Here is a 115,343-nt window from a genome sequence, read left to right as displayed (position 1 = left end):
CAAATGGTGTTACCCAGACTTTAAAGCGTTCAGCAAAAGCGAGTTGTTTTCCATCCGGCGAGACTCTAAATTCGGTGACGTGCTTACTGGTGTAGTGCACCCGCTTTTGAAAGCCATGAAGATTAATCGAAGAGAGCTGTGGTGTTTCGCCATGATCTAAAAAGAATACTCGGTCCGATTCTGCGCCAAACTGAGGTTGATATCCGTCTGGAGTGATCTTGGTATTAGTGTCGCCTTTGATGTCGACTAGATAGAGGCCGGGTTCCTGTGACCAAGTTCTAGGGGTTATATTACCGCCTTTCGCTTTACGATAAACAATTAACTCGCCATCTGGCGAAAAGGTGGGTTCAACATATTTACCCGGTTCTTGGGTGAGTGTTTTAGCTTTGCCACCGCGTGCACTAATAACGCGCACGCTTCCTTGCTTATCATCATCCCAAGTCGTGAAGACAATCTTTTTACCATCGCGAGACCATTGCGGGAATAGCTCACGCAGATCTGAGTCTAGCTTAGTGAGTCGACTAACCTTGCCATCGGGTAGGACTTTAACCCATAGCTTACCTAGCGCTTCATAAACGACCTTTTTTCCATCTGGAGAAACTTGTGCCATACGTAGCATTTTGACATCGAAACTATCATTATCGATATTCTGCTTAAAGCGCACTGAGGGTTGGACTGCCAGTTCGGTCTTAACCGAGAAGGGGATTTGGCTAACTTGTTTATCTTCAACATTGAGACGGTTTATTTTGCCGCCTGCCCAAAACACGATCTCTTCATTATTGGCGGTCCAGCTCATAGTTGGGTATACGCCATGGATAGCCCAGGTCTCCTGCATGTCGCGGTCGAGCTTATCGTAAAGCTTGGTTTTTTTGCCTGACTTCAGATCGAGTAGGTAGAGCGATGACTGGAAACCGTCACGTTTAATATAAGCCAACTTAGTGCCGTCTGGGCTTGGGGTTGGACGAATCGCACCACCAGTACCTTCGATGAGAACCTCAATATCACCGGTTTGAGTGTCATAGCGCTTAATTTTATAGATACCCTTCACTGAATCTTTTGAGTAGTGGAAGGTTTTACCTGGTGTGGCATCTTGACTAAAGTAAACATAGCGTCCATCGGGTGAATAGGCCGGTTCGCCTAGGTCTTTCTGTTCATTAGGGCGCTCAGTGAGCTTGACGCCTTCGCCACCAGCAACATGATAAAGCCAAACTTCACCAGCCCCTAAGCTACGACTGCCGGTAAAGTGCTTACGTGCGATCAGGTACTGAGAGTCTGGGCTCCAAGCTGGACTGTTAAGTAAACGAAAGGTCTCTTTGGTAACTGGGCGAGGGTTGTTGCCATCGGCATCCATTATCCAAATGTTATCGCCACCATCTTCATCTGAGGTAAAGGCGATTGATTTGCCGTCTGGGCTGTAGACGGGTTGCATCTGCCATGCGATGCCTTTGGCGAGTGCTTTTGCTTCACCACCTTCAATTGGCATTTGATAGATATCGCCCAATAGATCAAACACTATGGTTTTGCCGTCTGGGCTGACACTGACGTTCATCCAGGTGCCTTCGGATACGTCGATTTTGACTTGTTGAAGGGGAGCGTTTGCAGGAGCATTGACCTGCCAAGTCGCTTCATCGATTTTGTCTTCTGCCCATACAGGAAGGCTAAGGCTTAAGGCTATAGCGGCGCAGAGCGGGGTGAGTTTTTGTTTAAACATTAATGTCCCGTTTATTCGTGTTCTTTTGTGGGTTTAGGGGTGAATAAGTTAGTTGATGATTAGGGTTATGATTTTAGCTGTTATTTATCGCATAAATTGCGTAACAGGAAAACCATAAATCTGTGACATTTAGTGAATATTTGGCGTGTTAAGAAGTGAGCAGCCTGCATATACAGGCTGTCGGTAGGCGAGCTAAATCAGAGTGAGTTGTTCAGTAAGGTGTACCGTATCACCGATATTTATGTTGGCATCATTGAGCACGCGACAATTGATACCGCCACGCCAGTCAGGTGTAAGTGCGGCTTCGAGCCCTGGCTGTGCCAGCTCCATTTTTTTACAGGGATCTGTTTCACCAGTGATATGCAACTGGAGCTCGCCAATATTAAGTACTTTGCCTACCGAGTCTGCGCCAAACTGCAAGCCTTCAATGAGCAGGTTGGCTCGACGAGTTGTCCATGGAAGGTCTATATTGAGTTGGTCACAAGCTTGTTGCCATTGCTCTGCAGAGAGAACGGTCACCTGTCGCTTGCTTGGCTTGCCAAATATGTCCTGCGCGACACCTGTCGTTGTGGTGACTAGTGCGCTAGATGTTTCCAGCATGGGGCCGCGTTTGACCACTTTATAACTAATACCTAGTAAACTCGCCATTTTGTTCCCGTCCTTTTGAATGCTATTTAACAGTGTAAACTGCAGGCTGGAGGGGATGCAAGTTAAGGTTATAAGCCCTTTTTAATCAAATACTGATAGGGCGTCGTATCAGTTTGGCTGGCAATTAATGTGTGGTCCATGAACTCGCAGAAACTTGGAATATCTCTGGTGGTCGCGGGATCATCAGCAATGATAAGCAGTGTTTCGCCTTCTTGCATCTTGCGCACCGATTTTCGAACCATCATCACGGGTTCGGGGCATCTTAAGCCTAGGGCGTCGAGTTGGTGTTGTGCGTCAGAAAAAGCGTTGCTCATAAAAAATAACCTTGGATGATGAAAATACCACTTTTAACAGTGGGGGCTAATATTACGCTAGCCACCGAGTTGTGCCAAGTTACACTCAGGTTTTTGTGAGCCAATACACTGGCGGGTATAAATGGTTGTGGAGTGTTTCACGTGGAACCTTGTCATTTAACTTGGTTAATTGACAAGGTTACAAAACAGGCCACTAGTGATGACTTTGAGGTCGTTTGGGGTTAAACCTATATCAAACCCACGTCGCCCCCCACTCACATAGCAGTAGCTTAATGAGGTGGCACTTTGATGAATAAAGGTCGCGAGTCTTTTCTTTTGACCGATAGGGCTAACACCACCGAGCACATATCCCGTTGATCGTTGAACATCCTCTGGTGAGGCCATGGCTGCTTTCTTTGACCCAGCGGCTTTGGCGAGCCGTTTCATATTAAGCTTTTCGTTTACCGGTATGATAGCAACCACAAGCTTATGGTTATCGACTTCTGCAACCAAGGTTTTAAATACGCAGGCGGCATCTAGATTAAGTTTTTCAGCGGCTTCTAATCCGTAGGCGCCGGAACCTGCCTGATGATGGTATTCGTGAGCGGTGTAAGCGATCTTTGCCCTATCTAAGGTTTTTGTTGCAGGTGTCATAAGTTAATGGTTTCACTATTTATAATTGCAGTGCCATGATGGAAATAATAATGCCGTGGTCGTTATGAGTGTCTACTTGTTGCCAGCCATGTTGGCGGTACAACTCGATATTGTGACGCTCTGTTTGCAGGTAGAGCGTGGTGATATTCATTGTGCGAGCTTTCTCTATCGCCAACTGAATTATCTTATTGCCCAGCCCTTTACCTCGTTCATTCTGTTTAACAAAAACGCCTCCTAGCCAGTGTGAGTCTTTTGGGTATTTGGGGTTTTCCTGATACCTTAATTGCACTGCTGCGAGTGGTTCATCGTCTCGGCATAACATTAAAATTAATGGTAGTGTATCGCGATTTAAATAGTCAGAGAGTGATGATTGTAGGGTTTGTAAGGTTCGGTCACTACTTAGGTGTCCCCATTCGGTATGATACCAATTGGCAATCGTGTCGGTTACGTTAGGTTTGTCGGCAAGTGTTTGGCAGAGCATTGAGTTACCTCGGTTTAAACGCTATGTAGAATATTTTCATAAAACAGCAATGAGTACCAGCAGCGTTTATGACAAGGCTTTGCTTGATTAAGGTAAGTTGCAAAAAGCGGGTAAAAAAAATCGAGTAACTTTCGTTACTCGATTTCTGTCAACGCTAATGGGAAGGGAAGCGTTACACTCTTTCAAACACTGTAGCAATACCTTGGCCTAGACCGATACACATGGTCGCAAGGCCTAATGATGCATCTTTACTTTCCATAAGGTTGATTAGGGTTGTAGAGATACGAGTACCTGAACAGCCTAATGGATGACCCAGTGCAATTGCACCACCGTTAAGGTTAATCTTTTGGTCGACAACATCCATCAATCCTAGATCTTTAACACAAGGTAGTGATTGTGCTGCGAAGGCCTCATTGAGTTCGATGACATCGAGATCTGCAACGGTTAAGCCTGCGCGTGCGAGGGCTTTTTGTGTCGCCGGAACAGGACCGTAACCCATGATTGCTGCATCGCACCCAGCTACCGCCATAGAGCGAATACGCGCTCGGATGGGTAAACCAAGGGCTTTAGCTTTCTCTTCTTCCATCACTAACATGGCTGAGGCGCCATCAGATAGTGCAGATGAGGTGCCTGCTGTCACGGTACCATTGGCTGGGTCAAATACGGGACGTAGGCCAGCAAGTGATTCCAGTGAGGTTTCCGGGCGAATAACTTCATCATGATAAACCTTGATCAATGCACCGCTACCATCATGACCTTCAATAGCATGGATCTCATTAGCAAATCGTCCCTCAACGGTTGCCGCGTGAGCTCGTTGATGAGAGCGTACTGCGAACTCATCTTGCTGCTGACGGGTTATACCGTGCATTTTACCTAGCATCTCGGCGGTAAGACCCATCATTCCTGAGGCTTTAGCTACGTTGTTGGCAAGGCCTGGGTGGAAGTCGACACCGTGATTCATTGGTACGTGACCCATGTGCTCAACACCACCGACAATAAAGGTGTCGCCCATGCCTGTCATGATAGCGCGTGCAGCTTGATGCATCGCTTCCATTGATGAGCCACATAGGCGGTTGATGGTCACTGCGCCAGCTTGTTTTGGAATGCCAGCCAAAAGGGCTGCATTACGTGCAATATTAAAGCCTTGCTCTAAGGTTTGCTGAACACAGCCCCAAATTACATCTTCGATGGTGTTTGGGTCGAGTTGTGGGTTACGCACTAAAAGTGCTTTCATTAATTCTGCAGAGAGCGTCTCTGCGCGTACATTTCTAAATACTCCAGCCTTAGAACGGCCCATGGGAGTACGGATGCAATCTACAATAACTGCTTGTTTCATTATTCTATTCCTTCCCGCTGATTAGGCTTGGTAGTAACTACCGTTGTTGGCTGCAAGTTCACGCATCTTGTCTGTTACTTGGTACAGGCCACCTAGGTGAGCATACTTGTCTGCAAGTGCGACAAAGTTGGCAACGCCCATGGTGTCGATGTAACGGAATACACCCCCTCTAAATGGAGGGAATCCAAGACCATAAACCAGTCCCATATCAGCTTCTGCTGGCGTGGCAATAATCCCTTCTTCAAGACAACGTACCGTCTCGATGATCATTGGGATCATGGTGCGAGCGATGATGTCGTCTTTACTGAACTCTTTTAGTTCGCCAAAGGCGGCGCCGAGTAATTCATAGCTTACGGCATCAATATCTTTCTTCGGCTTACCGCGACGATCGACAGAGTATTGGTAGAAGCCTTTAGCATTCTTCTGACCAAAACGCTGCGCTTCAAACATCACGTCAATCGCATCTTTACCGGTTTTGCCCATTCTGTCAGGGAAGCCTTCAGCCATAACCGCTTGTGCGTGATGACCAGTATCAAGGCCCACTACGTCGAGCAGATAAGCTGGACCCATAGGCCAACCGAATTGCTTTTCCATTACCTTATCGATCGCCGCAAAATCAGCACCATCGGCAAGTAGGCCACTAAAGCCGGCAAAGTAAGGGAACAAGACGCGGTTAACGAAGAACCCAGGGCAATCATTTACCACAATCGGCGTTTTACCCATTTTAGCGGCATAGGCGACGACCGATGCGATGGTCTCTTCTGAGCTGTTTTCACCACGAATAACTTCAACCAATGGCATTTTGTGTACAGGGTTAAAGAAATGCATACCGCAGAAACGCTCAGGTTTCTTCAGGCTTTTAGCCAGCAAGTTGATTGAGATAGTTGAGGTGTTAGAGGCGATGATGGCGTCTTCGCTAACATGCTGTTCGACTTCAGCCAACACCGTTGCTTTAACTTTTGGGTGTTCAACAACGGCTTCGACAACAACATCTGCTTGTTGAACAGCACTGTAATCTAAGGTCGCGGTGATGTTATTGAGTACAGCAGCCATTTTAGCTGGCGTTGAGCGGCCTCGCTTAATCTGTGCTGCGAGTAACTTAGAAGCTTCGCCTAAACCTAGCTCAAGTGCTGGTTGGGCAATGTCCTTCATGACAATTGGTGTACCTTTACTGGCACTTTGGTATGCAATACCACCACCCATAATACCAGCACCTAATACGGCTGCGGAGTTAACTGGGTGAGCTTGTTTTGAGGCTTTTTTCGCTTTGCCTTTGACTAGCTGATCGTTAAGGAAAATGCCGATAAGAGCTTGAGCGACTTCGGTCTTTGCTAGCTTTAAGAAAGCTTGATGTTCAACGCTTAATGCCTCTGCTCGCTCTGCGCGTGCGGCTTTTTCTATGACATCTACCGCAGCCATTGGGGCTGGATAATGCTTACCTGCAACTTGGAATACCATGCCTTTAGCGGTGGCAAATGACATCATGGCTTCAAGTTTAGGTAGCGTGAGCGGAGATAATTTACGCTGACGACGCGCTTGCCAATCAATCTTCTCTGCGATGGCATCTGTTAGCATCTGAATTGCTGCGGTTTCAAGCGATTCTGGCGCGACAACGGCGTCAATAGCACCAACCTTTAATGCTGCTTCAGGGCGCTGATCTTTGCCTGTAGTGATCCACTCTAGCGCGTTATCGGCGCCAATGACCCGTGGTAGGCGCACTGTGCCACCAAAGCCAGGAATAATACCTAGTTTGGTTTCTGGCAAACCAATGCGTGCGGTCGTATCGGCAACGCGCATGTCGGTTGCGAGAATGGTTTCGCAACCGCCGCCTAGAGCAAAACCTTTGATTGCTGAGATGGTTGGGAAGGGAAGGTCTTCAATCTTATTAAAGACTTTATTCGCTTCTTCTAACCAATTTAGGAGTACAGAATCATCTTGCGCGAACAGACCTAAAAATTCGGTGATATCAGCACCAACAATAAATGCATCCTTTGCCGACGCAAGCATTAAGCCTTTGATGTTTGTCTCTTGCTTAATAGCCTCTAACGCGGCATTAAGAGACTCCAACGTTTCTCTGTCAAACTTGTTCACCGAGCCAGCGGCGTTAAAACAGAGCCGAGCGATATTGTCTTCAAGTAACTCAACTTGAATCGTAGGACTTTGGTAGATCATTGCTTGCTTCCTTATTGCTTTAAGAGCACTACCTACTGTTGATTTTGTATAGTGTAGGTAAAGATCTCTATCTTACAGCAGGCCATCATTTGACCAGTTGCTGCTCAGTGTGCGTTGAAATCGAGAAAATTTCAACACCCAATTTAAACGGTTGTTTAATTTTCTTTGGTTAGGCTGAATTTTGTGCTTTATGTTAGACTCATTGGATCATAGTCTCAGTCCGTGCTGGCCGCGTTATCTGAGCTAAAAAAAGTGCAATAATCAATAATAGGAACCGAGAGATGGAAAACTTAGCGCCCCTTTATCCTGAGCATATTTCTGAGTTAAATCGTCGTGTGGCTGAGATCGTGGCAAGGGAAAATCTATCTGGACTGGTTATTCATTCAGGTCAGCCTCATCGTCAGTTTTTAGATGATATGGACTATCCCTTTAAGGTGAATCCACAGTTCAAAGCTTGGTTGCCTATTGTTGATAATCCCCATTGTTGGTTGTTGGTGAACGGCAAAGATAAGCCTCAGCTTATCTTTTATCGCCCCGTCGATTTTTGGCATAAAGTGGCTGAATTACCGGATGATTTTTGGACATCAGAGGTTGAAATTAAGCTGTTAACTAAAGCTGACAAGGTTGCTGAACTGCTGCCCAAAGATATCGGTAATTGGGCTTATATTGGTGAACATCTCGATGTGGCTGAGGTATTGGGCTTTCGTTCACGTAACCCTGATGCCGTGATGAGTTACCTGCATTATCATCGTGCAACGAAAACCCAGTACGAGTTGGCGTGTATGCGTCAAGCTAACGAGATTGCGGTGAGGGGACATGTTGCGGCGAAAGGTGCATTTTACAGTGGCGCGAGTGAATTTCAGATCCAGCAAGCCTATTTAGCGGCAACCGATCAGGGCGAGAACGAAGTGCCTTACGGCAATATTGTGGCGCTTAATCAGAACGCAGCGATATTGCATTACACCGCTTTAGAGCATGATACACCCGCGCAGCGTTTATCTTTTTTAATTGATGCGGGAGCCAATTTTCATGGCTATGCCTCTGATATCACCAGGACTTACGCTTTTGAAAAAAATCAATTTGGTGACCTAATTGCTGCGATGGACAAGTTACAGCTCGAGGTGATTGAGATGATGCGTCCCGGTGTGAAATATGTCGATCTGCATATCATTACTCATCAAAAATTGGCTCAAATTTTATTAGATTTCAAACTGGCAACTGGTGATAAGCAAGGGTTAATTGATCAAGGAATTACTAGCGCATTTTTTCCTCATGGCTTAGGTCATATGTTAGGTCTGCAAGTGCATGATATGGGCGGTTTCCTTCATGATGAACGTGGTACCCATATAGCAGCACCAGAGGCACATCCATTTCTTCGCTGTACCCGCACGTTAGCGGTCAACCAAGTGCTGACTATTGAGCCTGGTTTATACATTATCGACACACTCTTAAACGAGTTGAAAGCGGATGCACGTGGTAATCAAGTCAATTGGAATATGGTCGATCAATTACGTCCATTTGGTGGAATACGTATCGAAGACAACGTTATTGTGCATAGTGACCACATCGAAAATATGACCCGAGATTTAGGCCTGCACGGCTAGAGGTTGGTTGTCGTTGAGTGAAAGTTATCTAATCCCTGCATGCTCATTAATGGTTGAAGAGGAGATAAAGCATAGTCGCTTTATTTCCTTATTGTTCCATTGTGAGTCTGAGCAAGCGCTGAAGTGTGCACTTACTAACGCCAAGTCTGAGTACCCTGGTGCCAATCATTACTGTTATGCTTTTATTGCTGCAGATCCTGACAATACAGTAGCCATGGGAGCAAGTGATGATGGTGAACCAGCAGGGAGTGCCGGGCGGCCAATGCTAGCAACCTTGCAAGGGGCGAAAATCGGTGAAATCGCCGCGATTGTCGTACGCTATTTTGGTGGTACAAAATTGGGCGTCGGCGGCTTAGTTAGAGCTTATAGTTCGGGGATTAAGCAGGGGTTGGTGCAGCTTGAAACTCAAATTAAACTATTACGCTACCCTGGCCAATTACTGTGCGACTATCATCAATTGAAAGATGTTGAACACTACTTAGCCGAATGTGAGGCGTTGATCACCGATAAACAGTTTAGTGACAATGTGTCGATTAAGTTTGAGATACCTAAGGCTCATCAAGAGCAACTTCAACTAGAATTGGCAACGCTGAGTAAGGGGCAACTTAAGGCAAAGTTTTCACAGCCTTAGCGAAACACGTGGCACAATTGCGTTTATTTAGGTTTACTTGTTTCACGCGCTAGCTATAAATTTTATACAACTGCTTGAGTAAACTGTGCGAAAATAGGCGAGCCTGCAAAGAGCCACTAATGGAATGATAAAAAGCCCTAATGCAATATAGAACAATTATAAGAATTACGGGTCTGTTGATGGGCTTGTTTTCGCTATCGCTGTTGCCGCCAGCTTTAGTGGCTGTCATCTATAAAGATGGTGGTGGTACAACTTTTATTCAGGCGTTCTTTCTGAGTCTGTTCCTCGGCTTTTTCCTTTGGTATCCCAATCGTCACCATAAAAAAGATCTGCGTACACGAGAGGGATTCCTACTCGTGGTTCTCTTTTGGGGGGTGCTAGGTTCAATTGGTGCGGTACCATTTATCATCTCTAGCCAGCCAGATCTCTCTTTAACCGACAGCTTTTTTGAGTCTTTCTCTGCACTTACCACAACAGGTGCCACGGTACTTGTTGGTCTCGATTCATTGCCCAAGGCAATTTTATTCTATCGTCATCTACTTCAGTGGCTCGGTGGTATGGGGATTATTGTATTGGCGGTGGCGATTCTGCCAGTCTTAGGGGTTGGGGGAATGCAGTTGTATCGTGCTGAGATCCCGGGCCCAGTAAAAGACAGTAAGATGACGCCCAGGATTGCCGAAACCGCTAAGGCTCTCTGGTATATCTATTTAGCTTTGACCATAGCTTGTGCGTTTGCCTATTGGGTTGCTGGCATGGATGTGTTCGATGCGATTTGCCATTCGTTTTCTACAATTGCGATTGGTGGATTCTCAACCCATGATGCCAGCATGGGGTATTTTGATAGTACGGCAATTAACATGGTGTGTGTGGTGTTCTTGTTAATTGCGGCGCTGAATTTTAGTTTACACTTTGCCGCCTTTACTCGACGGGGTATTAACCTCAAAGTGTATGTTAAAGATGCGGAGTTTAAGGCGTTAATCGTTATCCAGTTGGCATTAACATTGATCTGCTTTGCGACCCTTTACCACTCGGGAATTTATGACAGCGCGGAAGAGACGTTTGATTTTGCCTTGTTCCAAGCGGTTTCAATTTCAACTACGGCAGGCTTCGGTACTGAGAGCTTCCATATGTGGCCACTCTTTCTGCCTATGCTACTTATTTTTTCGAGTTTTATCGGCGGCTGTGGTGGTTCAACTGCGGGTGGCATCAAGGTGATGCGTATGATCTTGTTGCTGTTGCAGGGGTCGCGAGAGTTAAAACGATTGATTCACCCTCGAGGTATGTTTTCTATCCGTATTAATGGTAAGGCATTACCAGATCGGGTGATTGATGCGGTGTGGGGGTTCTTTTCTGCTTATGCGTTAGTTTTCGTTGTCTGTATGTTGATTCTGATGGCGCTGGGCATGGATAATATTACAGCCTTTAGTGCGACGGCCGCGTGTTTAAACAATTTGGGCCCTGGCCTAGGCGAAGTGGCGAGTAATTATGCCAGCATCGGTGATGGTGCCAAGTGGGTGCTTGTTGTGGCAATGCTATTTGGTCGCTTAGAAGTGTTTACCCTATTGGTGTTGTTCACACCTACATTTTGGAAGAATTGATGAGCCGTACATTAATTATTTATTCGACCGTTGATGGTCAGACAAAAGCGATTTGTGATCAGATACAAGCAATCTGCAAGACCGAAAGCAATATCGTGACCATGATTTCTTTGGAAGAGGCCCAGTCAGTTAACCTTTCCTATTATGACAAGGTGCTCATTGGCGCAAGTATTCGTTATGGCAAGCATCGCCCAGAACTGTTCCAGTATGTGAATCGTCACCGAGCGGTGCTAAACAGCAAAAAGAATGCTTTCTTCACGGTAAACGTTGTTGCGCGAAAGCCTGAAAAAAATACGCCAGAAACCAACCCATATATGAAGAAGTTCATTCAGCTGTCATTGTGGCAGCCACAACAGCTAGGGGTGTTTGCCGGAAAGATTGATTATCCCAAGTACCGTTTCTTCGATAAGTTTATGATCCGCTTTATCATGTGGATAACCAAAGGCCCAACAGATACGTCTGGCACTTATGAGTTTACTGATTGGGATAAAGTACAAGAGTTCGGTAAAGCCTTTAGCGAGAGGTAAAGGCCTTACCAAGATGAGCAGTTTTACGCGCAGTAGCGCTTATAGAGAATTGAGATAACTTCGGTTACCTGCTCATTTTTTAAGGTGTAATAAACGATCTGCGAACTCTTGCGGGTTGCCACTAAGTCTTCAGCGCGTAAAACGGCTAAGTGTTGTGACAAGGCTGACTGGCTGAGCGGTACAGTTTCATTCAGCTGAGTGACGCTTAACTCATTATCTAATAACTGGCACAAGATCATCAATCTGTATGGGTTTGCTATCGCTTTTAGCCATTTTGCAGCGCTTTGAGCATTGGTGACCATAGTATCTACATCAATATCTTTTTGCATACGCTGACTCTCTTGTATCTTGCTTGATTAGATTACTCTAATTGAATGTAAAAATGAAAGCAATGTGACTTTATGGGGCCACTAACGCAGGTATTGATTAGATACTAGGCCAACATGTCTGCTTTCGTTATATAGATTGCTATTCTACCTCTATTTTTTTGTTTAATAGGAGGCGTAATTCACAAAACCCTTAACTAATTTGTGATCTGATTTCATGTTTCTAAGTGGCGATACTGTAACAATAGGGTTTATTTTATTTATCGTAATGGGCAGCTTATGGCTTCTGTTTTAATTGTTTACTATTCGCGTGGCGGACATACCGCTAAGATCACCCAAGCCATGGCCGATCATATACGCCAACAGGGCAACCGTTGTGATGTGATGCAAATTGGTCAATTGGGTGAGATTAATTGGGGGGAGTATGATTGCGTTGCACTGGGGGCTTGCGTGCTTTATGGCAGCTATGACAAGTCAGTGTTTGCCTTCGCTAATCAGTATCAACAGCAATTGAGTGATAAGCCCAACAGCTTTTTTAGTGTCAATGTGGTCGCACGTAATCCTGAGAAACGCATTCCTGAAAACAATAAGTATTTGCAGAAGTTTATTGAGCTGTCTGCCTGGAAGCCCAATGATGTTAAAGTGATTGCTGGTAAAGTCGATTATCCTTCATGGCGTTGGTATGACCGTTGGATGATTCAGTTGATTATGAAGATTACAGACGGCCCTACGGATCCAACATCAGTTATTGACTACACAGATTGGGATGATGTTAACGTATATGCCGATCACTTGTTAAGCCTAGCTAAGTAGCCCTTAGACCTTTGATAACTAAAGAGCCAGTATGGCTCTTTTTTGTTTTCTTACTGCTCGCTTGTTATCTGGTATGACCTCTGATAGCCTTTCGCCTTCATTTAAAAGGGCTTGAAGTTATGAACCTATATTTTCGCTTGTTTTGGTTAATGTTTTGGCGTGTACGTCACTGCAATAGCATCGGTTTTCTGGGCACAAGTAAGATCAGTTATCGAGCACTCCCGTTCGATTGTGATATCAATCTGCATGTGACTAACTCACGCTACCCAGCGCTGATGGACCTTGCGCGTACTTATATGCTGGCCGAGATGGGCTTGCTGAAGCGCTTTATCAAAATGAAGTGGATGCCGATTGTTAATGCAGCCGAATTTACCTACATACGTGATATTAAGCCGCTCAGTAAGTTTGAGATAGAGAGTAAATTAGTCGGATGGGATGAAAAATATTTCTACATCGAGCAACGCTTTGTCAGCGAAAATACCCTGCACTGTATCGTTCATGTTAGAGGGGTATTTGTGTGTAACCGCAAGCAAGTGCCTATTGAGACAATGGTTAAAGAGGTTGGGTTTGTAGGACCTGCGCCAGCGCTGCCGCCCGAAGTGGTGAAGTGGAAAGCATTCTTACAACTCAAAAAAGAGCGTAATATCTAACCTGGTAATAACTGTAGTAGAGTTAAGGGATAGGTCTAAACCCTGAGGAGATGGCATTACCAGCGAGGGCGATCTCTTCCTCTACCTGTATCCAAGCACCTCGCAGTTCAGCTTGATGCAAGTATCTGTCTAAAGCATCAAATTCATAGAGTTTAAATCGTCTTCGCATTTGCATAATACAGGGTATAAGGGCGCAATCAGCTAACGTAAAACTGTCTCCACAAAGCCAGTGATTATCGGTAAGTTTGTTGTTTAACTGGTGCAGAGTCTGGTTGATCTCATTTTCTAAGTGTTTGACCTGTAGTGGATCATCTAGTTGCCTAGCTTGAAGTTTTTCAAGTTTAAACAGTTGGTTACTTAGGTCGTTGTCGATGATGCGGTCAAACAGGCGCACGTCGAGTGCTTGTGACGGATGTGTCGGGATCAGCTGAGTGCCAGTACTAAACTCATTGTCTATATATTCAATAATAATACTCGATTCAGGCAGCAGTTCTCCTGCACGTGTTTTTAGCAATGGTAGCTTTCCGGTAGGATAACTGGCCTTAAATTGCTGGCGAGAGAAGGGGTCGTGAATATCGATGACCCTAGGGTAAAAATTTGCCTGTTTTTCATAAAGCGCGATAAGCACTTTTTGGGAATAACGTGAAAGAGGATAGTAGAACAGTTCCATCTCGCTAGGCCCCTATTTACTTGCTAATCATCGTTTAACTGTAGCTCGCTTTAGCTTTAGTGGTGGTAATTTTGTAGCCCACATATCAATTATGAAGGCTCTTCTATTACAGCTTATGCCTAAGGTGTATCACGGTAGAGGCGTTGCTCCATAAAAGCGAGCATTGCCTTAATTCTTGCTGGCACCACATCTTGATAACTATGCACCGCAAAAATCCCACCTCGGCCTAAATGATAGTCAGGTAATAAACGTACTAACTTTTCTGCCTGTAAGGGCTGTTTGACAATATGTTCTGGCAACATGGCTAGTCCAAGTCCCTCTTTGACCAATTTAAGGCAGCCTAAACTGGTGTTGCAGTTGATAAATGGTGTGAGCTGTAGTGTAAATTTTTCACCATCACTATTATCGAATTGACAACGTCTTGGTAGCTGATTGGCGCTTTGCATTATCCATTGATGGTGATTTAGGTTATCAGGGTGGAGTGGCGCACCATGATTCGCAATATATTCAGGGCTTGCCACAAGGTAGTCGTCGTACTGGGCCAACTTAATGGCCACTAACTCTTCATTGTCTGGCTGACCAGTCTGAATTGCGATATCGATGTGATGCTCAAGCTGATCTAATTTTCTATCTTCTAGCTGCAGTGAGACGTGTATTTTGGGATAGCGCTTATGAAACTCTTTTAATAACGCTGCTAGGGCTAGTTCACCTATGGCAACAGGTGCAGCGATTTTGATACTGCCCTGGAGTTGTTCATCATTAGGAATGATTGCCGCTTCCGCTTGCTTGGCAAGTTTGAGGAGTTCGGCGCAATAATGGTAAAACTGTTGTCCCTCTTGGGTCAGGGATATCTTACGTGTGGTTCGATGCAAAAGGCTTAGTTGGCATCGGTTCTCGAGACGCTTTAGATGTTGGCTGACCATGGAGCGACTGATGCCAAGTGTTTCTGCGGCGGCAGTTAATGACCCCTGCTCGACAACACTGGCAAAAACCAGCATTCGGTAGAGTTGTGATGCGTCCATAAACGAGTCCTCAGCCAACTATTGTTTATATGTGGTTATCAAACACCTAAGTGTCACACTTATTTATTACGTATATTATCTAATAAGTCAAAGTTGAGCGTGAATATTGGCATTTATTTTAAGTGCGGTGATGATCGTTATCTTTGGCTTTTCAGTATTAATAGGGTACTAATAACAAGTTTTGTAACTTGGTATCGCCAATATCATTTAGAGATAGTTATGACACATTTAGAATCATTCGCCACCATTCATCAGCGTGCATGTGAGCGCAAAGGCGGTGAGCAATCGCTGCAGTCACTGTTGCCTCAATCGAACAATGTGGCAGAAATTGCACAATACAGTGACGCTGAATTATTGTCTGAGTTGAGCCGGAAAGTGTTTCAATGCGGCTTTGTTTGGCGAATTGTCGATAATAAATGGCCTGCTTATGAGCGGGCATTTTTTGATTTCGAACCCCATAAAGTACTAATGCTCTCTCCTGAGCAACTGCAACAAAGAGCGAGTGACAGTGAGCTTATTCGTCACCTTAAGAAGACCATGGCGATTTATGATAATGCCCTGATGGTACATGAACTCGCCTTACAACATGGTAGCTTTGCTGAGTTTATCGCCGATTGGCCAAGCGATAATATTACTGGATTGTGGGCGGAGTTAAAGCGCTTAGGTAATCGGCTGGGCGGCAATACTGGTCCCTATTTTTTACGTGCGATCGGCAAAGACACTTTTTTGTTGACCGAGGATGTTAAAGGTTACTTTACTGCGAATAAGTTGATTGATTATGGTTTTACCTCAAAAGGAGGGTTAAAGCAGGTGCAGGCGGTATTTACGACATGGCAACAAGAATCAGGGCTGAGCTTGGCGCACATTAGTCGGATAGTAGCCTGCAGTGTAGGTGACAACCGTCTTTAACGTTTGTTGGTTAGATGCTTATCCTCGGACACCAGACTATAGGGGGGGATCCTTATACAAACCCCTTCAATGTCCGTCCTTGGACACCAGGGATAAGTATATCCTTATACAAAAAAGCCAGCCCGTAGGGGCTGGCAAAGGTATGCAGGAAATGTAGAGATAAAGCAAAGTGCGCTAACTAGAACCGATTAAAAGCTCTTGTTAATACCGATAACCACACGGTCATCAAAAATTTTCGTTTGTGTACCATAAACTTTATGAGTTTCATCAACGGTGCTTCCGTGATATCTCAAATCGAAACTAAGACCAGCAAACATCTTGCTGACACCTAAGTTCCAGTGGCCCCAACCTTCGGCTCCGTCACCATCTAGATCTTGATAGCCCACACTACCTGACACCTTAAGTCCATTATCAAATTGATAGCTTGGGTGAATGGAGTAGTTAACGCCTTGCCATCCATCAACGCCAAACCAATCATCAATTGTTGGTGTGACTTCAAGTTGAATGTTGGCTTGGCCGAATTGTTTGCCGACTTTCATCCATAACTCAGTGTAGTTAGAGTACGAAGCGCCAGGGTAAAGGTATGAAAATACCATCACATCATAGGTAAAACCGCTGTCGCCAAACTCACCAGCTTTACCAATATAAGGGGCGGTGACTATTTCAAGGTTCGGATCGGCAAATTTGATGTTTGAGGCAAAAACGCCGCCATACCAACCATCATCGTTACCCCATCCTAATGTGCCTTGAACAACCGGAACGTCGCCATCCATGGTTTCAGATTCACCACGAAATACATAGTCAGAAGCAAAAGTTAGGTTGCCTGTGAGGGTTCCACCTAATACTTGATTATCCTCTGCGTGGGCAATAGAGGTCGCGGATAGTAAAAAACTACCTATTACTAGTGCACTTTTTAGTGGGCTTGTCTTGTTCATAATCATCATCTCATGTCGCTGTTGTTTTGGCTGTTGTAAGCAATATATGCCGAACTTATGAACAGCCTTTGGGCCGAGAATGAACTAACAGAAAACAAATATGAAAACTTATGAATAGGAGTGGTTTAACTTGATGTTTAACATGGAGATAGCTAAGCATGTTAAGTGCTTTTTATTTACACTTTGTCTACATGGTTGTTGCAAGCGGCTGCGCAGAACCCATTGTTTCACTAAAAATTAACATGACTCGATGGTTTCATATAAAAATTTGCATTAACTTACAAAATCACCCGGCTGTAATTCTTGTTGCCTAGCCATGGGTATGAGATAAATAGACCTTCAGAATTTTAACAGAAAATTATGCTCCCACAATGTAGCTCGAAAGTACTATCAACTGCTCGAGAAAATCTTGTTTGGCAGCTCAAATTAGGAGTTATCATGCGGCAAATAGTGAAAATTGCCTCAGTGTTAAGTGTGGCGTTATGGATAACAGGGTGTGAGCAAAAGCCTGAACAAGGTCCACAGGACCGAGGACCTATGGAAGTTGGTTCTGTCACTGTCGTTGCCGAACCTCAATCTATCTTGGTTGAGTTACCTGGTCGCAGTAAGGCGTATTTAGAAGCCGAAGTTCGTCCCCAAGTCAGCGGGATTATCATTAATCGTGGCTTCGTTGAAGGTAAAGATGTGGTAAAGGGTCAGTCTCTCTATCAAATTGATTCATCTACCTATAAAGCGGCGTTGGTCAGTGCAAAAGCAGACTTAAAGAGTGCACAGGCGGGTTTAGTTTCTGCGAAAGCAAAGGCGCTACGATTTGAAAAGCTGGTTAAATTAAACTCTATCAGTGAACAAGATTATGATGAAGCTGATGCTGCTTACAAAGAGGCGATGGCGCGCGTTACCGTTGCTGAAGCCGCTATTAATACAGCAAAAATAAACCTCGAGTACACTGAAGTTCGTGCTCCTATTTCTGGGCGCGTGGGTAAATCTTCTATCACCGCAGGGGCACTTGTTACGGCGAATCAGAGCCAAACTTTGGCGACTATTCAGCAGCTTGATCCGATCAATATTGAAATTGCTCAATCAAGTGCGCAACTACTACGTTTAAAAGCCAAGTTAAAAGCGGGTCAGTTAGAAGCGGCTGAAAACGCCGATGTTCAACTCATTCTGGAAGATGGCACGACTTATGGCCAAACGGGTACGTTACAGTTTGCTGAAGTGAGTGTGAATGAAAATACTGGCTCAGTGATTTTACGAGCTGAGTTCCCTAACCCTGATGGTGTGCTTATGCCAGGCATGTATGTCCGAGCTGTGCTGAATACAGGTACGGATCCACAGGCGATTTTGGTGCCACAACGGGCGATTACTCGCAATACGAAGGGCCAAGCTGTTGCCATGGTGATTGATGGCGAAGGAAAAGTGGCTTCACGTGTGGTGACGACTGCTGAAGTGATTAACAACCAGTGGCGAATTACTGATGGATTAGCTGTGGGAGACGAGCTTATCGTTGAAGGTCTGCAGAAAATCCGTCCAGGTATGGCAGTTAAAGCTGGTCCTTTGGTTGCAGACAAGCAACCTCAAGCACAACAACAGAAATAGGGTGTAATCATGGCACGTTTCTTTATTGATCGCCCTATTTTTGCTTGGGTAATCGCCATCATTGTGATGATGGCGGGGGTGCTATCCATCTTTGGTTTGCCCGTTTCGCAATACCCTAGTATTGCGCCCCCTTCGGTGGTGATTAGTGCGGTATACCCAGGTGCATCAGCTAAGACCATGGAAGATTCGGTCACTCAGGTGATTGAGCAACGCATGACGGGTCTTGATAACTTGCGCTATATCTCTTCGACCAGTGATAGTTTTGGTAATGCACAGATCACCTTAACCTTTAACGCCGAAGCCGATCCTGATATTGCGCAGGTGCAGGTACAAAACAAGTTACAGCTTGCGATGCCTTTGTTGCCACAAGAGGTTCAGGCTCAAGGTGTAAACGTTGCTAAGTCGAGTGCGGGCTTTTTGATGGTTGCAGGCTTTGTATCAGAAGATGGCTCTTTAGATAAAAACGATATCTCTGACTACGTAGGCTCTAACATTCAAGATCCGCTAAGTCGTGTACCAGGCGTGGGGACTATCCAGTTATTTGGCGCACAGTATGCGATGCGAATCTGGTTAGATCCGTTAAAACTGACACAATATAACTTAACCAGTCAAGATATTATCTCGTCGATTCGTGAGCAAAATGCACAAGTCTCTGCCGGGCAATTAGGGGGCTCGCCATCGGTTGCAGGACAAGAGCTCAATGCGACTGTCTCGGCACAAAGCCGATTGCAGACGGCCGACCAATTTAAAAAGATCATTATTAAGGCTGATACTTCAGGGGCTAAGGTCTTTCTAGAAGATGTGGCGCGAGTGGAGTTAGGTGCAGAAAGTTACGCCGTCGAATCTTTCTATAATGGTAAGCCTGCAGCGGGTATCGGTATTCAGTTAGCGACGGGGGCCAACGCACTCGCTACCGCAGAATTGGTGCGCGAAAAAATTGATGAGCTTAAGCCTTTCTTCCCAGCAGGGATGGAGGTGGTGTACCCCTATGACACGACACCTTTCGTTGAAAAATCAATTGAAGGGGTTGTGCATACGCTACTCGAAGCCGTGGTCTTAGTATTTTTGATCATGTATCTGTTCTTGCAGAACTTTCGCGCAACGCTTATTCCTACGATTGCGGTGCCTGTGGTGCTCTTGGGAACCTTTGCTATTTTGTCGGCAGCAGGTTTCTCAATTAACACCTTAACCATGTTTGCTATGGTACTGGCGATCGGTTTGTTGGTGGATGATGCGATTGTTGTGGTGGAAAACGTTGAGCGGGTAATGCAGGAGGAGGGACTGAGTCCCATCGAGGCGACGAAGAAGTCGATGGACCAGATCACTGGTGCTCTGGTGGGTATTGGTTTAACGCTTAGCGCCGTGTTTGTGCCTATGGCATTTATGTCAGGCTCAACCGGGGTTATTTATCGACAGTTCTCTATTACCATTGTCTCCGCGATGGCACTGTCGGTCATGGTTGCTATCATTCTCACACCTGCACTATGTGCCACTATGTTGAAGCCTATTGCTAAGGGCGAGAGCCATGCAAAAACCGGCTTCTTCGGATGGTTTAACCGTAAGTTTGATGCGTTAACATCGCGCTATGAAGCTGGCGTGGCAGCCATGATTAAACGTGCGGGTCGTACTATGATGGTGTTTTTAGCCATTACTGTCGCCGTGGGTTGGATCTTTATGCGTATGCCAACCGCTTTTTTACCCGACGAAGATCAGGGTATTTTGTTTACTCAAGCGATTTTGCCGGTGAACTCGACCCAAGAAGCCACGCAGAATGTGCTGGAAGATGTGACTGACTTTTACCTCAATGCTGAAGGTGACAATGTTAAGTCTGTCTTTAGTGTATCGGGCTTCAGTTTTGCGGGTAATGGCCAAAATATGGGTATCGCGTTCGTTGGTCTTAAAGATTGGTCAGAACGTCAAAACCCAGGTCAAGATGTGCAATCTGTTGCAGGACGTGCCATGGGCATGTTTATGCAGATGAAAGAAGCTTTTGTATTTGCCTTTGTCCCACCTGCGGTTATCGAGTTAGGTACAGCGAACGGTTTTGACTTCTATCTGCAAGATAGAAATGGTCAAGGCCATGATAAGTTGGTTGAAGCGCGTAATATGCTGCTTGGTATGGCATCACAAAACCCTAACCTAGTTGGGGTTCGCCCTAATGGTCAAGAAGATGCGCCTTTGTACCAGATCCATATTGATCACGCCAAGTTGCGTGCGCTTGGTATCGACATCGACTCTGTAAACAGTGTGTTGGGTACGGCATGGGGTGGTAATTATGTTAATGACTTTATTGACCGTGGACGTGTGAAGAAAGTGTATGTTCAAGGCGATGCCGATTACCGTATGCAACCTGAAGATATCGACTCTTGGTATGTGAGAAATGCCAATGGTGAGATGGTGCCTTTCTCTGCCTTTGCAACAGGGACCTGGGAGTTTGGTTCGCCAAGACTTGAGCGTTTCAACGGTTTACCTGCGATGAATATTCAAGGTGGTGTTGCGCCTGGATTCAGCACGGGTGAGGCGATGAATATTATCGAAGATATGGTTAAACAGTTACCACCAGGGTTTGGTGTTGAGTGGAACGGCTTGTCTTACGAGGAGCGCCTCTCTGGCAACCAAGCGCCAATGCTTTACGCTCTCTCTATTATTGTCGTATTCCTTGTTTTGGCTGCCCTGTACGAGAGTTGGTCAGTACCGTTTGCCGTTATCCTCGTGGTGCCGCTAGGGATTATCGGAGCGCTTATTGCGATGAATGGTCGTGGTCTGCCTAACGACGTATTCTTCCAGGTTGGTCTGCTAACGACTGTGGGGCTTGCGACGAAAAACGCCATTTTGATTGTGGAATTTGCTAAAGAGTTCTATGAAAAAGGTGCAGGTTTGGTTGAAGCGACCCTGCATGCGGTGCGAGTTCGTTTACGTCCAATCTTGATGACTTCTCTTGCCTTTGGTTTAGGGGTTGTGCCGCTTGCGATTAGTAGTGGCGTTGGTTCTGGTAGCCAGAATGCGATTGGTACTGCGGTATTGGGTGGCATGATGAGCTCAACCTTTATGGGGATCTTCTTTATCCCTATCTTCTTCGTTATTGTTGAGCGTATTTTCAGTAAGCGAGAAAGAAAAGGTGCGTCGAGTAGCGACAAGTAAGTCGACGATTACTAAGCACAACAAGCCCAGCATCTGCTGGGCTTTTTATTGCTGTTTGGGTGTTGCACTCAAGCAGGTTTTCATTAAAGATATCTGCCTAATAATAAGCCTTTAGGTAAATATATCATGCGTGCGCTCCCTAAAACCCTCGCTTTGCTGCTCTGCGTTAACAGCTATTATGTGCTCGGTGCCGACGTGCAGTCCGAAACAACCCCACAGTTAGCCAATACATATATTAATGATGCGATTTTGCCACCAATGGAGCCATGGCATGGTGACAGCGAATCCCTGTTAATGGCCGCCGATGATGAGTGGGCGACCCCTTTTGAACGCGATGGGCTGAAAACCAGCCCAAGCTACGTTGAAACCTTTGCTTGGCTCGATAAGTTAATTGCTCAAACCGACAAATTGAAAAAAGTGTCATTGGGGAAGAGTCCTCAGGGGCGTGATATCTGGATGATTATTGCCTCGGATAATGGTGCCAAAACGCCAGAGAGCTTAGCGGCTAATAACAAGCCGACAGTGATGGTTCAGGCTGGGATTCATGCGGGCGAAATTGATGGTAAAGACGCGGGTATGATGCTGCTGCGAGATATTGTTCTGGGAAATAAAGGTGCACTACTCGAACAGGCAAACTTACTGTTTGTGCCGATTTTTAGCGTGGATGGCCACGAGCGTAGTAGCCAGTTTAACCGTGTTAATCAGCGTGGTCCTGTTGATATGGGATGGCGCACCACGGCAAATAACCTTAACCTCAATCGAGATTATGCTAAGGCTGATACCCTAGAGATGCAGCATATGCTGATAGCGATTAATCAGTGGCAACCAGATCTTTATATTGATGTGCATGTCACCGATGGCATCGATTATCAGTACGACGTTACTTTCGGCTACAACCTTGCTCAAGGTTTAAGTCCTGCGAGTTTTCGCTGGTTAGATAAGCAATACCGTCCCTTTGTCGAGGCGTCGCTGCAAAGTCAGGGGCATCAACCCGGACCGCTGGTGTTTGCCATGGATAACCGTGATATGAGCAAAGGTCTATCTTTATGGAATGCCAGTCCACGCTTCTCTAATGGTTATGGTGATGCACGGCATCTTCCCACTATCTTAATTGAAAATCATAGTCTAAAACCTTTTAAGCAAAGGGTTTTAGGGACGTATGTGATGCTTGAAGCAACGCTTAAATTAGTGGGTGAACAAGCAACGACGCTTAAGTCTGCCATTAAGCAAGATAGTTATCGATATAGCGAGCGACTAACGCTAACCTGGCAATCAGAACAGCAGAAAGCTGGGTGGGATTTTAAAGGTATTGATTACACGCTAGAAGATAGCGTGATTAGTGGCGAACAGGTTGTGCGCTGGAGTGGCAAACCTAAGCTCTATAAAAACTTACCTGTGATCGGTAATACATTGGCCGATATTAAGGTCAACCGTCCATCAACATACTATATTCCCCCACAATGGACTGAGGTGATCGGGCGACTCGAGCTCCATGGCATTCGTATGACCAAGCTTGAGCAGTCTAAGTCGATCTCATTAAGCCAGTATCAGTTTAGTGCACCGCAGTTTGCCCGCCAAGATTATGAAGGACGTCAGCGTGTGACAGCTGAGGTCTCATCTAAGGTTGTGACCACCCAGCTACCAGCTGGTACTGTCAAAATTGACACGCGACAACCGCTTGGGGATCTGGCTATTTTACTACTCGAACCTCAATCGCCAGACTCGCTGTTCCAATGGGGATTTTTCAACCCTATCTTTACGCGGACAGAATACATTGAACATTACGCTGTTGAGCCAATGGCTGCCAAGATGTTAGCGGAAGATCCAAGCTTGCTGGCGGAGTTTGATAAGGCGTTGCAAGATACTGCTTTTGCTAGTGATGCTCAAGCAAGGCTGCGTTGGTTTTATGAACGCAGCCCTTATTATGACCGAGCCTATTTAGCTTATCCGGTATTACGTAATTAGGATGCTAGGTTAATAAAAAAGCAGGCCAAGCCTGCTTTTTTATCGGTTTTTTATTGCAGACACTGTGTAGACAAGTGGTACATTTTGTCCTTGGTGCACTAGATAGTATCGGGGGCGTTCACTCGATGTTTGGCCTTCAACGAGTCCTTCGAACGCATCGTAAGGGCTAAAGTCAAACTCTTTGAGTGCGGTTATCTCAAGGCCCGCGTTTAACAGCGCGGTGACGACATCGGCCAGTGAATGTGGCCATGTCACCATGGTATGTTTTTTAGAAGAGCTGTTTTCTGTGTAGGTGGCCTCTTGCTCAACATCAGGTTCTGCTTGGGCAAAGTAGCTGTAGCCTTCCATTAATGCCTGTACCGGATGAAACTCAGCCATATAAAACTGCCCACCAGTTTTGAGTGCCGCCGCGATGATATCGGCCCAGCGTTGCAGGTCCGGCAGCCAGCATAATACGCCGTATGAGGTATATATAATGTCGAACTGCTGCGTCAACTGGGCAGGGGCTTGATAGATGTCACTACAGATAAAGTCAGCCTGCAGTTGGCATTGCCGAGCCAAAGCTCTGGCTTGTTCAATGGCGGTAGATGAGAGATCAACACCTGTGACGTTGGCGCCAAGCCGTGACCAAGATAGCGTGTCTAACCCAAAGTGACACTGTAGGTGCAACAGGCTTTTGCCTTGCACATCTAGCGCTTCAAGTTCTATTTCTTGCAACGAGGTATTGCCTGCGATGAAGCCTGGCACATCATAAAACTTGGAGGCGAGGTGGATTTTAGCGCGCTCATCCCATGCCGTTTTATTCAAGGCAAGATAGTCCATTAACAGTCTCCTTAACTATTAGGCTTTTCACCAAGATCTAGTGCTTTACACAACTAAGTGATGGTGTTGCTAATTCTATTTGGTGTTAATGAAAATATAACATAATTAAAACATATAGATACAGTGTTGGCATGGTTTCTGCTAATAAGCTTTTCATTGCAATAGATAAAAATAGCTAACAAAATCAGTTCATAAGATTTAATAAGGAAGATTCATTATGGTTTTACGTCCCTTAGTATTGTCAGCAGCACTCACTTTTGGTTTAAGCGGTTGCATTATTAATGTTAACGGTGCTGGCATGGAATCATTTGATTATCATCGAACCTCAGCGTTGTCATTAGATGCGAGTGGTCTGAATGGGCTGGAAGCTGAAACTGGATCGGGTGCACTGACCATTGAGGGGGTAGAGGGCTTAACTCAGATCACCTTAGAAGCGAATATATATGGGTATGACGGCGTAGAACCTGAGCTAACTTTAATGCGTGATGGCGACCAAGCTAAGCTAGTGGCAAATTTTGACTCCTTTTATCGTGTGTCATTCAATGGCTCATCACCCTATATTGATATCGTCATGAAGGTGCCAGCATCCATGATGCTAGATATCGAAGATGGGTCAGGCAGTATTGATATTAAAGGGATTGATGCCAACATGATTATCAAAGATGGCTCAGGCAGTATTGACATTGATGGTGGCAAAAATGTGGTGATCGATGACGGCTCTGGCAGCATTGTATTGGCGAATGTCGATGGCAACATCAATCTGGATGATGGCTCTGGCAGTATTGAAGTTAGCAAAGTAAAGGGTGATGTTGTGATCAATGATGGTTCGGGTGCCATGACTGTTGTTGATATTGCAGGCAAAGTGACTATCGATGATGGTTCTGGCGGAATCGAAGTAAGCAATACTCAAGGGCTGAATATCATTGAAGCAGGTTCGGGGGATTTGAGCTTTAACAATATTAATGGCCCTGTCAGCATGAATTAGACTTCCCGGCGCGGAGGTTAACTTTTGTCGATGGTGTAACGCTAAAGAGAAAGTTAGCCGCTGCCCTCCTAAAGCGAGGGGATGACCCCACGCTGTTTACGTTCGATGTAAAAATAGCGCTTAAGCTCTGGCACCAGTAAGATTGAAGCCAAACCTATCACCGACCACCGCATAACGATAACCTGCCAAATAATATTTTTATCCATACTTTCAGATAATTCACAACTAATCAGTGTGACTAGAATTACCGAGAATATAATTAATATGGCATTTTTAGGTAGACGAACCAGTGGCACATGTGACGCAAAATAGGCGCAAGATAGGCCCGTCATTGCCCCCGCAACGACATCTATGGGCCAGTGTGCTCCGACCAAAACGCGTGATACAGCGGCCATGGATGCCATGAGAATGAAAAGCCATAGGTAGCGAGAAAATTGGCCTGCAAGCATTAAAGTGCCTGCAAACAGAAAGGCGCTGCTGCTGTGAGCAGAAGGAAAACTATGCTGGGTGCGCACCTCACCTACAACATTAAGTATATCCAATACGGCTGCTGGTCGTGGCGCATCGAAATACTGTTTAAGTAATGGCAATAAAGCAAGCGATAGTATGCTGGCACAGAGCACTCGCGGGGTTAGCTCTGGGCGTTTGATTAAGCAACACAGCATAACCGCACCTAGTGTGACGCCATTGCCAAGATCTGTGATAACCCATTGTAGCCAAGGCGAGATTTCTGGTGAGTTGTCATTAATAAGCCTAAACGCAGCTAAGTTAATATGCTGGTTTAACATCAATAGATAACAAACAAATAGAGTGCACAGCAGTACTATAAACGCCCTGTTTTGCAAGGTTTTCTTGCCAGTGGTAGAGATTATGTTGCTTGAAAATAAACGACTCATAAGGTGCCTCGCATAATGCTGAGGCACCAGTTTACCCTGTGGGTTGTGAAGGAAGCGTGAATGTCCTAGGTTATTGTCGAGTTTTAGGCTGTACAGGTCGCCTATGCTCCTTGCTTATGCTGGATACTGGGGCTTTCGTTTAGCACTAGGAAAAGTTAGTGTGCGATATTGTCGAAGAATGAGCAGGCCAGCTAGGCACAGCAGCCCCCAGCGCAATAACAATACTTGCCAAATAAGCTCTTTATCAAAACTTTTGTCGAGTTCGCAAATAACCAGCACCAACCAAAGAAAGCTCAACAGATAACAGTGATTACGCAGATTGAGTGTTAGCTTTGGTAATTGCGCCGCACAGGCCGCACAGAATAAGCCGACAAAAGCCCCCATAATGACGTCTTGTGGCCAATGTGCGCCAACGGCTAAGCGTGATAGCCCAACTAGCGTGGCAAAACTAATGGCTAGCAACTTAATACTGCGTTGTTGATAGGCAAAAAATAGCGTACCAGCAAATAGAAAAGCACTGGCGGTATGTCCGGAAGGGAAACTATGCTTCAACCTGATTTCACCAACAATATTAAGCGTCTCTAACAATACCGCGGGTCGAGGTGCATCAAAATACTGTTTTAACATAGGGACTAAGATCAGAGATAGAGCACTCGCCACAATAACCCTTAACAGTAATTCAGGACGTTTAACGATACAACAGAGGGTGATCACACCTAAGGTGACGCCATTGCCAAGATCTGTGATGGTAAGCAACAGCCAATCAGGAAGGTAAACAGGCAGTTGATTGAAGAGTTGGAACACACTTAAATTGGTTGCGTTGTTTAGTGTCAGCAGATGAAAACTCAACATGACCAACAATAATCCGATGTATTCTCGTCCTTGATACTTATCTTGCGCCGGCACTCCTTGAGCCGTTGCCTGGAATGTTATACCCATTAGTATCTTAAATTACACAAAGGGAGGTTACATTAATGAATTGTTACCACCAAGTAAAGCGGTGTTGGCATTATACTAAAGAATGACATGATTTATTTAGCGGGTTAGCGAATTTTTTTACGTTACTTGTTGAAAATAATTAATAAAAATATATTTCCAAGAGGTATTTAGCTTGCATCACTTTGTATCAATGCAAGTTTTGCATTCTTGTTGAGCTTTTTTACTACTATCTCTCTTTTTAGCGCCGCAGAGTGGTTGCCTACTTGTTCTTGGTAACAGAGCTTTAATGGCCCCTTGCCTTTAAGGTATTTGGCGGCTTTGGCACCACCGGTTTGATGCTCCTTAAACCGTCTCGCTATATCGGTAGTGATACCAGTATAGAGTTGCCCTTGGCGGCAGCGGATCATATACAAGTACCACACAGCATCACTCATGGCTGTTGCGTTTTTAATTGAGTCTGCCATCCCCTTAAGACTGCTCTAGTAGGCCGATAAAAAAGGCATACTCTTGGGCGGTATCCTGATAATGGCGGTATCGGCCACTTTTCCCACCGTGTCCAGCATCCATATCGGTTTGGAAAAGCAGCAGGTTTCGATCCGTTTTTAATTCGCGTAGTTTTGCCACCCATTTAGCGGGTTCAAAATACTGTACTTGTGAGTCGTGTAAGCCCGTGGTCACGAGTATGTGCGGATAGTCTTGTGCCTTAACTTGATCATAGGGCGAATAACTCAGCATATAGTTAAATGCTTCAGCTTCATTAGGGTTGCCCCATTCGTCATATTCATTGGTGGTTAAAGGGAGTGACTCATCAAGCATAGTCGTGACGATGTCGACAAATGGCACGTGAGCGGCCACGGCAAAGTAACTGTTTGCATCTTGATTTATCACACCGCCCATTAATAGGCCTCCGGCACTGCCGCCAGCGGCGACCACTTTATGTTGTTCGGCATAACCTTGATTTACCAGAGCATGGGTCACATCGATAAAATCATTAAAGCTATTTTGTTTATTTAACAAGCGGCCATCGTCATACCATGGCCTGCCGAGCATCTCGCCGCCTCTGACATGGGCAATGGCATAAACGAACCCTCTGTCGAGCAAGCTGATGACGGCGCTGTCAAAGTCCGCATCTATGGTGTATCCGTATGCACCGTAACCATATTGGTATAGTGGGTTCGTGCCATCTTTTTTAAACCGGTCGATTCGATAGACTAAAGTCACGGGGACCGCTTGACCATCTCGCGCATTAACAAATAGTCGCTCTGCGCGATAATTGTCACGGTTAAAGTCACCGAGCACATTTTCCTGTTTGAGCAAAACCTTTGTCGATGGCTGACTGAGATCGTATTGATAGATGGACTCGGGCGTTGTGGGACTGGAGTAGAAAATACGAAGTTGACGACTATGTTGACTTGGGTTGACATCAAAGCCAACGACATAAGCTGGGTCATCGAAAGCGAGTTGGTAGTGAGCTTCACCATTAAAAGGACGAACTTCAATCTGGCTCAGACCCGATTGACGACTTTGTACCACGAGATAGTCACTGAGTAGCAGGACATCTTCAATACGACGGCCTGACTTGGCGCCGATAACCTCTTGCCAGCTTTCTTTGTCATGAGCTTTTGAGCGTGACACCGTCATTAAGCGGAAATTAACCGCCTCCCAATTGGTGAGGATATACAATTGCTCACCTCGTTTGGCGATTGAGTACTCATGCCCCTGCTCCCGTTCAAGTAGCGGCATAAAGTGACCTAATGGCTGATGGCTGTCGAGTAGCGACACTGCTGTGGTTTCTGTACTGTCGTGGTGGAGCAGAATAAGCGTTTCATCTAAGGTCTTGGATAATGACAGATAAAAACTGTCATCTTGCTCCTCATAGACGAGTACGTCTTGGGATTGAGGTTGGCCTAGTTGGTGGCGGAATACTTGATAGCCTAGGAGGGTTTGCGGATCTTTGGCAATATAGAATAGGTGCAGATTATCACTGGCCCATACTAAACTGCCATCGGTGCCCTCTAGCTTATCTGCTAGCATTTGACCCGTATTGAGATCTTTTATCTCAATGGTATAGATGCGGCGGCTCAGGGTATCTTCGCTGAAAGCCAACAAGGATTCGTCCGGGCTGACGCTGAAACCTCCTAAGCCAAAAAACTCATGACCCATGGCGCGCAAATTGACGTCGAGTAATATCTGCTCCTCGTCTGTCAACTGTGGTTTGCGTGAGATGATAGGGTACTCACCGCCTTGCTGATAGCGGCTCATGTACCAGTGATTATGCCAATAGTAGGGGGCGCTCGACTCATCTTTATCTAATCGGCCGATTAACTCTTCAAAGAGTGATGTTTGCAGTGATTTAAATGGCGCAAACTTGGCTTGGTGATAGTCATTTTCAGCGGTTAAGTGCGCCAAGACTTCGGGGGCTTCACGCTTATCATCACGCATCCAGTGATAGTTATCGACACGATTGATACCATGGTTTTTGTGCAGATGAGGCAGCTTTTTGGCAATTGGTGGTTGTATAGATGGCATCTGAACTAAGACCTTATGTCGATGGAGAGGACCGCTGAATATCTGAAAAATAGAGCTTAGGTGATCTAGGTTATGCTTGTCACTCTCTCACTTGTTATTTGAATAAAATAAGCGCACCATATCGTCGCTTTCCTCACCGGAAAGCAAGTTCTCAGGGCGGGGTGAGATTCCCCACCGGCGGTGATAGTCACTTAATGTGATGTAAGCCCGCGAGCGCCTAGATCAATGTTGATTTAGGGTCAGCAGATCTGGTGACCTTTACGCCATGTAGAGTATTCCAGAGCCGACGGTAATGAGCATTTAAACCAATTAGGGTTTTAACTGCACTAAGTCCGGATGAAAGAGAATATAAGAGCTCAATATCGCTACATGCTGTGGTCTCTCATTGGCCGTGGCTTTGTGACTGATTACTGTGCACTCTTATCCAGCGTTACTGAACCTTATGGGGGCGGTGATGTGATTTTCTGTACGCCCTGATTCTGGAAAAAAACCATTTTATTAGTCTTACTAAGGATTTAACCATGAATCAGTCTTTACTCTCTCGTTTTGGTGATGCGCATGCTCGTGTCGAAGCCGCACTAACCGCACTACGAGCAGGCCAAGGTGTTCTCGTTGTTGACGATGAAGACCGAGAAAACGAAGGTGATCTTATCTATTCCGCAGAGCACTTAACCAATGAGCAGATGGCTCTGCTTATACGCGAGTGCAGCGGTATTGTCTGCTTATGTTTACCCGATGAAAAAGTTCAGCAATTACAATTGCCACCTATGGTAGAAGATAACTCGAGCCAATACGGTACGGCATTTACCGTTAGTATTGAGGCAAAAGTGGGTGTTACCACTGGAGTTTCAGCTGCCGACAGAGTAACAACGATTAAAGCGGCGATAGCAGATAGTGCTACCCCAGCAGATCTGGCTCGTCCAGGGCATGTTTATCCGCTACGCGCACAGCCTGGTGGTGTATTAACGCGCCGTGGTCATACTGAAGGCACGATTGATCTAATGCAGCTAGCTGGTTTAAAAGCCGCAGGTGTGTTGTGTGAAGTGACCAATGTTGATGGCACCATGGCTAGGTTGCCCGAAATCATCGCGTTTGGTACTAAACATCAGATGCCTGTTCTAACGATTGAAGATATCGTTAGCTATCGCTTATCACAGGTTGCTAAAGCGGGGTAATTAGGTGGGAAAAATAAACAAAGAGCCTATATTTGGCTCTTTGTTTATAAATTGTTTTCAATTTTGTCTCTTTTCTAGTTCATACTTTTGTATGAATTTTTCTGCAAAGTGTTAAAGCAACCGATAACAATTAAGTAAATGGCATTAAAAAATAATGACTTAGTCATTATTTTGACGTTGAGCATCTTTTTCCGTGATATAGATTAGACTTTAGTGAACTAGGAGTGACACTAAGTATCGGCTATGGTACTTATCTCAGACCTTTAAATAAGCGTCTGCTCTCATGATAATCAAGCAAGGAGCGCTTTCGATGTCATCTGTACTCAATCGGTTTAGCCTGAATCAAAAGTTAATTCTGCTTGCGGCTATTCCAATGTTACTTTTTGTACTGTTTGGCACGCTTAGGATGACTGAACTCGCCGAACGCTACTTTGCAGCACAGAGTAATTCCCTTGCGATAGGTATCACTCAACAAGTTGAGCAGCTCATTTTCGAGGTGCAAAAAGAACGTGGTCTTTCTGCTGGTTATATTGGCAGCGACCAAGAACAGTTTCATCGACGCCTGATGGCGCAACGCACCATCACTGACGAACAGGTTAGTGTTTTTCTTAATAGCCGCGAATTAGCCGATTTTAATCGCTCTTATGCTCAGGCAAGCAGACAAGCGGTTAACCTACAACAAAACTTTGAGCAGATAAAAGCATTGCGGGCTGAATTAAAACAAGCACGTATCGATGTCGATCAACTTAAAGCGGATGAACCGCAAAAATTTTACCGTGATTTCTCCCACCACCTATTAGTGATTATTTCCCAAATTCAGATGCGGACGCAAAATACACTGCAGGCCAAGTCTTATCATGATTTGATTAATATTCTTAAAATTCAGGAGTTGGCTGGGCAAGAAAGGGGGTTAATGAACCGACTGCTTGCATCAAGTAAGGTTGAACCAGCAGCTTATTTAGCCTTGAGTTCAGTGGAGAGTGCGTTAGATGTAGCCGAAATAGAACTTGTTTCAACCGCTTTAGAGGCTAACTTGCCCATTATTCAAAACAGTTTAAATAATGATGCCAGCCATAAGGTTAGCTTGATGCGGGAGCAAGTGAGATCACAAATCGCGCTGGTCGCCTTGGGGCGTCAGATGAGCGAGGCGATGGGTTATGGTGGGATGATCCATAATTTTAAAAACTTTCTGTTGCGGGGAGAGCCTGAATATATTTCTGCATTCGAGCGTAATTTACACAAATTTTGGCTTAAGCTAGATGAGGCGAGGCAGTTAAGTTATCTGACATCAAGCCAACTCGGTGCCCTAGAACAGCTTGCTAGTACAGTCGAGGAGTATCATCGCCATTTAGATTTGCTGGTACGGTTAAAGGGTGAGGGAGTGCCCATAGTAGAACAGGACCGCCAAGTTCGCCTCAATGATGAGCCTATGCTACAAGCCTTGAGTAAACTGCAGTTTCAAACGCCTATCGTTTCCAGTGAAGAGTGGTGGCAAGCGTCGAGTGAGGCTATTGCTTACCTATATTCTGCCAGTACCCAATTAACCGAAAATATCGCGGAGCTTAGCTTAGCGCAGAAGCGTGAGTCATTGTTTTATTTGCTACTTGGAGTGCTTGCTGCCATATGTAACATCATACTATTGCTTGTGGTAGGACGCTTTATCGTAAACAATTTAATCGAGCGTATTTCAACGATCTCCACTGTGATGCAGCGCATGGCTAAAGATACCGACTTACAGCTTACAGTGCCTGTGGACGGTACTGATGAGGTTGCCAAGATGTCGAAGGCATTGAACCTTATGCTTAACGAGCGTCTTAAGGCAAACCGTCAACTTAATGTGGCCGAAGCAGTATTTAAATATTGTGCTGAAGGGATAGTGGTCACTAATAAGGATAATCATATCGAGGCGGTGAATCCGGCATTTACCCAAATCACAGGTTATGATTTCGACGAGGTAAAAGGGCGGAGCCCTTCTTTGCTTAACTCCAATCAGCAGCCACATCATTTTTATGTGCAAATGTGGGAGTCGCTAAAGCAATACGGTAAATGGCAGGGTGAGATTTGGAATAAACGTAAGAATGGGCAAGTCTACCCAGAGTATCTTGCCATCACTGTGGTGAAAGACGAACAGGGTGAAGTTATCCAGCATATCGGCTTATTTCTTGATATTAGTAACCGCAAGAAATATGAAAAAGATATCTGGTATAAGAGTAACTATGATGCGCTAACTAATCTGCCCAATCGTCAGCTTTATAACGTTAGGTTGCAACAGATGTTGCAGATTGCCGAGCAAAAATCTTGCTCTGTATCAGTACTCTTTATCGACTTAGATCGCTTTAAATATGTCAATGACATATACGGCCACAGTATTGGTGACGAGCTATTGCAAATTGTCGCAGCAAGACTTGAATCTTTACTAGAGCAATATGATTTTGTCTCTCGTTTAAGTGGTGATGAGTTTGTAATGGTGATGGGGCATGTTGAGCATCAAGGCCGTATAGAAGAGCGCGCTGAGCAGATCATTTCTCATTTGTCCTCACCATTTGGCATCAACCGTAACGAGATCTTGATCTCCGCCAGCATTGGCGTCAGCTGTTATCCAACCAATGGCCAAGAAGTTGAGGTGTTGACGCGCAATGCCGAAACCGCAATGTATCAAGCCAAAGGAGATGGTCGTAACAACTTTAGCTTTTTCTCATCAGACATGAACAAAGATATGCTCGAGCGGATCACGTTAGAGCAGAGTCTGCGCCGAGCGGTATTACAACAAGAGTTTTGTCTTCATTACCAACCAATAATCGATAACCAGACCGAGCAGATTATCGCTGTCGAAGCTTTAGTACGTTGGCTTGATCCTAAGAAGGGGTTGATACCGCCTGATCAATTTATCCCTATTGCGGAGGAAACAGGGCTGATTGAACCGATAGGTGAGTGGGTGTTGCAGCAGGCGTTAAGTGACTTGAAGGGCTGGCATGAAAAAGGCTACCTGATCAATATGGCTATTAACGTATCTAGCCGCCAGTTAGTGCATTCACATGCCAATGAATTTGCCTGCTTATTGAATGGTTTGCTGCAAAAGTTTGATATCGCGCCGCAATCTTTACATATTGAGATCACTGAATCTATGTTGATGGCAGATACTGAGCAGGCACTCAATGCACTTAATGCTATCAGAGCGCTTGGGGTTGAAATCTACCTAGATGATTTTGGTACGGGCTATTCATCATTGAGTTACCTCAAGCGTTTCCCTATCTCTGTGATCAAGATAGATAAGAGCTTTGTCGACAATATGCTTGAAGATAAGGCTGATGCTAATCTGATCAAGGCTATTATCATGATGGGCCAAAGTTTAGATATGAAGCTGGTTGCGGAAGGGGTTGAAAATATGGCGCAGCAAGAGTTCTTACAGGGATTAGGCTGTGATTACGTTCAAGGTTATCTTATTTCTCGTCCGTTAGCGGAAGTGGATATTATTGAGTTGTTGGCGGATGCAGCTAAAACGCAGCTTGAAGAGATAGAGCTTAATTGGGAAACCGCATAGCCGTATACAAAAATCATCAATAAAAAAGGGCAGCTAAGCTGCCCTTAATCACAAGTCTTGATGTGCTAGACAGCAGCAGTCATTATGCTTGCAGATTCTTCAACAGCCATTTGGGCCAAGTCTTTATCAACAAAAAATAGCGCCTTGCCATCTTCACCCACTAAACGGATCTTATCGACGATAGACTTAAACAACTTTTCCTCTTCATGTTGCTCTGAGACATACCACTGTAGGAAATTAAACGTGGAGTAATCTTGGTTAGTAAAGGCGGCATGAGCTAAAGCGTTAATCTTACTTGTGATCATCTGTTCATGTTCATAAGTGTATTCAAATAGCGCAAGCAGTGAGTCGAATTCAGCTTGCGGCGCTTCAATGGCGCCGAGTAGCGGCATGCCACCGGTTTCACTTACGTAAGTGAATAGACGGTGCATATGTTGCATCTCTTCATCTGCGTGGGTACGCATAAATTTTGCGGCACCCTCAAAACCCTTGTCTTCACACCAAGCGCTCATCTGTAGGTAGAGATTTGAGGAGAAGAACTCCACATTAATTTGCGCGTTCAACTGATCAATCATCGTTTGTGCCAGCATTTTACTTCCTTATTCATAGTCATTCTTAAGCCCTGCTATTGTGTTAAACCACACTTTGAAATGCAACCATATTTACTTAACTTAATGTTTTTAAATACAAATAGTTATTATTCACTGGGTTTTAAACTGTGAATAATAGAGGTAGGCTTGCGAGGACTCTTGGGTTTCATACGGCTTAGGCTACTGATCTCCCTTTGGTTATTGGTAAAGCTGTGGCTTTTAAAGGGATTTCGGGGGAGGTAATCGACGTCTATGGAAAAAACTGCCGTCGAGATCATAGTCTTCTTATTTGAGCATGGCATAATGGCTGCCAATATTCGCTTTTACTCATATCCAAGGTAACCGATGCCCATGAAAGCCGATCCATGTTCACAGCCAAGCCTTATGCATCCTGATGAAGCCATCATTAAACTCCTCGACCAAGTTATGCCGCTAGATGACTCTGAGATGGTGCAACTGCCTTATGCGTTGGGTCGGGTGCTGGCGGAAGATCTGGCATCTAGCATCGATTTACCACCATTTAATAATTCGGCAATGGACGGTTATGCGTTTCGCTTTGAAGATCTCGCTAATAATGAGCCGTTAATCCTGATAGGCCAATCGTTTGCAGGCCATCCTTTTGAAGGTGAAGCAAAGCCCAATACCTGCGTACGCATCATGACTGGTGCGCCAGTTCCTGTTGGCTATGACACGGTACAGATGCAAGAGAAAGTGATCGCAAATGAGGAGCTGATTTCGATAGAAGCTCCAAAAGCTGTTGGTGCCAATATTCGTTATCGGGGTGAAGAGGTCAAAACAGGCGGCAAAGTATTAAGTTCAGGTACTCAGATCGGCGCTGCTGAGATGGGAGTGTTAGCGACCATTGGTACTAGCCAAGTGCGGGTTAGCCGTCAGGTTAAAGTGGCATTCTTTTCAACGGGAGATGAGTTACGTCCTGTGGGAAGCGAGTTAGCACCTGGGCAAATTTATGATTCCAACCGCTATAGCATTCAAGGGCTTTTAAGTCGTGCCAATGTTGAATGGATCGATTTGGGCGTGATTGAAGATGATCCTGAGGCGATCCGTAACGCTTTTCGTACTGCCGCAGCAAGGGCTGATATGGTACTGACCTCGGGTGGCGTATCGGTAGGAGATGCCGATTACACCAAACAGGTTTTGGATGAAGAGGGAGAAATTACCTTCTGGAAGTTGGCCATTAAACCCGGTAAACCGTTTGCATTTGGCCGTTTGGGTGACGCGGTTTTCTGTGGGCTTCCAGGAAATCCAGTATCTTCTATGGTGACCTTTTATAAGCTGGTATGGCCTTTAATCAACAAAATGCAAGGGCTACCGCAAGCGAAGCCACTGCAGATGCAAGCCCAACTAAAAGGCTGTGTGCGTAAACATCCGGGCCGGGTTGAATATCAACGAGGTATCTTGAGTCATGACGAGCAGGGACAGGCGCAAGTTTGCATCACGGGAGGGCAAGGTTCTGGTATGTTGACCTCTATGAGTCTCGCAAACTGTTTTGTGATTCTATCGCAAGAGCAGGGTGATGTGGCTGATGGTAGCTTGGTGACCGTCGAACCTTTCAATTCAGTGCTCTGTTAATAGGTAAATGCTGATGACCTCTAGTGTTGATAGTGATGAGATCTTGTCTGATAGTGAGATCTTACGATATAGCCGGCAAATCTCTATTAAGGCCATGGACTTTGAAGGGCAGGAGAAACTTAAGCTCACTAAGGTATTGGTTATCGGTGCGGGTGGATTAGGCTGTGCAGCTTGCCAATATCTTGCGGTAGCGGGTGTTGGTAAGATGACCATTGTAGACTTTGACACGGTTGAAATTTCAAACTTACAGCGTCAGGTGCTCCACCAAGATCATAACGTAGGCCAAGCTAAGGTTGAGTCGGCTAAGGAAACCCTGACTCAACTCAATCCGCATATCGAAATTGCCACCATTAACGCCGTACTCGATGATCCAGAGATAGATGCGCTGGTGGCAGAACATGAACTCGTGATGGATTGCACCGACAATATCAGCGTGCGTGAGCAGCTCAATCAAAGTTGTTTTAAGCATAAAGTCCCTTTGGTGTCAGCGGCAGCCATTCGCATGGAAGGCACTGTGACGGTATTTGATTACCAAGATGACTCTCCGTGTTATCACTGTTACAGCAAGCTATTTGGCGATCAACAATTGACCTGTGTCGAGTCGGGTATCCTAGCTCCCGTGGTTGGTATGATTGGCTGCTTGCAGGCGGTGGAAGCGATTAAGGTGATTACACACATGGGTAAGCCTTTAGTGGGGCGAATCTTAATGATTGATGCGATGACCATGGAGTTTCGAGAAATGAAACTGGGCAAGCAACAGAGTTGCCCGGTTTGCAGTAAGTAGCGACTGATTAAGTTACGCTAGTTTGGGGCGGTACTGATTGGTATTGCCTGCTAGCGCCGCTACACCGGATGCCGCTATTTTAGATGGCGTCCACCATCGAGTGCTAACGAACGACCTGTCACATAATGACTGCCCAGCAGATAGTTGACGGCATTGAGCACTTCAATCTCTCCTGCTTCTCGCTCTAATAATGATTTTGCTAACGCTTGCTGTTTGTAGTCTTCATCATCATGGTCATTAAAACAGATAAGGGCGGGCGCGATACTGTTGACCTTAACTTTGGGGGCCAACTTGGTAGCAAAGGAGAGGGTCATATTCTCTAGTGCCGCTTTGCTAGCAGCATAAGCGATATGCTTTTTACTGCCTTTCGTTGCCACGTAATCCGTGAGATGAATGATGTCTGTCAATCGCTCTCCCGTTGTAAGTAGTTTCTCTAAGCCGAGGTTTATCTGATAAGGGGCAGTGACATGCACCCGCATCATTTGTTCCATTACGTCGCTGGCAGCTAAGGGACTATTGTCTGGCAACCATTGTGACGCGTTATGAATGATGGCATCAAGCTGACGATATTTGCTAGCGATGGCATCAATAAAGGTGTCGACTTCATCGGCTTGGTTAAAGTCGCAGCAGTAAAGATCTGCGCCGGCTTCGCTTAAGGTATCGATACTGGCGTAATGGCTACGAAAGGTGCCGATCACGTGGTACCCCCGGGCGATAAAGTCATTGGCAAGGTACAAACCGATACGTTTGCCTACACCGGTAATTAAAATGGTTGGCTGCATGATGTTCCTGTTAATGAATGGAAGCGCTTGGTCTATTTAACCAAGAAATTCGGCTCTTGTATGTGAATTTGTTTTAAAACATCCACCTAGCGCGGTGGTTTGTGTCGATGACTGGCTATCCATGATGCCGCGAGACTTGACGCAGTAATGGGTCGCTGCGATGGATACTGCCACATCCTGAGTGTTTAGCAGGGTTTGCAATGCCACGAGAATTTGTTGCGTCAATCGCTCCTGCACCTGAGGGCGCTGAGAGAAGAAGCGCACGATACGATTAATTTTCGATAGCCCAATAATTTTCTCTTTGGGAATATAGGCTACCTTTGCCATGCCATCTATGGTGATAAAGTGGTGTTCACAGGTGCTGGTCAGGCTTATATCGCTGACCTTTACCATTTCGTCGACCCCCATTTTGTTGTCAATCTGAGCGATGGCTGGAAAGTTATTGTAGTCGAGCCCAGCAAACACCTCGTTAACATACATTTTGGCAATACGGTGTGGAGTTTCTTGTAAGCTGTCGTCATTCAGGTCTAACCCCAGTGTGGCGACAACTTCAGTCATCAGCCCTTTGATACGCTCATATTTTTGCTGACTGTTGAGCTGAGATGCCACTAATGGTGTTTCTAAACCACGCTCAATCAATGCCTGTTTAACTTGCTCCGCGGATGAATGCATGATGATGACTCCGATTATTTAAAAGGATTAACTGAGCTGTCGCTATCGAGGTGGGCCTCGAGTGATAGCGATACCGAGTCGGCAAATCTGAGTGCATGTGGCTTGTCTACCTTAACCTGGCAGTAGCGCACCCACGGATGTTCGCAGCTGATGGCGAGAATATCTGAGACCAATTTTTCCAGCAAAAGAAAACGACCTTCTTCGACATGTTGAATGACCTTTTTAGTAACCACCTTGTAGTTGAGGGCATCCTCGACGCTGTCAGATTGCGCTGACAGTGATGCTGGATAATGAATGTCGATGTTAATCACCACATCTTGTTGCTTCTCTCTTTCTTCAGGATTGAAGCCAATGAAGGTTCTAAGCCTTAAGTTACTGATATGGATTTTCGCCAGACTAATATTCATAAATATTCCTTATCTATTTTTACACTGTACGAATGAAGCGGTGATAGCGATCAGTTAGCCGCTTGCCGCAAACTCTTTTACTGGCTGGCGCTAACGGGGTTTTTAGTTATAGCTATAACAAAAAAGCTGGAGTGAAGCTTAGTTGCTATGATTGTAGTATTGTCAAAAAATGCTGCTTTAGGTCATATTTCACTAATAAAAAGTGCTTTAAATTGGACGTTACTAATCTTGGCGTTACAATGGGCTGTGTTTTTTTTAATTATATTACTATGAGTTCAAATCACTTTTGCTGTCAGCAGGGGACTTTCCTGGTGGTGGTTCTTTAGTTTTTTGCGGAGAGAATCGATGACAAAAGGAAATGATAAGTACAGTATCGATAGCACTGACTACACTGTCGGGCAGGATAATGTGCAGAAATGGGGGTTTGATATTCATAACCCCGTCTTTGGGATTTGTGCCGGGTTAATTGTTGCTTTTCTCATAGCAACATTAGTGGTCGATCCGGAAACCGCGAAAGCCGCGTTGGATGGCATTAAATGGAAGATCATTGGCTCGTTTGATTGGCTATTCATCTGGTCTGGCAATATTTTCGTTATATTTTGTTTAGCCTTGATTTTGTCACCGTTTGGCAGAATACGCTTAGGTGGTAAAGAAGCGACCGCTGATTACTCCTTTATATCTTGGTTATCAATGTTGTTTGCTGCCGGTATGGGTATCGGCTTGATGTTTTGGAGTGTGGCTGAGCCCGTTGCGTATTTCACTGGGTGGTATGAAACGCCGTTAGGCGTTGAGCCTAATACGCCAGAAGCCGCTAAATTAGCGCTGGGTGCAACCATGTTCCACTGGGGGCTTCATCCTTGGGCTATCTATGGTGTGGTGGCATTGTCATTAGCTTTCTTCACTTACAACAAAGGGCTGCCTTTATCTATTCGCTCAATCTTTTACCCACTGTTGGGTGACAGAGCATGGGGCTGGCCTGGTCATATTGTCGATATTCTTGCGGTATTAGCGACGCTGTTTGGCTTAGCAACCTCCTTAGGACTCGGCGCGCAACAGGCGGCAAGTGGTATTCATCATGTGTTTGGCATTGATCCAGGACTCGGTTTACAGATTGTCGTGATCCTTGCGGTGACTATGCTTGCAGTCGTTTCTGTTGTCCGCGGAATCGATGGTGGTGTGAAGGTGATTAGTAACATCAATATGCTGGTGGCGTTTTTGTTACTGATTCTGGTAGCGATGATAGGCTATGCCATTAGTTTGGGGTCTATTTCCACTACGCTTATCTCTTATGTTGAGAACATAATTCCACTGAGTAACCCTCATGGACGCACTGATGAGGCGTGGTTCCAAGGCTGGACTGTGTTTTACTGGGCTTGGTGGATCTCTTGGTCACCTTTTGTCGGTATGTTTATCGCTCGAGTATCTAAAGGGCGTACGATAAGAGAGTTTTTAACCGCGGTGTTGTTGGTGCCTACGTTTGTGACGCTTATCTGGATGTCAGTATTTGGCGGTATGGCGATTGATCAGGTGATCAATAAGGTGGGAGAGTTGGGAACTAAAGGGCTCACCGATGTACCTTTAGCCATGTTCCAGATGTTTGATGTATTGCCGTTTGGTACCTTGCTATCGGTTATTGCCGTCATTTTGGTGCTGGTGTTCTTTATTACCTCATCTGACTCTGGCTCGTTAGTCATTGATAGTATTACTTCTGGCGGTAAGATCGATGCACCTGTTCCGCAACGTGTATTCTGGGCAGTCCTTGAGGGCGCCATTGCGATCGCACTGTTGTGGATTGGTGGTACAGAGGCCATTGAAGCCTTACAGGCTGGGGCGATATCAACCGCCTTACCCTTTACGGTGATATTGTTATTGATGTGCGTTAGTTTGATAAAAGGTATGCGAACCGAACGCTTTTAATTGGCAGTAATTAATAAAAAAGGAGGGTTACCCTCCTTTTTTATTGCCAAAAATTGTCGATGGCTGATGTGGCCTTATAGTGATGGGCGATTTGCGCTTGCAGTAATTCAGCAGTAGCAATGGCATCAGTCAAAGCGTGATGAGGTGAGTAGGCAGGCAGGCCATAACGATGTCGGCTTGAGCCGAGCCTAATTGATTGTGGTTTAGTGCCTTTTAGCCTATTCCAAACCCCACCATACTGCTGACGTTGTATGCTTGATTCGAGCGCCATGGTGTCGACAACAGGGAACTCTATCCCTTTATTGATGCGCGCCATGAGTGCTGTTTCGAAAAATTGCCGCTCTATCTGATGGCAATGGACGACGATGATTTTGCCTGCCATCTCCTGCAGAACCTGCTCAAAGATGGCGGATAAATCTGGCGCATCTAAAATGTCAGTGTGAGTAATCCCATGAATAATAACAGATTCCTCTGCTAACTTCTCTCTTGGTCTGACTGTCCAAGATTGTGCCCGGTTGATGAAGATACGCTGTAAGTTAAACGGTACTGTGCCTATGCTGATGATATCGTCTTTGTCGGGGTTCAAACCTGTCGTTTCAAAATCCATGGCGAGAAACTCCACTTCACCTATTGGTGTGTTGCCTAAAGGCAACGGCGTGGCGTAATAGTCTCGCAGTACTTTATGGGTAATGACTTTGAGTTTCTGTTGAAACTTGCCTTGCCAGTCAATCGTCGGAGGCGAAAGTAGCTTTTTCAGCATGAATGAGCTCACTTAAATTGATTATTAGCTTGGTAACGGAATTTAAGGAAGTTTTGTCCATTACTTAAAATCTGGAATGCGTCTTTAAGGTTACGTCGTTCAAAGTCTGATAGGTTTTCTGGTTCGATATTGTTATCGGCTTCGATGCCTTCCTCTACGTCTAAGGCTTGATGGCGAATTCGTACCATAGAAATAAACTCCATCGCATCACGTAAATCTTGAGCACGCCCTTTAGGCAGTATGCTGGCATCGATGATGTCATCGAGTCGTTCAAATGAGTTGCGAGCACGAGAGCCTACCGCCAGCGCATGAACGCGAATAAGATCCGCAAGCGGCGCCGTGCCACGGCTTTTAAGGTTAATCGAGTTATTGTGGCGACCATCTTTTTCCATGACGAAGTCTTTGAAAAAACCGAGTGGTGGCGTGCGATTGAGCGCATTTCTCGCAAGGCAGGCGAGGAAGCGATTGTTTTTTCGCGCGCGGCGAACAATAAAGCCATTGAGTTGTTCGGCCCATTTGAGCTTGCCGTATACACCATCAAGGTCAAAGAAAATTGAGGCGTTGAGTAGTGCTTTAGGGTTGGGGTCGTCGATCCAGTCGGCAAAACATGCTTCCCACTCTTTGCGTGTCATACGCCAGGTTGGATTGGTGGCCATAATGTCACCAGTACAATAGGTGTAACCGCATTGATTGAGTCCATCACAGACGAATTTAGCTAAGTTAGCAAAATAATCATCATGCAATGCCTTATTGAAAGTCTCATCCAAGATTATTGCGTTATCTTGATCGGTGACAACCAGTTGCTCATCGCGGCCCATAGAGCCCAGTGCAAGAAAACAGTATGGCACCGGTGGGGGGCCATACTTCTCTTCTGCTAGCTCTAATATGCGTTGCTTAAAGCTGCGTCCAATCACAGACATTGCGCTGCCAACCATATGAGAGTTGGCATCTTCATGCACTAGGCGAACAAAGCTATCTTTAACTTGTGACGCGATGAGGGCTAACTCTTCGAGGGACTGCTGCTGAAAAATACTGCTGACGATCAGTAGGGAGCTTTGTGACTCGTAGCGAACAATGTCGGTCGCTTCAATGATGCCTATTGGATTACTGCCTTTAAATATGGGTAAGTGGTGCACGTTATAGCGGAGCATGATTAACATCGCTTCATATACATAAGCGTTATGATCTAGGCTAATGACTTCGGTGGTGACAACTGAACCAACGTCACAGGATGGATCAATACCCTCGGCCAGGACACGAGTACATAAGTCTCTGTCGGTGATGATGCCCATTAAAGGAGAGTTATCATCCTCATCTTCTAGCACCGTTGGATCAATCACCAACAATGAAGAAACATTATCTCTAGCCATCATCACGGCAGCATTTTGGATACTTTCGTTCTTATCTATGGTTGCCGCTTCGCGGGTTAATAGTGTTCTAACTTTAGAGGTCGTCAGATCATTTTGATTGTTGGAGTTAGAGACTGCTTGACGCAGTCGAGCATTGTCAGCCACCTCGACAAAATCGGCAAATACATCATGTTGCTCATAGAGTTGCTGAAAAACATCATCAGGAATGCAATAGACTAGCGTATCTTCAATAGCCTTAACGGGAAAGCGCACTTTATTGTTGGTGAGTAGACCCATTTGACCAAAAAGATTGCCAGTATCGAGCCGGTTGTACAGCTCGCCTTTACGACGGTAAACCTCGACCTCACCGCTGCGAATCACATACAGATCATGGATCTCATCGCCAAAATGAATAATAGGGGTGTCTTTGCGATAGTATGATATTTCGACTTGACGGCTTACCTGCGCAATCACCTCTTCAGGTAGCGAGTTAAACGGTGGGTACTGTTCTAAAAAGTATCGGATCTCGTTTAACTCTGCTTCCACATTATCTCCCTGGCTGCCCTTAAATGGCGTGTCTGTTCTATTACATACTACTTAATCCTAGCAGGCTAGGTTGAGAGATTGAAAAATAGCGTCGACTAATTTGCGGTCCACAGCATTTGTCCGCATTGGCTAAGGTCGTACCCACCGAGCTGAGCGGCGAGCTGTCGAGTTTGCGTACTGCCTAACATATCGAATAGGGCTTGTAGCTGGCGGCGGAAATAGATTCCTTGAGGCATCACAAAGTCAAAGGCTTCAGTGATTAACGGAACGAAACTCAAACCGCTTTCCATGGCTACCGATTGGCAACCAAAGCCAATATCAGCTTCATCGCGTGCGATAAATCCCGCTAGTTCCCGTTCGCTGTAGGCGGTGACGGATATATTGAGCTGTTCAACACTTGCCCCTTGCTTCATTAGCCAATGTTCTAGGTGTTGCTGGCTGCCTGCACCTGTTTGCCGTCCAACCCAGCGCCAAGGTAGTCCAATCACTTTATCTTCCTCCTGACATCTGTGGTGCATGTCGGGGCGCATCATCAAGCCTTGTTGGCGAGTGTATCCATGAACCATGACCCACTGTTGATGGTTTGGGTAACCTTTTAATAGTGCAGGGTGGCGAATATTACGCTCTTCGATATTGCCCCAATGCAAAGTACATACATCGGCATAGCCACGGGACAACAGATCTAACCCCATACGTGAGCCAGTTGAGCTATAGCTGACGAGATCACTCTTGCCTATACGAGACATCAAGCGTGCCACAAGCATCGACAGCAGTGGGTCATCACTACCTGTAATATGCATACGGTCAGACAACATACCGCTGTGGCAAGAGTCCATTACCCATCTATCGATGAGGATTTTAGGAAAGAGCCACTTACCGGTGACCTTAGTCGCAGGGAGTATTCTGTCGTTGGCCATGGCGTAGACCTTTTTTTCATTAAGGTCTAAATATTCAGCCACTTGCTTGGCACTCATATAGATGAGTTCACTTGGCTCTGTCATCAAATTTCCTTGAAAGCTGTCGAGTGCTTAATCTTTATTTCTTTTTGGTGGTGTCGCATCAAACTCGATGTTTTCGGCGCCGTTATAAATGAGAAAGTGGCGTCCTTTAGCACGAGCGATCATGGTGATCCCAAGCTTCTGTGCGAGCTCGAGCCCCATCTGCGTGGCCCCGCTGCGCGACAGCAGCACAGGAATGCCCATCTTGGCTACTTTAATCACCATTTCTGAGGTGAGACGACCTGTGGTGTAAAATAATTTATTGCCGCCCATCTCTTGTTTGAGCCACATCTCGCCAGCTAAGGTATCCACAGCATTATGGCGACCAACATCTTCGACAAAACCTTTAATCTGATCACCTTCGCATAAGCCACAGCCATGCACAGCTCCTGCATTTTTGTAGGTTTCATTGTAAGCACTGATATTATTTAGCAGGCTGTAAAGCATGCTCTGTTTTAGTAGAGGCGTTGGTAGTTTAATGTCATCTAAACCATCCATGAATCCCCCATAAACTGTGCCTTGCCCACAACCAGTTGTGACGGTCTTCTCTGCCAGCTTTTCATCTAAATGTTCTGTTGTCTCTTTGGTGATCACTGCTGCGGAGTTGACGTCCCAATCTACAATCACAGACTCCAACTGTTTAACGTCTGAGATAAACCCCTGATTTTTTAGGTAACCCAGCGCGAGTGCTTCAGGACGCGCGCCTAAGGTCATTAGGGTCACAATGGGGCGCCAATTAAGATAAACCGTGAGTGGCCGTTCGCAGGCAATAAACTTATCCACCACCTCTCCCTGCTCATTGATCGCTTTCACTGCGATGGTAAGCGGGGCATCTGCTTGAGTTTTTAAGAATGTAGGCTGTTTGCTAATTGTCATGAATGTCATCTTTTCGCAATGGACTGCATGCAGCATAGCAATAATCATTCCGAGACAAGGATTTGTTGTTTAAATGCGTGATCTAGATAAATGCTTAGGTGTGAAACGCCCTTTTATGTCCCGCTTAAAATGGCATTTAGGACAAATTGTCCTACTCTTGATAAGGATTTGATGATCTAGTTCAAACTAATCTACCTAGATCGCTGGCACGTTAATTGCTTCATTAGTCTATATCGCTAACCCGTAGCTTGGTCTAAAAATTTGGCTAGGCTCTCTATAGCAAAACGGAGACGCAATGCAACGCACTGAAAGTCAATGGCCCATGTATGTTTCGCTCAAGAAAATAGAGAAGCAAGTTGGGCGCTGGATCTCTGAAAGCTGGGAATTAGATCAGGTTTTACCTGCAACACAACCCGCACCAGCTGGCGCAAAAATGGTGGTACTTGAGCTGCATAAGGATGAGCGCGGAAGCTACCGTATTAACCTAGATATGGATAACGCCATGTTATACGTGGTGTGCGATGAACTAGAAGATGGCACCTGGGTACCGGCCGCTATTTCTGCCGATCAAAATGTCGCTGCCGGTTGTTTAGAAGGTGATACACCAGTTTTGCACATGCCAATGCCCCAAGCCGTTGCTTGCTGGATGGAGGCGTTCATTACTCGCCATGGAGAGGTTGAAATCTGTGCCCATCGACGTAAACACGTTAATCGTCGTAAAAATGAAGGGCCAAGTAGCAATCATAATCATGGGCAGGTTAACTGATGAGTGATAAACCAAGTGGATTGTTAGCACGCTGGAACCTTCGCCGTCAGCAAGTGCAAGCCGAAGAGGAAGCAGAGGCGGTTGCACCATCAACAGCTGAAGAAAATGAGACCTTATCTCAAGAACCAACACTAGATAGTACTGAGCAGGCAATAGAGGGCGGTGAGAAGCTGCTGACGGCTGAAGATCTGCCAGATCCTGAGAAAATTGAAGTGGGTGGCAGCTTTGCTAGTTTTATGGCTGACAATGTTGATCCCAATGCGAAAGCTGCGGCGCTGAGAGCCTTGTGGAAGCAACCTCACTACAACGAGATTGATGGCTTACTTGAATATGCCCTCGATTACAGTAATCAACCTAAGCTATCAGCTGATGTTTCTGCTGAGCTGGCTAAGAAAGTATTCCGTCACGTGATCAAGGATAAAGATGAACAAGAGGAGGTTACAGCTGAAGAGATGACGGCTGAAATCGAATCTGTTGAAGATCATCATAACGTCGATGCATCGGCGGACATTTTGGACGCGACTACAAGGGAGTTGTCCCAAAATGAACCAGAAGTACAAGATATACCTAAATCACCTGTTGCTTAAGGTCAGTTTAGAGTGTTTTTAAATCCATAACTTTGGTACGTGAATTGCTGTAAATAACGCAGCTTAGCAGAGAGTTACGACTCTCTGATAACGATAGGTGAAGCTGGCGCATTTAGCGCATGCCGTAAGAGCATTACAGCCACCTCGCCGACAGCAGCGGCCAAAACTGTTCAGGAACGCAATGTGAGCATTCATTCAAATAGTAACGCAACCGCCGATGTAAAGTCGGTCCGTGAGCAAGTGTTGGGGCAGACACAGATTCTACAGAATCTTATTCCTCCAACCGTTAGCTATACCACAGAGGGCAATGTACTGGTTATTGGACCAGAAGATTTAGCCCGCCTCGCGGCAGACAAATTGTCCAATATGGGACAACGTGCCATTCTCGCCAATGAATCTATTACTAGCCAAGATGAAGCGCATCTTGAAAAAGTGATGGCGGCAGCAGAAGGTGTCGAGAGCTATTACAACAAACTAATCGAGATCAAAGGCTTTCTAGGCCAATTTCAAGTTAAGGTTGAACACGAAAGCGGTAGCGCAGACCTCAGTCTCGTTGCTATTCGTAAAGCGCATTTCGACCTAATTCTCGACTTGAGTCAGTCGCCGAGTATTAACCTGGAGATGTTGCCACCTGGCTACTTCTACGTAGGTCAAGATGAAGCCAAGTTGGCCGATGCGATAGCCCAATTACCCGATCTGATAGGTGAGTTTGATAAACCACGTTATGTCAAAGTAAACAGTGATATTTGTGCGCACAATCGCAACGGTATCGACGGTTGTAATCGCTGCCTAAACTTTTGTCCTGCGGACGCTATTTCAAGCGTCAACAAAAAGATTGAGATAGATCCTTACCTTTGCCACGGTGCGGGTAGTTGTACCAATGCTTGTCCTACTGGGGCGATTAGCTACGACTTACCAACACCGCAAGCACTGCACTCCTATCTGCACAAGTTAGTGACACGCTTTCGCGAACAGGCGCAAACCGCTCCCGTTATTTTGTTTCATGATGCAGCCAATGGCGCGAGTTTGGTCACCGACGAGCTAGCTGGGGTAATAATTCCTGTGGAGCTTGAGGAGATAACGGTTGCGAGCATGGATCATTGGATGTCGGCACTCGCATGGGGAGCGCGTCAGGTTATTGTGCTAAATACCGATGCGACAGCTCCTACGTTAACGCAGATGCTTAACGGTGAGCAGCAACTGGCCAACGACATTTTCGATGAGATGGGACAACCTCAGCGTGTTAGCGTGATTAACCAAAACCAACTTGATGAGCTAGATACTTTAGTTAAGGTGAGTGCGAGCTGGCCGGTTATCGTACCGGGTGAGTTTGCAGCGACGACCAAGCGTAACACCCTGTATGCGGCAATCGATCATCTCAACAGTCAAGCGGCGTCGAGCGATAGCTGCCTCAGCAAAAGCAATATACCTTTCGGTAAGGTAAGTGTTAACACCGACGGTTGCACCTTGTGTCTCTCTTGTGTGTCGACTTGCCCAACTCAGGCATTAACCGACGGCGGCGATATGCCTGCGCTACACTTTGTCGAGCAAGATTGTGTGCAGTGTGGACTGTGTGAGTCAGCGTGTCCTGAGAAGGTGATTAGCTTAACTCCACAAATGAATTTCGATGCTGCTGCCCGTCAGGAGCGTCAAACGTTGAAAGAGGAAGCACCGTTTGATTGTATTCGCTGCGGTACCCCTTTCGCCACCCAATCCATGGTGCAACGGATGCTGGATGTAGTCGGAGGTCATAGTGCCTTCAGTGCCAACACAGAACGACTAAAGATGTGTAGCGACTGCCGGGTAAAAGATATGTTTGAAGACATCCTTCAAGATCCTGAAAAGCAACTGCGATAAGAGTTTAGCCATGACCGAATTAGTAAGAGAAGTATCAGAAAACGATCAGTTAAGAGCCGATATCTACCAGCTTTTGGCGGCGCTACTACGCAGCCAGCCAAGCGCTGAATTATTGCAGTTCCTTTCAAGCCTTGAAATTGATGTCGATGATGACAGCGAGATCACTAAAGCTTGGTCGGCGCTGAAATTAGCGGCAGGGCAATTCACTAGTGATCAACTAGAAGATGAGTATTTCAGCATCTTCTTAGGTGTCGGCAGTGGTGAGATTTTACCTTACGGCAGTTGGTTTATGACTGGGTCGTTGATGGATAAGCCATTAGCGTTACTGCGTCAGGACCTGATGCAGTTGGGCTTTGAGCGTACCGATGAAGTGAAAGAGCCAGAAGATCATGTCGCCGCGCTGTGCGAAGTCATGGGGACCTTAATTTTAGAGGCGCCAGGTTATCGCCAGTTGGCTTTTTACCAACGTCATATTGGTAGCTGGATTGATCGTTTCTGTGACCATTTAGGCCGAGCACCAAGTGCGGCATTTTATGCCACCGTTGCACAGCTGGCTAAGGCGTTTTTTGTCATTGAAGCCAACGAGTTTGAACAACTGAGTTTAAATATTCCGGTGAACTGCCCTGGCAGTGAATCGGAAAAGATTGAACCGACAACCAGTGAACTCGCGTCATAGGTTGAAGGTTTACGCTTTGTGCCAGCTCGTTGTATGAGCTGGCGTAGCAAAACTTGAGGGTTCGCCCTCAATCATAGTCGGGTTGCCACTTTAAGATTAACCGAAACCGAGTTTCTGTTAACCGAGATGATTAAAGTAGCGACTCAAATTAAGTATAAAAATTAGGAGACACTATGAAGAAGCAAGCTTCCGATATGGGTCGTCGTCAATTGCTAAAGGCATTGGCTGTGGGTAGCGCTGCTGGTGCAGTGGCCACTGTTAGTGGCCAGGCAATGGCTGCTACGCCAACACCTGCTAAAGATACAGCACATGGTGATGGCTACCACGAGACGGATCATATTCGTAGTTATTACGCGTCGTTACGTACCAAGTAAGCCGCTTGTTAGTGGTTTATGAATCGGTAATTACGCAGTAATTCAATAATATTAGGAGAGTGTGTGATGCGATTAACCCGCAAAACAGACCAGGCAGAAGCTGCTAAAAAGCCCGTCCTAGGTCTAAACCGTCGTCAGTTCCTTCAGACAGCAGGTCTTGCTACTGGTGGTATTGCCGCGGCCTCTATGCTTGGCGCTGGTATGATGCGTAAAGCAGAAGCAAAAGAAGTTCCTCATGATGCGCCAACTGAAGTAAAACGTACTATCTGTTCTCACTGTTCTGTGGGCTGTGGTATCTATGCTGAAGTTCAAAATGGTGTATGGACAGGTCAAGAACCTGCTTTCGATCATCCATTTAACGCTGGTGGCCACTGTGCAAAAGGTGCAGCACTGCGTGAACACGGTCATGGTGAGAAGCGTCTTAAGTATCCAATGAAACTGGAAGGCGGCAAGTGGAAGCGTCTCTCTTGGGAACAAGCCATTGAAGAAGTTGGCCAAAAAGCACTCGATATCCGTGCTGAATCGGGTCCTGACTCTGTATTCTTCATGGGTAGTGCAAAGTTCTCTAACGAGCAAGCTTACATGTACCGTAAATTCGCAGCAATGTGGGGCACCAACAATGTCGACCACTCAGCGCGTATTTGTCACTCTACCACTGTAGCCGGTGTTGCAAACACTTGGGGTTATGGTGCGCAAACCAACTCTTTCAACGATATTCGTAACGCAAAAGCGATGATGTTCATTGGGTCTAACCCATCAGAAGCACATCCTGTTTCAATGCAGCATATCTTGGAAGGTAAAGAGCGTGGCGCGAAGATTATCGTCGTCGACCCTCGTTTCACCCGAACTGCAGCTAAAGCTGATGAGTTCGTGCATATTCGCCCTGGTACAGATATTCCTTATATCTATGGTCTACTGTGGCACATTTTTGAAAACAAGTGGGAAGATCAGAGCTTCATCGATCAGCGTGTTTACGGTATGGAACGCATCCGCGAAGCCGCTGCTAAATGGACGCCAGCCGAAGTTGAAAATGTGGTTGGTGTACCGCCAGAGCAGATGTATCGCGTAGCTAAAATGCTTGCCGAAACTAAGCCTGGTACGGTTGTTTGGTGTATGGGTGGTACTCAGCATCACGTTGGTAACGCCAATACCCGTGCTTACTGTATCCTGCAGCTTGCCCTAGGTAATATGGGTGTAGCTGGTGGTGGTACTAACATCTTCCGTGGTCACGATAACGTGCAGGGTGCAACGGACTTTGGTCTGCTGTTTGACACACTACCGGGTTACTATGGCCTCAAGACAGGATCTTGGAAGCACTGGTGTAACGTATGGGACTTGGACTACGAATGGGTTAAAGCCCGTTTCGACCAAGCACAATACCTTGGTCAAGATCCAATGACCTCTACAGGTATCCCATGTTCTCGTTGGCATGATGGTGTGTTAGAAGATAAGTCTAAGATTGCGCAGAAAGATAACATTCGTATGTCATTCTTCTGGGGTCAGTCTGTTAACACCGAAACCCGTGGTCGTGAAGTGCGTGAAGCATTGAACAAGATGGACACGGTAGTGGTTGTGGATCCATTCCCAACGATGGCAGGTGTTATGCACACCCGTACCGATGGTGTATATCTGCTACCGGCTTCAACTCAGTTTGAAACCTACGGTTCAGTATCGGCTTCTAACCGTTCACTACAGTGGCGTACACAGGTGATTGAACCACTATTTGAGTCTAAGCCTGACCATGTGATCATGTACAAGCTAGCTAAGAAGTGGGGCATCGAGAAAGAGTTCTGTAAGCATATTCAGGTCAATGGTGATGAGCCATTAGTTGAAGACATTACTCGTGAGTTCAACAAAGGTATGTGGACCATTGGTTACACAGGCCAGAGCCCTGAGCGTCTGAAGATGCACCAAGAAAACTGGGGCACATTCGACATTAAATCGCTTGAAGCACCAGGCGGCCCAGCTAAAGGTGAAACCTACGGTCTGCCTTGGCCATGTTGGGGCACACCAGAGATGAAGCATCCTGGCACGCAAATTCTGTATCGCACAGGTCGTGAAGTGAAATACGGTGGTGGTAACTTCCGTGCACGTTATGGTGTTGAGCACGAAGGTAACAACATTTTGGCTGAAGGCTCTTACTCTAAGGGCAGTGAAATCAAAGATGGTTACCCAGAGTTTACCGACAAGATGCTTAAGCAGCTTGGCTGGTGGGATGACCTAACTGCTGAAGAGAAAGCGGCTGCTGAAGGCAAAAACTGGAAGACTGATATCTCAGGTGGTATTCAGCGTGTGGCGATTAATCATGGCTGTATTCCTTACGGTAACGCTAAAGCGCGTTGTATTGTATGGAACTTCCCTGATGATATCCCTGTGCATCGTGAGCCACTTTATACGCCTCGTCGTGACTTGGTGGCTAAGTACCCAACTTATGATGACCGTATGGTTGCGCGTCTTCCTACCCTGTACAAGTCTATTCAGGATCAGGATTTCGCCAAAGACTTCCCTATTGCGCTGACCTCTGGTCGTCTTGTTGAATATGAAGGTGGTGGTGAAGAAACTCGTTCTAACCCATGGCTAGCAGAACTTCAGCAAGAGATGTTCATCGAGATCAACCCTGCCGATGCGGCAGATCGTGGTCTACGTGATGGTGATACGGTTTGGGTTCACAGCCCTGAAGGTGCCAAGATCAAGGTTCAGGCCATGGTTACACCACGTGTTATCGCAGGTGAATGTTTCATGCCATACCACTTCGCTGGTGTCTTCGAAGGTCAAAGCCTTGAGAAGAGCTATCCAGAAGGCACGGTTCCATACGTCATTGGTGAATCAGCCAATACCGTATTGACCTATGGCTATGACGTTGTGACGCAGATGCAAGAGACTAAGTCTAGCTTGTGTCAGATCACCAAAGCCTAACTGAACTTGATGAGGAGATAAGCCATTATGGCAGTCATGAAATTTCTATGTGACACCAAACGCTGCATCGAGTGTAACGGTTGCGTCACAGCTTGTAAGAACGAAAACGATTCCGCTCTTGAGTGGGGTATTCAACGTCGCCGCGTAGTGACCATTAATGATGGTCAGCCAGGTGAAGCATCTATCTCAGTGGCATGTATGCACTGTACTGATGCCCCTTGCCAAGCCGTTTGCCCTGCAAACTGCTTCTACAAGACTGAAGACGGCTTAACACTACACAATAAAGATACCTGTATCGGTTGTGGTTACTGCCTCTACGCTTGCCCATTCGGCGCGCCTCAGTTCCCTAAAAAGGGCGCTTTTGGTAGCCGTGGCAAGATGGATAAGTGTACTTTCTGTGCTGGTGGCCCAGAAGAGACCTTCTCTGAAGCAGAACGTCAGAAGTATGGTGCAAACCGTTTAGCTGAAGGTAAGTTGCCTATGTGTGCAGAGCTTTGTTCAACCAAAGCACTGCTTGCTGGTGATGCAGAGATTGTTTCTGGCATCTACCGTGAGCGTATTGCTGCACGTGGTAACCCTAATGCGATTTGGGGTTACACCCCAAAGACAGGCGCCTAAAGTGAATAGGACGATGAGCCCTTGGGTTCATCGTCTGTAAAGGAGTGACTATGTTATTAAAATCACTGCGCAGCCTATTCACTGTGTTGGCACTGCCTCTCATTCTTGCAATGGGGTTAGGCTTGAGCGCCACGGCATACGCCGTTGACGATCAAACCAGCCAGCAGATGGCTACCGCGACAACTAGCGATGCCGATTTGTGGAGAGCCGTTCAGTCTGGGGAATCTGGATACACTACTGAAAAGGGTGTTGAAGGTGGTGTGTTGATCAATGTGTCTGCTATTGAAGGCACAAACATTAAAAATGAGTATTTAACGCCTGCAATGGCACTGGCGGTTGTCGGTGTTTTCGGTGCGTTTTTACTGTTTTTCTTGGTCAATGGTCCATCAAAGTTAAGCCACGGTTTCTCTGGCAAGATGGTGTTGCGTTGGACTAAAGCCGATATCTGGCTTCACTGGCTACTTGCGATATCTTGCATGGCATTGATCTTTACCGGTCTAAATATCATGTTAGGTAAGCATGTACTGCAACCTTATGTGGGCACAGGTATTTGGGCATCGTTGATCTACGGTAGTAAGACTATCCATGATTATGTGGGTCCGCTGTTCATCATCTCGTGGGCATTGTGTGTGGTTAAATGGATGCCGCTGCAAACCTTTAAGATGTATGATCTGAAATGGTTCTTAGTCGTTGGTGGTTACATCAACTTTGGCCCATTTAAAGGCAAGCACCCAGACAGTGGTTTCGCCAATGCTGGTGAGAAAATGTGGTTCTGGACACTGACATTCTTCGGTCTGTTTATTAGTGTGTCTGGCATCATGTTGGTTTTACCTGCTTTAGACCTTCCTCGTGAAGCCTCTATGGCGGCGCTGCTTATTCATGGTATTAGCGCGATTATTCTAATTGCCTTTACTATTGTTCATATCTGGATGGCCACCGTGTTAAGTGAAGGTGGTATGGAGTGTATGAAGTCTGGTTACTGTGATGAAAACTGGGCTGTACAACACCATAACCTTTGGTATGACGAGATCAAAGAAAACGGTACCTTGCAATATAAAGAGTAATTCTTTCACTTTAGCTAACCCAGCTAGAGCAGCAGAAACCGCTTGATAAAGCACCTCGTTGGGTAACCATCGAGGTGCTTTTTATTACCACTAAGCTTCTTACATTATCTCACCGACAAGGTGTTCCTTTTAGGCGTTAACATTTCCGCCCTTAAGCCCTCTTTTGCCCAAGTCTTATATCGCTTAATGATAACTGTTATCGCTATTTTTCAATTATTTAGTGATACAAATTTGTTACATCTCTCAGAGGAAAATCCGCTGATTTAATGTGAGTGTTGAGGTGTTTTAATTCAATAAATATGACTGGCTTAACACTTTGGGATTCTATTCACTTTTGTTGACTAATGAACCCGATTCAGATCAATTTTTCCTAAGCACAACTTGCTTATATTGCACGGGTAATTAATTGGATGTTTTTAATAAATATACAGATTTTACCAAATTGATACCTGCGTTCAACATTCGTGCAACGAGTGTGTTGCTAACCAATTTGAATAAAACCATCCCTACTCTATGAATCTTCCTAATTTCACTAGGAGCAAGAATGAAAAAGCAACAGCCCGATCTCAATCGTAGATCATTGCTGAAAGCACTCACCATAGGTGGTACGGCCGGTGTGGCCATTGCCGCAAGCGGTGTTAGTGTTGCTAATGCAACAGAAAATAAGACCAGTGTAAAAAACACTGATGGCTACCATGAAACTGCTCATATCCGCAGTTATTACAACAGCCTGCGTAGCTAATTAGGAGAATTCCAGCGATGAAGTTAACTCGCAAATCAAATGAGGCCCCAGTCGTTGCTAAGCAAACACTTGGGATTAGCCGTCGTCAATTTATGAAGCATGCAGGTATCACATCTGGTGGTATTGCAGCGGCTTCTCTTCTTGGTACAGGCATGATGCGTCGCGCCGAAGCCAAAGATATTCCACATAATGCACCAACTGAGATCAAGCGCACCGTATGTAGTGCATGTGCGGTAGGTTGTGGCCTTTATGCTGAAGTTCAAAACGGTGTTTGGACGGGACAAGAGCCTGCATTTGACCATCCGTTTAATGCTGGTGGTCACTGTGCGAAAGGTGCAGCCCTTCGTGAACATGGTCACGGCGAGAAGCGTCTAAAATACCCAATGAAGCTAGAAGGCGGTAAGTGGAAGAAAATTTCTTGGGAGCAAGCTTTTAGCGAAGTAGGCGACAAGATGTTAGATATCCGTCAAGAGTCGGGTCCAGATTCACTTTACTTTATGGGTAGCGCTAAGTTTTCTAACGAAGGTTGCTACATGTATCGTAAATTTGCGGCTATGTGGGGCACTAACAACGTCGACCACTCAGCACGTATTTGTCACTCTACCACGGTAGCCGGTGTTGCAAACACTTGGGGCTATGGTGCGCAAACTAACTCTTTCAACGACATTCAAAATGCTAATGCCATCTTCTTCATTGGGGCGAACCCAGCTGAAGCGCATCCAGTGGCGATGCAGCATATTCTGATCGCGAAAGAGAAAAACAACGCTAAGATCATCGTTGTTGATCCACGCTTCTCTCGTACTGCTGCACACGCTGATCACCACTGTGCACTGCGTCCAGGTACTGATATTCCGTTCATCTACGGTATGCTTTGGCATATCTTCGAAAATGGCTGGGAAGATAAAGCCTTTATCGAGCAGCGTGTATTTGAAATGGAATCTATACGCGAGGAAGTGAAGAAGTTCCCACCTAAAGAGGTTGCGGACATCACTGGCGTGAGCGAAGAAGACGTTTACCAAGCGGCGAAGTTAATGGCTGAAAATCGTCCTGGTACCGTTGTATGGTGTATGGGTGGTACTCAGCATCACGTTGGTAACGCCAACACACGTGCTTACTGTATCCTGCAGCTTGCTCTGGGTAATATGGGCGTTAAAGGTGGCGGAACAAACATTTTCCGTGGTCACGATAACGTACAGGGCGCAACGGATTTAGGTCTACTGTTTGATAATCTTCCTGGCTACTACGGCTTGACTTCAGGCGCTTGGACGCACTGGAGCCACGTGTGGGATCTTGACTTAAATTGGGTTAAAGGCCGCTTTGATCAAAACAGCTACCTTGGCCGTGTACCGATGAACACTCCTGGTATTCCGTGTTCACGTTGGCACGATGGTGTACTTGAGACACCTGAAAAGCTAGCGCAGAAAGATCGCGTTCGTATGGCGTTCTTCTGGGGTCAGTCAGTTAACACTGAAACTCGTCAGCGTGATGTGCGTGAAGCACTAGACAAGATGGACACTGTGGTTGTTGTGGATCCGTTCCCAACTATGGCTGGTGTTATGCACAACCGTAAAGACGGTGTGTATTTATTGCCTGCGGCAACCCAGTTCGAAACTGAAGGTTCAGTATCTAACTCTGGTCGTAGCCAGCAGTGGCGTGAGAAGGTTATCGAGCCATTATTTGAATCTAAGACTGACCTTGAGATCATGTATCGTCTTTCTCAAAAGCTTGGTTTTGCTGACGAATATACCAAGCGTATCGCCAAAGATGCCAAAGATATGTTGGTCATTGAAGACATTACTCGCGAAATCAACCGCGGTATGTGGACCATTGGTATGTCAGGCCAAAGCCCTGAGCGTTTGAAGCTACACACCCAAAACTGGGGTACTTTCAGCAATAAGACGCTTGAAGCTGAAGGTGGTCCTGCGAAAGGTGAAACCTATGGTCTACCTTGGCCATGCTGGGGCACACCAGAGCAGAAACACCCGGGTACACAGATCCTGTATAACACACACAAGCACGTGCTTGAGGGCGGTGGTAACTTCCGTGCCCGTTATGGTGTTGAGTACAAAGGTAAGAACCTATTGGCTGAAGGTAGCTTCTCTAAAGGTGCTGAAATCCAAGACGGTTACCCAGAATTCAGCGCTGACATGCTTAAGCAACTTGGTTGGTGGGACGAGCTAACGGCCGCTGAGAAAGCAGAGGCTGAAGGCAAAAACTGGAAGACCGATATCTCTGGTGGTATCCAACGTGTGGCAATGAAGCACGGTTGTATTCCATTTGGTAACGCTAAAGCACGTTGTATTGTTTGGACTTTCCCTGATCAAGTGCCTGTGCATCGTGAGCCGCTTTATACGCCACGTCGTGATCTTGTATCTAAGTACCCAACCTATGATGACATGCAAGTGCATCGCCTACCAACACTGTACAAGTCAATTCAGCAGAATGACAACACAGCTAAGTACCCACTAGGCCTGACTTCTGGTCGTCTGGTTGAGTATGAGGGTGGTGGTGAAGAGTCGCGCTCTAACCCTTGGCTAGCAGAGCTTCAACAAGAGATGTTTGTTGAAATTAACCCTGCTGATGCGGCTGACCGTGGTATCCGTAATGGTGACACTGTATGGCTAGAGGGTGCGGAAGGTGGTCGTATTAAGATCCAAGCTATGGTGACTCCACGTGTGAAACCAGGTGTTACTTGGATGCCATACCACTTTGCGGGTGTGATGCACGGTGAAAGCCTAGAGAAGAACTATCCAGAAGGTACAGTGCCTTATGTGATTGGTGAGTCTGCGAACACGGCCTTAACTTACGGTTATGACCCTGTGACGCAGATGCAAGAGACTAAAGCTTCGCTTTGTCAGATCACTAAAGCCTAAGTACTGGGAGAATTGCCAACATGGCTACAATGAAATTTTTATGTGACACCAAGCGCTGCATCGAATGTAACGGCTGTGTCACTGCATGTAAGAACGAAAACGATTCCGCTCTTGAGTGGGGTATTCAACGCCGCCGCGTGGTGACCATTAATGATGGTATGCCTGGTGAAGCGTCAATCTCTGTGGCATGTATGCATTGTACTGATGCACCTTGCCAAGCCGTTTGTCCTGCAAACTGCTTCTATAAGACAGAAGACGGCTTAACGTTGCACAATAAAGATACCTGTATCGGTTGTGGTTACTGCCTTTACGCTTGTCCGTTTGGCGCGCCTCAGTTCCCTAAAAAGGGTGCTTTTGGTAGCCGAGGTAAGATGGACAAATGTACTTTCTGTGCCGGTGGTCCTGAAGAGAACCATTCAGATGCAGAGCGTCAGAAGTACGGTTCAAACCGTATCGCTGAAGGTAAGCTGCCTATGTGTGCTGAACTGTGTGCGACTAAGTCGCTACTTGCTGGTGATGCTGAGGTTATCTCAAACATCTTCCGTGAGCGTGTTGCATACCGTGGTTCAAAAAATGCGATTTGGGGCTAAATCCCAACTTGTATAACGCCACATTAATCCACGCCGTACCTTAGGGGCGGTGTGGACGATAAGGATGTAATATGAACAAATGGTTCAAACAATTTAGCGTGATTCTCGCGTTAGTGATTGGCACGACATTCAGTGCGCTGTCATTTGCACACGATGGCGCGACTGACCATAGTCATGGCGCAACAGAAGGCCAAATTTGGGCGCAATTGCAAGCTGGCGCAACGGGCGAAACCACTTCTCATGGTGAGTTTCATAATCAGCCTATCAATAGCTACGACTTGCGAGTACTGGAGTTACGCAGTGACTGGTTGGCACCAGCTCTGATGGCTGCGCTGTTTGGGATGATCATCATCTTTGTGTTGTTTATCAAAGTGAATGGAATCTCTAAGCTACACGGTGGTTTCTCGGGCAAGTTAGTGTATCGCTGGTCGAAATTCGACGTGTCGATCCATTGGCTTGGCGCGATTCCTTGTTTGCTGTTGATCTTAACTGGTCTCACTTTGTTAGCAGGACGTTTTTTCTTCCAGCCATATATCAGTGAAGGCATCTGGGCTGGATTTGTCTATGGTGCTAAGCAAGTGCATGACTTCATGGCTATTCCGTTCATGATCGGTTGGGCATTGATGACAACCCTTTGGGCTAAGAATCAGTTGCCGAAGATGTACGACTTGAAGTGGATGTTGGTTGTTGGTGGTTACATTAACTTCGGTCCATTTAAAGGTAAGCACCCCGATGCAGGTTTTGCTAACGCTGGTGAGAAACTATGGTTCTGGGCGTTTGCTGCATTTGGTCTAGTGATATCAGCTTCAGGTATGTTGCTGCTATTCCCGAACTTGTTCGAGCCTAGCCGTACCTTAAGCCTAATCGCTTTAGTGCTTCACTCAGTCAGTGCCATCATTATTACCGCATTCTCTATTGTGCATATCTTCATGGCGACAGTGATGTCTGAAGGTGGTATGGAGTGTATGGTTTCTGGTTACTGTGATGAGACATGGGCAAGCCAGCACCATAACCTTTGGTTTGACGAGATCAAAGAGAACGGTACGCTTAAGTATAAAGAGTAATCTTTAAGCTACGAGCTACGAGCTACGAGCTACGAAATGAAACACCTCGCTGGGCAACTGGCGAGGTGTTTTTTTATCCCTACTGTTGGCAATGCGCCACGCCAATCTCGCGAGTTATATACTAAGCTCAAAATATTGGTCGTTAAGGTGTTGGGTCATGGTGACGGCTAAAAAGGTGATAGATAGCTTGGGAAAAGTTGAGGTGCCTATCGAGGTGTTTTATGCCGCGCAAACGGCAAGGGCGATAAACAATTTCCCTATTAGTGGCCAGAGAATGCCGATAAGTTATATTCGAGCGTTGTTACTGGCAAAGTGGGCCGCGGCCGAAGCCAATGCAGAGTTAACCCTACTTGAACAGCCAACCGCAGTAACGATATTATCCCCAGCAGCATACATATCAGTGCGCTGTTGGCCCTAGAGCATTGACTGTTTCCCTCCTTGGTTTTTCTGGTCGAAACCATTCAGACGAAGGCGCTACAGGTTGACGATGTGGTTAAAATTGGGCGTACCCATTTAATGGATGCCATGCCTGTTCGCATGAGCCAAGTACTGGATGGCTGGGCTAGTCAAATTGAGCAATGTATAGCGATGATTCAAGCGCTGCGCAACTAATCTGTGCAGAGATGGGCTAGGTTGAGTTGAAGGAGCTGGGATGATAAAAGTTAGCGCCATTATTGCGATAACCTTGGTTATATCGCTGGCTGCATTGGTGTTGGCCAATCTCTTTGCTACCAGTTTGTTGGCTTTTCAACGTGATCTCATTAATGGGTTCAGTATAGTAGTGTTAGGTATTGTGGCTGTCGACTTACTGTTTATTATACTCAAAAAGCGCAAAACGGTATCCGAAAAAGCAAAAGAGACTGATTAAGGTCAGTCTCTTCGCTAGCTTTGTCTAGGCTGCTTGCTTTACCAAGCTTTTTCTAAAATCTCACGGCTGACATCTAGGCCTAGATCGCCAGACTCCGATAGCGCCGTCATACCATGAGCTTCCAGAGCGTTAATGATATCGTCAATTTGCGCTTTGGCTATGTCGTAGTCACGCAGGCGTGTTTTGAGTCCTACTTGCTGGAAGAAGGCTTCGGTTTTGGCAATCGCTTGCTCGACGCGGCTCTCTTCATCGCCATCTGTGATATCCCATACGCGTTCAGCATATTGCAATAATTTCGCATGCTTCTGTGTTTTGCGTACACGCCATACTGATGGCAAGAGTGCCGCTAAGGTTTGTGCGTGATCGATATGAAACAGCGCAGTGAGTTCATGGCCTATCATGTGTGTGGTCCAGTCGAATGGCACACCCGCGCCTATCATGCCGTTAAGCGCTGAAGTGGCACTCCACATCAAGTTCGCTCGCGCTTGATAATTTTCTGGTTCGGCTACTGTAATAGGGCCAATTTCGATCAGTGTTCGCATGATCCCTTCAGCTGTTCTGTCTTGTACTCGTCCATCGACAGGATAAGTGGCATATTGTTCAAGCACATGAACGAATGCATCGACCACACCGTTAGCCACTTGGATCTTGGGTAAGCTGAAGGTGAGTGTTGGGTCTAGCATCGAAAAGGTAGGATAGATGCTGGGATGGTTTACTGGGAACTTACCACCTTGATAGCTTACAACACCAAAGGCGTTCATTTCTGAACCCGTCGCTGGCAAGGTTGCAACAGTTCCAAGCGGCAACACATCTTTCGCATCGACAGGAACTGGCGCGAATCCATGGAATAGCAGACTGCTGGTATCACCTTCAAACTTTGTCGCTAGGGCAATAAACTTGGTGCCATCCATCACCGAACCACCGCCAACAGCTAACAGGAAGTCAATCGACTCCTTTCGGGCAAGTTCAGTAGCTTGCATTAAGGTCTCATACTTGGGATTGGCCTCGATACCACCAAACTCAAACACTGTGCGACCGCCCAATGCGCTAAGTACCTTATCGAGCGTACCGAAACGCTTAACGCTGCCGCCACCATAGGTGACTAAAACTCTGGCATCGGCAGGTATGAGTTGGTCTAGCTCCGCAAGTCTCTCTTTGCCAAATACAATGTGAGTTGGATTTCGATAGTCAAAATTTAGCATGGGCGTTACCTTTCTTTAAAGCTATAGGATCTGAGGGTAATCTTAGTTCAGTTTGAATAAATAGAAATACCTATTGCTGGATCAAATTTGCCTATTCCTACTCTATGCTTGTTGAATTTGGATTAAAGTGGCCTAAAGTGTGCACTTTCCTATCTTGGTGCTAGTATTCACCTCCAAAGTCGGTCGAGGTGTTTGATGAAGAGTATTGCTCAGCTAATGTCGGCGCTTGCGCCAAACGAAGGGATAAATCCAACTGCCTTGCAAGGGGTTCATATTTTTCGTAGCTCGCAATATGGTGCGCGTGGACCTATGTGTTATTACCAAGGCGTACTGATTGTCGGGCAGGGTAAGAAGCGGGTATATCTGGACAACGAAGTGTTCGACTATGACCCGCAAAACTCACTCGTAATGACGGTGCCTGTTCCGGTGGAGTGTGAGACGTTTGCATCGGTAGAAGAACCTGTCTTAGTCTTGGTCATTGATATTGACCTAAAGCTACTGGATGAATTAACTCGGGTGATGGATGCCCATGATCAACTGCCTACTGAACTGGGGGAGTCACACTTGCCTGGTTATTTTATTGCCCAGAATAACCAGCAGATGGAGAGTTGTGTGATCAGACTGCTGCAAGCTTTGCTGTCTCCCCTTGAGGCGCAGGCGCTGGGCGGCAGTTTTTTACATGAGTTACTGTATCGATTACTGATGTTGCCCAATGCAGCACCTTTATATGCATTAGCATTAAGCCACACCCGGCTTTCTCGCATTGATAAAGCACTGAGCTTTATCCATCAGCACTATGCAGACTCTATTGAGGTCGAACAGCTTGCTAGCCTAGTCAATATGAGTACATCGGCTTTTCATCGCGGCTTTAAAGAGGTGACAGCCTCTTCACCTATTCAGTATGTGAAAAAAATCCGTCTCAATAAGGCCAAAGAGCTGCTGCAACAACATGGGGCTAAGGCTAAAGAAGCCGCCTTGGCTGTTGGTTATGAAAGCCCCGCGCAATTTAGCCGTGAATTTAAACGCTACTTTAAACAAAGTCCGGGTGAGTGCATTAGGCGATAACCTGGTGGTTATGGTGAGGGGTTGTTGGCTGTGAACCACTTGGCACTCTGTTATTAAGCAAGCAAAGTGGCATGTTATTGTGTGATGTGGTGGTTGCCAGGTCTAGTTGGGTGTTTTGAGTTTTGGCATGTGGCCCGGTCAACTCACTCTCTGTTGGAGATATTACAATTAATCAACAATTACTAAAACATGACATGCTTAACAATTATGCACTCAAACCCATGCTAGGTGTTGTAACTTAAAGCCAGTTCACGTTTTATCTATGTCTTAAGTGGTATTTTTGTATTCCGCAAAAGGATGTGTATCTCTTTTAAGTCTTTATTTATCCAATGGCTTTGCGCTTCAAGGTCTGGTTCAGTTAGGAATTTGTATGTCTTCTATTATTCAATCGGTACCCGGTGACTTGATTAAGCCGTATCAAGCCGATATTACCGTACCCAACTGGATGCTGAGCTCTATGGAGCGAGTCATGCAGTACTATGTGGATAAGAATTTACGCCTCGATACCCAGTCAGCTTCTATGATGCCAGCCCCTGTCGAGGGTAAGAAGTACATGCTTTATGCTCATGTGCCTTTCTGCCATACCCTTTGCTCTTTCTGTACCTTCCACCGTTTTTTGTTCAAAGAAGATAAAGCACGTGCGTATTTCATCTCTTTGCGTAAAGAGATGGATATGGTCAAAGCACTTGGATATGACTTTGAATCTATGTATATCGGTGGTGGCACGACAACGGTACTTGAAGATGAGTTAGCGCGTACTATTGAGCATGCGAAAACCTTGTTTCCCAGTATTAAAGAGGTGTCTTGCGAGTCCGATCCACAGCATTTAGATAGCCCAGGCTTTAAACAGCTCGAAGGACTAGTGGATCGCATGTCTATTGGCGTCCAGAGTTTTAATGACGACATCTTAGCCATGACAGACCGATTAGAGAAGTTTGGTTCTGGTCAGCAGACGTTTGACAAGATCATGGCGGCTAAAGAGCTGTTCCCTATTATCAATGTCGATCTTATCTTTGGTTTTCGTGGTCAAACTGATGAGGTTATCCAGCATGATTTGGATATGGCTTCACGGTTAGATCCTCGTCAAATTACCACTTACCCCTTGATGATCACTCATCAAACTCGCAAGAGTGTTAAGGGTAAACTTGCCGCACCTCAGGGGGATATGGCGCGTCAATACCGCCAGATCCTTAATAGCCTAAATGGCCAGTATAATCAGTTGTCTGCATGGGCTTTTGGTAAGGCGAATAACGAAGGTTTCGATGAGTATGTCATCGATTATGATGAATACTTAGGTGTGGGCTCAGGTTCATTTAGCTTTTTAGATGACACCCTGTATGTGAACAACTTCTCTTTACGTAAGTATCAAGAAAATATTGCTGCTGGACGTATGGGAGTTGAACAACAGAAAAATTACAGTAAGAAAGATGTGATGCAGTATCGATTCTTGCTGGGGATGTTCTCGGGTCGTCTGTCACGTAAATACTTCCGTGAGACCTTTGGGGTGAATTTAGATACAGCACTGTTTAAAGAGATGGCCTCCATGAAGGTGATTGGCGCGATTAAGAATGATCCTACAGATCCCGATAATCTTATCGTCACCGATAACGGTAAAATGATGGGATTATTGATGATGAAAGAGTTCTATTCGGGTATGGATAACGTTCGTGCGCAGCTGCGTAAACCGCTCAAGCCTTGTGATATGTGACCGAAAACGCAACAAAAAAGGCTGGCCTTAGGTCAGCCTTTTTTGTTTTTACTGGCAAGTGTTTGAGGGCTACAAAGCCTAGGTATTGAGAAAATAGTGTTGTTGCTTTGGCCGTAGCGATAACTCCTGCTCTAGCCGGGCTACCTCGGTTCGGATCTGCCTGATAAAAGGGTCTTCGTAGTTTAGACGCTCAAATTCATGGAGGCAGGCGCGATAACGCTGCAGCTTATGTTCGGGAGTTGCGGTCAAATCCATGATTTCATCAAAGTATATTATCGATTCCATTCAATAATCCTTTATTTAGCTTGTGGACGAATGGTAGCGCTATTTGCGTATTCAAAAAGTCATTGCTGGTGAAAGTCGTTTTCTCATTCAAAAGTTCTATATTAATCAAACTGTTTAAAAACAATCGGTTAAGTCGTTCGTGGTTGATGGCTATTTTTGTAAAGGCGAGATGCTGACAGCGCTTAGGGCAAAGGCTTACATCTAAGTGAGCGTTTTAGGGAACGCTTTGCGACCAATATTCACGGTTGTAGCACTTGATAATCGTGTCTATTCGGGTAGCTTTGAGCCACTCTTAAGTAAATCGTCTGGCGCAGATTCATACGCGTTGAGGCTAAAAAGAAAGGATTGTTTATGGTCATACGCATAGGCGAATTTCGCGCAGCAGAGGGCGAGGGGCAGGCTTTGCATCAGTTCTTGCTCTCTTTAGCCCCATACATTACTGCCTCTAAAGGTTGTCTTGCTTATGAGGTATTACGCCAACAAGATAATAATGATCTGTTTGCGGTGATAGAGCGCTGGCAGTCGATTGAGGATCATCGAGCGTCGGTTAATGGTTTCCCTGTTGATGAGATGCAGGCTGCGATGTCGCTGTTTGCTTCACCGCCGAAGGGCACTTACTATTACGGTGATGGCTAATGCAGGGTCACGTCAGCTGAACGTTTACTGTCGTTACTTAGTTTATATTAATTATGATTTTTCGGAGCCCTTATGGCCAGTATCCTACTTATCGCCAATTTAAACTGTGATCGTATATTAAAGCTTAATAGGCCATTGGAGACCGGAGGTCGCTACCATTATCAAGATGGTGGCTATCGCCTTGGTGGCGGTGGCGCGAATACTGGTATTGGTTTGGTTTGGGCTGGGCATAACGTGGCGCTAGTGAGCCAAGTTGGGCGTGACAAAATTGGCGACTGGTTAATGGCTGAGGCCAGTACGCAAGGGATAGACTGTCGTCTAATGCAGCGTTATGAGCAAAATACCTGTGAGATGTTATTGGTCATGACACCCGATGGCGAACGTACCATTATTAGACCTGAGCGCCCGCTGTTTGAGCTAGCCGCTCCGCCTAATTGGAGCAATTGGGATGCGCTCTACATAAACTCTTCTGCCGAGGGGGCGGTGAGCTGGGCTAAAACGGCGCTGAAACAGACGTTAGTGATGGCGCAATTGGCTAAGGATAACCGTCAGCGACCTTGCCATATTCTTATTGCCTCAAAGGCTGATATGCAGGGGCGTAGCCAGTTGTCTCCGTGGAAGTATGCCTTAACGATAGCGGGTGAGAGTTTACAGTATTTTATCGTTACCGATGGTGAGTCTGGTGCGATGGTTTATCACAACAAGGGTGAGCAGCATGTCGCCGCGCAAACGGCCAATGTGATTGACACCACTGGTGCTGGTGATGCTTATGCCGCAGGGGTATTGCATGGTTTAATGCAGCAGCAACCTATTTGCCAAGCAATGGAGGAGGGGGCGAGATGGGCCGCATTTGCGGTGGCCACCCAAAGTTCAATTCCTGGCGCACAATTAAACCATTATTTGGCTGGTCAAAAGCACCTATAGCCATGTATTTGTCATCATAATGTCATTATCTGAGGCTAAAGTACTTCGCATCGGTCGCAGGCTGTTCCCTGACCTTGTTGTGTGTTGTAGCTTAGTTTCTAACATTGAGTGCTCTTCTGATCTCTCGCCCCGTTTAGGGGCTTTTTTTTATCTGAATTAAAATCGGTGAGTTCTGCTTTGAATTCGGTTAACATTTGGTTAACTGTTTCGGGAGCTGTTGCTGTTAAGGGGTATTTATGGGGAATGCTGTTTGGAGCGATAAAAGGAAGTTCATTTGGGTACTGTTTATCTTGCTGCTCAGTGCTTTTATTGCGATCAGTGCGATCAGTTATAAGGTTGCCCACGACTCTTTGAGTGAGCACATCTCTGAAAACACACTCCCGCTCACCAGTGATAATATCTATTCCGAAATTCAACAAGATCTGCTACGGCCAATATTTATCTCCTCTTTGATGGCACAAGACACTTTTGTACGAGAATGGACCCTCAATGAAGAGCAAAACCCTCAGCAGTTGATCCGCTACCTTAATGAAATACAAACAAAGTATAATACGGTCACCAGTTTCTTTGTGTCAGAAAAATCCCGTAACTACTATCACTCAACGGGAGTACTTAAGCAGATTAATGATATAGACAGTGAAGACGCTTGGTACTTTAGGGTCAGGTCGCTACCCAAAGAAGAGTTATATGAGATTAATATCGATCCCGACACGGCCAATAAAAACCGTACCGTTGTTTATATCAACTACAAGGTATTTGATTTCGATGGCAACTTTATTGGTGTCACAGGCGTTGGGCTGGCTGTTGAAAAGGTTAAAGAGCTGGTAGAGATGTATCAAGCTCGCTATAACCGCCATGTCTACTTTGTCGACAGAACGGGAAGAGTTACGCTGCGAGGCAATGAATACCATGGCAGCAATTCATTACAAAAATCTAAAGAGTTAGCCCCGCTCGCAACGCGAATTCTTACCAGCCCCAGTGCATCGATCTCCTATATGCGAGACGGTAAAAGCGTTTATCTCAACAGCCGCCTAGTCCCCGAGTTTAAATGGTACTTAATGGTAGAGCAGGAGGAGGATCCCGATGAGCAGAAGCTACTCAATACCTTCTGGACTAACATATTGCTGAGTTTTATTGTCACCGTCGCTATTTTAATTATTGCCAACATGACTTTAGGTCGCTATCAGCGCAAGTTAGAACTGATGGCCACTACCGATAAATTGACTGGTGTGACAAATCGACAGGTGTTTGAAAGCCATTTTGAAAATACCTTAAAGCTAGCCACACAAGAGAGTTCGCGGGTGTCTGTACTACTGCTTGATATCGATCATTTTAAACAGGTTAATGACCGCCATGGTCATAGTATTGGTGATTTAGTCATCCAAACTGTATGTCATATTGCGCGCGCCGAGTTACGCGACAGCGATCTGATCTGTCGTTGGGGTGGGGAGGAGTTTTTACTGCTGCTACCAAATAGTGATTTGGCCCACGCCAGTAATCTGGCTGAAAAAATACGTACTCAAATTGCGCAACGTATGATCCGCGTAAATGGTGATGAATTTGGTGTGACAGTTAGTCTAGGTGTTGGTGAGTATAAGCAGGATGAGTCCTTACAATCACTGATTAATCGTGTCGATGTCGCCCTTTATCAAGCCAAAGCACAAGGGCGTAATAAAGTGGTGCTATCGACCTAATGGTTGGGGTGGTCAACACAACGCCAAGGCTTATCCTAAGGGAATTTAGTCTGCAAGACGCGGAAGGCTTTTATTGGCTCAACGTTGACTCTCATGTTCTGCGCTATACGGGCGATGAGTCTTTTGATTCTATTGAGGCTGCTGCACGATTTATCGAAAACTATGATGAGTACAAGCGTCACGGTTTTGGCCGTTGGAGCGTTATTGAGCGCGCAACGGGACGCTATTTAGGTTTTTGTGGGCTGCGCAAAGATACTTTGTCTGGCGAAGTCGATCTTGGCTTTCGGTTAATGCGTAGTGTGTGGCGCCAAGGTTTTGCAGCGGAAGCAGCACAGGCCGCATTGCAGGTGGGTATTAAAGACTACAAGATTTCTACTTTTTATGGCAACGTAATGCGTGAAAATGAAGCATCAATTCAGTTGCTGAAAAAATTGAAATTTGAATTGCTCGGCGCCGAGCAGCAAGCGCCAAGTGAGTGGCTTAAGTTCGTCTTACACCAATCAATCTAAGAAAGAATTTGATATGAAACAGTTGTTAGTAGAAAGAATATCGGGATTGTATGCAGGCGATGCTGTTACTGAATATGGTGGTGTCAGCAGCATGATTGCAGGGAAACAGCGTCGACAACAATTAGTGGTGACCGAATCAACGGTTGTCGGCGATTCGCAGGCTGATCCTAAGCATCATGGTGGCTTAGACAGGGTACTGCATCATTTCCCTCGTGAGCATTATGGTCAGTATCGACGCTGGGATATGATGGTAGGCTTTAAAGATGCCCCCGCCATGGGCGAAAACATTAGCAGTGTTGGCCTCGATGAAACTCAGGTCAATATTGGTGACATAATTGCGATCGGTGAGGTAATCGTGCAAGTCACTCAACCGCGGTCTCCCTGTTTTAAGCTCAATCATCAATTCGGTCACCAGGACTTTGCACTGGCGATGCAGACGAGTGGCCTTTGCGGCTGGTTTTACCGAGTGATAACCCCTGGTAAAATAGCTCAAGATGCAAGTATATCGCTGCAACAACGTTGCAGCGATATGAGTGTTAGAGAGGCGATGAATATCTATTTTTCTTCCGAGTTTGATGTGCACGCCTATGACCGTTTAGCCAGTTGCGAGGGGTTAGCCCAGTCTTGGGTGAATAGTTTAAGTCGTCGCTTCGATTCTGAAAAAATAGAGCCTTGGCAGATTAGGCTTTTTGGGCCGCATAGCCGCTAAAACGGATTGGTATGGACAACATAATAGTAATGATCAAGGAGAAAGATTAGTGATAGAAAATGAAGCATTATCCAAAGATGACAAAAACATGGGCGTTGCAGTACACCTTGCCAGCTTTTCTGGGTATTTAATTCCGTTCGGCTCAATTTTAGGGCCATTGATTGTGTGGTTGATGAAACGTGAAGAGATAGCGTTTGTCGATCAGTGTGGCAGAAACTGTTTAAACTTTAAAATAAGCGTGATGCTATATGCGTTTATTAGTATGATCTTAATGTTCGTTGGGATCGGTTTTATTTTGCTAGGTTTGTTGGCGATTTTTGACATTGTCGTGACCATCATAGCTGCGATGAAAGCCAGTGAGGGGATTAGTTATTCTTATCCCTTAACGATTAAGTTTTTGAAGTCGTAAAGGCTTAAGCCAGTCGCTATGTCGTTATCAAAAAGCCCGCAATCGCGGGCTTTTTTGTATAGATATTTCATTAGATATCAAGGCTTAGACCTTAAATCCTGCCACTAAGGTATCCAGACGTCTTGCCAACTGATTTAACGATTGACTCGCTTGCGCCACTGCCTCAGAGGTTTCTGTGGTACGTCGTGTGATCTCGCTGATCTCTGTGACGTTACGATTGATATCTTCAACCACGGTTGATTGCTCTTCCGTTGCAGCGGCGACCTGAATATTCATGTCGGTGATCGCCCCAATTTGCTGACTGATTTCGGTCAGTGAATGGCTTGCCTCATCAACCGCTGCCACGCCCTCTTGGCTGCGAGTTCGGCTTTGGATCATTGCCTGTACGGCCCGAGCTGCCTCGGCTTGTAGGTTATCAATCATCTTCTGTACTTCATCGGTTGATGCTGCGGTGCGCGATGCTAAGTTACGCACCTCTTCTGCAACGACCGCAAAACCGCGACCCGCTTCACCCGCTCGTGCCGCTTCAATGGCTGCATTAAGTGCAAGTAGGTTAGTTTGGTCAGATACCGCACGAATAACATCCAAGATACTACCAATAGAAGTGGTGTGAGTGGCGAGTGACTCGATGACATTACCCACCTGTTCTACATCTTTAGAAAGCTCATTAATGGTATCGCGGGCGCGCATAACAACCACTTGGCCGGCACTTGATTCATTGTCGGCGTCTTTGGCGTTATCGGCGGCTTGGGCTGCGTTACCGGCGATTTCATGGACGGTGGCGCCCATTTCGTTAATCGCAGTTACCACCATCATGGTTTGATCTTTCTGTAGTTGGCTGTCGTCGAGTGTCTGTTGTGCCTGATTGGCAACATTAGTGGCCGCTTCACTCAATTGGACACTGGTGTCAGTGACTTCAATAATGGAGTGCTGAATTTTCTCGATAAAACTATTAAAGCCTTTAGCAAGTTGGGCCAGCTCATCTTGACCTTCAACAGGTAGACGTTGGCGCAAATCACCTTCACCTTGGCCGATGTCTTGTAGCATATCCGCTACTTTAGCAATGGGCTGACTGACTGATCCGGCAACAAAAATAGATAGACCAATAAATGCTGCAGCAATAAGCAATGTCCAGATTAAGATCTGATAGGCCGATTCTTCAAGTAAGGCAAATACTTCACTCTCAGGCACTTGGGCAATAAGGTACCAGTCCATTGACGGGATATAGCTACTGGCAACCAGGGTTGATTCACCATCGATATCAGTTTTGATTAAGCTAAAGTCGCTACGGTTGAGTAACTGACTGGTATTAGCCTCTTGGTATAGAGATGTCAGGCTACTGCGACCAATCTCACTGGTATTTTGATGTAGTTTAACTTGGCCTTTGGCGTCGACAAGGTACACAAACCCAGTGTCTTCAATTTTAAATGAACCGAGTAAACGCACCATGTCGTCTAAGGATTTAGCTAACCCGACTAGGCCCCTGTCATTAGGCTGTTGATAGTTAATAAAGAGTTTTACCTCGCCATTGGCTTCGGTAAAGACGTTCAACATACGTTCTTGGCCACTATCTCGATAACCGAAGAACCAGCCATCTTGATCCGGTGTTAAGAGACGCAGGAAACCATCTTGGGTGTAGTACGCTGCAGTTTCCCGATCTGCATAGGAGGCTTGAGCTAGGTTGTACTGGCGTTTAATGTCATTAAGTTGCTCAATAACCAAGGCCTCTGTATCGGCCGGGCGACCTTCGACTAACCACTGTTTAAGCATCTTACTATTGGCCAGTTGCTCAGCAGCATTCATTAAGACAGAGATATCCATCTCTACCTTATTTCTCACCGATTGCAACGTATTTGGCAGTTCAGAGGTCAACATTCGTTGTTCGACAACCTCTTTAGCGCTGCGCTGGCTAAGTACGCCAACGAGTACAGTCGACAGTAGCACCGCAAAAGTGACCGTCAGCAATATTTTTTGTTTAATTGTTAACATGTTAAGTTTCATCGTTTATAACTCGCATCCACAATTTCCGAATATCCATTCAGATGTTTGGTTAATTGATTTAAGGTTAGTCGCTGTTTGCTTAACACGCTAAACCATTGAATATTATGGGGTAGGATTTTCCATTTATCGCATCCACCTCAGGTTGCAGCCTTGCGTGTTATGAGGATGAAGGTCATTCAAATGGTGCGCTTTAGATAGCGCTTGTAGGTATAGTGAACAATTATGGTGATTTATTGGCGTAAGCGCAAGCGGCAACCCATTAAAAAACGCGCCAAAGAGCAGCGCGTTTTTGTTTATAACTGAGTTGGTTACATATTGGGGTAGTTAGGACCACCGCCACCCTCTGGGCTGACCCAGGTAATGTTCTGACTGGGATCTTTGATATCACAAGTCTTGCAGTGAATACAGTTTTGACCGTTAATCATAAACTTCTTCTCACCAGCTTCTTCGACAATTTCGTAAACCCCAGCTGGGCAGTAACGCTGTGCAGGTTCATCAAACTTGACTAGATTAACATCGATAGGGATCCGCTCATCTTTAAGGCGCAGATGACACAACTGATCCTCTTCATGGAAGGTGTTGGAGAGATAGACAGATGAGAGCTTGTCAAAGCTGAGTTTGCCATCTGGTTTGGGGTAATCAATTTTGCTGTAGGCACTGACTTCAGCCATTTGGGCGTAGTCATGCTTCTCATCACGCAGGGTGATAGGGAATTTGCCGCCGAACCAGTTTTGGTCGATATAATTGAATGCGCCACCTAAATAGGCACCAAATTTGTGCATGGCTGGGCCAAAATTGCGTGATGTATGCAACTCTTCTTGTAGCCAGCTTTGTTCAAACTTTTCTTGATAGCAATCCAGGTCTTTTCCACCTTCAACCCCTGCATGCAGTGCATGGCAGATGGTTTCGGCCGCTAATATGCCGCTCTTCATGGCGGTGTGAGTGCCTTTGATTTTGGCAAAATTGAGTGTGCCCGCATCACAACCAATAATCAGTCCGCCAGGGAAACTCATTTTGGGTAGCGAGTTAAGTCCACCTTTGGTGATGGCGCGTGCGCCGTAGCTGAGACGTTCGCCATCTTTAAGGTATTGGCTGATCACTGGATGAGTTTTATAGCGCTGAAACTCATCAAATGGACTCAAATGTGGATTTTGATAGTTAAGGTCGATAATCAGGCCGACCGCGACTTGATTGTCTTCAAGGTGATAAAGGAAACCGCCGCCTGATGCACCTTCAGTAAGCGGCCAACCACCAGTGTGCACCACTTTGCCCTGTTGGTGTTGCTCACTAGGGACTTTCCATATCTCTTTAAAGCCTAAACCGTAATGTTGTGGTGTCTTGCCATTATCAAGGTGATATTTTTCGATAAGCTGTTTGCCTAGATGTCCGCGGCACCCTTCACTGAATACCGTGTACTTAGCGTGGAGTTCCATGCCTGGCTCATAACTGTCTTTGGGTTGACCATCGGCACCCACACCCATGTCACCAATTAAAATACCTTTAACACTGTTGTCATCGTTAAAAAGCAGTTCGCTGGCAGGAAACCCCGGGAAAATTTCAACGCCCAAGGCTTCGGCGCGTTCGGCTAACCAGCGGGCGAGGTTGCCGACACTAATAATATAATTGCCGTCATTGTGCATCGTCTTTGGGATAAGGGCGTTAGGCATCGCACGGGCTGCTGATGGTGAGTTAAGCATGTGCAGTTCATCATGGGTAACAGCTGTGTGCAGTGGTGCGCCGGTGTCTTTCCAATCGCTAAATAACTCATCGAGTACTTTAGGTTCAAATACTGCACCAGATAGAATGTGAGCGCCAACTTCGGAGCCTTTTTCTACCACACAAACTGACAGTTCTTGACCACTGTCTTGAGATATCTGCATCAGTCGACATGCTGTTGCCAGGCCTGCAGGACCAGCCCCAACGATAACAACGTCAAACTCCATCGATTCGCGTTCCATCACTTCACCTCTTTTGTTCTTATCCCCCGATTGAAACGGGTGTTTTATTCTTTTCACCACCTTACCTTAATTTTGTGAGATGGCACAGAGTTTAAGCAGTCAGGATAGACTAATTGATAGTAATTATCTGCGTGAGCGCTGTCACAATATGTTCACGCTCAGCTGATCTTGTGCAAGAAAAGGGTGAACAGGGGTATTAACTGATGCAAATTTAGGCCTATAATTGTGAAACGACGGTTCTCCGAGCTTTCTATCCTACGTCAACAGATATGGGTAGCTAGCCGTGGCAATAGTGCCACCGGGGTGAGAAAAGAAATTGACTCACCTCCCCTTACTTGGAAAGGTGATCATGTCTCAATTACAAGACAATTTTGGTCGAAGATTTCACTATCTGCGGATGTCAGTCACTGACGTCTGTAACTTCAAATGTACATACTGCCTCCCCGACGGCTATCGTCCCGATGGTAAACCCAAATTTTTAGATCTTAATGAGATCGAAAATCTAGTGGGTGCTTTTGCCGAAGTGGGTACGCAAAAAATCCGTATCACAGGTGGTGAACCTACGCTGCGCAAAGACTTTAGCGATATTATTCGTATCGTGGCTGACAATGATAAAATTTCCACTATCGCGACTACCACTAACGGATATCGCTTAGCTAAGCATGCTCAAGAGTGGTATGACGCAGGGCTTAGGCGCATAAATGTGTCGGTAGATAGCCTTGATCCGCGGATGTTCTATCAGATCACAGGTGAAAACAAGTTTGACGATGTGATGCGTGGGGTTGATGCCGCGCTAGAGGCTGGCTTTGAGCGCGTGAAGATCAATGCGGTATTGCTAAAAGGCCTCAACGATAAAGATTTGCCCCGCTTTCTTCACTGGATTAAACAGACGCCTATCGATCTGCGTTTTATTGAGTTGATGGAAACCGGATTAGGCCGTGACTATTTTAAGGCGCATCACCTAGCGGGGGCCGACATTAAGTCTCAGTTAATCCAAGACGGTTGGCAACTCGATTAGTCTGCCGTTGACGATGGTCCAGCGCAGAACTTTAGCCACGGTGATTTTCAAGGTCGCATTGGGTTAATCATGCCTTATGAAAAAAACTTCTGTGCTAACTGTAATCGCCTGAGAGTATCGGCTAAAGGTAAATTGCATCTATGTCTGTTCACTGAGCACGGTGTCGACTTGCGCGATCTGCTACAAAGTCATTCACAGCGTACTGAGCTAATTGAGCGTCTGCATGGTCAACTCCAAGCCAAGAAGGAAACCCATTATCTTCATGATGGGGTGACCGGTGTGACACAACATTTGGCCTCCATTGGCGGTTAACTTAGCTTTATGACCTAGGGCAAACACCATCGCTTAGGTCATAGGTATACTCACGGCATCAATTTAGGTGCGCATTCATCCATCAGTTTGAAAATCATCAAGAGAGATATTATGGGTCACTGTACCAACTCGAAATTTGAACCCCTAAATATTGCCGTACTCACGCTTTCAGATACTCGAGATTTTAGCCAAGATACCTCAGGGCAGTTTTTAGAAGATGCCTTGATTGAGGCAGGTCACCAACTTGTAGCGCGACAATTAATTAAAGATGATAAGTATTTAATTCGCTCAGTCGTATCTCAATGGATCGCCTCTAAAGAGGTGCAGGTCATTATCACTACTGGCGGCACAGGTTTCACTGAGCGGGACAATACACCAGAGTCGGTTAAACCACTGTTTGATCGAGAAATCGAAGGATTTGGCGAACTGTTTCGCCATATCACCTATACCGAGCTCGGCACGTCGACAGTGCAGTCCCGTGCACTGGGAGGCTTTGCCAACAAGACGGCAATATTTTGCTTACCTGGTTCAACGGGGGCATGTCGCACCGGTTGGAACAACATTATTAAAGAACAACTCGATGCAACCCACAGACCTTGTAACTTTGTGATGCATGTGAAGAAGGTATCAATTGATGAGTAATGAATTCACCCACATTAATGCCGATGGCAATGCCCATATGGTTGATGTCACCGAAAAAGCGGTTACCGAGCGTGAGGCCCGTGCCGAAGCTTATATTGAGATGGCACCAGCGACACTTGAGATGATCATGAGCGGTAGCCATCATAAAGGTGATGTATTTGCCACGGCACGTATAGCAGGTATTCAAGCCGCCAAGAAGACCTCAGATCTCATCCCTTTATGTCACCCATTGATGCTGACTAAGGTTGAAGTTGACCTAGAAGCCCAGCCTGAACATAGTCGCGTGCGTATTACCAGTTTATGTAAGCTCTCTGGCAAAACAGGCGTAGAGATGGAAGCGTTAACTGCTGCATCGGTGGCCGCACTGACCATTTACGATATGTGTAAAGCGGTACAGAAAGACATGGTGATCTCCCAGACTCGTTTACTAGAAAAGCGTGGCGGAAAATCGGGTCATTTTAAGGCGTAAATAGCACAAGTTTAAAGGTAGAAATAGATGATAAACGTACTCTTTTTTGCTCAGGTTCGAGAGCTTCTCGGCGAGAGCACTATAGCGATTGAAGCCAGTGAAGCGACCAGCACAGCCGAGGGGCTGCGAGCGCAGATAGCTGCTAAAGATGAGAAGTGGGGTAAGGTACTGGCGGCTGACAAGTTGCTAGTTGCTGTCAATCAAACCATTAGCAGTTGGGACACACCTGTTGAAGATGGTGACGAAGTGGCGTTCTTTCCGCCAGTGACCGGAGGCTAATATGAGTGCGTCTTTAGATCATATAGTGGTACAAACTCAAGATTTCAGCGTGCCAGATGAGTATGCGCGAATTGCCGATGATAACAGTGACGGCGCAGTGGTGAACTTTATCGGTAAGGTACGCGACTTTAATGATGGTAGTGCGGTGACCGACCTGACACTTGAGCATTATCCGGGTATGACCGAAGCTGTGTTGCATCAAATTGTGGTCGAAGCGCGTGAGCGTTGGCCGCTTAATAAGGTCACGATTATTCACCGTGTTGGCACCATGGCGTTGGGTGAGCAGATTGTGTTTATCGGGGTTACGAGTGCTCATCGTAAGGCTGCCTTTGCTGCCTGCGAATTTTTGATCGATTTTTTAAAGACCAAAGCACCATTTTGGAAGTTGGAAGCCGGTGATAAAGGCAGCAATTGGGTCGAGGCCAAAGACGCCGATGAACAAGCTGCTAAAATGTGGGAAAAATAACGCTTTAGGTGGCGTGATGAAATATTTCAAAAGGGACTCGTCATGCATGGGATAAGAGCTGTTGTACTAGGGTGTGCCATCTTTTTGGGCTTATGCGTGTCGTCATGGGCTAGCGAAGCCCCCTCTATTGCGGCGGCGTCGAACATTAAGTTTGCATTGGATAAAGTCGCGCAGCAATTTACCCAAGATACCGGCCTTAAAGTGCGGATCTCTTATGGGTCATCGGGTAATTTTGTGGCGCAAATACGTCATGGCGCACCGTTTGAATTATTTCTCTCTGCTGACGAAAAATATATTTATCAGCTGCATAAGTTGGGGGTTACCACCAGTGATGGTACCTTATACGCCATTGGGCGTTTGGCATTAGCCGCCCCGAAAACGTCGCCGCTAACGTTAGATGAAAACCTTGTAGGGTTAAATGCATTAATGGTGCAGGGCAACTTAAAGCGGTTTGCAATTGCTAATCCTGATCATGCTCCCTATGGAGAGCGAGCCAAAGAGTTATTACAAAAGCTTGGGCTATGGACTCAGATCGAACCACAACTAATCTATGGTGAAAACGTCTCTCAAGCTGCTCAATTTGCGTTAAGTGGCTCTACCCAAGGCGGCATTGTGGCACTGTCTTTGGCAATGGCACCGCAATTTAAGGCGATTGCTCACTATGTAGCCTTACCGAGTGAACTACACACTCCCATCAATCAACGCATGGTCCTCACCGATAAAGCGGGCGATACCGCTGTGTGTTTTTATGACTATTTACAGCAAGAAAAAGCGCGGCAGATATTTACCGAATTTGGTTTTGGTTTGCCACCTCACCTAGCTGCAGGAGAGTAGTCGATGGATTGGTAGGCATTAGGCTTATCGGTAAAACTGAGCTGTGTCACTGTAGTCATTTTGATCCCTTTTGCCATCGTTGTGGGACGGTTTCTTGCCTATCGGCAATTTCGTGGTAAATCATGGGTTGAGGCGCTTATTATGGTGCCCTTGGTGTTGCCACCCACTGTGATTGGTTACTACTTGCTGGTGGGGCTTGGCAGTCAGTCTTGGTTGGGGCAGTTGCTCGAAAACCTGCTCGGCCAACAGTTAGTTTTTCATTTTTCAGGCCTAGTGGTTGCGTCAATTCTGGTCAATATCCCCTTCGCCATACAACCTATTCAACGCGCGTTTGAAGCCGTTCCCGAGGAGGTGCGTGATGCGGGAGCCTGCTGCGGCATGAGTCCGCTTAAGGTACTATTTCGGATTGAACTGCCCATGGTATGGCCCGGCGTATTGACTGCGTTAGTGCTGTGCTTTTCACATGTATTGGGGGAGTTTGGCGTTGTATTGATGATGGGCGGCAATATTGCCGGAGAAACTAAAACCATCGCTATTTCTATATATGATAGTGTGCAGGCCTTTGATTTTGCTAGTGCTGGGCAGATGTCTTTGGTGTTGCTGCTCTTTGCTATTACCGCATTGGCACTCACGACCAGCTTGTCTCGTCGATTAGGAGGCATGAATGTCTCAAGACGTCGCTGATCTCTATTGTAAAATTGACCAACAGCGCGACATCCCCATCGATGCCGAGTTTTGCTGCTCGGCAGGTGAGGTGTTGGCGGTAGTGGGGCCATCGGGTGGTGGCAAATCGACCTTGCTGCGGATGATCGCAGGCCTGACTAAACCTGAACGTGGTGAGATCCGTCATGGAGATTGTCAGTGGTTTAATAGTGAAACTCATCAATATTTAAGCCCGCAGCAGCGTCATTTAGGCTATGTTCCGCAGCATTTTGGGCTTTTCCCCAATATGACGGCACTGGAAAATGTCGTGGCGGCATTGGACCATATTCCTAAATCGCAACGGCAATCTCGGGCGAAGGATTGGCTCGAAAGGGTCAATCTTCATGGTTTGCCAGATAGGCTTCCTGCAAACTTGTCTGGTGGTCAACGTCAGCGTGTTGCATTAGCACGGGCGTTGGCAAGAGAGCCCTCTATTTTGTTACTGGATGAACCGTTTTCGGCTGTCGATAGAGAAACGCGGGAGCGTCTCTATCTTGAGCTAGCTCGATTGAAAGAGCAGTTATCCATTCCGGTGATTATGGTGACTCACGATCTCAATGAGGCGCTGCTACTTGCCGACCGCATGATCTTAATTAGCCAAGGTAAACTGCTGCAGCAGGGGACGCCGCGAGAGGTACTGACCCGGCCTCGTAATGAAGCCGTTGCTAAGCAGATGGGCCTGCGTAATATGTTTGATGCTCATGTCGTGGCGCAAGAAGAAGATCGTCAAATCACTTGGCTTAAATTTGGTGAACATCTGATTGCGAGCACATACTTCGACAGTCTTGATGTTGGCACTAAGGTCCGCTGGGTGATACCCAATCAAGGGATCCGTTTTAATTCTATTACCAAGGGGAGGCTGTGTCGTAGTTTCAACAAGTTGAACATTACGATCGCATCGACATTGGCGATGGGAGAAACGATGCGAATCGTGGCCAGTATTAAAGGGGTTAAACACCACCTGAATGCGGAGGTGCCGCTGCACTTGGCACAAAAATTAGGTTTGGCACCTGGCATGGAAACCGAGGTGGCTTTAAAGTCTGAGCTGATCCATATCCTAGAGCGTTAGCAAAGCTGTTCTTAGGCTGAACTGAATATGATCAAAGGTTAATCTTGGTTCCATCTCCTAGATATTGTTGCTGCATTACACTGACCTCATTATCTATTTGGGGGAAAGATTTTATGGCTAAGAAACTAACCGGGACGCTCATTCTATCTTGCGTGCTTACATTACCAGCCTTTGCTGCCTATAACGGTCCCGGTGCAGATAAACCAGTCAATCGCGCTGCGGATACTTTGAATGCCAAGGATGACACGCCAGTGGAACTAACTGGACACCTCATAAAAAGCTTGGGTGATGAGAAATACCTTTTTCGCGACAATAGTGGCGAAGTCGAGGTTGAGATAGACAATGCATTGTGGCGTGACATTGAAGTGAACAGCAATACCACCGTCACCTTAAAGGGTGAAGTCGATGATGAGTGGAGCGGCATTGAAATTGAGATTGATGAAATAGATTTGATGGGTGATACACACTAGTATCGCCATTGATGCAGGTATTCAGTAAGATACCGACATAGAGAATGTTAATGGAGGAGCCATGGCTCGTTGGTTAGTCAGTTTGATGCTGTTATCTGGTGTGGGTATAGCTGGTATTGCCAATGCAAATACGGCGGTACTTGAGTTGCTGTCAAATAACCAAGGTCTCACTCCGCAGATGTTGATGGCACAGGTTGAGAAGCAATATCCAGGGGTCATTTCTGAATTTGATATTGATGTTGAGAATGGTGAGCTAATATACGAAATTAGCATCATTGATACCCAAGCCGAGACCATTTCAGAGTTTGAATTTTGGGCCAAAGATGGCAGCCTTATTCACCAGAAGGTTGAACCGATAGAGGCCGATGATCATGACGGCGTAAGGGCTGTGCAAGTCTTGATTAATAGTGATCTTTCCTTCTCCCATTTAGTTAAATTAGCTGTGGGCAGCAGTAAGGCTCACGTTATTGAAGCGCAGCTAGATCACGATCTGGGTATTAGTTATTTAGAATTAAAACTTATCGATGCTAACGGCAAACATAAGATAGCTTTTGATATTGAAAAACAGCGGCCTTTACCCCTGTTAAAGTGGGATTAATCGATGAAAATATTACTGGTAGAAGATGATGCGACCACAACCGAATATGTGGTCAAAGGATTTACTGAACAAGGACACAATATCGAAACTGCCAGTGATGGTCACCAAGGCTTGTTACTTGCGACGAGCATGTCATACGACTTGATTGTGTTAGACCGCATGTTACCGCAACTTGATGGTTTAAAACTGTTGGCGGCACTTCGTGCAACGGGTGATCAAACCCCGGTGCTCATTTTGTCTGCACTGAGTCATGTTGATGAGCGTGTCAAAGGTCTTAGGGCGGGTGGCGACGATTACATGACTAAGCCTTTTGCCTTCTCCGAACTGCTAGTGCGAGCCGAAAAACTGATGCAGCGTGGCAATTCATTGCCTGCACATACTGAGTTGTCGGTGGGTAATTTAGTGATGGAGTTGTTGACCCGTAAGGTAACTCTTGGTGGCACTGAGATTTTACTGCAACCTAAAGAGTTCCAATTGCTTAAGTATTTGATGGAACACCCCAATCAGGTGATCAGTCGTACTTTATTGTTTGAAGCGGTATGGGATTATCATTTTGACCCTCGCACCAATGTCATCGATGTGCATATCGCTAAACTGCGTCGTAAGTTTGAAGAGCTTGGCTTTGGCGAGCTGATTGAAACGGTTCGAGGAGCGGGTTATCGCTTACGTCAGGGGCATTAGACCCTATCAGAGCAGTGCTTGGCGCATTACCATTATCTTCTCTGCGCTGGTCACCTTGATCATTGGTACCTTGCTTTTTGGTATGTATAGACAGCTCAATAATGAGCAGGAGCTACAGACTAATCAGCATCTTGCCGCAGAGAAAGCACGCTATCAACAGATGGCGTTGACCCTAGATAGGCGTAGTTTTGCCACCCAAATTCGCACAGCAGATCCGAAAACAGCTCTGGTTGTGTGGCGCAGTTCGTTAGATCTTATTGGCGCTCTGAGCATGATGCCCGATGACATGCCCATGCTGCCAGAAACTCGCGATTTTCCAATATTAACAGGTGGACCCGACAAGCTGCATATCTTAACCGGCGGTATGGTCTTGACCCGTTATGGACCAGTATTGATCGCCACGCGGACTGATCAGCTCGGCACCTTGATTGATCGTTTCGTCAATGCGGCAATTACCGCATTAATGTTGACGATTGTGTTGACCTTGGCTTTAGGTTATCTGTTTTCTAAGGCGATTTTACGCCGTCTCGTTCAATATAACCGCTTGAGTCGCCGTATTGAGAAAGGAGAATATTCAACGCGCCTGCCTGTGAGCTGGCGCCAAGACGAGTTTGATATGTTAGCGGGTAAGTTTAATCGTGTTCTCGATACTTTAGAAAATAACCTCAACGCGGTCCGCGGCGCGACTGACAATATTGCCCATGATCTGCGTACGCCATTGTCTCACTTACGTATTGGTTTGGAACAATTGCCTCAGAAACGGCCTGAGGAGTTAGATGAGGCTTGCGCAATTTTGACCGAAGAGTTGGATCATTGCCTGGCGACATTTGATGCAATGTTATCCCTGACACGTATTGAAGAGGGACAGCAGACGCTAGAGTTACAGCCATTAAGTTTACAACAGCTGTGCAGCGATTTGTATGAAATGGCCGAGGCGATGGCTGAGCTCAATGAGCAACAACTTGTGCTGAAAACCGATGAAGACTTTACTGTAATGGCAGACAAATACCTGCTATTTCAAGCATTTTTCAACTTAGTCGACAACGCAATAAAGTATGCCGGTGAAGGGGCTAAGGTGTCGATTGTTCAGCAGGGTAATCAGGTTACAATCAGTGACAATGGTCCTGGTATTCCGGCGGAAGATAGAGACAAAGTGTTTGATCGCCTTGTTCGTCTTGACCCAAGCCGCCACAACAAGGGCACAGGTTTGGGCCTATCGTTAGTGAAGGCGATATTGCAGCGCCATAATGCAACGATTACGTTAGGTGATAACCAACCTGGCCTAATTATCACTATTACTTTCTCATAATCTTGCAGGTGCACATGTATCAGATCATCGCCGATGAACCCGAGTTTATGGTCATCAACAAGTCGCCTAAAGTCCATTTTCATAGCCAAGATGGCCACGCGGGAGTGATGGCGCAGCTTGAGCTGGATATCGGCATTAAGCTGTATTCTGTGCACCGCCTAGATACCATGACATCAGGCTTGTTATTGTTTGCTAAGAACCCGACCGCAGCCGCGACTTTTACTGAGATGTTCACTGCCCATCAAGTGCAAAAATATTATCTCGCATTAGCCAAGGGCAAGCCAAAAAAGAAACAGGGCTCGATTGTTGGTGATATGGCTAAAGCTCGTCGCAGTATGTATAAACTGCTACGCACCGCCGAAAACCCTGCTTATACCCAGTTTTTCTCGCAATCGGTGAGCGAAGGGATGCGTTTGTACCTGTTAAAGCCATTGAGTGGGAAAACCCATCAGCTAAGGGTGGCGCTAGCGAGTATTGGCGTACCGATTTTAGGTGATGATTTGTATGGTGGTGAGCAAGCTGATCGTGGTTATTTACATGCCTATAGTTTGAATTTCCAATTTGCTGGCCATGCGTATCAATATATTGTGGCGCCCAGTATCGGAGAGCTGTTTCACCAAGATGGGGTGAAAAAGCAGTTGCAAACATGGGCTAACCCTGAGAAGTTAGATTGGCCAAAACGAAAATAATTAGACCAAAAGGAAACCGTCTAAATGGATACAAATAAACTCCTACTTGTGATTATTGCAATCTTATTGCCACCAGTAGCCGTATTTTTAAAGAGCGGTGTCGGTAAAGATCTGCTTATCAATATCATCTTATGTTTACTGTTCTTTATTCCAGGCCTGCTGCATGCATTATGGGTGGTGACTAAGTCATAACTTGTTGTGCTGTGGAACGTGAAAAGGTAGCTTTAGGCTGCCTTTTTTGTTTCATTCATCGGTTTTAAGCGCTGCTATGAGTGACGCAAAAGTGTGGCTTAGTTACCAGTTTGACTGGGCTAGGCACACAAAAGTGTGCTTTTAGGGTATAATCGCGCTCATGAATAGAAAGAAGAAAATTAATCAAACACTTAAGGCCAAGGCGAAGAAAGCGAATGCAAAACTTCACCATACTGGCAAACCTAAGTATGTATCTAAAGCTGAACGTGAGCGTTTAGCGGCGGACACTGATACACCCTCTGAATCCGCGACTCTGAACTGAGACGTTTTCAATACCCAATTTCATTTTTCCATCCAAAGAGATAATTGTTCTTAAAAAATGATGCCATTGCTGATATGCAATGACTTTTCATCGCTTTTTTGGCGGGTTGCGCCAATGGACTATCTCTAGGTCTAAACTTGTTAGTTATCTCGAGTTTAGAGAAAAAACGACGTTAATAGTTAAGGCAATCGACTTTGTCTAGGCTAACTATTTCGTCAAAAAAGGAGTGTCATGAATACTGTTTACACTATCGGTGAGCTAGAGTCATTTTTGGTGGCGATACTAGTGCTGTTTATCGGTCATACGGTTAATCGTCATGTGGCGGCTTTTAAAAAATACAATATTCCCGAACCTATTGTCGGCGGTCTTATCGTGGCTGCGGTCATTACCGTGTTGCATTTCAATAAAATCTCTTTGGCCTTTACATTGTCGATGCAAAATACCTTGATGATGATGTTTTTTAGCACTGTCGGCTTGGCGGCTAGTTATAAACAGTTGATGAGAGGTGGTTCAAAAGTCTTTTTGTTTCTAGGCATCGCATCGCTCTATATCGTTATCCAGAATGCCGTCGGTGTCAGTATGGCAACCGCTCTAGGTTTAGAGCCCTTAATGGGGCTGATAGCTGGTTCAATTACCTTGTCAGGCGGGCATGGTACTGGCGCTGCATGGGCGCAGACATTTTCTGATGACTATGGCATTAGTACATTAGAGTTTGCGATGGCGGCAGCGACATTTGGCTTGGTGATGGGAGGGATCATTGGTGGCCCTGTTGCCCAGCGATTAATTAATAAGAATGGCCTCGTCTCTTCATATGGTATTGGTGGGAATCATCATAAAGATCATCCTGACTTGGTGACCTATGATCAGCTAGAAGAAGATCGCGTTACTGCAAAAAGCGTACTTGAAGTACTATTTATCTTGCTGTTATGTGTAGCGGGGGCCAAGTGGTTTGGCTCATTTGTGGCAGTAATGGATATTGGCTGGTTGAAGATGCCTGATTTTGTTTATGCACTCTTTTTGGGTGTAGTGATCACCAATGCGACCGAATTGTCGCGTGGTTACAAAATCAATAGCGAAAGCGTGGATGTATTAGGTACCGTGTCGCTGTCACTGTTTTTAGCGATGGCATTGATGAACCTCAAGCTGTGGGAAATATTCGATCTAGCTGTGCCGCTGCTGATTATTTTAACGGCGCAAACTGTGATTCTGGCAATCTTTGCGTACTTCGTGACATTTAGGTTGATGGGTTCAAATTATGATGCGGCGGTGATGGCAGGTGGGCATTGTGGCTTTGGTATGGGAGCAACTCCGACGGCTGTGATGAACATGGGGGCGTTAGTGTCTCGAACCGGCCCGTCTCCTCAGGCATTTATGGTGGTACCCATTGTTGGCGCCTTTTTCATTGATATTGTGAATGCGATTATATTGCAGGGATATTTAGCTTTTATTGGCTGATGTGACGCTAAGTTGGGAGTCCGTTCTAGCTAAATGAAAATTTAAGTTGGTTGGTGAGAAAATCGCGCCAGTCAATATTTAGAGGATGGTTTGTTGGAATGGGTTGCTGATGCATGTGCTTGGTAAATTGACCTAACGCAATGGCGATATGGTATCGTTCGGGTATCGTCATCTGCGGTAAAACTTTATCAAGGATTATGCCATGAAGCCTCTCCTGAATTAAGTAATACCAACCTCAGTATAGTCTTTGGTAGCGCAGTTGTGGGGGCTTAATGCCTAAGGGCTGTGCTTGTAAACTGTAACACTCACTATCAAACTGCGGTTGCCACAATGGGGCAATGAGTTTTAGTACCAAATTCTCCTTGTCTGCTGTCAGCAGCATGAATACTGGATTAGCCCCTTGAGGTTTTACTCAATGGCGAACACATCGAGTGGGTGTTGAGCTATGATAGCGTCGAGGCTAGGCTGCCATTGAGGCTACATACATTTTTCACAGATGTTGCAAGCTTTAGCATAACTTGGCTCTTTGGGTCGCATAGCGACTCGCATCATTTTAGCTTGAGTATCTAGGTTATTGGTGATCGCGGCGCATGAGTTCCCACTGATCTATTGCCTCACCAGACGGTAGGGTGCACACCCCAGTATCCAGCGCTAATGTGCCTTGCAGCGATTGGCAATACTTAGCGGCAGGGTTGGCAAGGCCAATGGTGGGCTTAGCTTGATCCTTTACTTGCTCTGTCATACTAAGGTCGGCAGGAGCCTCATTGGCCATCTGAGTTTCAGTGTTTGGTGCAGGCTGACAAGCGCTAAGAGTTATAGCGCTGATGAAAGCTAATGAAAACGTTAATGGTTTAATCATATCCTTTGATTCTCCAGTTTGAATTGTGCTTGAGAGTTAATAACCTCTATTAACGTCCAGTATGTCATAAAGGGTTAATTGTAAGTCTCGTTAATGTAATTCGGGAATAAAATAGAGGCTGTTGGCGTATACCTTTTGCGAACCCAGCCAGATATTCCGAAACAGTAAGTTATCTGTTAGGGCGACGATTGCCCCTTTACCGTGTCGTTCAACCATTATCGCAGGAGTACCGCCTAAGGAGCGCTGGTACTCCATGGCGAGGTAGCCATCTAACAGTGGTTCATCTGCGTAGGTGGCGGCGGTAATAAATGGTGTGCTGCTTTTAAGTAGTCCTAGGGCCTTATTTTTTAAAATCGGTAATTGCTCGCCATCTATACCAAAGTTGATCGGGTGGCTGGGATCAATATCAAGTGCCAACACCGCCCCACCAATGGACTTTCTCGCATTCAACTTATCTTGTTCGGCAAACGTTAAGCCTTCGGTTGGAAATAATTGTTCGAAGAATCGAGCTTTACGCAGATCCGCTCTGAGCAGATTGCCTCTACTAAGCCATTCGAGCGCGCCTTTTTGTGCGACGATAACCCCACCTCTGTTGGCGAACTGACCTAGCTTTCTGGCGAGCTTATCATCGAAATTATCGTAGCTGCCATCGCTGAGAAATAGATGGGTATATTTCTCAAGTGATAGTCTTGGTAAGCGAGAAGAGTCCACTTGAGTCAGTGGTACACCTAGATGCTGGTCCATGTAGTACCAGAGTTCGCCGACTTCCGATGAGTTGGTGCCATAGCCAGTTATCACTAAAGGTTTTACTTTGTTGATGGGGTGAAAGTCAGGGCTACCCAGATCGATACCTGCGCTCGCTCGGCTACTATTTGTCACCTGATAATCTACGCCATGGGTGTTTGCCAATAAAGTAATCAAGTTGGCGAGTTCATTGGCGGATAGCTTCTGCTTACCCAGAGGCACTTGCAGGGTGCCGGCTGCAAAGTTTAGTTCCAGTTGGTTATTCATTAGATTGAATGGCTTAGCGGCAAATTTAACCTTAATATCGTTTTCCAGTAGCTGTTGCAGCATAGGCGCCGCATTTTGTTGACGCCAGTCAATTAAGATTGCCACACTGCTTGGAGCAATCGCAATTGGCTTGTTTATGGTGGGCTCAAGTAGCAGATCATCGACATTGAGGCTGACATCGCGAGCAATATGTAACTGATAAGAGTGGGCTAAGTTCCAGTTCGACACATCGTAAAAAGTCGCGTCCTCAAACTCGGTTCGCTGGTCGAACAGGGCTAACAGCAAGGTCTTCTGCGGTTGATTGATTGGAATAAACAGACTATCGCGTTGTTCATATCTATGTTTACCCTGTTTGATATTGTCATTGAGGTAAAAATAGCGGATCTGGTGTTGGCGTAATAGCGACGCAAAATCATCGCGCCGACCAGGATCGCTGCTGGCACTCACTAAAAAGCCTACTTCTCGACCAGAGGGGAGATGTTTGTCTTTGCGTTTGTAAAACTGTGACTGGTAATCGATCAGCGCCTGTTTTAGTGCCAAGGCCCCCTTAAGACTTGAGTAAGAGGTGGCGACTTGATTAGCGATGGCATCGGCAAAGCGCAGCTTACCGTTTTCCGACTCCTGCTCCTGCCCTCTGACGCTAGCCTGTTCAAATAAAATGCCCACCGCACCATTAATATCGGGATAGGTTGAGCCTTTGCCGTAATAGAAGTCATCGAACATTTGCTTGCTAAAGTAAGGTTGCTTAACCTTATCAAGTGCATCGGTGTGATAGCCTGCGAGCACTTCAGTAATACGTTGATTTTCTTTAGGCGTAAAAGGGTGAGTGCGTGTCGGGACGCCGGGCTGAAAGAAGTAACTTTGGTTATGGCCCATTTCGTGAAAGTCACCCACATAGTGTGGCTGCCACTTATGAAATAACGCGATACGCCCCCGCGACTCAGGGTGGCGCAAGAATAACCAGTCGCGATTAAGATCGGCAAAGTAATGATTGCGGCGTCCAGAAGGCCAGTTTTGCCTGTGTTCATTGTGGTTTTCGTCGCTGACTTTAACCTTGCCCGTGTAGTTATTGGTCCAGGTTGAAAAGCGATCAAAACCATCAGGGTTTTGAGTGGGGGTGATCAACACAATGGCTTCGTCGAGTAACTGTTTTACCCAGGGCGTTTGGCTATGGCTGAGCTGATAGCTGACCTCTAGTGCGGCATGGGCACCACTGGCCTCATCTCCGTGGATAGAATAAGCCAGCCAAATGACTAAAGGGCCGGTCATTTTCTCTCCAGACTTTACCTTTTGGCGTTGCTTTAATATTTGCTCAAGGTTTGCTTGATGCTTCGGCGCGGTGATGACTGCGGTAAGCTGCTGTCTAGCTTCATGGCTTTTCCCCGTGTCTTCTAAGCTAACTCTTGAGCTTTGTTTGGCAAGCTGTTTGAGGTAATAGTTAATTTGATCGTGGCGTAAATGCCATGTGCCCAAGGGGTAACCGAGAAAAGCCTCGGGCGAGTCAATATCTGCTAGAGAAGCTGTACTAGAGGAGATGGCGAGCACGCTTTGATTATTTGCGGCATAAGAGGAAGATAACGGCAGTAGAGCCAACAATAGTAAGCAGAGTCGAAGCATCATAGAGTTCTTTATTCTTGTATATAAAGGCTAAATTACCAGTTAGGCGAAGTTGTTACTATAGCTAATGATTAAACCACAAGGGATTTTTTAGCAAAAAAGTGATGTCTAATTACCCTAAGCACTACAAAGCTGGTGGGAGTCAGAGTATCATAGCGCTAATTCTTACTAAATCACTCGGGTTTAACCTGACGGAGCATGTCTTAAATGATCACCATTTCCGATACAGCTCAGGCACATTTTGTAAAGCTACTTGCTGATCAGCCTGAAGGAACTCACATTCGCGTTTTTGTTATCAGTCCCGGTACACCATCGGCTGAGTGTGGTGTCTCTTATTGTCCACCAGATGCGGTTGAAGACGATGATATGGAACTTGAGTTTAATGGTTTTCATGCCATGGTCGATGAAAAAAGCGCGCCTTTCTTAGAGGATGCATCTATTGATTTTGTCACCGATCAACTGGGTTCACAGCTGACATTGAAAGCACCTAATGCCAAAATGCGCAAAGTTGATAATGATGCTCCACTGAAAGAGCGTATAGAATATGTGATTCAATCAGAGATCAATCCTCAGCTTGCAAGCCATGGTGGTAACATCATGCTAGTAGAGATCGATGCTGCTGGTGTGGCAGTCCTACAGTTTGGCGGTGGGTGTAATGGTTGTTCAATGGTCGATGTAACGCTAAAAGATGGTATTGAGAAGCAGTTGCTGGATATGTTCCCAGGTGAACTAACAGGTGTAAGAGATGTAACCGAGCATCAACACGGTGATCACTCTTACCAATAAGTCTGCAATAGCGCTCAGCGGAGTGCAATCATGCGATGACTCAATAACGAGCTAACAGCAATGTTAGCTCGTTTTTTTTGTTACCTTACAATGGCCTGCACTTTAGGCGGTAGCGGTAATGAATGGCGAGCGTTGCGCTGCGCGCTAGCATAAACATGCTCATCGCTGCCCACAGCGCATGATTGCCATAGCTTTGCAGGGCAAACCAGGTTGGAAAAAACACCCCGAACGTTGAAATTATCATGGTATTACGCATAGCGGCCCCCTGCGCTGCACCAATATAGACTCCGTCAAATAGGTAGGAAGCGAAAGAGAGGATTGGTAGCCAAATAATCCAATGTAGGTATTGATAAGCTTCACTCTGCACCGCATCTAAACTGGTCAGCAGTTGGATGATATCTCGTCCCCAAAGAGCAAAAAATAGCATAAAGAGAATGGCTGAAATTCCCGACCAGAGGGTGGCTAACGTCACCGCTTCTGCCAATCTCGTTTGATTACGCTCGCCAAAGGCGCGGCCGACTTCTGCCTCAGCATAGTAAGCGATGCCATCCAATGCATAAGAGATCAGTAGTAGTAAGTTAAGTAATACGGCATTGGCTGCGACAGTATTGTCGCCTAAGCTGGCACCTTTAAATGTCATAAACGCAAAGGCCGCTTGTAGGCAAAGACTGCGAATAAAGATATCTCGATTGAGCCCCAGTAACTGCTTGTAGCTTTGCCAAGAAAGTTGGTGGACGAGCTGTGATAAGTTAAAGTTACCTTGCTGGGTTATTTGTTTAAATACCATAGTGGCGGCAACTGAAAAGCCAGCTATATCAGCGAACACCGATGCCAGCGCAGCGCCTTGAACGCCCCAATCGAAGCCGATGACAAAAAGAAGGTCTAAGCTGATATTGGCACAGTTGGCAATAATCAGTTGCCACATGGCAGCTTTGGGTTGTTGTCTACCCAGTAGCCAACCTAGCAGGGCGAGGTTGAGTAGTGCGAATGGAGTCGACCAGATACGGATTTCAAAATAGGCTTGGCTGTAAAACTGTACTTCGCTGCTGGCATCAGAAAAAGAGAGGGCTAGGTTGATGATTGGCGATTGCAGCACTATCGCTAAACAACCAAGTCCCATGGCTAATGTGGCTGACTGCAGTAATAAGCGGTATTGTGCCTGCAGGTTGTTACCACCAAAAGCCTGAGCCACTAGGCCAGTCGTGGACATGCGCAAGAACCCTAGAATCCACAATATCAGGGTGATAATTGTCGAACCAACAGCAACACCGCCTAAATAGTAGGCATTACTCAAATGTCCTACCACGGCGGTATCAACTAAACCGAGCAAGGGTACGGTGATATTTGATAAGATCATTGGCAAAGCGAGTGCGAGCAATTGCCTGTTTTTCTGTTTGTTGAACAGCAAACGTAGTGGAGACATAGATTCTCAGAGGTTAATTTATATGTTTAAAGGCATCATTTTAGCGTTGCTTTGTGGTTGGTGTTTACCTGCAAGCGCGGTTGTGATTTTACAATATCATCATGTGTCCGAAGATACACCCAGCGTCACTAGCGTGACGCCAGCTCAATTTAAGACGCAGATGGCATTCATTAAAGAGAATGAATTTACCGTATTGCCTTTGGAAGAGGTGGTGGCTTCAATAAAAAATGGCGACACGCTACCAGATAAGGCGTTGGCAATCACTTTTGATGACGGTTACGCCAGTATTGCAGATAACGCCCACCCTATTTTAAAAGCTTATGGTTTTCCTTATACCGTATTTATTGGTATCGATCCGATAGAGAGTGGTTATCGAGATATCATGAGTTGGGATACGCTAAGAGATTTATCTGAAGATGGTGTGGAGTTGGCAAATCATAGTTGGGCCCATGACCATCTAATTCGACAGCAAGAAGATGAGACCTCTGCACAGTGGTTATCGCGCGTTGAGAAAGATCTACTGGATACAGAAGCGGAGATAAAGGCGCAAACAGGCCAAAGTCATCGTATGCTGGCTTATCCTTACGGTGAATATAATTTAAAGCTTGAGGGACTTCTTGAGAAGCACGGATTTGTCGGGTTTGGCCAACAGTCTGGCGCCGCAGGAGCGCACTCATCGCTGACTGCATTGCCGCGATTTCCTGTCGCGGGTGTCTATGCCGATATGGCGAGTTTAAAGGTTAAGCTGTACAGCCTTAATATGCCAGTGCTGGAGATGTCACCTAAAAATACCCAATTGGCGATGGGAAACTGGCGACCAGAATTAAAAGTGAAGTTGGATATGCACGATATCTATCCCCATCAAATGATGTGCTACATCCAAGGCCAAGGAGCGAAAAAACCGCAATGGATTAGCGAAAGTGAGTTTTCAATTCAAGCTGACATGGATTTACCTGCGGGGCGTTCACGCTATAACTGTACAGCCCCAAGTAAAACTAGTGGCCGATATTACTGGTTCTCACAAGCGTGGGTACGGCCTAAAAATGATGGCACATGGGTCGCAGAGTAAACTCACCTCAAATAAGCTATAAACGCTTTGATGTTCTAATTGCCTGCAGGTCGTTGATCAACTCATTGGTTGAGATCTGCGGGATTTGCGCCATCTTCAATGCCTTTGGTTTAATGGTGGCAAACCGCTTGCCTTCAGGCGAAATTAAGGTCATTGACGCACTATGATCGACTTGATAATTATCACCTTCTCCTACCATCGCATACACAAAACCAAGCTCCCGCGTTAGCGGTAAAAGTTGTTGATGTTCGCCGGTAACCGCAATAAATTCTGGATTAAAAAAGTTCATATAATCTAGCAACTTCTGTTGCGTATCACGCTGTGGATCGACCGATAGGAAGATGATTTGCAGATCCCTATTGTCCGGTAATGCTTGGTAGACCGCGGCGAGTTTGGCCATTGTTGTTGGGCAGACGTCTGGACAGGAGGTATAGCCAACAAATACTAAACTCCATTTGCCTTGCAATTGTTCATGGGTAAAGGCTTGCCCATGTTGATCATGCAGTTCAAAAGGAGAGACTAGCCGTTGGGTCGGATAGATATAGCTTGTTTGTAGCACTAACGGTGTTTGACTGTATTGGATTGCGGTGATGCCGCCAAGCAGCGTAAACACAATCATGACGGCAAAGATAAGATATTTTTTCACGCTGCTAGCTCCATAGGTAGTGATCCACCAGTAACACCAGAAACAGCACCATTAAATGATAAATGGAGAATTTAAATACCTGCATCGCAAGCCCTGGCTTGTCATGGTATTTGAGCTCCCAAGCTTTATAGATAAAGCCACAGCTGAGCAGGGTAGACCCAACGAGGTAGACTGGGCCACACATACCGACTAATACAGGAAATAGGCAAGCCAGCGCCAATAAGACAGTGTAAAGCAGAATGCAGGTTTTGGTAAATTCAACGCCATGGGTTACTGGCAGCATAGGCACATCGACTTTGGCGTATTCCGCTTTACGGTGTATTGCCAGCGCCCAAAAGTGGGGAGGGGTCCATGCAAAAATGATGATCACCAACAACAAAGCATTTCCATGAAACTCGCCAGTGATAGATGTCCATCCTAACAATGGTGGCATCGCGCCAGCCAATCCGCCTACCACAATGTTTTGTGGTGTGGCGCGTTTTAGGTGGGCGGTGTATACCAGTGCATAACCTATGAGGCTGGCAAAAGTGAGCCAAGCTGTTAACGGATTTACTAAGAAGTAGAGGATCACAAAACCCAATATTGCCGTTGAGGTTGCAAAGGTTAACGCCTTCATTATCGATACTCTGCCTTTTGGCAGCGGGCGATTGTAGGTTCTTGCCATGAGCCCATCTATACGTCGGTCGATAAGATGATTATAGGCTGCTGCGGCACCAGCCATCATACCAATCCCTGTTAGTCCTGCGATGAGCGGTTGCAGGGGCACGGCACCAGGGACGGCTAGGCACATGCCAACAAGTACGGTTAACAACATCAGGGCGACAACTTTGGGCTTAGTCATCTCTAAATAGGCGCGCCACTGTAATGTTGGTGTGGGTTGGCCTGCGATAGTCAGTGGTTTTGCCATAATAATGCCTCGCTTATGCTTTACGCCAAAGGGCATAATTGATGAATACTAGTGTCAGCAGCAGCAGGGCCGCTCCCGCGTTATGTGATACAGCAATACCCAATGGAAGGTGCAGTACAACATTACCGATCCCTAGAGTCACTTGCAGTATGACGAGCGCAATAAGTAGCCAGGCACTATTTCTTAATAGTGTTGATTGAGACTGCTTAATCATGCGGTAGGCCAGAAAAACAAGCAGTGTAGCGGTTACTATGGCACCAAAACGGTGAGTGACATGTATGGTCATGCGTGAAGAATAATCCAATATGCCAAACTCGTAGCTGCCTTCTGTTTTGAGCAGAGGATTAAAGGCGTTTAGCGGATCGAGGTTGCTGACCCAATCACCTTCACAGATGGGTAAGGTTGTGCAGGCAAGAGCGGCATAGTTGGAGGAGGTCCAGCCTCCAAGTATTATTTGTAGGACCAACACGGCTAAGCAAAATAGCGCAAATGGCGCGAGTTTGCGCATTGCAGCATCGCCACCCGGTATCCGAAGTGGTTTGGTTCTTAGGTAGAGTATCAACAGCAGAGAGATAAGAGTGAAGCCACCGATGAGATGAGACATCACCACCACTGGCATAAGTTTCATGGTGACAGTCCACATGCCCAATGCTGCTTGAAACAAAATCAACACCGCAATGAGGCTAGGTAGTTTTTTGGGGGCGTCTTGAGTTTTGTAGCTGATAAACAGGATAACCAATACGAGTAACCCTAAGGTGCCTGCGATATAGCGGTGGATCATTTCCAGCCAAGCTTTTTCCTGTTCAATGGTATGTTCAGGAAAAGCTGTCTGTGCTTGCGATAACTCATGGGTTTGAGTGGGCACCTTTAACATGCCATAACACCCCGGCCAGTCTGGGCAACCTAGTCCGGCGTCAGATAATCGGGTGTAGGCGCCCATTAAGATGACACACAGGGTGAAAATCAGTGTTAGCTTTAACAGGGAGGTCATCTGCATCATCCTACCCTCGAGAGTTTAAGCAGCTTGCGCAGATCGGTCACCATGGCTTTACCCTGAAGGATTTGAGCATCTTTGTTTGCCACTTCTGGGTAGCGCATTACGAGTGCACCGAGTGGATCGACAATGATTAAAGCTTGGTTAGTCAACATTGCAGCAATAGCGTTATTTGCCTGCGCTGTATCGAAGTTGAAATTACTCAGTGCGGTAAGGTCACTGTCTGGCTGCAGTAACACAATGGGTTTAATCCTATCTTGATCGCGGCCTAAGGCTATGTGACTCTGCTGCAGGATATACAGCCGGTCTAGACATCTATCATCGCAATGTTTAGGCAACAGGTAGATCACCTGCCAATGCTGCGGCCAAGGGTTATCCATCTGCAAACTGGCATAGTTGGTATCAGGTGTGAGCAACTCTCCGGTGTTGGTGGCGCCGCCATGATAGAGGTTCATGCTCAAAACCAATTTTGCTACGATGACGGGCAACACAAACACCAGAAGGAGAATAATTAGGGGTTTAGCGCCATTCTTCTTTGGGGAGTTCATCTTAGCTCCTCTCGTTGATCATTTAGCGGTAGAGCTGATGCTCTCCACATAAAAATGCCAACTTCCCGAGACGGCTAGGAAGTCACTAAATTACGTTGCTATCTGCTACATTTTGTAGCGGTTAAGTTCTAACCTACAAGGTCTTGTTGTATTAAGCAACCGCTTAATATACGTACTATTAATGTGGTGACATTTTATTTTTCTTTTTTATTATCAATAGATAACCCATAAGTATTAAAAAAGCTGCCGCCATCGAAAACCACTGTAGTGCGTAGCCTTGATGTTTCTGTGCGCTCAGTGGAATGGGTTGCCACGGGTGAGGTAAATCACTGCCTGATATCTCATCCGGCTGCAGTACGGCGGGGGCTAATGGTGAGTTGATAAGTTGTGCCAACTCAGTCAAATTAAGATTTTGTATTCTTATTGGATTGCCTGGTTCTGCCAGTAACTGATTACTCAATGGATTAGCAGATTTTTGATACAGCTTTCCGCGCAATGGTTGAGGGGTTTGCAATGGTCTTACATCCGGCAGTATCCGCCTATCTCCCCCTCCTGGTACGAATCCCAACTCGACTAAAAGTTTAGGGCTAGACATTGACACTGAGACCACTTGGTAGGCGAGGTAGCCTACTGCACCGTTATAGACTTGATTATCGAGTAAAATGAGTTGTGTATCGACAGAGGTTGCATTGATCTCTAGTCGATAACCTGTGAGCGATGAGTCTTTAGGCATTGCCAATAGGCGTGAATAGCTTAGAGGGGCTGCTTGGTGACGTTGTGATAACTCCGCTTGCCAAAGACTCTTCTCTTCTGCTCGGTTAAGTTGCCATAACCCTAGCTTGACCAAAATGGCAAACACAAGCACTGTAATAACAGCGACAAATAGTTTCGCCCACGCAAATTTCATCATAGGGGTAGTTATGACAGGAATATTGGTATTTAAGCTGGTTTTAGTGCTGCTACTGCTTTTCATTGTATTTAATCTTGGCCGGGCGTTGTTTATTTTAGTGAAAGGCGAGAGTTCGGTGCCTATGAGTCAATATTTGGGACGGCGAATGCTATTTTCTGTACTGGTTATCGTGCTGTTATTATTGGCGCTAGGGCTCGGCATTATCTCACCTAACCCTAGACCTTATTAACGTTTAGAGTACATAGACAAAGATAAATAGGCAGAGCCAAACCACATCGACAAAGTGCCAGTACCAACTACCTGCTTGAAAAGCGAAATGCTTATCTGGGGTAAAATGCCCCTTTAGCACCCTGAAAAACAGCACCAATAAAAAGACGGTACCTAAGCTCACATGCATACCGTGGAAGCCTGTGAGCAAGAAAAACGTATTCCCATAGACGCCTGATGCCAGTGTCAGTCCCATCTCTTGATAAGCGTGAATATACTCTTCTGCTTGCAGCACCAAGAAGGCTAAACCTAACAAGATCGTTGCCCCCAGCCACAGAGTGAGTGCGGTACGTTTACCTTTTTCTAAGCTCACATGGGCGAAATGCAGGGTGACAGAGGAGGTCAGCAGTATGATGGTGTTATACAGGGGTAAACCGGTCCAACCCATGGCCTCGGTTTTAGTGCCATCAGGGGTGGTAACAAGTGGCCAGACAGCTTCGAATGTTGGCCATAACACTTCATGGGTCATCGCGTTATTCGATGCGCCACCTAGCCAAGGCACTGCTATCATTCTGGCATAGAGCAGCGCCCCGAAGAAGGCAGCGAAGAACATCACCTCTGAGAAGATAAACCAACTCATTCCTTGACGAAAAGAGCGATCCATCTGCGATGAATAGAGGCCTGCCATGGATTCATGGATAACCGTTCTAAACCAGCCAAAGATCATAAACAGGATCACAGCGATCCCTGCGGTCAAGATATAGCCGCCGCTGCTCTGCTGGGTATTTAATTGTTGTACATAGCTTCCTGCACCAAATGCAATTAAGAAGAGCCCGACTGCTCCTATGATAGGCCATGCACTTTGGGCCGGAACGTAATATGGTTCATGTTTGGTTGTCATTTTGCTGCTCCTTGCTCAATAGCACCAACGTAACCCCGGTCGGTGATATTGTAGAGAGTATAAGAGAGTGTCAGTGTCGATATCGATTCAGGTAGATCGGGATCAACATAAAAGATCAATGGTAGTTGAGCGTCAGCATTTGCTTCGAGTAATTGCTGATTAAAGCAGAAGCACTCGGTTTTGTGAAAGTATGCCGCACCTTGCCCAGGTGACACTGAGGGAATGGCTTGTCCCAATGTCTGAGCGAGTGACAGATTTTTTGCATTAAAGTTAGTTCGCACCAGCTCACCTGGATGAACCTCCATACGCTTAACCTCGGGTACAAATTGCCACGGCATATCAGTTTGAATATGTGACATAAACTCCACTGTGACTGTTCGGGATGTATCGACAGTTAGGGGTTTATACACAGCCGCAGTAGACTGAGTTTTACCATTAATGCCTAATTGCTCACACAGCACGTCGTAAAGCGGCACCAAAGCAAAGCCAAAGCCGAACATGCCAATAGCGCCAGCCACTAGCCAGCCAATTAACTTTCGATTTGAATCTGCTTGATGCGCGCCCATGTTATTTCACCTCAGGTGGGGTAGAAAACGAATGGTATGGTGCTGGACTTGGAATCGTCCACTCCAGACCTTCTGCGCCATCCCACGGTTTTGCTGATGCTTTCTCGCCACCTTTGATGCACTTGAGCACGACGGCAAGGAAGATCAGCTGTGATAGGCCAAACGCAAATCCGCCAATGGAGACTATCTGGTTTACGTCTGCAAATTGAATGGCGTAATCAGGTATACGACGAGGCATTCCCGCAAGTCCAAGAAAATGCATAGGGAAGAACAACACATTCACCGAGATGGTTGAGCACCAAAAGTGGATTTTACCCAACCGCTCATCATACATATTGCCAGTCCATTTAGGCAGCCAGTGGTAAGCGGCGGCCATAATGGAGAAGATAGCCCCTGTCACCAACACGTAATGGAAATGTGCAACGACGAAGTAGGTATCGTGATACTGAAAGTCGACAGGTGTGATGGCTAACATCAGCCCGGAAAAACCACCAATAGTGAATAGAATGATAAAGGCGATAGCGAACAACATAGGAGTCTCGAAACTGATAGAACCGCGCCACATGGTGGCTACCCAGTTAAAGACTTTTACCCCAGTTGGAACCGCGATCAGCATGGTGCAGTACATGAAAAACAGTTCGGCAAAAACAGGCATGCCGGTAGTAAACATGTGATGCGCCCAGACGAGGAAGGATAAGATAGCAATACTGGCCGTGGCATAGACCATTGACGAGTAACCAAATAGCCGCTTACGACTGAATGCTGGCACAATGGCTGAGATAATACCAAAGGAGGGTAAGATCATAATGTACACTTCAGGATGACCGAAGAACCAGAAGATGTGTTGGAACATCACAGGATCACCGCCACCCGCCGCATCGAAGAAGCTGGTACCAAAATATTTATCTGTCAGTACCATGGTGACAGTTCCTGCTAGCACCGGCATCACGGCAATGAGCAAGAAGGCTGTAATAAGCCAAGTCCACACAAACAGTGGTAACTTCATCCATGTCATGCCTGGTGCTCGCATATTGACGATAGTCACTACCACATTGATAGCCCCCATGATGGAGCTAATGCCCATGATGTGCACAGAAAATACAAATAGCGCAGTGCTATCAGGGCTGTAAGTTGTTGATAGTGGTGCGTAGAAGGTCCAACCGAAATTTGGGCCACCGCCCTCCATAAACAAGGAGCTTAATAGAATGGCGAACGCAAACGGTAAAATCCAGAAGCTCCAGTTATTCATCCGTGGTAGGGCCATATCTGGTGCACCAATCATCATGGGGATTAACCAGTTAGCTAAGCCCGTGAAGGCTGGCATAACAGCACCAAATACCATGACTAAGCCATGAACGGTTGTCATTTGATTAAAGAAGTTTGGCTCGACCAATTGTAGGCCGGGTTGAAATAGCTCGGCTCGAATCACCATGGCCATAGCCCCACCAGTGAGGAACATAATAAAGCTGAACCACAGGTAGAGTGTGCCAATATCTTTATGGTTGGTGGTTAAAATCCAGCGCATAATACCTTTGGGCGCCCCATGATGATGGTCATCATGGTGATCGTCGTGAGCGGCTGGAGAATCTTGTGTAATTGTGCTCATTTTAATCCCTTACTTTCCGTGACCATCAACATCTGAAGCCTGAACCGCATCACCTGAGTTGTTACCCCATGCATTACGTTCATATGTCACCACGGCAGCTAGCTGTTGTGGTGTAAGTTGCGCGCTAAATGCCTGCATTGCGGTACCAGCCTTGCCATTGATCACTATGTCGAGGTGATCAGAAACTGGACCTGTGATGACAGGGCTACCCACGAGTGAAGGGAAAGCGCCCGGAAGTCCAGTACCGCTAGCTTGGTGACAAGCCACACAACTGGTTAGATAAACTTTCTCGCCCATGGCCATGAGCTCTTTCATTGTTAAGTCATCTAATACCACCGTTTTCTCTGCGGTCGCAGCAACGGCCGATTCAACGGTTGGTACTACATCTGCGGTTTCTGGTAGGTTTGCTGGTAACCTAGTTGGAGCCTCTGTGTTGCTCTCTACCGAAATCGCTGAGCCATCAGAGTTGACGTCTACTGCCTGAACCGCATCGCCGGAGTCATTACCCCAAGCATTACGCTCATAAGTTACGACGGCAGCAATTTCAGCCGCTGTTAGCTGTTTAGCAAACGCTTGCATTGCTGTACCAGGTTTACCATTTAAGACGATATCGATATGACCTGAGACGGGTCCTTTAATGATGGGGCTGCCAATAAGAGAGGGGAATACGCCTGGTAATCCTGCACCATTCGGCTGGTGGCAAGCGGCGCAGCGCGCCATATATATTTGCTCGCCTTGTGCCATTAGCTCCTCCATAGAGAGAGTTTGGCTCAGTGCTGCTTCGGCTTGCGCAGCTGCTAGACTAGCTTGTGCTTTTTGATCTTGTATCCAGCTTTCAAAATCTGCCTCTGATAATGCTTCGACGACAATAGGCATGAAGCCGTGGTCTTTACCACAAAGCTCGGCACATTGGCCTCGGTAGGTGCCAGGTTTATCAATACGGGTCCAAGCTTCATTGATAAATCCAGGATTAGCATCCTTTTTGACAGCGAAGGCAGGTACCCACCAAGAGTGTATGACATCGTCAGAAGTCATGAGGAAACGGATTTTTTTGTTAATCGGCAGCACGAGTGGCTTGTCTACTTCTAAAAGATAGTTTTCACCTTTAGCTTCTGTGCCTTCAATCTGTTCTCTGGGAGTAGAGAGCAAGCTAAAGAACTCTATGTCATGGTCAAAGTAGCTGTAATGCCACTTCCATTGAGAGCCGGTGACTTTGATGGTGATGTCCGCATTACTGGGATCTTCCATCGCGATAAGAGTCTTTGTTGCAGGGATTGCCATAATAATGAGTATGACAAAGGGGACAACCGTCCACGCTATTTCAACCTTAGTACTCTCATGGAAATTGGCCGCAACGGCGCCTTTTGAGCGTCGGTGATTGATGATGGAATAGATCATCACGCCAAAAACCACGACACCGATGGCACAACAGATATAGAGAATGGTCATGTGTAGACTAAACACCTTGCCACTAATCTCTGTTACCCCTTGCGTCATATTTAGGGGCATATCGGCTGCGAGTATGGGGGGCGTAAACAGTAACGCCAGCAAACTATACAACACTTGCTTCACTAGACTTCTCCTCTGTCAATTGCGAAGGCAACTACAAAGAAGAGCCACACAGTATGTCTCGGCTCTATGCAAACTCTTCAGTTCCCAAAAAAGCAACGATGACTTCAAAGTGCGCTGGTGGTGTAGATATTGTTATTGCTGGTGGTGACCACGCTTGCACTTACGGCTGAATATATCAGGCGAATTTCAGTTTCAATTCCAAGGCGCTGTTTACTCTGCCAAGTGTAAAGAAGCCGACAACTAAATTGTTCGGATATAACAAATAATCGTTGATATCTGTTACTAACTTAATGCGTGTTCAAATATTGATCAAGATCACTTTTACTTTTATTTTTCTAAAAAAAACAGAGACAAAAAAAGCCCTGTTAGGGGCTTGCGTATGGAAAGTGTTCTTGCGGATGCTAGTGCAGAGATAAAAATAGCGAACCTTGCTGCATGGCTAAATCATCTGAACTGTGTGCGGCAGATGGCAAGTGAACATTGCCTTCTTCTATCACGACACCTAGTGCACTGCAGTTTTTTGCAACCAGCTGCAGACGTCGGTTATCACGTTCGTCAAGGGTGTGAGTCCAGCTAATGACCGCACTAGATGTGCCACTAGTGAGTGCTTTTTCCATAGCCCATAACGCTTCAACTTCATCTTTGGTGTGAACCAGTAGAATTCTGTCCATGCGCACGCCAGCATCAGCCAGCATCTGCTTATAGCCAATATTCGGCGGACTAATAAGTACAACCCACTGACCTTGTTGGCTCAATCTTGCAAGCTGTGGTGTTAATGCCTGCAGTTCTTGTTTGCCTTGTGTGACACTGGATACTGTCGATATGCTTGCATTGTGGCTGTGCTTAATCTGGTCACCCATTTCAACCCATAGACCTGGATGACGCGGTGCATTGCCTATTAAGTTGTTCATTGCCAATCTCCATTTCTGATCACACCAACGGCCAAGCCTTCAATGCTTAAACTTTGGGTGGATAAGTCGACAACAATAGGTGAATACTCTTCATTTTCAGCATGAAGGTATACAGTATTTCCTTTCTTTTCGAATCGTTTTACGGTGACATCATCTTCAACACGCGCTACTACAACTTGGCCGTTACGCGCTTGCTCAACTTTATGCACTGCGAGTAGATCGCCTTCTAAAATACCGATATCTTTCATACTGTCGCCACGGACTCGCAAAAGAAAGTCTGCACTCGGGCGGAACATGGATGGATCGACCTTGTAGTGCTGCTCTACATGCTCTTGAGCTAGGATAGGCTCACCGGCAGCGACTTGGCCAATCAGTGGTAAACCAAGCTCTTCAGGTTCATCTTCCTGCGTCAGTTTTATTCCGCGTGAGGTGCCAGGCATGATCTCTATGCAGCCTTTTTTAGCCAACGCCTTTAAGTGCTCTTCTGCGGCATTGGCGCTTTTAAAGCCTAAGCGTCGTGCAATTTCAGCTCGGGTTGGTGGCATACCTGTGTCGGCAATATTGCGCTTAATAAGGTCTAAAATTTCGGCTTGTCTTGGGGTTAGTGGTCTCATTAAAGTTCCTGTCTTTCCATACAGTACCTGTTAGTATATACAGTATTTATTGTAGCGCAAGTATTAACCAAATTATTGCTATGATGACCATAGGTTAAGGCTTTATGCTGCTAATTTTGCTTATTAAGTTCATCAAGCAGATGCTGATAGTCATCAATCGCAGGAAAGTCAGTAAAAATTTTATGGGGCTTCTGGCTGTCTGGATTTTTGATACCAAGCTGATAGTGGACCCCAGCTAATTTCGCTGCGGCTAAGATGGCCTCACTATCATCGATAAATAAGCAGCGTTTGGGATTTAGCTGATATTGATTAAACAGGGCAGCCCAAAATTGCGGATGCTCTTTAGGAAATCCAGTTTCATGGCTTGAGATGATAGCGTCTAGCCCGGTTGCCAGGTCAGTGTGTTCCAGCTTAAGCGCTAGACTATTAGGGTGTGCGTTAGTAACTAAGATTCTTTTTTTGCCTGCTTTTCCGAGTGCGTCTAGGAATGGCAGGCTGTCTTGTCTTAATTGAATCCTGTCGACCATTGTCTGGTGTAGAGCCAGAATATTTAGATTCAATTCTTTAGCCCAATAATCAATACAGTACCACTCTAAAGTTCCAAAAACCTTGTCATAGGCGATTTCAACTATGGCATTGGCTTGTTCTAGGCTGATCCCCCGTTCTCTGCTCAAGCTTTGTGGCACAACACTTAACCAGAAGTGGTTGTCAAAGTGAAGGTCGAGTAGTGTACCGTCCATATCGAGGAGCACGGTATCTATGTTATTCCATGGAAACATATGGGAAGTAAAAAAATTCCATCGCTAGAGTTGTGGATTAAGCACATCATAGTAAGATTGAACTGTTAAGCAAACGCCATTTTTATCAGGAACATCCATGTCGGACAAAAAGCCGCAAATTTTACATACTAAAGTTGTTGCACAAAGCCGTCTGTTTCAGATAGAGCAAGTGCATCTGAAGTTCTCCAATCAGGTAGAACGTCAATATGAGCGAATGAAGGGCAATAACCGTGGCGCTGTGATGGTAGTGCCCGTGTTGGACGATAAATTGCTCTTAGGGCGTGAGTATGCAGCGGGGACGCATAGCTATGAGCTGGGGTTCCCCAAAGGCTTAGTTGATCCTGGTGAAACTCCAGCAGAAGCCGCCAATCGTGAGCTACAAGAAGAGATAGGTTTTGGTGCTAAAACCTTAACTCATTTAATGGAGCTGAGTTTAGCGCCCGGGTATTTTGCTAGCAAAATGCAGATTTTTATCGCTGAAGATCTGTATGAGAGTCGTTTAGAGGGCGATGAGCCTGAACCTATCGAGGTGGTGCCCTGGCCATTGAGCAAGTGGTCTGAACTCTTGTCTGAAAGGGACTTTTCTGAGTCGAGAAGCGTTAGCGCCTTGTTTTTGGCGCAGAAACATCTAAAACTAAAGTAGTTACTACAAATTATCATATATGCATTGCCTGTTTAGGCTGTTGGAGTTGTGATGAAGCCAGAAGATTATGTGGAGCAGGCAATAGCCATTGCGGTTGAGGCAGGCATAGCGATCAAGGATATCTACTTAGAGGGTAACTTTGATAAGGAAGTTAAGTCTGATAATACCCCGGTGACGTCTGCCGATATTGCGGCCCATAATATCATTACTTCTGCGCTAACTAAGTTAACGCCTGATATTCCCGTTCTCTCGGAAGAGGATGCCGATATTCCTTTTGCTGAGCGTGCTGAATGGCAGCGATATTGGTTGGTTGACCCCTTAGACGGAACGGGCGAGTTTATTGCTGGTAGTGGCGATTTTTCAGTGATCATCGCCTTGGTTGAACATAATCGACCTATTATGGGCATAGTGTATGTACCTATGACTGAGGTGATCTATTATGCCATTGCAGGCCTTGGGGCTTATAAGCGTTCCTGTAAAGGTGAGTTGCGTATTTCTAGTCGTCAGTTGACCTGTGATGATGAACCTTCTTTGCGTTTAGCGGTGAGCCGCCGTCAAGATCCACAGTCAGTGCTAAAACTGTTTAATCAGTCACGACATTGTGACCTGGTTGTGTTGGGTGGTGCAGCATTAAAGAGCTGTTTAGTTGCCGAAGGACGTGCAGATTGCTATGTGCGTATTGGTCCAACGGGCGAGTGGGATACAGGTGCTGCGCAAATCATTATTGAAGAAGCGGGGGGGCAGGTCATGGACCTCGAACTGCAGCCTTTGAGTTATAACGAAAGAGAGTCGCTCGAGAATCCTAATTTTATCGTTGTTGGATCGACTCATCTTCCGTGGGATGAACTGTTAGTTAGTGAATAGTTCAGAATTCATAACGGTTCGTCCAATTGACAAGGGCGAACTGCTTGCCGTTTATCAGCTTGAGCAGCAACTCTTCGGTGCGCATAGCTATCCGGATTTCTTTTTTCGACAGTGTTATGACTGTTGGCCTTCGGGGTTAAAGGTTGCGGTTGATTAGCAAGATTCACTACTTGGATACATTCTGATTGCGCAAAGTGAACAAGCCGATTGCGCTTGGCTATTGTCTGTCGCCGTGGCAAGGTCAGCACAGGGCAATGGCGTGGGTAAGCGTTTAATTTTAGATGCTATGGCCACAGTGCCTGCGTCTGTTGCAAGCATTAAGTTGACCGTGGCACCAACCAATCCAGCTCGTTACCTCTACCTGGCGCTGGGCTTTGTAGAGGTGAATCTTGAAAAGGACTATTTTGGTGCAGGTGAAGATAGATTGTTAATGGTACTAAACCGAACTGTTTAGTCTTTTCCCCCTGTTTATCTGATTAACCAGAAAACCTACGTCAAAGTGATTGAGTATTAATCTTATTGTGAACATTGTTTTTTATTTTGTTTGCTGTTAGCTTTACACCTTCTTAAGGTCAATCGTCTAGGATGGAAAGTGGCAAGAAGGAAAGAGCATACTCATGATGAAATAAGGCAGATGGCGGTTGCTGCGGTGATCAATCATCTGCATCAGCAAGATGTTAACCAACTGAGTTTACGTCAAATCGCCACCATGATCGGTTATGCTCCAAGTACCTTAGTAAAGGTATTTGGTAGCTACCAGCTGCTATTACTTACGGTTTCTCGTCAGACGTTAGCGCAACTGCTTGGTCAGTTAAAGCAGGCTGATAGGTCTTCTCCAATAGAAACACTCGATGCTATGGCTATTATTTATAGTCAATTTGCGCTGCAGCATCCTCATGCTTTCCGATTAGTTTTTAGTTTAAAAATGAGCAATGATGAAGCTTTGCCGGCGACACATGCCAACCTAATCAATGAACTCTTCACGTTAGTTGAAAGCTGTTTGTGCCAGCTATTTGCTAGCGCGACAGCATCAGATTTGGCGGTGATGAGCCGAGTGCTATGGGGTGGGATTCATGGATTGACGACGTTAGCGCTCGATGAGAAATTATTCATCGAGCAGGTACCGCTGGAGATGTTATTAAAAAATCATGTGAGTGGTTATTTAGCTGGCATGGGTTGCCACAAGGAGGCGGCATGTTATTAACTAAAAGGTTTTTTCCCTATTTTTCCACCCAGTGTTTGGGAGCATTAAACGACAATATCTATAAGAATGTCTTGCTGTTAATGGTGACATATACCCAAGTTAACGACTTACCTATGAGCGTTAATTTGTTTGTAAACCTTGCTGCTGGGGTCTTTATTTTGCCCTTTTTCCTGTTTTCTGCTCATGCAGGTATGGTGGCCGACAACATGGATAAAGCCAAATTAATAAGGCGATTAAAGCAGTTTGAAGTCGTGATAATGTCTTGCGCAGCTATGGCGATATTGAGCCAGAGCTACCTGATGATGCTGTTACTCTTGTTTTTAACCGGAAGTCAGTCGGCCTACTTTGGGCCCGTAAAGTACTCTCTGCTACCACAAGCACTTGCTGAGGATGAGTTGGTAACGGGAAATGCGTGGGTTGAGATGGGGACCTTTCTCTCTATTCTAGTGGGCACGCTCAGTGCTGGACTTATTGTTGCGAGTGAACATAATTTAGTGACAGCTGCGGTGAGTGTGTTTGTATTGTCAATTTGTGGTTACCTTTCTAGTCGCGCTATTCCAGCAATGCCCCCTTTGGGCGTGGTAAAAAAAATACGTTTTGAGCCGTTATCAGGAACTTGGCGTAGTATCGCCAAGATCAGACAAACACCGACTATCTGGATGGCGATATTGGCGATCAGTTGGTTTTGGTTTTTAGGCGCGACGTATCTTACCCAGTTTCCTAACTTCGCCAAGCTACACCTGCATGCCGATGCAACGGTCGTCTCGTTATTGTTGGCGCTATTTTCTATCGGTATAGCCATTGGCTCATATATTTGTGAGCGTTTTTCTTTTGGTCATGTTGAGCTTGGTTTGTTACCTTTTGGCGTGCTTGGGTTAACGGTCTTTGGCGTAGACCTTTTATGGACGATTCCACCTGCGCCAATAGATGTTAGCTATATCTATAGTATCGGCAGCTTTATTGATGCTTCGCAACATTATGGTGTCATGTTTGCGCTATTTATGGTCGGCGTGAGTGGCGGGCTATTTATTGTGCCACTTTATGCCTTTATTCAGTCACGGGCCAAGAAAGAAGAGTGTGCCCAGGCGATAGCGGCGAACAATATCGTTAATGCGCTGTTTATGGTGTGTTCGGCATTACTATCTATGGTGTTGTTGGAGGGGCTTAATTGGACGATCACTGAGTTGTTTTTACTGCTGGCACTCCTGAATTCTGTCGTGGCGCTTTATGTCTATTCTCAGGTACCTGAGTTTACTCAGCGGTTCATCAGTTACTTACTGAGTCATGTTTTCTATCGTGTCACGGTTGAAGGGCGGGCAAAGCTACCAAAAGAGGGGGCTGCTGTGATTGTTTGTAATCATGTCAGCTATGTCGACGCGCTGATTATCATGGGCGCTTCTACTCGGCCGATCCGCTTTGTTATGGATAAATCGATTAGTGAGATCCCGCTGTTGAAATATCTGTTTCGTCATGCAGGCGTGATCCCGATTTGTTCGCCTAGGCAGTGCCAGAAGACTTATAACAGCGCGTTTGATCAGATCCACCAAGCATTACAAAATGATGAGTTAGTGTGTATTTTTCCTGAGGGAAGATTAACACCTGATGGCCTGCTAGGAGAATTTAAGCCTGGTATCGATAAGATCTTGGCTCGTGATACCGTGCCAGTCATCCCTATGGCGTTAAACGGGTTGTGGGGTTCCTATTTTAGTCATAAAGATGGTCATGCTTTGAGTACGCGGCCGAAACGGTTTTGGTCGAAAGTCACGGTCAAGATAGATGATGCCGTCGCTGGGACCGTCGAACGACAGTTGCTGCGTGCTAAAGTCGAGGTGCTGCAGTCAGAGTAACCCTATGTTGGGAGTGACTAAGAGTTTAAAAAAGCTAGGAGATAAACGCCTAGCTTTTTAGCTTAGCCTACAGCTTTTTGGTCAAGCCATTGATGCATGGCTTGGTGATCGCCGCGAAAAAGCACCCGATCACTTTTTTTATCAATCTGATATTGATACATAGGATCATAATAGATACTGAGTAATATGTTTATCCATTCAAGATGGGTCTCAGTATCACCGCGGCTTTGTTGGATTGCCAAGGCATTGCGGATCAGCGTTTGTAATTCATCATGCTGTTTGCCACCGATACGTTTTTTGATTCCAGTAATGCTTTGGGACAGGTACTCGCCAAACGCGGTAAAGCCCGCGTCTTCTCCAAGGCGTTCAATATAACCGCTGGCCATTTTGTGCACATATTCATTAAGTAAGCGGTTTAGTCTTGCTTCTCTGCTTTCTTCTAAGACCAATATATTGGCGACTTGCATGCCTTGATAGAATGCTTGTGGCAGCGCAGAACGGCCAATTAGAAAGCTTTCATCTTCAAGTAACAGTGATTTTGCTTCACTGTGTTGATGTTTTAGTAGCGCGACAGCCAGACTGTTTTCAAAGTTAATCTGTGTGGGTTGTGGTTCGTGATACCGACCAAAGCTAGAACCTCTATGGTGGGCGAGCCCTTCTAAATCGACAGCTTCACTGCGCTTGTACAAAAAGTCGGTTTTGCCACTGCCGGTCATACCGCTGACAATCATCATCGGCTTTACGCTGGGGGCTGTATCGATAATGTCTATTAAAAACTGACGCATCGCTTTGTAGCCACCTTCAATATAGGGAATCGCTAATCCAGCCTCTTTTAGCCATGTTTGTGTCAGTTGTGAGCGCAGCCCACCACGAAAGCAGTATAAATAAGCATTAGGATTGGCGCTGAAATAAGTCGTCCAAGCATCGACTCTTTGCTGTTTGATCTCTCCAGCCACTAAGGTGTGTCCAAGTGCTATGGCAGCATCTTGGCCCTGCTGTTTATAACACGTGCCGACGAGCCTGCGCTCCTCATCCTGCATCAATGGATGATTGCTGCTAGTCGGAAAAGCGCCTTTACCAAACTCAATTGGTGCGCGTACATCCATGATGGGGCGGTCGCTAAGAAAGAGCTCGGTATAACTGCTTTTAGGGACGATATTGGTTGGCATCAAATGAGTTCCACCAGTTGAAGTGCGTCATTGTTCTCAACCAATTGGCCAATACTGATGGGCGCGATATCATTGGCTTCTAAGAGTGCAATTAACTCCGCTTCATGGGAGCTGGATACCGAGATGAGTAACCCGCCGCTCGTTTGAGGGTCACATAATAGGGCTTTTTGCTCTTCATTGACGCTTGGCAAGTGCTCTCCATAACTGTCGTAATTTCTATGAGTCCCGCCTGGGATACAACCCATCTCCAAGTAAGCTTTGGCTTTTGGCAGTAGAGGCAAAGAGTCAACATGTATCTTGGCAGAGAGTTTCGCGCCGAGACACATTTCAATTAGATGACCGGCTAAGCCGAATCCCGTTACATCAGTCATCGCCGTTACGCCGTTGATCTTGGCGATGGCGGGCCCAATCTTATTGAGCTGACACATGGCATCGGGGGCAATATTAAGATCTTCATTGGCCAGTTTTTTCTGTTTCTGTGCTGTCGTAAGAATGCCTATTCCTAGCGGCTTGGTGAGATAAAGCGTATCTCCTGCCTTGGCCGTATTGTTTTGTTTCAGTTCAGTTAGGGGGATCTGTCCTGTGACGGCGAGGCCAAAAATAGGTTCTGGAGCATCAATACTGTGACCGCCAGCTAGCATGATACCCGCATCAGCGCAGGCTTGACGTCCACCATCAACAACTTGTTGGGCAATTTCTGGTGCTAGCACGTTGACTGGCCAGCCGAGAATTGCAATTGCCATCATAGGGGTCCCACCCATCGCATAGATATCACTAATTGCGTTGGTGGCTGCAATGCGGCCAAAGGTAAAAGGATCGTCCACAATCGGCATAAAGAAATCAGTAGTACTAATGATGCCAGTCTCATCATTAAGTTTATACACCGCGGCATCATCTCGCGTCTGATTACCAACCAGAATATTAGGGTCGTCAAAGATGGGGAGCTGCGATGCCAAGATTGTGCCTAAGACCTTAGGTGAAATTTTACAGCCGCAACCGGCGCCGTGGCTGTATTCGGTGAGTTTGATTTTTTCTGCAGACATGGACTCAAAGGGTCTCTAGGTTGAAGTGAATTGTCGCCCATCATAGACCCATCTACAGAGCACTTCAATTGGGGTCAATGGGTATTGTGGTCGATGTGGGGTCACCAGCTCTATTTATAAAAAAGGCCACTGTTAAAGTGGCCTTTTAGATAAATAGCTTTTTACTTAAGCGTAGCTGGCGGTTAATAGTTTCCAGTTTTTCTTATGTGCAATAAGATCTTGCTTAAGCTGCTCAACTTTTTGTAGCAGTTGCTGGTTGCTTAGCTGTTTTCTTTTGGCATCCAATAACTCTTTGTGAGCTTGATAGTATTCACTGATATGACGCTTTAATAGCTCATATTCTGCATGTAGTTTTTCAAGCGCCTCTTCACGGTTGGCCAGTTGTTCAACACGGCCTCGGGTTCGCTTTAATTGCATCTGCAATTTAGCGCTTTCTATACGCTCTTGTGGTGTGACTCGCAGTTGAGTTGCCAGTCCCATCCACGCCATGGTGTTGATTAACCATTTGGTTGGATCATAGTGCCACCAGTTAATGCCATTACGATAATCATTTTCGAAAATATGATGAAAGTTGTGGTAGCCCTCGCCATAAGTAAATACGGCCAATATACCATTGTCTCTGGCGGTGTTCTTGTCTGTGTATGGCTGACTGCCCCAGATGTGTGCTAACGAGTTAATAAAGAAGGTGCAATGATGAACTACGACTAATCGTAGTAAGCCTGCCATTAGTAGCATTGCCCACACATCGCCATTCAGCCAACCCAGTAAGGCCGGTAGGCCGAAATTCATGATAAGCAACAATGGTAGATAATATTTATGCTGCCACATCACAATTTTATCATTTTGTAAGTCTCTGACATTCTTATAATCATGATAACGCTGTGCTTGGTATTCGCGCAGCATCCAGCCGATATGGCTGTACCAGAAACCCATGTTCGCCGAATAGGGGTCTTTATCATTGTCATCCACATGCTTGTGATGAATGCGGTGATCAGAAGACCAGTGTAGCGCGCTGTTTTGTAGCGCTAGTGCACCGCCTAATGCAAAAAGGAATCGCATAGACCAATGAGCTTTATAGGTACGATGAGACCAAAGCCTATGGTAGCCAGCAGTAATAGATAGACCGCTGGCGAATGCGAGTACTATGAAGGTGAACCATTCAGCAAAGCCATAGCCATAGGTGATACCGTACCAAGGAACTAAAATAATTGCGCCGAGAAACGTCACGGCAAACAGTAAAACATTAGTCCAGATGAGGGGAGGTTTTTTCATTATAATTTTCCGACAACAAGTTGAGCGTACATCTGTAAGCTAATTTATCTTGATTGCTTGTCGAGGTCAAGTTGGGCTGTGTTTTTGTGCTAAAGCAGGTATTATCTGCAGATTATCTTTATCTAGTGGATTCATCATGATGGGCATAAGAGCACAGCAGAAAGAAAAAACTCGTCGCGCCTTAGTTGACGCAGCATTTAATCAATTAAGTGCTGAACGAAGTTTTTCTAGCCTGAGTTTGCGTGAGGTGGCTCGCGAGGCCAAGATCGCACCTACGTCGTTTTATCGTCATTTTAAAGATATGAACGAACTTGGGTTAACCATGGTTGATGAAGGTGGTTTAACGCTAAGGCAGATGATGCGAAAGGGGCGTCAGCGAGCCGAAGCTGGTGGCAGTGTTATTCGTATATCGGTAGATACCTTTATGGAAGTGTTGGAATCTAATCCCAACGTGTTTCGTATTTTACTGCATGAGCGTTCTGGAACCTCTGCCCCTTTTCGTGCCGCGGTAGCTAGAGAGATTGAACACTTTATCTCTGAACTTGCGCATTACACTGAGGCAACAGCAAAACGCTCTCCTGAGTTAGCGCGTGCTCAAGCAGAGGCGTTAGTGACGTTAGTCTTTAATGCGGGGGCGGCGGCACTGGATATGAAACGTGTTGATCGTAAAGTGTTAGCCGATCGTTTAGTTATCCAGTTACGTATGGTGGCAAAAGGCGCTGAGGCTTTACAGCACAAGATGGAAAATCGCTGATATAAACGCAATAAAAAAGGGCTTTAAAGCCCTTTTTTATTGTCAATCATTTAGCGGCGCTCAAGTAGTACGCCAGATTCCATGTGATCGGTATACGGAAATTGATCGAATAATGCGAAGCGGGTGATCTTGTGGGTCTTCTCTAATACGTTGAGGTTGTCCATCAAGGTCTGTGGATTACACGAGATATACATAATTCGCTCGTAATGCTGCACCATAGCTAAAGTGTTATCATCAAGGCCTGCACGCGGTGGGTCAACAAAAATCGTATTACAGTTATAACTGTCTAAATCTACGCCTTCTAAGCGTCTAAAGCTGCGTTTCTTAGCTAGTGCATCGGTAAAATCTTCTGCCGACATACGAATAATTTGCAGATTGTCGATATTGTTGGCTTGGATATTAAATTGGGCAGAATCAACAGAGGGCTTAGCTAATTCAGTTGCCAATACACGATTAAAGTTTTGCGCCAAAGCAATTGAAAAGTTTCCATTGCCGCAATAAAGCTCCAATAGATCGCCTGAGCTTTGCTTGGTGATATCGATAGCCCACTCCAGCATCTTAATTGATACCTTGCCATTGGGCTGAGTAAAACTATTTTCAATTTGCTTATAGATTAGCGTTTCGCCATTCACGGGTAGTGACTCGATGACAAAATCTTTATCGATAACCAGCTTTTGTTTACGAGCTCGGCCAATGATATTGACATTGAACTGGTGTGACAGGCGTTGTTTAAGCGCTTGCACTTCATCTTGCCACTGTTGGTCTAACTGCTTGTGATACAGTAACGACACTAATATTTCACCGCTAAGTGTAGAGAGAAAATCTACCTGGAAAAGCTTATGGCGCAAGATAGAGTTTGGACGCAACTCCTCCATCAGCGCAGGCATCATGGCGTTTATCAAAGCGCTTGCCGGTAAAAATTGTTCGCAACGTACTTTTTGATTCAGTACTTTATCGAACATATAATAGTAAAGATCGTCACCATCATGCCAAACACGAAATTCAGCGCGCATCCGATAATGCTTGGGCTCAGAGGCAAAAACTTCCAATGTTGGTGTCGTAAAGTCAGCAAAAAGTTGCGCTAATTTTTCACGCTTCGCATCGAGTTGCGCTTCGTATTGGTTAGGATCCATTGCTTCTAAATTCATTTGTAAACACCATTGCTATCATTGGGGGCGCAAATAGTATACTACCTAGCGATGATGTCTAGTCTCTGGCTTTCGAATTATCGTTAGCGATGGGGAAATCCGTCGCGCATTACCTTTTACTGTTTCTATGGAGAGCTATAATTGTCAGCAACTATTTTAGTATTCGATTCTGGTGTGGGAGGGTTATCTATATTCTCAGAGTTACAACTCTCCCTACCTAATGCGAATTACTACTACCTATTTGACAATGCTCGCTTGCCCTATGGGGAGTTGGATGAGCAAGAACTTATATCAGGGTGTGTATCACTAATCAGTGCTGCTGTGACTGAGTTGAGTATCGACGTTGTCGTTGTCGCTTGTAATAGTGCTAGTACCTTGGTTTTGCCTTCGCTACGTGAAAAGTTAACCGTGCCCATCGTGGGTGTGGTGCCAGCCATAAAACCAGCGGCCCAGTTATCGACCTCCAAACATATAGGCTTGCTCGCAACCCCAGGTACGGTAAACCGTAGTTATACCGATGATCTTATTTGTCAGTTTGCCTCAGATTGTAAGGTCGAGAGATTCGGCTCGTCTCAGTTGGTATTAATGGCTGAGTCTAAGCTAGCAAAAGAGCACATTGACCAAGCTGAACTGAATAGGGTGCTAGCACCGATTAAGCAATCTGGTATTGATACGCTTGTTTTAGGCTGTACCCACTTTCCGATTTTAAAAGGCGAGTTGCAAAACTACTTGGGAGAGAGCGTGCTGTTGCTCGATTCAGCAAAAGCAATTGCTGCACGAGTAAAAGTGATTGTTGGTGAGCCTGCTACTTCAGAAGGCGATAGTGTTTGTCACGCGCTATTTACAACGAACAAGATAGGTAGTGGATTGGAGGCGACATTACGTGAATGGGGATTCTCATCAGTAAACCGATTTATGACAGCCTACTGATGAGCTTTATAACATGCAAAACATGAAAATGAATGTGCATGTTATAAAGTGATAAAGCTAGCTTGCAGCAGATTCGCTCTTATCAGCGTCTTGCGACTTAGCTTCTCTGACTTTAAGTGTACGCTCTTGGAAATCAAACTCATTAAGTTTGGCCATCGCTTTAGTTGCACCAGCTTCTGACATCTCAATAAATCCAAATCCTTTACGTCGACCCGTTTTGCGATCTCTTACAAGTCGCACCGAATTGACAGGACCATATTTCCCAAATAGCTCCTTAACTTCACCTTCGTGTACACGGTAAGGCAGGTTACCAACATATAAAGTCATTGTTGGACCTTTATACTGTTCGTTAGTAACTGGTGCAGATTGCGAAGACTGTAGCGTATAGATAACACTTGCGATGATGGCACCAGTGAAAAATGCGATTGCTGAATAGATATCTGGCGTAAACTGAGATATTGCCAATGCGCCAACTACGGCGACGATCAAAACTATAAGAAATGGCTTTTGCATAATAGGTTCTCTAAAGAATAATGATAATTAACTGTTAATAGCTCGTATATGGTAATGAATTATTAGTAATTACACTAGTATATTGATGAAAAAACGAACTTAATTACTTGTGGTCGTCTAATACTGGTACCCAAATCGAACATAAAAGGTCCAGGGTGCTAGAAAAAACAGCGTAATGTTTAAAAGATCGGCGAGCGATCGTTATTTTTATAAAAAGCCCTTGCGTAAAATGAGTGGCTCCCTATAATGCGCATCCACTGACACGGCAAAGCTCGCAGAGACAAGTCGAAACACTAAGTAGCCTAGGTTACAGAGTGGTCAGGCACTGAAAAGTGCCGCATCAAAAAGTTTTCAAAAACTGCTTGACGCGAACATGGGAATGCGTAGAATACGCAGCCCTAGCCACTTGGAACTACCGAGATGTGCTAACGCTCTTTAACAATTTATCAAGTAATCTGTGTGGACACTCACAGGTGTTGAGTTATTCGAAATTGCTTTTCTGTCTTCGGATGTAAAGCAATCAAAAATTTTACTCAATGTAAGATGAGTGTTCATAGCAATATGTACAACACGTTAGAGATTCTTCCG

General features: G+C 45.9%; 112 protein-coding genes, 2 pseudogenes and 2 riboswitches (1 of these 116 running past the window's edge). Of the genes and pseudogenes, 66 read left to right on the top strand and 48 right to left on the bottom strand.

The genetic code is table 11. From position 1 onward, the window contains the following. The 7 genes from L876_RS0108685 to fadB form a co-directional block, all read right to left on the bottom strand. Nucleotides 1-1,711, bottom strand: the 5' portion of a protein-coding gene (locus L876_RS0108685) for an amidohydrolase family protein (protein ID WP_028763449.1). Its footprint begins 1,481 nt before the window's first position; only the first 1,711 of its 3,192 coding nucleotides appear in the window; its start codon is at nucleotides 1,709-1,711; its stop codon lies off the left edge, out of view. A gap of 192 nt (nucleotides 1,712-1,903) precedes the next feature. Then, nucleotides 1,904-2,359: an MOSC domain-containing protein gene (locus L876_RS0108680; protein ID WP_028763448.1), complete on the bottom strand. Its 456-nt coding sequence runs from the start codon at nucleotides 2,357-2,359 to the stop codon at nucleotides 1,904-1,906. 68 nt (nucleotides 2,360-2,427) lie between these two features. Continuing rightward, nucleotides 2,428-2,673, bottom strand: a complete 246-nt coding sequence (gene tusA, locus L876_RS0108675; RefSeq protein ID WP_028763447.1) for a sulfurtransferase TusA — start codon at nucleotides 2,671-2,673, stop codon at nucleotides 2,428-2,430. Between the two features lie 165 nt (nucleotides 2,674-2,838). Further along, nucleotides 2,839-3,306, bottom strand: a complete 468-nt coding sequence (ybaK, locus tag L876_RS0108670; RefSeq protein ID WP_028763446.1) for a Cys-tRNA(Pro) deacylase — start codon at nucleotides 3,304-3,306, stop codon at nucleotides 2,839-2,841. Between the two features lie 19 nt (nucleotides 3,307-3,325). Further along, a complete protein-coding gene (locus L876_RS0108665) occupies nucleotides 3,326-3,787 on the bottom strand; it encodes a GNAT family N-acetyltransferase (RefSeq protein WP_028763445.1) in 462 nt (153 codons plus the stop codon). A 172-nt stretch (nucleotides 3,788-3,959) separates the two neighbouring features. Then, nucleotides 3,960-5,123 carry an acetyl-CoA C-acyltransferase FadA gene (fadA, locus tag L876_RS0108660; RefSeq protein WP_028763444.1) on the bottom strand — a complete coding sequence of 388 codons (1,164 nt, stop codon included), beginning with the start codon at nucleotides 5,121-5,123 and terminating at the stop codon, nucleotides 3,960-3,962. 21 nt (nucleotides 5,124-5,144) lie between these two features. Beyond that, nucleotides 5,145-7,295 (bottom strand): fatty acid oxidation complex subunit alpha FadB, encoded by a 2,151-nt coding sequence (gene fadB / locus L876_RS0108655; protein ID WP_028763443.1) that lies wholly within the window; start codon nucleotides 7,293-7,295, stop codon nucleotides 5,145-5,147. Nucleotides 7,296-7,576: 281 nt separating this feature from the next. Between fadB and pepQ the strand changes: the two genes are divergently transcribed. The 4 genes from pepQ to hemG (L876_RS0108635) all read left to right on the top strand — a co-directional run bounded on the left by pepQ (nucleotide 7,577) and on the right by hemG (L876_RS0108635) (nucleotide 11,655). Beyond that, nucleotides 7,577-8,899: a Xaa-Pro dipeptidase gene (gene pepQ, locus L876_RS0108650; protein WP_028763442.1), complete on the top strand. Its 1,323-nt coding sequence runs from the start codon at nucleotides 7,577-7,579 to the stop codon at nucleotides 8,897-8,899. A 13-nt stretch (nucleotides 8,900-8,912) separates the two neighbouring features. After that, nucleotides 8,913-9,530, top strand: coding sequence for a YigZ family protein (locus L876_RS0108645; protein ID WP_028763441.1), 618 nt, complete (start codon nucleotides 8,913-8,915; stop codon nucleotides 9,528-9,530). Nucleotides 9,531-9,670: 140 nt separating this feature from the next. Continuing rightward, nucleotides 9,671-11,128, top strand: coding sequence for a TrkH family potassium uptake protein (locus tag L876_RS0108640; protein WP_028763440.1), 1,458 nt, complete (start codon nucleotides 9,671-9,673; stop codon nucleotides 11,126-11,128). After that, on the top strand, nucleotides 11,128-11,655 hold the full coding sequence (hemG, locus tag L876_RS0108635; protein WP_028763439.1) for a menaquinone-dependent protoporphyrinogen IX dehydrogenase: 528 nt from the start codon (nucleotides 11,128-11,130) through the stop codon (nucleotides 11,653-11,655). The genes L876_RS0108640 and hemG (L876_RS0108635) overlap by 1 nt, the downstream gene beginning before the upstream one ends. 23 nt (nucleotides 11,656-11,678) lie before the next feature. Here the strand turns inward: hemG (L876_RS0108635) and L876_RS0108630 are convergent, their stop codons facing one another. After that, nucleotides 11,679-11,984, bottom strand: a complete 306-nt coding sequence (locus L876_RS0108630) for an ArsR/SmtB family transcription factor (RefSeq protein ID WP_028763438.1) — start codon at nucleotides 11,982-11,984, stop codon at nucleotides 11,679-11,681. A 276-nt stretch (nucleotides 11,985-12,260) separates the two neighbouring features. On the opposite strand from L876_RS0108630, the gene hemG (L876_RS0108625) reads away from it, so the two are divergent. Beyond that, complete coding sequence (gene hemG, locus L876_RS0108625; RefSeq protein WP_028763437.1) at nucleotides 12,261-12,794, top strand: menaquinone-dependent protoporphyrinogen IX dehydrogenase; 534 nt, start codon at nucleotides 12,261-12,263, stop codon at nucleotides 12,792-12,794. Nucleotides 12,795-12,913: 119 nt separating this feature from the next. After that, nucleotides 12,914-13,444, top strand: a complete 531-nt coding sequence (locus L876_RS0108620) for a thioesterase family protein (RefSeq protein WP_028763436.1) — start codon at nucleotides 12,914-12,916, stop codon at nucleotides 13,442-13,444. A 22-nt stretch (nucleotides 13,445-13,466) separates the two neighbouring features. On the opposite strand, the gene L876_RS0108615 is transcribed toward L876_RS0108620, so the two are convergent. Further along, complete coding sequence (locus L876_RS0108615; protein ID WP_028763435.1) at nucleotides 13,467-14,114, bottom strand: glutathione S-transferase family protein; 648 nt, start codon at nucleotides 14,112-14,114, stop codon at nucleotides 13,467-13,469. 119 nt (nucleotides 14,115-14,233) lie between these two features. After that, nucleotides 14,234-15,136: a LysR family transcriptional regulator gene (locus tag L876_RS0108610; RefSeq protein WP_028763434.1), complete on the bottom strand. Its 903-nt coding sequence runs from the start codon at nucleotides 15,134-15,136 to the stop codon at nucleotides 14,234-14,236. Between the two features lie 219 nt (nucleotides 15,137-15,355). Here L876_RS0108610 and L876_RS0108605 point away from each other — a divergent pair, with 219 nt between their 5' ends. Then, nucleotides 15,356-16,045: a DNA-3-methyladenine glycosylase I gene (locus L876_RS0108605; protein WP_028763433.1), complete on the top strand. Its 690-nt coding sequence runs from the start codon at nucleotides 15,356-15,358 to the stop codon at nucleotides 16,043-16,045. Nucleotides 16,046-16,233: 188 nt separating this feature from the next. Here the strand turns inward: L876_RS0108605 and L876_RS0108600 are convergent, their stop codons facing one another. Next, nucleotides 16,234-16,989, bottom strand: a complete 756-nt coding sequence (locus tag L876_RS0108600) for a TorF family putative porin (RefSeq protein WP_028763432.1) — start codon at nucleotides 16,987-16,989, stop codon at nucleotides 16,234-16,236. Between the two features lie 429 nt (nucleotides 16,990-17,418). Here L876_RS0108600 and L876_RS0108595 point away from each other — a divergent pair, with 429 nt between their 5' ends. The 3 genes from L876_RS0108595 (at nucleotide 17,419) to L876_RS0108585 (ending at nucleotide 23,682) form a co-directional block, all read left to right on the top strand. Continuing rightward, entirely contained in the window at nucleotides 17,419-18,576 is a 1,158-nt protein-coding gene (locus tag L876_RS0108595; protein ID WP_028763431.1) for an efflux RND transporter periplasmic adaptor subunit, read from the top strand. A gap of 9 nt (nucleotides 18,577-18,585) precedes the next feature. Further along, nucleotides 18,586-21,717: an efflux RND transporter permease subunit gene (locus L876_RS0108590; RefSeq protein WP_028763430.1), complete on the top strand. Its 3,132-nt coding sequence runs from the start codon at nucleotides 18,586-18,588 to the stop codon at nucleotides 21,715-21,717. 126 nt (nucleotides 21,718-21,843) lie between these two features. Further along, nucleotides 21,844-23,682 (top strand): M14 family metallopeptidase, encoded by a 1,839-nt coding sequence (locus tag L876_RS0108585; RefSeq protein WP_028763429.1) that lies wholly within the window; start codon nucleotides 21,844-21,846, stop codon nucleotides 23,680-23,682. Between the two features lie 39 nt (nucleotides 23,683-23,721). Here L876_RS0108585 and L876_RS0108580 read toward each other — a convergent pair whose 3' ends face one another. Next, nucleotides 23,722-24,504 (bottom strand): class I SAM-dependent methyltransferase, encoded by a 783-nt coding sequence (locus L876_RS0108580; RefSeq protein ID WP_028763428.1) that lies wholly within the window; start codon nucleotides 24,502-24,504, stop codon nucleotides 23,722-23,724. A 217-nt stretch (nucleotides 24,505-24,721) separates the two neighbouring features. Between L876_RS0108580 and L876_RS0108575 the strand changes: the two genes are divergently transcribed. After that, nucleotides 24,722-25,489, top strand: coding sequence for a DUF4097 family beta strand repeat-containing protein (locus L876_RS0108575; protein ID WP_028763427.1), 768 nt, complete (start codon nucleotides 24,722-24,724; stop codon nucleotides 25,487-25,489). A gap of 68 nt (nucleotides 25,490-25,557) precedes the next feature. Here the strand turns inward: L876_RS0108575 and L876_RS21410 are convergent, their stop codons facing one another. The 4 genes from L876_RS21410 to L876_RS0108555 all read right to left on the bottom strand — a co-directional run bounded on the left by L876_RS21410 (nucleotide 25,558) and on the right by L876_RS0108555 (nucleotide 29,853). Further along, nucleotides 25,558-26,385, bottom strand: coding sequence for a phosphatase PAP2 family protein (locus tag L876_RS21410; RefSeq protein WP_081730660.1), 828 nt, complete (start codon nucleotides 26,383-26,385; stop codon nucleotides 25,558-25,560). 114 nt (nucleotides 26,386-26,499) lie between these two features. Next, nucleotides 26,500-27,324 carry a phosphatase PAP2 family protein gene (locus tag L876_RS21405; protein ID WP_051413040.1) on the bottom strand — a complete coding sequence of 275 codons (825 nt, stop codon included), beginning with the start codon at nucleotides 27,322-27,324 and terminating at the stop codon, nucleotides 26,500-26,502. A 167-nt stretch (nucleotides 27,325-27,491) separates the two neighbouring features. After that, a complete protein-coding gene (locus tag L876_RS0108560; RefSeq protein WP_175427337.1) occupies nucleotides 27,492-27,788 on the bottom strand; it encodes a GIY-YIG nuclease family protein in 297 nt (98 codons plus the stop codon). A gap of 4 nt (nucleotides 27,789-27,792) precedes the next feature. After that, the gene (locus tag L876_RS0108555; protein ID WP_028763425.1) at nucleotides 27,793-29,853 is read right to left on the bottom strand and encodes a S9 family peptidase; all 2,061 of its coding nucleotides are present in this window, start codon (nucleotides 29,851-29,853) and stop codon (nucleotides 27,793-27,795) included. A 143-nt stretch (nucleotides 29,854-29,996) separates the two neighbouring features. Next, nucleotides 29,997-30,205: riboswitch (FMN riboswitch) on the top strand. A gap of 169 nt (nucleotides 30,206-30,374) precedes the next feature. Between L876_RS0108555 and ribB the strand changes: the two genes are divergently transcribed. Further along, entirely contained in the window at nucleotides 30,375-31,028 is a 654-nt protein-coding gene (ribB, locus tag L876_RS0108550; protein WP_028763424.1) for a 3,4-dihydroxy-2-butanone-4-phosphate synthase, read from the top strand. A gap of 310 nt (nucleotides 31,029-31,338) precedes the next feature. After that, entirely contained in the window at nucleotides 31,339-34,569 is a 3,231-nt protein-coding gene (locus tag L876_RS0108545; protein WP_028763423.1) for an EAL domain-containing protein, read from the top strand. A 65-nt stretch (nucleotides 34,570-34,634) separates the two neighbouring features. On the opposite strand, the gene ftnA is transcribed toward L876_RS0108545, so the two are convergent. After that, complete coding sequence (ftnA, locus tag L876_RS0108540; protein WP_028763422.1) at nucleotides 34,635-35,159, bottom strand: non-heme ferritin; 525 nt, start codon at nucleotides 35,157-35,159, stop codon at nucleotides 34,635-34,637. A 345-nt stretch (nucleotides 35,160-35,504) separates the two neighbouring features. Here ftnA and moeA point away from each other — a divergent pair, with 345 nt between their 5' ends. Continuing rightward, a complete protein-coding gene (gene moeA / locus L876_RS0108535) occupies nucleotides 35,505-36,749 on the top strand; it encodes a molybdopterin molybdotransferase MoeA (protein WP_028763421.1) in 1,245 nt (414 codons plus the stop codon). 13 nt (nucleotides 36,750-36,762) lie between these two features. Further along, entirely contained in the window at nucleotides 36,763-37,533 is a 771-nt protein-coding gene (moeB, locus tag L876_RS0108530; protein WP_028763420.1) for a molybdopterin-synthase adenylyltransferase MoeB, read from the top strand. A gap of 74 nt (nucleotides 37,534-37,607) precedes the next feature. Here the strand turns inward: moeB and folM are convergent, their stop codons facing one another. From folM to folX, 3 genes are read right to left on the bottom strand one after another with little or no spacing between them, the layout of a single operon-like run. Further along, the gene (gene folM, locus L876_RS0108525) at nucleotides 37,608-38,315 is read right to left on the bottom strand and encodes a dihydromonapterin reductase (protein ID WP_028763419.1); all 708 of its coding nucleotides are present in this window, start codon (nucleotides 38,313-38,315) and stop codon (nucleotides 37,608-37,610) included. A 36-nt stretch (nucleotides 38,316-38,351) separates the two neighbouring features. Continuing rightward, nucleotides 38,352-38,987: a GTP cyclohydrolase I FolE gene (folE, locus tag L876_RS0108520; protein ID WP_211237650.1), complete on the bottom strand. Its 636-nt coding sequence runs from the start codon at nucleotides 38,985-38,987 to the stop codon at nucleotides 38,352-38,354. A gap of 14 nt (nucleotides 38,988-39,001) precedes the next feature. After that, nucleotides 39,002-39,388 carry a dihydroneopterin triphosphate 2'-epimerase gene (folX, locus tag L876_RS0108515; RefSeq protein WP_211237652.1) on the bottom strand — a complete coding sequence of 129 codons (387 nt, stop codon included), beginning with the start codon at nucleotides 39,386-39,388 and terminating at the stop codon, nucleotides 39,002-39,004. 351 nt (nucleotides 39,389-39,739) lie between these two features. Between folX and L876_RS0108510 the strand changes: the two genes are divergently transcribed. After that, nucleotides 39,740-41,311: a BCCT family transporter gene (locus L876_RS0108510; protein WP_028763416.1), complete on the top strand. Its 1,572-nt coding sequence runs from the start codon at nucleotides 39,740-39,742 to the stop codon at nucleotides 41,309-41,311. 40 nt (nucleotides 41,312-41,351) lie between these two features. On the opposite strand, the gene L876_RS0108505 is transcribed toward L876_RS0108510, so the two are convergent. From L876_RS0108505 to L876_RS0108490, 4 genes are all read right to left on the bottom strand, one after another. Further along, nucleotides 41,352-42,071: a 3'-5' exonuclease gene (locus tag L876_RS0108505; protein ID WP_028763415.1), complete on the bottom strand. Its 720-nt coding sequence runs from the start codon at nucleotides 42,069-42,071 to the stop codon at nucleotides 41,352-41,354. 8 nt (nucleotides 42,072-42,079) lie between these two features. Continuing rightward, nucleotides 42,080-43,966, bottom strand: a complete 1,887-nt coding sequence (locus L876_RS0108500) for a DUF294 nucleotidyltransferase-like domain-containing protein (RefSeq protein ID WP_028763414.1) — start codon at nucleotides 43,964-43,966, stop codon at nucleotides 42,080-42,082. 95 nt (nucleotides 43,967-44,061) lie between these two features. Beyond that, nucleotides 44,062-44,967, bottom strand: coding sequence for a helix-turn-helix transcriptional regulator (locus L876_RS0108495; RefSeq protein ID WP_028763413.1), 906 nt, complete (start codon nucleotides 44,965-44,967; stop codon nucleotides 44,062-44,064). Between the two features lie 27 nt (nucleotides 44,968-44,994). After that, the gene (locus L876_RS0108490) at nucleotides 44,995-45,840 is read right to left on the bottom strand and encodes a formate dehydrogenase accessory sulfurtransferase FdhD (RefSeq protein ID WP_028763412.1); all 846 of its coding nucleotides are present in this window, start codon (nucleotides 45,838-45,840) and stop codon (nucleotides 44,995-44,997) included. A 295-nt stretch (nucleotides 45,841-46,135) separates the two neighbouring features. Here L876_RS0108490 and L876_RS0108485 point away from each other — a divergent pair, with 295 nt between their 5' ends. The 15 genes from L876_RS0108485 to L876_RS0108415 all read left to right on the top strand — a co-directional run bounded on the left by L876_RS0108485 (nucleotide 46,136) and on the right by L876_RS0108415 (nucleotide 60,835). After that, a complete protein-coding gene (locus tag L876_RS0108485) occupies nucleotides 46,136-46,606 on the top strand; it encodes a DUF3305 domain-containing protein (RefSeq protein WP_028763411.1) in 471 nt (156 codons plus the stop codon). Beyond that, on the top strand, nucleotides 46,606-47,193 hold the full coding sequence (locus tag L876_RS0108480; protein ID WP_028763410.1) for a DUF3306 domain-containing protein: 588 nt from the start codon (nucleotides 46,606-46,608) through the stop codon (nucleotides 47,191-47,193). Before L876_RS0108485 ends, L876_RS0108480 begins: the two co-directional genes overlap by 1 nt. A gap of 183 nt (nucleotides 47,194-47,376) precedes the next feature. Continuing rightward, a complete protein-coding gene (locus L876_RS0108475) occupies nucleotides 47,377-49,050 on the top strand; it encodes a 4Fe-4S binding protein (protein ID WP_028763409.1) in 1,674 nt (557 codons plus the stop codon). Nucleotides 49,051-49,060: 10 nt separating this feature from the next. Beyond that, on the top strand, nucleotides 49,061-49,726 hold the full coding sequence (locus tag L876_RS0108470; RefSeq protein ID WP_028763408.1) for a TorD/DmsD family molecular chaperone: 666 nt from the start codon (nucleotides 49,061-49,063) through the stop codon (nucleotides 49,724-49,726). A 173-nt stretch (nucleotides 49,727-49,899) separates the two neighbouring features. Beyond that, entirely contained in the window at nucleotides 49,900-50,100 is a 201-nt protein-coding gene (locus tag L876_RS0108465; protein WP_028763407.1) for a twin-arginine translocation signal domain-containing protein, read from the top strand. Between the two features lie 66 nt (nucleotides 50,101-50,166). Continuing rightward, nucleotides 50,167-53,016 carry a formate dehydrogenase subunit alpha gene (locus tag L876_RS0108460; protein ID WP_028763406.1) on the top strand — a complete coding sequence of 950 codons (2,850 nt, stop codon included), beginning with the start codon at nucleotides 50,167-50,169 and terminating at the stop codon, nucleotides 53,014-53,016. 27 nt (nucleotides 53,017-53,043) lie between these two features. After that, nucleotides 53,044-53,634, top strand: coding sequence for a formate dehydrogenase FDH3 subunit beta (gene fdh3B / locus L876_RS0108455; RefSeq protein WP_028763405.1), 591 nt, complete (start codon nucleotides 53,044-53,046; stop codon nucleotides 53,632-53,634). 50 nt (nucleotides 53,635-53,684) lie between these two features. Continuing rightward, entirely contained in the window at nucleotides 53,685-54,698 is a 1,014-nt protein-coding gene (locus L876_RS0108450; protein ID WP_028763404.1) for a formate dehydrogenase subunit gamma, read from the top strand. A gap of 544 nt (nucleotides 54,699-55,242) precedes the next feature. Beyond that, nucleotides 55,243-55,440, top strand: coding sequence for a twin-arginine translocation signal domain-containing protein (locus L876_RS0108445; protein WP_028763403.1), 198 nt, complete (start codon nucleotides 55,243-55,245; stop codon nucleotides 55,438-55,440). Nucleotides 55,441-55,457: 17 nt separating this feature from the next. Beyond that, the gene (locus L876_RS0108440) at nucleotides 55,458-58,313 is read left to right on the top strand and encodes a molybdopterin-dependent oxidoreductase (protein WP_028763402.1); all 2,856 of its coding nucleotides are present in this window, start codon (nucleotides 55,458-55,460) and stop codon (nucleotides 58,311-58,313) included. A gap of 20 nt (nucleotides 58,314-58,333) precedes the next feature. Then, a complete protein-coding gene (gene fdh3B / locus L876_RS0108435) occupies nucleotides 58,334-58,903 on the top strand; it encodes a formate dehydrogenase FDH3 subunit beta (protein ID WP_028763401.1) in 570 nt (189 codons plus the stop codon). A gap of 71 nt (nucleotides 58,904-58,974) precedes the next feature. Continuing rightward, a complete protein-coding gene (locus tag L876_RS0108430; RefSeq protein WP_028763400.1) occupies nucleotides 58,975-59,967 on the top strand; it encodes a formate dehydrogenase subunit gamma in 993 nt (330 codons plus the stop codon). Nucleotides 59,968-60,124: 157 nt separating this feature from the next. Next, nucleotides 60,125-60,385, top strand: a complete 261-nt coding sequence (locus L876_RS23170; protein WP_028763399.1) for a hypothetical protein — start codon at nucleotides 60,125-60,127, stop codon at nucleotides 60,383-60,385. Nucleotides 60,386-60,456: 71 nt separating this feature from the next. Then, a complete protein-coding gene (locus L876_RS23165; protein ID WP_281179886.1) occupies nucleotides 60,457-60,579 on the top strand; it encodes a lyase family protein in 123 nt (40 codons plus the stop codon). Between the two features lie 40 nt (nucleotides 60,580-60,619). Then, complete coding sequence (locus L876_RS0108415; RefSeq protein WP_028763398.1) at nucleotides 60,620-60,835, top strand: hypothetical protein; 216 nt, start codon at nucleotides 60,620-60,622, stop codon at nucleotides 60,833-60,835. Between the two features lie 38 nt (nucleotides 60,836-60,873). On the opposite strand, the gene L876_RS0108410 is transcribed toward L876_RS0108415, so the two are convergent. Continuing rightward, on the bottom strand, nucleotides 60,874-62,037 hold the full coding sequence (locus tag L876_RS0108410) for an iron-containing alcohol dehydrogenase (protein WP_028763397.1): 1,164 nt from the start codon (nucleotides 62,035-62,037) through the stop codon (nucleotides 60,874-60,876). A gap of 195 nt (nucleotides 62,038-62,232) precedes the next feature. On the opposite strand from L876_RS0108410, the gene L876_RS0108405 reads away from it, so the two are divergent. Further along, the gene (locus tag L876_RS0108405; RefSeq protein ID WP_028763396.1) at nucleotides 62,233-63,102 is read left to right on the top strand and encodes an AraC family transcriptional regulator; all 870 of its coding nucleotides are present in this window, start codon (nucleotides 62,233-62,235) and stop codon (nucleotides 63,100-63,102) included. A 370-nt stretch (nucleotides 63,103-63,472) separates the two neighbouring features. Beyond that, a complete protein-coding gene (locus L876_RS0108395; protein WP_028763395.1) occupies nucleotides 63,473-64,810 on the top strand; it encodes a coproporphyrinogen III oxidase family protein in 1,338 nt (445 codons plus the stop codon). 78 nt (nucleotides 64,811-64,888) lie between these two features. Here the strand turns inward: L876_RS0108395 and L876_RS21400 are convergent, their stop codons facing one another. Then, nucleotides 64,889-65,095 carry a hypothetical protein gene (locus L876_RS21400; RefSeq protein ID WP_037428246.1) on the bottom strand — a complete coding sequence of 69 codons (207 nt, stop codon included), beginning with the start codon at nucleotides 65,093-65,095 and terminating at the stop codon, nucleotides 64,889-64,891. A 351-nt stretch (nucleotides 65,096-65,446) separates the two neighbouring features. Between L876_RS21400 and L876_RS0108385 the strand changes: the two genes are divergently transcribed. From L876_RS0108385 to L876_RS0108360, 6 genes are all read left to right on the top strand, one after another. Beyond that, a complete protein-coding gene (locus tag L876_RS0108385) occupies nucleotides 65,447-65,731 on the top strand; it encodes a putative quinol monooxygenase (protein WP_028763394.1) in 285 nt (94 codons plus the stop codon). 72 nt (nucleotides 65,732-65,803) lie between these two features. Continuing rightward, nucleotides 65,804-66,655 (top strand): PfkB family carbohydrate kinase, encoded by an 852-nt coding sequence (locus L876_RS0108380; protein ID WP_028763393.1) that lies wholly within the window; start codon nucleotides 65,804-65,806, stop codon nucleotides 66,653-66,655. Between the two features lie 236 nt (nucleotides 66,656-66,891). Next, the gene (locus tag L876_RS0108375; RefSeq protein WP_028763392.1) at nucleotides 66,892-68,349 is read left to right on the top strand and encodes a sensor domain-containing diguanylate cyclase; all 1,458 of its coding nucleotides are present in this window, start codon (nucleotides 66,892-66,894) and stop codon (nucleotides 68,347-68,349) included. Then, nucleotides 68,349-68,858, top strand: a complete 510-nt coding sequence (locus L876_RS21395; RefSeq protein ID WP_051413038.1) for a GNAT family N-acetyltransferase — start codon at nucleotides 68,349-68,351, stop codon at nucleotides 68,856-68,858. Before L876_RS0108375 ends, L876_RS21395 begins: the two co-directional genes overlap by 1 nt. Before the next feature lie 13 nt (nucleotides 68,859-68,871). After that, nucleotides 68,872-69,567, top strand: a complete 696-nt coding sequence (locus tag L876_RS0108365; RefSeq protein ID WP_028763391.1) for an MOSC domain-containing protein — start codon at nucleotides 68,872-68,874, stop codon at nucleotides 69,565-69,567. 88 nt (nucleotides 69,568-69,655) lie between these two features. After that, nucleotides 69,656-69,976, top strand: coding sequence for a DUF4870 domain-containing protein (locus tag L876_RS0108360; RefSeq protein ID WP_037428267.1), 321 nt, complete (start codon nucleotides 69,656-69,658; stop codon nucleotides 69,974-69,976). An 84-nt stretch (nucleotides 69,977-70,060) separates the two neighbouring features. On the opposite strand, the gene L876_RS0108355 is transcribed toward L876_RS0108360, so the two are convergent. After that, nucleotides 70,061-71,977 (bottom strand): methyl-accepting chemotaxis protein, encoded by a 1,917-nt coding sequence (locus L876_RS0108355; RefSeq protein WP_028763389.1) that lies wholly within the window; start codon nucleotides 71,975-71,977, stop codon nucleotides 70,061-70,063. Between the two features lie 308 nt (nucleotides 71,978-72,285). Further along, entirely contained in the window at nucleotides 72,286-73,935 is a 1,650-nt protein-coding gene (locus L876_RS0108345) for an electron transfer flavoprotein-ubiquinone oxidoreductase (protein WP_028763388.1), read from the bottom strand. A gap of 227 nt (nucleotides 73,936-74,162) precedes the next feature. Then, nucleotides 74,163-74,297: riboswitch (molybdenum cofactor riboswitch) on the top strand. On the opposite strand from L876_RS0108345, the pseudogene moaA reads away from it, so the two are divergent. From moaA to gltS, 16 genes and pseudogenes are all read left to right on the top strand, one after another. Continuing rightward, a pseudogene (gene moaA / locus L876_RS21390) lies at nucleotides 74,285-75,265 on the top strand (GTP 3',8-cyclase MoaA). It overlaps the preceding riboswitch by 13 nt. Nucleotides 75,266-75,376: 111 nt before the next feature. Beyond that, on the top strand, nucleotides 75,377-75,907 hold the full coding sequence (gene moaB / locus L876_RS0108335) for a molybdenum cofactor biosynthesis protein B (protein WP_028763387.1): 531 nt from the start codon (nucleotides 75,377-75,379) through the stop codon (nucleotides 75,905-75,907). Then, nucleotides 75,900-76,376 carry a cyclic pyranopterin monophosphate synthase MoaC gene (moaC, locus tag L876_RS0108330; RefSeq protein WP_028763386.1) on the top strand — a complete coding sequence of 159 codons (477 nt, stop codon included), beginning with the start codon at nucleotides 75,900-75,902 and terminating at the stop codon, nucleotides 76,374-76,376. The genes moaB and moaC overlap by 8 nt, the downstream gene beginning before the upstream one ends. 27 nt (nucleotides 76,377-76,403) lie before the next feature. Beyond that, nucleotides 76,404-76,655 carry a molybdopterin synthase sulfur carrier subunit gene (moaD, locus tag L876_RS0108325; RefSeq protein ID WP_028763385.1) on the top strand — a complete coding sequence of 84 codons (252 nt, stop codon included), beginning with the start codon at nucleotides 76,404-76,406 and terminating at the stop codon, nucleotides 76,653-76,655. Nucleotide 76,656: 1 nt separating this feature from the next. Then, the gene (gene moaE, locus L876_RS0108320; protein ID WP_028763384.1) at nucleotides 76,657-77,121 is read left to right on the top strand and encodes a molybdopterin synthase catalytic subunit MoaE; all 465 of its coding nucleotides are present in this window, start codon (nucleotides 76,657-76,659) and stop codon (nucleotides 77,119-77,121) included. A gap of 42 nt (nucleotides 77,122-77,163) precedes the next feature. Further along, nucleotides 77,164-77,955 (top strand): molybdate ABC transporter substrate-binding protein, encoded by a 792-nt coding sequence (gene modA / locus L876_RS0108315; RefSeq protein ID WP_028763383.1) that lies wholly within the window; start codon nucleotides 77,164-77,166, stop codon nucleotides 77,953-77,955. Between the two features lie 36 nt (nucleotides 77,956-77,991). Then, complete coding sequence (modB, locus tag L876_RS21385) at nucleotides 77,992-78,639, top strand: molybdate ABC transporter permease subunit (RefSeq protein ID WP_248674536.1); 648 nt, start codon at nucleotides 77,992-77,994, stop codon at nucleotides 78,637-78,639. Further along, the gene (locus L876_RS0108305; protein WP_028763382.1) at nucleotides 78,620-79,726 is read left to right on the top strand and encodes an ABC transporter ATP-binding protein; all 1,107 of its coding nucleotides are present in this window, start codon (nucleotides 78,620-78,622) and stop codon (nucleotides 79,724-79,726) included. Before modB ends, L876_RS0108305 begins: the two co-directional genes overlap by 20 nt. Nucleotides 79,727-79,839: 113 nt before the next feature. Then, complete coding sequence (locus L876_RS0108300) at nucleotides 79,840-80,196, top strand: NirD/YgiW/YdeI family stress tolerance protein (protein WP_028763381.1); 357 nt, start codon at nucleotides 79,840-79,842, stop codon at nucleotides 80,194-80,196. A 61-nt stretch (nucleotides 80,197-80,257) separates the two neighbouring features. Further along, the gene (locus tag L876_RS0108295; RefSeq protein WP_028763380.1) at nucleotides 80,258-80,794 is read left to right on the top strand and encodes a PepSY domain-containing protein; all 537 of its coding nucleotides are present in this window, start codon (nucleotides 80,258-80,260) and stop codon (nucleotides 80,792-80,794) included. 3 nt (nucleotides 80,795-80,797) lie between these two features. Next, nucleotides 80,798-81,475: a response regulator transcription factor gene (locus L876_RS0108290; RefSeq protein ID WP_028763379.1), complete on the top strand. Its 678-nt coding sequence runs from the start codon at nucleotides 80,798-80,800 to the stop codon at nucleotides 81,473-81,475. A gap of 82 nt (nucleotides 81,476-81,557) precedes the next feature. Beyond that, complete coding sequence (locus L876_RS0108285) at nucleotides 81,558-82,784, top strand: sensor histidine kinase (protein WP_211237651.1); 1,227 nt, start codon at nucleotides 81,558-81,560, stop codon at nucleotides 82,782-82,784. A gap of 14 nt (nucleotides 82,785-82,798) precedes the next feature. Further along, complete coding sequence (locus L876_RS0108280) at nucleotides 82,799-83,473, top strand: TIGR01621 family pseudouridine synthase (RefSeq protein WP_028763377.1); 675 nt, start codon at nucleotides 82,799-82,801, stop codon at nucleotides 83,471-83,473. A gap of 24 nt (nucleotides 83,474-83,497) precedes the next feature. Further along, the gene (locus L876_RS22425; RefSeq protein WP_011863909.1) at nucleotides 83,498-83,665 is read left to right on the top strand and encodes a YqaE/Pmp3 family membrane protein; all 168 of its coding nucleotides are present in this window, start codon (nucleotides 83,498-83,500) and stop codon (nucleotides 83,663-83,665) included. Nucleotides 83,666-83,825: 160 nt separating this feature from the next. Beyond that, nucleotides 83,826-83,987, top strand: a complete 162-nt coding sequence (locus L876_RS22420; RefSeq protein ID WP_081730659.1) for a DUF2986 domain-containing protein — start codon at nucleotides 83,826-83,828, stop codon at nucleotides 83,985-83,987. A 231-nt stretch (nucleotides 83,988-84,218) separates the two neighbouring features. Beyond that, a complete protein-coding gene (gltS, locus tag L876_RS0108265) occupies nucleotides 84,219-85,442 on the top strand; it encodes a sodium/glutamate symporter (RefSeq protein WP_028763376.1) in 1,224 nt (407 codons plus the stop codon). Between the two features lie 571 nt (nucleotides 85,443-86,013). Here gltS and L876_RS23160 read toward each other — a convergent pair. Both L876_RS23160 and L876_RS0108250 read right to left on the bottom strand, forming a co-directional pair. Continuing rightward, complete coding sequence (locus L876_RS23160; protein ID WP_037428242.1) at nucleotides 86,014-86,301, bottom strand: putative hemolysin; 288 nt, start codon at nucleotides 86,299-86,301, stop codon at nucleotides 86,014-86,016. Nucleotides 86,302-86,391: 90 nt separating this feature from the next. Then, complete coding sequence (locus tag L876_RS0108250) at nucleotides 86,392-88,929, bottom strand: M14 family zinc carboxypeptidase (protein ID WP_028763375.1); 2,538 nt, start codon at nucleotides 88,927-88,929, stop codon at nucleotides 86,392-86,394. 207 nt (nucleotides 88,930-89,136) lie between these two features. Between L876_RS0108250 and nfuA the strand changes: the two genes are divergently transcribed. Next, the gene (gene nfuA, locus L876_RS0108245; protein ID WP_028763374.1) at nucleotides 89,137-89,715 is read left to right on the top strand and encodes a Fe-S biogenesis protein NfuA; all 579 of its coding nucleotides are present in this window, start codon (nucleotides 89,137-89,139) and stop codon (nucleotides 89,713-89,715) included. 85 nt (nucleotides 89,716-89,800) lie between these two features. On the opposite strand, the gene L876_RS0108240 is transcribed toward nfuA, so the two are convergent. Continuing rightward, nucleotides 89,801-91,138 carry an MATE family efflux transporter gene (locus L876_RS0108240; RefSeq protein ID WP_028763373.1) on the bottom strand — a complete coding sequence of 446 codons (1,338 nt, stop codon included), beginning with the start codon at nucleotides 91,136-91,138 and terminating at the stop codon, nucleotides 89,801-89,803. A 22-nt stretch (nucleotides 91,139-91,160) separates the two neighbouring features. Between L876_RS0108240 and L876_RS0108235 the strand changes: the two genes are divergently transcribed. Then, nucleotides 91,161-92,207 (top strand): polysaccharide deacetylase family protein, encoded by a 1,047-nt coding sequence (locus L876_RS0108235; RefSeq protein ID WP_028763372.1) that lies wholly within the window; start codon nucleotides 91,161-91,163, stop codon nucleotides 92,205-92,207. Nucleotides 92,208-92,223: 16 nt separating this feature from the next. On the opposite strand, the gene L876_RS0108230 is transcribed toward L876_RS0108235, so the two are convergent. From L876_RS0108230 to L876_RS0108210, 5 genes are all read right to left on the bottom strand, one after another. After that, a complete protein-coding gene (locus tag L876_RS0108230; RefSeq protein ID WP_037428264.1) occupies nucleotides 92,224-92,826 on the bottom strand; it encodes an SCO family protein in 603 nt (200 codons plus the stop codon). Nucleotides 92,827-92,857: 31 nt separating this feature from the next. Next, nucleotides 92,858-93,760, bottom strand: coding sequence for a heme o synthase (gene cyoE / locus L876_RS0108225; protein ID WP_028763370.1), 903 nt, complete (start codon nucleotides 93,758-93,760; stop codon nucleotides 92,858-92,860). Nucleotides 93,761-93,773: 13 nt separating this feature from the next. Then, a complete protein-coding gene (locus L876_RS0108220) occupies nucleotides 93,774-94,757 on the bottom strand; it encodes a COX15/CtaA family protein (RefSeq protein ID WP_028763369.1) in 984 nt (327 codons plus the stop codon). Continuing rightward, nucleotides 94,757-95,302, bottom strand: coding sequence for a hypothetical protein (locus L876_RS0108215; RefSeq protein WP_028763368.1), 546 nt, complete (start codon nucleotides 95,300-95,302; stop codon nucleotides 94,757-94,759). The genes L876_RS0108220 and L876_RS0108215 overlap by 1 nt, the downstream gene beginning before the upstream one ends. A gap of 178 nt (nucleotides 95,303-95,480) precedes the next feature. Further along, nucleotides 95,481-96,212 carry an SURF1 family protein gene (locus L876_RS0108210; protein ID WP_028763367.1) on the bottom strand — a complete coding sequence of 244 codons (732 nt, stop codon included), beginning with the start codon at nucleotides 96,210-96,212 and terminating at the stop codon, nucleotides 95,481-95,483. Between the two features lie 10 nt (nucleotides 96,213-96,222). On the opposite strand from L876_RS0108210, the gene L876_RS22415 reads away from it, so the two are divergent. Next, nucleotides 96,223-96,441: a DUF2909 family protein gene (locus tag L876_RS22415; RefSeq protein WP_081730657.1), complete on the top strand. Its 219-nt coding sequence runs from the start codon at nucleotides 96,223-96,225 to the stop codon at nucleotides 96,439-96,441. Between the two features lie 3 nt (nucleotides 96,442-96,444). Here the strand turns inward: L876_RS22415 and L876_RS0108205 are convergent, their stop codons facing one another. The 7 genes from L876_RS0108205 to yrfG all read right to left on the bottom strand — a co-directional run bounded on the left by L876_RS0108205 (nucleotide 96,445) and on the right by yrfG (nucleotide 103,368). After that, nucleotides 96,445-97,320 (bottom strand): cytochrome c oxidase subunit 3, encoded by an 876-nt coding sequence (locus L876_RS0108205; RefSeq protein WP_028763366.1) that lies wholly within the window; start codon nucleotides 97,318-97,320, stop codon nucleotides 96,445-96,447. Next, entirely contained in the window at nucleotides 97,317-97,886 is a 570-nt protein-coding gene (locus tag L876_RS0108200; RefSeq protein WP_028763365.1) for a cytochrome c oxidase assembly protein, read from the bottom strand. Before L876_RS0108200 ends, L876_RS0108205 begins: the two co-directional genes overlap by 4 nt. Nucleotide 97,887: 1 nt before the next feature. Further along, nucleotides 97,888-99,492: a cytochrome c oxidase subunit I gene (gene ctaD / locus L876_RS0108195; protein ID WP_028763364.1), complete on the bottom strand. Its 1,605-nt coding sequence runs from the start codon at nucleotides 99,490-99,492 to the stop codon at nucleotides 97,888-97,890. Between the two features lie 9 nt (nucleotides 99,493-99,501). After that, nucleotides 99,502-101,064, bottom strand: coding sequence for a cytochrome c oxidase subunit II (gene coxB, locus L876_RS0108190; RefSeq protein WP_028763363.1), 1,563 nt, complete (start codon nucleotides 101,062-101,064; stop codon nucleotides 99,502-99,504). A 401-nt stretch (nucleotides 101,065-101,465) separates the two neighbouring features. Further along, entirely contained in the window at nucleotides 101,466-101,975 is a 510-nt protein-coding gene (locus L876_RS0108185; RefSeq protein WP_037428239.1) for a cell division inhibitor SulA, read from the bottom strand. After that, nucleotides 101,972-102,589, bottom strand: a complete 618-nt coding sequence (gene lexA / locus L876_RS0108180; RefSeq protein WP_028763361.1) for a transcriptional repressor LexA — start codon at nucleotides 102,587-102,589, stop codon at nucleotides 101,972-101,974. Before lexA ends, L876_RS0108185 begins: the two co-directional genes overlap by 4 nt. Nucleotides 102,590-102,699: 110 nt before the next feature. Further along, the gene (gene yrfG, locus L876_RS0108175) at nucleotides 102,700-103,368 is read right to left on the bottom strand and encodes a GMP/IMP nucleotidase (protein ID WP_028763360.1); all 669 of its coding nucleotides are present in this window, start codon (nucleotides 103,366-103,368) and stop codon (nucleotides 102,700-102,702) included. Nucleotides 103,369-103,465: 97 nt separating this feature from the next. Here yrfG and nudE point away from each other — a divergent pair, with 97 nt between their 5' ends. From nudE to L876_RS0108150, 6 genes and pseudogenes are all read left to right on the top strand, one after another. Further along, a complete protein-coding gene (gene nudE, locus L876_RS0108170) occupies nucleotides 103,466-104,011 on the top strand; it encodes an ADP compounds hydrolase NudE (protein WP_028763359.1) in 546 nt (181 codons plus the stop codon). Nucleotides 104,012-104,062: 51 nt separating this feature from the next. Further along, on the top strand, nucleotides 104,063-104,875 hold the full coding sequence (cysQ, locus tag L876_RS0108165; RefSeq protein WP_028763358.1) for a 3'(2'),5'-bisphosphate nucleotidase CysQ: 813 nt from the start codon (nucleotides 104,063-104,065) through the stop codon (nucleotides 104,873-104,875). Continuing rightward, entirely contained in the window at nucleotides 104,868-105,032 is a 165-nt protein-coding gene (locus tag L876_RS23280) for a hypothetical protein (RefSeq protein WP_428829717.1), read from the top strand. The genes cysQ and L876_RS23280 overlap by 8 nt, the downstream gene beginning before the upstream one ends. A gap of 15 nt (nucleotides 105,033-105,047) precedes the next feature. Next, nucleotides 105,048-105,329 (top strand): annotated as a pseudogene (locus L876_RS23275) (GNAT family N-acetyltransferase); the annotation flags it as partial. Between the two features lie 138 nt (nucleotides 105,330-105,467). Further along, nucleotides 105,468-106,079 (top strand): TetR/AcrR family transcriptional regulator, encoded by a 612-nt coding sequence (locus tag L876_RS0108155; protein WP_028763357.1) that lies wholly within the window; start codon nucleotides 105,468-105,470, stop codon nucleotides 106,077-106,079. After that, the gene (locus L876_RS0108150) at nucleotides 106,070-107,926 is read left to right on the top strand and encodes an MFS transporter (RefSeq protein WP_028763356.1); all 1,857 of its coding nucleotides are present in this window, start codon (nucleotides 106,070-106,072) and stop codon (nucleotides 107,924-107,926) included. Before L876_RS0108155 ends, L876_RS0108150 begins: the two co-directional genes overlap by 10 nt. A gap of 62 nt (nucleotides 107,927-107,988) precedes the next feature. On the opposite strand, the gene mnmH is transcribed toward L876_RS0108150, so the two are convergent. From mnmH to L876_RS0108135, 3 genes are all read right to left on the bottom strand, one after another. After that, nucleotides 107,989-109,095, bottom strand: a complete 1,107-nt coding sequence (gene mnmH, locus L876_RS0108145; protein WP_028763355.1) for a tRNA 2-selenouridine(34) synthase MnmH — start codon at nucleotides 109,093-109,095, stop codon at nucleotides 107,989-107,991. Then, complete coding sequence (gene selD, locus L876_RS0108140; RefSeq protein WP_028763354.1) at nucleotides 109,095-110,138, bottom strand: selenide, water dikinase SelD; 1,044 nt, start codon at nucleotides 110,136-110,138, stop codon at nucleotides 109,095-109,097. The genes mnmH and selD overlap by 1 nt, the downstream gene beginning before the upstream one ends. 165 nt (nucleotides 110,139-110,303) lie before the next feature. After that, entirely contained in the window at nucleotides 110,304-111,410 is a 1,107-nt protein-coding gene (locus tag L876_RS0108135; protein WP_028763353.1) for a fatty acid desaturase, read from the bottom strand. A 139-nt stretch (nucleotides 111,411-111,549) separates the two neighbouring features. Between L876_RS0108135 and fabR the strand changes: the two genes are divergently transcribed. Continuing rightward, nucleotides 111,550-112,164: an HTH-type transcriptional repressor FabR gene (gene fabR, locus L876_RS0108130; RefSeq protein ID WP_028763352.1), complete on the top strand. Its 615-nt coding sequence runs from the start codon at nucleotides 111,550-111,552 to the stop codon at nucleotides 112,162-112,164. Between the two features lie 50 nt (nucleotides 112,165-112,214). On the opposite strand, the gene trmA is transcribed toward fabR, so the two are convergent. Further along, nucleotides 112,215-113,312, bottom strand: coding sequence for a tRNA (uridine(54)-C5)-methyltransferase TrmA (gene trmA / locus L876_RS0108125; RefSeq protein WP_028763351.1), 1,098 nt, complete (start codon nucleotides 113,310-113,312; stop codon nucleotides 112,215-112,217). A 141-nt stretch (nucleotides 113,313-113,453) separates the two neighbouring features. Here trmA and murI point away from each other — a divergent pair, with 141 nt between their 5' ends. Then, complete coding sequence (gene murI / locus L876_RS0108120; protein WP_028763350.1) at nucleotides 113,454-114,242, top strand: glutamate racemase; 789 nt, start codon at nucleotides 113,454-113,456, stop codon at nucleotides 114,240-114,242. 57 nt (nucleotides 114,243-114,299) lie between these two features. On the opposite strand, the gene L876_RS0108115 is transcribed toward murI, so the two are convergent. Continuing rightward, the gene (locus L876_RS0108115) at nucleotides 114,300-114,755 is read right to left on the bottom strand and encodes an RNA recognition motif domain-containing protein (protein ID WP_028763349.1); all 456 of its coding nucleotides are present in this window, start codon (nucleotides 114,753-114,755) and stop codon (nucleotides 114,300-114,302) included. Nucleotides 114,756-115,343: the final 588 nt, after the last annotated feature.

The organism is Shewanella colwelliana ATCC 39565, from assembly GCF_000518705.1.
In the GTDB taxonomy this organism is placed as follows: domain Bacteria; phylum Pseudomonadota; class Gammaproteobacteria; order Enterobacterales; family Shewanellaceae; genus Shewanella; species Shewanella colwelliana.
The sequence above is the reverse complement of the archived record's forward strand: the minus strand, read 5'-3'. Positions and strand labels throughout refer to the sequence as shown.

Coding starts and splice junctions, on each gene's coding strand:
- moaB (WP_028763387.1), top strand. CDS start 75,377: ATGGGTCACTGTACCAACTCGAAATTTGAACCCCTAAATATTGCCGTA.
- L876_RS0108640 (WP_028763440.1), top strand. CDS start 9,671: ATGCAATATAGAACAATTATAAGAATTACGGGTCTGTTGATGGGCTTG.
- L876_RS0108575 (WP_028763427.1), top strand. CDS start 24,722: ATGGTTTTACGTCCCTTAGTATTGTCAGCAGCACTCACTTTTGGTTTA.
- L876_RS0108580 (WP_028763428.1), bottom strand. CDS start 24,504: ATGGACTATCTTGCCTTGAATAAAACGGCATGGGATGAGCGCGCTAAA.
- yrfG (WP_028763360.1), bottom strand. CDS start 103,368: ATGTTTCCATGGAATAACATAGATACCGTGCTCCTCGATATGGACGGT.
- L876_RS0108360 (WP_037428267.1), top strand. CDS start 69,656: ATGGGCGTTGCAGTACACCTTGCCAGCTTTTCTGGGTATTTAATTCCG.
- L876_RS0108585 (WP_028763429.1), top strand. CDS start 21,844: ATGCGTGCGCTCCCTAAAACCCTCGCTTTGCTGCTCTGCGTTAACAGC.
- fadA (WP_028763444.1), bottom strand. CDS start 5,123: ATGAAACAAGCAGTTATTGTAGATTGCATCCGTACTCCCATGGGCCGT.
- L876_RS22420 (WP_081730659.1), top strand. CDS start 83,826: ATGAATAGAAAGAAGAAAATTAATCAAACACTTAAGGCCAAGGCGAAG.
- L876_RS0108200 (WP_028763365.1), bottom strand. CDS start 97,886: ATGGGCGCGCATCAAGCAGATTCAAATCGAAAGTTAATTGGCTGGCTA.
- cysQ (WP_028763358.1), top strand. CDS start 104,063: ATGAAGCCAGAAGATTATGTGGAGCAGGCAATAGCCATTGCGGTTGAG.
- L876_RS21400 (WP_037428246.1), bottom strand. CDS start 65,095: ATGGAATCGATAATATACTTTGATGAAATCATGGATTTGACCGCAACT.
- folM (WP_028763419.1), bottom strand. CDS start 38,315: ATGCAGCCAACCATTTTAATTACCGGTGTAGGCAAACGTATCGGTTTG.
- hemG (WP_028763439.1), top strand. CDS start 11,128: ATGAGCCGTACATTAATTATTTATTCGACCGTTGATGGTCAGACAAAA.
- L876_RS0108615 (WP_028763435.1), bottom strand. CDS start 14,114: ATGGAACTGTTCTACTATCCTCTTTCACGTTATTCCCAAAAAGTGCTT.
- L876_RS0108595 (WP_028763431.1), top strand. CDS start 17,419: ATGCGGCAAATAGTGAAAATTGCCTCAGTGTTAAGTGTGGCGTTATGG.
- gltS (WP_028763376.1), top strand. CDS start 84,219: ATGAATACTGTTTACACTATCGGTGAGCTAGAGTCATTTTTGGTGGCG.
- L876_RS0108470 (WP_028763408.1), top strand. CDS start 49,061: ATGACCGAATTAGTAAGAGAAGTATCAGAAAACGATCAGTTAAGAGCC.
- L876_RS0108385 (WP_028763394.1), top strand. CDS start 65,447: ATGGTCATACGCATAGGCGAATTTCGCGCAGCAGAGGGCGAGGGGCAG.
- L876_RS21405 (WP_051413040.1), bottom strand. CDS start 27,324: ATGGGTATAACATTCCAGGCAACGGCTCAAGGAGTGCCGGCGCAAGAT.
- L876_RS0108135 (WP_028763353.1), bottom strand. CDS start 111,410: ATGAAAAAACCTCCCCTCATCTGGACTAATGTTTTACTGTTTGCCGTG.
- L876_RS0108445 (WP_028763403.1), top strand. CDS start 55,243: ATGAAAAAGCAACAGCCCGATCTCAATCGTAGATCATTGCTGAAAGCA.
- L876_RS0108630 (WP_028763438.1), bottom strand. CDS start 11,984: ATGCAAAAAGATATTGATGTAGATACTATGGTCACCAATGCTCAAAGC.
- pepQ (WP_028763442.1), top strand. CDS start 7,577: ATGGAAAACTTAGCGCCCCTTTATCCTGAGCATATTTCTGAGTTAAAT.
- nudE (WP_028763359.1), top strand. CDS start 103,466: ATGTCGGACAAAAAGCCGCAAATTTTACATACTAAAGTTGTTGCACAA.
- L876_RS0108215 (WP_028763368.1), bottom strand. CDS start 95,302: ATGAACTCCCCAAAGAAGAATGGCGCTAAACCCCTAATTATTCTCCTT.
- ctaD (WP_028763364.1), bottom strand. CDS start 99,492: ATGAGCACAATTACACAAGATTCTCCAGCCGCTCACGACGATCACCAT.
- L876_RS0108365 (WP_028763391.1), top strand. CDS start 68,872: ATGAAACAGTTGTTAGTAGAAAGAATATCGGGATTGTATGCAGGCGAT.
- L876_RS0108295 (WP_028763380.1), top strand. CDS start 80,258: ATGGCTCGTTGGTTAGTCAGTTTGATGCTGTTATCTGGTGTGGGTATA.
- L876_RS0108665 (WP_028763445.1), bottom strand. CDS start 3,787: ATGCTCTGCCAAACACTTGCCGACAAACCTAACGTAACCGACACGATT.
- ybaK (WP_028763446.1), bottom strand. CDS start 3,306: ATGACACCTGCAACAAAAACCTTAGATAGGGCAAAGATCGCTTACACC.
- selD (WP_028763354.1), bottom strand. CDS start 110,138: ATGTCTGCAGAAAAAATCAAACTCACCGAATACAGCCACGGCGCCGGT.
- L876_RS0108600 (WP_028763432.1), bottom strand. CDS start 16,989: ATGATGATTATGAACAAGACAAGCCCACTAAAAAGTGCACTAGTAATA.
- ribB (WP_028763424.1), top strand. CDS start 30,375: ATGAATCAGTCTTTACTCTCTCGTTTTGGTGATGCGCATGCTCGTGTC.
- fdh3B (WP_028763405.1), top strand. CDS start 53,044: ATGGCAGTCATGAAATTTCTATGTGACACCAAACGCTGCATCGAGTGT.
- L876_RS0108185 (WP_037428239.1), bottom strand. CDS start 101,975: ATGAACAACTTAATAGGCAATGCACCGCGTCATCCAGGTCTATGGGTT.
- tusA (WP_028763447.1), bottom strand. CDS start 2,673: ATGAGCAACGCTTTTTCTGACGCACAACACCAACTCGACGCCCTAGGC.
- L876_RS0108450 (WP_028763404.1), top strand. CDS start 53,685: ATGTTATTAAAATCACTGCGCAGCCTATTCACTGTGTTGGCACTGCCT.
- L876_RS0108415 (WP_028763398.1), top strand. CDS start 60,620: ATGATAAAAGTTAGCGCCATTATTGCGATAACCTTGGTTATATCGCTG.
- L876_RS0108495 (WP_028763413.1), bottom strand. CDS start 44,967: ATGACAGAGCCAAGTGAACTCATCTATATGAGTGCCAAGCAAGTGGCT.
- L876_RS0108210 (WP_028763367.1), bottom strand. CDS start 96,212: ATGATGAAATTTGCGTGGGCGAAACTATTTGTCGCTGTTATTACAGTG.
- L876_RS0108205 (WP_028763366.1), bottom strand. CDS start 97,320: ATGACAACCAAACATGAACCATATTACGTTCCGGCCCAAAGTGCATGG.
- L876_RS0108510 (WP_028763416.1), top strand. CDS start 39,740: ATGACAAAAGGAAATGATAAGTACAGTATCGATAGCACTGACTACACT.
- L876_RS0108460 (WP_028763406.1), top strand. CDS start 50,167: ATGCGATTAACCCGCAAAACAGACCAGGCAGAAGCTGCTAAAAAGCCC.
- L876_RS0108235 (WP_028763372.1), top strand. CDS start 91,161: ATGTTTAAAGGCATCATTTTAGCGTTGCTTTGTGGTTGGTGTTTACCT.
- L876_RS0108480 (WP_028763410.1), top strand. CDS start 46,606: ATGAGTGATAAACCAAGTGGATTGTTAGCACGCTGGAACCTTCGCCGT.
- lexA (WP_028763361.1), bottom strand. CDS start 102,589: ATGAGACCACTAACCCCAAGACAAGCCGAAATTTTAGACCTTATTAAG.
- L876_RS0108220 (WP_028763369.1), bottom strand. CDS start 94,757: ATGCAGATGACCTCCCTGTTAAAGCTAACACTGATTTTCACCCTGTGT.
- nfuA (WP_028763374.1), top strand. CDS start 89,137: ATGATCACCATTTCCGATACAGCTCAGGCACATTTTGTAAAGCTACTT.
- L876_RS0108545 (WP_028763423.1), top strand. CDS start 31,339: ATGTCATCTGTACTCAATCGGTTTAGCCTGAATCAAAAGTTAATTCTG.
- moaC (WP_028763386.1), top strand. CDS start 75,900: ATGAGTAATGAATTCACCCACATTAATGCCGATGGCAATGCCCATATG.
- moeB (WP_028763420.1), top strand. CDS start 36,763: ATGACCTCTAGTGTTGATAGTGATGAGATCTTGTCTGATAGTGAGATC.
- L876_RS0108610 (WP_028763434.1), bottom strand. CDS start 15,136: ATGGACGCATCACAACTCTACCGAATGCTGGTTTTTGCCAGTGTTGTC.
- fadB (WP_028763443.1), bottom strand. CDS start 7,295: ATGATCTACCAAAGTCCTACGATTCAAGTTGAGTTACTTGAAGACAAT.
- L876_RS0108560 (WP_175427337.1), bottom strand. CDS start 27,788: ATGGCAGACTCAATTAAAAACGCAACAGCCATGAGTGATGCTGTGTGG.
- trmA (WP_028763351.1), bottom strand. CDS start 113,312: ATGAATTTAGAAGCAATGGATCCTAACCAATACGAAGCGCAACTCGAT.
- fdh3B (WP_028763401.1), top strand. CDS start 58,334: ATGGCTACAATGAAATTTTTATGTGACACCAAGCGCTGCATCGAATGT.
- cyoE (WP_028763370.1), bottom strand. CDS start 93,760: ATGGCAAAACCACTGACTATCGCAGGCCAACCCACACCAACATTACAG.
- L876_RS0108240 (WP_028763373.1), bottom strand. CDS start 91,138: ATGTCTCCACTACGTTTGCTGTTCAACAAACAGAAAAACAGGCAATTG.
- L876_RS0108555 (WP_028763425.1), bottom strand. CDS start 29,853: ATGCCATCTATACAACCACCAATTGCCAAAAAGCTGCCTCATCTGCAC.
- L876_RS0108280 (WP_028763377.1), top strand. CDS start 82,799: ATGTATCAGATCATCGCCGATGAACCCGAGTTTATGGTCATCAACAAG.
- modA (WP_028763383.1), top strand. CDS start 77,164: ATGCATGGGATAAGAGCTGTTGTACTAGGGTGTGCCATCTTTTTGGGC.
- L876_RS0108490 (WP_028763412.1), bottom strand. CDS start 45,840: ATGACAATTAGCAAACAGCCTACATTCTTAAAAACTCAAGCAGATGCC.
- L876_RS0108345 (WP_028763388.1), bottom strand. CDS start 73,935: ATGGAACGCGAATCGATGGAGTTTGACGTTGTTATCGTTGGGGCTGGT.
- L876_RS0108485 (WP_028763411.1), top strand. CDS start 46,136: ATGCAACGCACTGAAAGTCAATGGCCCATGTATGTTTCGCTCAAGAAA.
- L876_RS0108440 (WP_028763402.1), top strand. CDS start 55,458: ATGAAGTTAACTCGCAAATCAAATGAGGCCCCAGTCGTTGCTAAGCAA.
- L876_RS23170 (WP_028763399.1), top strand. CDS start 60,125: ATGGTGACGGCTAAAAAGGTGATAGATAGCTTGGGAAAAGTTGAGGTG.
- L876_RS0108410 (WP_028763397.1), bottom strand. CDS start 62,037: ATGCTAAATTTTGACTATCGAAATCCAACTCACATTGTATTTGGCAAA.
- moaE (WP_028763384.1), top strand. CDS start 76,657: ATGAGTGCGTCTTTAGATCATATAGTGGTACAAACTCAAGATTTCAGC.
- moaD (WP_028763385.1), top strand. CDS start 76,404: ATGATAAACGTACTCTTTTTTGCTCAGGTTCGAGAGCTTCTCGGCGAG.
- hemG (WP_028763437.1), top strand. CDS start 12,261: ATGGCTTCTGTTTTAATTGTTTACTATTCGCGTGGCGGACATACCGCT.
- fabR (WP_028763352.1), top strand. CDS start 111,550: ATGGGCATAAGAGCACAGCAGAAAGAAAAAACTCGTCGCGCCTTAGTT.
- L876_RS21395 (WP_051413038.1), top strand. CDS start 68,349: ATGGTTGGGGTGGTCAACACAACGCCAAGGCTTATCCTAAGGGAATTT.
- L876_RS0108405 (WP_028763396.1), top strand. CDS start 62,233: ATGAAGAGTATTGCTCAGCTAATGTCGGCGCTTGCGCCAAACGAAGGG.
- L876_RS0108380 (WP_028763393.1), top strand. CDS start 65,804: ATGGCCAGTATCCTACTTATCGCCAATTTAAACTGTGATCGTATATTA.
- L876_RS0108115 (WP_028763349.1), bottom strand. CDS start 114,755: ATGCAAAAGCCATTTCTTATAGTTTTGATCGTCGCCGTAGTTGGCGCA.
- L876_RS0108300 (WP_028763381.1), top strand. CDS start 79,840: ATGGCTAAGAAACTAACCGGGACGCTCATTCTATCTTGCGTGCTTACA.
- L876_RS0108305 (WP_028763382.1), top strand. CDS start 78,620: ATGTCTCAAGACGTCGCTGATCTCTATTGTAAAATTGACCAACAGCGC.
- L876_RS0108430 (WP_028763400.1), top strand. CDS start 58,975: ATGAACAAATGGTTCAAACAATTTAGCGTGATTCTCGCGTTAGTGATT.
- L876_RS0108505 (WP_028763415.1), bottom strand. CDS start 42,071: ATGCTGAAAAAGCTACTTTCGCCTCCGACGATTGACTGGCAAGGCAAG.
- L876_RS0108250 (WP_028763375.1), bottom strand. CDS start 88,929: ATGCTTCGACTCTGCTTACTATTGTTGGCTCTACTGCCGTTATCTTCC.
- L876_RS0108285 (WP_211237651.1), top strand. CDS start 81,558: ATGTATAGACAGCTCAATAATGAGCAGGAGCTACAGACTAATCAGCAT.
- folE (WP_211237650.1), bottom strand. CDS start 38,987: ATGCATTCATCCGCGGAGCAAGTTAAACAGGCATTGATTGAGCGTGGT.
- L876_RS0108355 (WP_028763389.1), bottom strand. CDS start 71,977: ATGAAACTTAACATGTTAACAATTAAACAAAAAATATTGCTGACGGTC.
- L876_RS0108230 (WP_037428264.1), bottom strand. CDS start 92,826: ATGATTGTGTTTACGCTGCTTGGCGGCATCACCGCAATCCAATACAGT.
- L876_RS0108375 (WP_028763392.1), top strand. CDS start 66,892: ATGGGGAATGCTGTTTGGAGCGATAAAAGGAAGTTCATTTGGGTACTG.
- L876_RS23160 (WP_037428242.1), bottom strand. CDS start 86,301: ATGATTAAACCATTAACGTTTTCATTAGCTTTCATCAGCGCTATAACT.
- L876_RS0108680 (WP_028763448.1), bottom strand. CDS start 2,359: ATGGCGAGTTTACTAGGTATTAGTTATAAAGTGGTCAAACGCGGCCCC.
- mnmH (WP_028763355.1), bottom strand. CDS start 109,095: ATGCCAACCAATATCGTCCCTAAAAGCAGTTATACCGAGCTCTTTCTT.
- L876_RS0108290 (WP_028763379.1), top strand. CDS start 80,798: ATGAAAATATTACTGGTAGAAGATGATGCGACCACAACCGAATATGTG.
- L876_RS0108150 (WP_028763356.1), top strand. CDS start 106,070: ATGTTATTAACTAAAAGGTTTTTTCCCTATTTTTCCACCCAGTGTTTG.
- L876_RS0108620 (WP_028763436.1), top strand. CDS start 12,914: ATGAACCTATATTTTCGCTTGTTTTGGTTAATGTTTTGGCGTGTACGT.
- L876_RS0108465 (WP_028763407.1), top strand. CDS start 49,900: ATGAAGAAGCAAGCTTCCGATATGGGTCGTCGTCAATTGCTAAAGGCA.
- L876_RS0108605 (WP_028763433.1), top strand. CDS start 15,356: ATGACACATTTAGAATCATTCGCCACCATTCATCAGCGTGCATGTGAG.
- L876_RS0108590 (WP_028763430.1), top strand. CDS start 18,586: ATGGCACGTTTCTTTATTGATCGCCCTATTTTTGCTTGGGTAATCGCC.
- ftnA (WP_028763422.1), bottom strand. CDS start 35,159: ATGCTGGCACAAACGATGATTGATCAGTTGAACGCGCAAATTAATGTG.
- L876_RS21410 (WP_081730660.1), bottom strand. CDS start 26,385: ATGAGTCGTTTATTTTCAAGCAACATAATCTCTACCACTGGCAAGAAA.
- L876_RS22425 (WP_011863909.1), top strand. CDS start 83,498: ATGGATACAAATAAACTCCTACTTGTGATTATTGCAATCTTATTGCCA.
- L876_RS0108395 (WP_028763395.1), top strand. CDS start 63,473: ATGTCTTCTATTATTCAATCGGTACCCGGTGACTTGATTAAGCCGTAT.
- moeA (WP_028763421.1), top strand. CDS start 35,505: ATGCCCATGAAAGCCGATCCATGTTCACAGCCAAGCCTTATGCATCCT.
- L876_RS22415 (WP_081730657.1), top strand. CDS start 96,223: ATGACAGGAATATTGGTATTTAAGCTGGTTTTAGTGCTGCTACTGCTT.